This is a genomic window from Streptomyces sp. NPDC041200, assembly GCF_055591805.1.
Map to the genome: position 1 here is coordinate 52,754 of NZ_JBVIZF010000006.1, position 115,343 is coordinate 168,096.

Here is a 115,343-nt window from a genome sequence, read left to right on the forward strand (position 1 = left end):
AGCTGGCCGCACGGCATGACGCGCTGGTCGTGGACCTGTACGCCTCCGAGGCGGTCGGCGATCCCCGGATGTGGGCGGACGACCGGCTCCATCTGAACGCCGAGGGGCACCGCCGGGTCGCCGAGGCCGTATGGCAGGCGCTCGGCCATGAGCCGGAGGAGGACTGGGACGCGCCGCTGCCGCCCGCTATCCGCCCGGGCTGGCTGGCCCGCCGCACCTCGGACGCGCGGTTCGCCCGCGAGCACCTCGGCCCGTGGATCGTCCGGCGGCTGACGGGCCGTTCCTCGGGCGACGGCCGGGCGCCGAAGCGGGGCGAACTGCTGCCGTACGAGGGCTGACCGGGGCAGACCGGTGGCACCGGTCGGGCCGGACCGGTGGGCACCGGTCTGGCCTGGGGATACGGCCAGTAGACTCTGTGCACGTGACTGGTAAGCCGCGCATTCCGAACGTCCTGGCCGGCCGCTACGCCTCCGCGGAGCTGGCCGTCCTGTGGTCCCCCGAGTACAAGGTGACGCTGGAGCGGCGGCTGTGGCTCGCCGTACTGCGTGCCCAGAAGGACCTGGGCATCGAGGTGCCGGACACGGCCCTCGCCGACTACGAGCGGGTCCTGGAGGACGTCGACCTCGCCTCGATCGCCGAGCGCGAGAAGGTCACCCGGCACGACGTGAAGGCCCGCATCGAGGAGTTCAACGCCCTCGCCGGCCATGAGCACGTCCACAAGGGCATGACCTCCCGCGACCTGACCGAGAACGTCGAGCAGCTGCAGATCCGGCTCTCCCTGGAGCTGGTGCGGGACCGTACGGTCGCCGTGCTGGCCCGGCTCGGCAAGCTGGCCGCCGACCACGCCGAGCTGGTGATGGCGGGCCGCTCGCACAACGTCGCCGCGCAGGCCACCACGCTCGGCAAGCGCTTCGCGACCGCGGCGGACGAGCTGGTGGTGGCCTACGGGCGGCTGGAGGAGCTGCTCGGCCGGTACCCGCTGCGCGGCATCAAGGGCCCGGTCGGCACCGCGCAGGACATGCTGGACCTGCTGGGCGGCGACGCCCAGAAGCTGGCCGAGCTGGAGCGCCGGATCGCCGGTCACCTGGGCTTCGCGCAGGCGTTCACCTCGGTCGGCCAGGTCTACCCGCGCTCGGTGGACTACGAGGTCGTCACCGCTCTGGTGCAGCTGGCCGCGGCCCCGTCCTCGCTGGCCAAGACGATCCGGCTGATGGCCGGGCACGAGCTGGTGACCGAGGGCTTCAAGCCGGGCCAGGTCGGCTCGTCCGCGATGCCGCACAAGATGAACACCCGCTCCTGCGAGCGCGTCAACGGCCTCGCCGTGATCCTGCGCGGCTACGCCTCGATGACCGGCGAGCTGGCGGGCGACCAGTGGAACGAGGGCGACGTGTCCTGCTCGGTGGTGCGCCGGGTCGCGCTGCCGGACGCGTTCTTCGCCTTCGACGGGCTGCTGGAGACCTTCCTGACCGTGCTCGACGAGTTCGGCGCCTTCCCCGCCGTCGTCGCCCGCGAGCTGGACCGCTACCTGCCCTTCCTCGCCACCACCAAGGTGCTGATGGGCGCCGTGCGGGCCGGGGTGGGCCGCGAGATCGCCCATGAGGCGATCAAGGAGCACGCGGTCGCCGCCGCCCTCGCGATGCGCGAGCAGGGCGCCGAGCGCAACGAGCTGCTCGACTCCCTCGCCGCCGATGAGCGGATTCCGCTGGACCGGGCGGAGCTGGAGGCGCTGATGGCCGACAAGCTGTCCTTCACGGGCGCGGCCGCCGACCAGGTCGGCGCGGTGGTCGCCCGGATCGAGGAGATCGCCAAGCAGCACCCCGAGGCCGCGGCGTACGCACCGGGCTCGATCCTCTGACGCCCCCGTGACCCCCGACGAGCTGGAGGCCGCCCGCGACCGCATCGTCCCCGATGTGGTCGGGGACGGTCTGCGGGTCCTCTTCTGCGGCATCAACCCCGGGCTGATGACCGCCGCCACCGGCCACCACTTCGCCCGCCCCGGCAACCGGTTCTGGCCTGTGCTCCACGCGTCGGGGTTCACCCCTCGGCTGCTGCACCCCTCCGAGCAGGGGGAGCTTCCGTCGTACGGGCTGGGCATCACCAATGTGGTTTCCCGGGCCAGCGCCCGGGCCGACGAGCTGTCGGACGAGGAGTACCGGGAGGGCGGCCGGATCCTGGAGGAGAAGGTCCGCCGTCTGCGGCCGCGCTGGCTCGCGGTGGCCGGGGTCACCGCCTACCGGGTCGCGTTCGGCGACAAGCGGGCGAAGATCGGCCCGCAGGAACGGACGATCGGGGACACCCGCGTCTGGGCCCTGCCCAACCCCAGCGGGCTCAACGCGCACTGGACGAAGGCGGCGATGGCGGAGGAGTACGCCCGGCTGCGCGCCGCCGCCGAGGCGGACGCGGGCGCGGCGGGCCAGGGCGCCTCCTGACGTTCAGCCGACGCCCGGGGTCAGCCGACGCCCCGACGTCACGCGACGCCCCCAGGTCAGCCGACGCCCGACTCCCCTATCGCCACCAGCAGCTGGAACGGCAGCTCCCGGTCGCCCTGCCCCACCCCCAGGCCGACCCAGCGCCCCTCCACGCGCCAGACGTACAGCTCGGGCACATATCCGCACAGGGCATCCAGCGGCGGCGGCACCGGCTCCCCCAGCGCCGAACGCTCCAGGACGTCCGCGAGGTCGAGAACCCTGGGGGTGCCCCACCGTAAGGTCAGCACCTGGACGAGGACGCCCAGCTCGGCCTCGAACTCCTCCAGCACCTCCTCCACCCGGGTCAGATCCGCGTCCCAGAAGTCCTCGCTCACCCGGAGGTCGGCGACATGGAACCCCGGACCGCGGCGCTGCGCGGGAAAGTCCCGGGCGCGCAGGGCGTCGATCGTGGCCAGGTGGTCCGCCGTACTGGTCATGCCATCAGTAAACAACCCGGGACCGACATCTGGCCGCCCGTCAGGTGCCGGGGCGTACGCGGGTTCGCGGGTGGCTCGCCGCGCCCGCTCCCAGCAGATACGATCCGGCACACACTCAGTGGGAGGGGGACCGACGTGGGGCGGCTGACCGGCGGGGATCCGTCCCTGCTGCGGCGCATCAACTCCGCCGTGGTGCTGCAGGCGCTGCGCGCCGCCACCGCTTCCGCTCCGCCGGACGCCGCCTCCGCGTCCCTCACCGACCTCACCCTGGCCACCGGTCTGTCCCGTCCCACGGTCGAGGGCGTGGTGGACGGGCTGATCGACAGCGGGCTCGCGGCGGAGGTGCCCGCCGAGGAGGGCGGGGTCCGCCGCCAGGGCCGCCCCGCGCGCCGCTTCCGCTTCCGCGCCGAGGCCGGACATCTGCTGGGCATAGAGATAGGAGCGCACCGGGTCGCCGCCCTGCTGTCGGACCTGGACGGGCGGGCGCTCGGCTCGACGGTGCGCGAGGTGTCCGAGAAGGCACCGGCGGACGAACGGCTGGACCGGGTGCGGGCCGCCGCCACGGAGCTTCTCCGGCGCGCCGGGGTCGCGCGCCCCTCGCTGCGGGCGGTCGGGGTGGGCAGCCCCGGCATCGTGGAGGCCGACGGCACCGTCCATCTGTGCACCGCCCTGCCGGGCTGGACGGGCCTGCCGCTCGGCGAGCGGCTGCGGCACTCCTTCCAGTGCCCGGTGCTGGTGGAGAACGACGCGAACACGGCGGCCGTGGCCGAGCACTGGAAGGGCGCCGCGACCGGCTCCGACGACGTGGTCTTCGTCCTGGCCGGGCTGAGCCCGGGCGCCGGTTCGCTGATCGGCGGGCGGCTGCACCGCGGCTACGGCGGCGCGGCCGGGGAGATCGGCGCGCTGCATCTGCTGGGCCGCGAGGCCAGCCCGGAAGAGGTGCTCTCCACCACCGGCGAACCGCTGAACCCGCTGGACGAGGCGCAGGTCGTACGGGTCTTCGCGCTCGCCCGGGACGGCGACGCGCGGGCCCGCGCGGCCGTGGACCGCTTCGTCCGGCGGCTGGTGCACGACACGGCGGCCCTGGTGCTGGCGCTCGACCCCGAGGTGGTCGTGGTGGGCGGCTGGGCCGCGGACCTCGACGGCATGCTGGATCCGCTCCGCGACGAGCTGGCCCGCTACTGCCTGCGCCCGCCGCAGGTCGCCCAGTCGCTGCTGGGCGAGGCCGCGGTGACGACGGGCGCACTGCGGCTGGCGCTGGACCATGTGGAGGCGGAGCTGTTCGCGGTGGACAGCACGGTCACCGCTCGCCGCGCCGGTCGCTGAGTCCCGGCCGGATCCTTACGGTCCGGGTCCTTACGGGCGGGCCGGACCCTTACGGGGCGGGCCGGATCAGCCCGCCAGCAGCTCGACGCCGCTCGGGTCGCCGAAGGTGAGGCGGCAGGTGTCGGCGCGGTACGTGGCCACGGCGACCGCCGCGGTGCGGTTCTCCGTGATGTAGCGGGTGGTCACCACGAGGACGGGGGCCCCGGGCAGCCGGTCCAGCTCCTTGGCGTCGTCCGCTCGCGCCGATCCCAGCTCCACCGACTGCTCCCGGCCCTCCAGCTTCAGGCGGCTCAGCTCGCGCAGCACGGCACGGGCGCGGGCCAGCCCGCTCGGAGTCTCGATGGCGGCGAGACCGGGAACGGACGCGGCCGGTACGTACAGCAGCTCGGCGGCGAGCGGCTGGCCCTGGCTCACCCGGGTGCGCCGCACCTGGTGCACGGAGGCGTCGGGCTCGGTGTCGAGGAGCCGCACGACCGCGGCGGGCGGCACGGCCTGGACGCTGTCGACGCAGGCCCAGGCGTCGTCGCCCGCCTCGGTCCAGGTGTGGGTGTAGTCCCCGACGGCCACGCCGACCCGCGGCGGCGCGACGGTGGTCCCGACCCCACGGCGGCGCTGCAGCCTGCCCTCCAGCTCCAGCTGTTCGAGGGCCTGCCGGAGGGTGGCGCGGGCGACACCGAAGCGGGCGGCCAGCTCACGCTCGTTGGGCAGGATCTCCCCGACCGCGAACTCCGAGTCCAGCGCGTCGCTGAGCACGGTCTTCAGATGCCAGTACTTCGGCTCCGGCACCGAGTCGAGCTGCGTGGTCCCCACCCTGATCTCCCCCAGTCGTCCCGTGCTTCTTTATGCGCGCTTCTTTATTAAACCTTGTTGCAGTATCAATGTGACCATAGGGCGGGGTGCACACTTGGTCAAGACCAATGCACGATCAGCTATCGTCATGATCATTCCATCAGGGACGCATCGGGGCGGGAGCTGAGGCAATGGACCAGGTCACGGTCGTGACAGGCGGCAGCCGTGGGATCGGGGCGGCGGTGGCGGTGCGGCTGGCGCGCGCCGGGCACAGCGTCGCCATCGGCTACGAGCAGGCGCGGGAGGCCGCCGAGCGGTGCGCGGAACTGGTGCGCGCGGAGGGGGTGCGGGCCACCGTCGTCCAGGCCGACACGAGCGTCGCGGAGCAGGTCGAGGCGATGTTCGACGCGGTGCGGGAGGAGCTGGGCCCGGTCACCGGGCTGGTCAACAACGCCGGGGTCACCGGGCCGTTGGGCCGTTTCACCGAGACGTCGCCCGAGGTGATGCGGCGGGTCGTGGACGTCAACGTGACCGGCGCCCTGCTGTGCGCGCGGCGCGCGGCGCGCGAGATGTCCACCCGGCACGGCGGCCAGGGCGGCGCCATCGTGAACATCTCCTCCGGCGCGGCGACGACCGGCAGCCCCGGGGAGTACGTGCACTACGCGGCCAGCAAGGCGGCCGTGGACGCGATGACGGTGGGCCTGTCGAAGGAACTGGCCGCGGAGGGCGTCCGGGTCAACTCGGTCCAGCCGGGCATGACGCTGACCGATATCCATGCCCAGATGGGTGACCCCGAGCGGCCGTGGCGGAACCGCGACCGGGTGCCGATGGGACGGCCGGGCGAGCCGGAGGAGGTCGCGGGCGCGGTGGCGTGGCTGCTCTCCCCGGAGGCGTCGTACACCACGGGAGCGGTGCTGCGGGTGGCGGGCGGGTTGTAGCCCTGCCTCGTCGGAAGAGCCTGCTGTTTACTGTGCGTTCGGGAATGAGGCATCTCGCACCGATAGCAACGGACCAGCACAGCTGTTCTACGAGCAACGGGAGGCTCCACCATGGCGCGGGAATCCGGCAGAAGGATCGGGCGGCGTTCGGTACTGCAGGGGTCGGCGGCCGCGTCCGCGGCGCTGGCGCTGCCCGCCGCGGCGTCGGGGGTGGCATCGGCGGCGCCCGCGCAGGCGCTGTCGGGCCGCCCGAGCGCCCGGTGGGGCGTGCAGACCGGGGACGTGACGTCGTCGTCGGGCCTGGTGTGGGTGCGCTCCGACCGGCCCGCCCGGATGATCGTGGAGACCTCCGCCACGGAGTCCTTCGCGCGCCCGCGCCGCTGGCAGGGCCCGCTGGTCGGGCCGGGCACGGACTTCACCGGCCGCACCGCGCTGCACGGTCTGCCGTCCGGCAGCCAGGTGCACTACCGGGTGCTGCTCGCCGACCCGGAGGACCCGCGCCGCACCGGCGAGCCGGTGTACGGGACGTTCCGTACGGTGCCCGAGCGCCGCAAGGGCGTGCGCTTCGTCTGGTCGGGCGACCTGGCGGGGCAGGGCTGGGGCATCAACCCGGACCAGGGCGGCTACCGCGTCTTCGAGGAGATGCGGCGCCGCGACCCGGACTTCTTCCTGTGCAGCGGCGACAACATCTACGCCGACGGCCCGCTGACCGAGACCGTCAAACTGCCCGACGGCTCGACCTGGCGGAACCTCATGACGCCGGAGAAGTCCAAGGTCGCCGAGACCCTGGACGAGTACCGCGGCAACTTCCGCTACAACCTGCTGGACACCAACCTGCGCCGGTTCCACGCCGAGGTGCCGACCATCACCCAGTGGGACGACCACGAGGTGCTGAACAACTGGTACCCGGGCGAGATCCTGGCCGACGACCGCTACACCGAGAAGAAGGTGGACGTGCTGGCGGCCCACGCCCGGCAGGCGTTCGCCGAGTACTTCCCGATCAGCACGCTGCGGCCGGACGCGAGCGGCCGGGTGTACCGGGTCCAGCACCACGGCCCGCTGCTCGACGTCTTCGTGCTGGACTGCCGTACGTACCGGGACGCCAACTCGCCCGGCCGCCAGCCTGAGGACACCCAGGGCATCCTGGGCGCCGAGCAGCTGACGTGGCTGAAGCGGGAGCTGTCGCGGTCGCGCGCGGTGTGGAAGGTGATCGCCTGCGACATGCCGCTGGGCCTGGTGGTCCCGGACGGGAAGAGCGACTTCGAGGCGGTGGCCCAGGGCGACCCGGGCGCCCCGCTCGGCCGCGAACTGCAGCTCGCGGAGCTGCTGCGGCACATCAAGCACCAGAAGATCACCGGCACGGTGTGGCTGACGGCCGATGTCCACTACACCTCGGCGCAGCACTACGACCCGTCGCGGGCGGTGTTCAAGGACTTCGCGCCGTTCTGGGAGTTCGTCACCGGCCCCCTGAACGCGGGGTCCTTCCCGGCGGTGAAGCTGGACGGCACGTTCGGCCCGGAGCAGCCGTTCGTCAAGGCGCCGGACCGGGCGAACGTCTCGCCCGCCGAGGGCTACCAGTTCTACGGCGAGGTGGAGATCGACGGCGACAGCGGCGAGCTGACGGTCCGGCTGCTGGAGGTGGGCGGCGCGGTGCTGTACACCAAGGCGCTCAAGCCGGGGCTGGTCGGCCAGTAGCGCGAGCCCGCGAGTACGGTGCGCGCCCCCTTCCGGGGCGCGCACCCCGACGGGCGGTCGCGAGGGCTCGGCCGGTTAAGGCCGCGAGACGTTGAGCGGCAGATCTCGGTGGAAGACGGCCATCGGCCGGCCGGGGCCGTTGTAGTCGTCGACGATCTTCGCGTCGAAGCCGAGGCTGCGGTGGAAGGCGATCGAGCCGGTGTTCTCGATCGACGTGATCGCCTTCAACTGCTGTGCGCCGTGACGTTCCGCTGCCTCAGCGAACGCCGTGTACAGGCGACGCCCCAGACCGGTGGTGCGGGCGTCGTCCCGGGTGGCGATCAGATGCACATACCCGGTGCCGTCCGGGGTGACGAACCCGAAGATGTACCCACGGATTCCGTCCTCGGCTCGGGCGACCAAGCACGTGGAACCGAACTCCTGCACCAGTGCCAGAAGGTGCAGTGATCGAAGATCGCGTTCGCCCCAGTAACGCGAGTGATCAGTCAGGACCTGGTGGAAGTCGGCCACCCCGGCTCGTGCGATGTGTATCCCCATGATGGGGATCATGGCAGGCGCCGTGGCCGGACAGGCGAGGGTCCGCACGGGTTGGGCACGTCGTGATGCTGCCGCACGCCGCTCTGGCACAGCTGTAAGGCATGGACCGCTCCACCGCCTCCCCGGGGCGCGTACCGTACCGCCCATGACCTCCTCCGTTCCGCCCTCCGGCCTCACCTATCCGGAGGTGGGCGCCACTCGGCGCCGGCCGCTGCCCGCCGGATACGGCCATCTGCGGGTGCGGACCCGGGTCGGGGCGGGGCCCGAGGTGTTCGCGGCCGCGGGGCGCGCGGTGCTGGACTGGCGGATGCACCGGGCGGTCGGGGTCACGGTCCGCGCCGACGGGCCCGCCGCCGAGGGGCGGACGGTCGTGGTCGGGCTGGGGGCCGGGCCGCTGCGGCTGCGCGCGCCGTGCGCGGTGGTGTGGACGGTGGCGGACGGGACGCGGACCGGCTTCGCGTACGGCACGCTGCCGGGCCATCCGGAGCGGGGCGAGGAGTCGTTCGTGGTGAGCCTGGAGCGGGACGGCTCGGTATGGCTGACGGTCACGGCGTTCAGCCGCCCGGCGGTGCGGCTGACCCGGGTGGTGGCGCCACTGGTGCCGTACTTCCAGCGGGCGTACGCGCGCCGCTGCGGGCGGGTGCTGCGGCGGCTGGCGGGCGGGACCGCGAAATCCGCCTCCCGTTGATTTCGTGACCCTTTAGTATCGGACAAAATGAGCTTCTCCGAGCAGATGCACACTTAACCCATAGGTCACAGAGCGTTTGTGATCACGCAACACCCTTGCGCGAGGCTGTTTTCCATGACTCCTCGAGCGACATCCGACCACCGCCCCACCCGGCTCCGCGACGGCTGGCGGCTGCCCACCTGGTGGCGCCGACTACACGGCCACGCCCCGCCGGTGCCGGAATCCTCACCGGAGCCCGCGGACGACATGCGGACCGATGCGGCCGAGGCCGCGGGCACCCCGGAGAACTCCCCGCAGGAAGACACCGCCACCGCGCTGTGGCGCATACGGACGACCGTACGGGACGAGCCCGGCACCCTGGCCTCGCTGTGCGGGGCGCTGGCCGGTCACCGGGTCGACATCCTGTCGCTGCAGACCCATCCGCTGGCCGACGGGACCGTGGACGAGTTCCTGCTGCGCGCCCCCGCCGCCGTACCCGTCGACGAGCTGAAGCGCGCGATCGCCGCCGGGGGCGGCAGCGACACCTGGATCGAGCGCGCCGACGCCCACGATCTGGTGGACGCGCCGACCCGGGTACTGACGCTGGCGACCCGTACCGCGCTGGACGGCGCCGAACTGCCGCTGGCACTGCGCCAGTTGCTCGGCCGCTGCACCCTCCACTCGCTTCCGGCCACCTCGCTCGGCGGCCGCCCGCTGGCCGACGCGCCGCCGGTCGAGGGGGTGCTGGAGGAGACGGTGATGCGGCTGCGGGACCCGTCCGGCGGGGCGCTCATCATCGAGCGGCCGCATCTGCCGTTCACCCCGACCGAGTTCGCGCGCGCCCGCGCGCTGGTCGAGCTGGACGCCCGGCTCGGCCCTCGGCTGCCGCACCGCCGCGATGTGCTGACGCTGCCCGAGGGCAACGAGGTCACCGTACGCCGGGCCGACACCCGGGACCTGGAGGCGGCCCGCGCGATGCACGAGCGCTGCTCACCCGCCACGCTCGGCGGGCGCTACCACGGCCCGGTCGGCGACGCCGACCGCTATCTGGACCATCTGCTCAGCCCGCGCTTCGGCCGCACCCTCGCCGCGTACACCGCCTCCGGACGGCTGGTCGCCCTCGGCCATCTGCTGTGGGACGGGGACGAGACCGAGGTCGCGCTGATCGTCGAGGACGCGTGGCAGCGGCGCGGCATCGGCGGGGAGCTGCTGCGGCGGCTGGTCGCGATGGCCGTCGAGACGGGCAGCGGATGCGTGTACGCGGTCACCCGGTCGGCCAACACCGGGATGGTCGCGGCGATGCGCGGGCTCGGGCTGCCGCTGGACTACCAGATCGAGCAGGGCACGCTCGTGATCACCGCCCAGCTCGACCCCGCGCAGGTCCCCGCCCCGGCCCCTGCCCCTGCCCCGCAGACCGGCGGCTGAGCGGACGGCCGGGGCCCGTCGCCACGTGGCCGGCCGGGGCCAGGCGCGGGTCCCCGGCCGCGTCCCGGCCGCGCGGGCGCGTGACATGCCTACGCTGATGACGACGCGCCCCCGGCCGTACGAGGATGGCCCCATGTCCGATTCCAAGAACGCTCCGCTGCCCCGACAGGTCGCCGACGCCTATGTCGACGCCCTCATCGAACTCGATCCGATCACCGGCACCTTCCTGGGCGTTCCCGAGAGCGCACGCCGTCTGCCCGACTTCTCCCCCACGGGCGCCGAGGCCGCCGCCGAGCTGGCGCGCACCACCCTGGAGCGGCTGGCCGAGGCCGAGGCGCGGCCCGGCGCGGACAGCGACGCCGAGCGGCGCTGCGGACGGCTGCTGCGGGAGCGGCTGACCGCCGAACTCGCCGTGCACGAGGCCCATGAGCCGCTGCGCGCGGTCAGCAATCTGCACTCCCCGCTGCACTCGGTGCGCAGCGTCTTCACCGTGATGCCGACCGCCACCGACGACGACTGGTCGGCGATCGCGGCCCGGCTGCGTACCGTGCCCGGCGCGCTGGAGGGCTATCGCGCCTCGCTCGCCGAGGGGCTGCGGCGCGAGCTGCCCGCGGGGCCGCGGCAGGTGGCCACGGTCCTCGGCCAGCTGGAGGAGTGGATCGGCACCGACGGCGGCTGGTTCGCCGACTTCACCGCCGAGGGGCCGGACGCGCTGCGCACCGAGCTGGACGAGGCGGCGGCCGCGGCCACCGAGGCGCTGGCCGCCCTCCGCGACTGGCTGCGAGACGTCTACGGCCCGGGCGTCGAGGGCGCCCCGGAGGTGGTGGGGCGCGAGCGCTACCAGCGCTGGTCCCGCATGTGGAACGGCACCGACCTGGACCTGGACGAGGCGTACGCGTACGGCTGGGCCGAATACCACCGCATCCACGCCGAGATGCGCACCGAGGCGGAGAAGATCCTGCCCGGTTCCACCCCGTGGGAGGCGCTGCGCCACCTCGACGAGCACGGCGCGCACATCGAGGGCGTCGAGGAGACCCGGGTCTGGCTGCAGGAGCTGATGGACGAGGCCATCGAGCAGCTGGACGGCACCCACTTCGACCTCGCCGAGCGGGTCAAGCGGGTCGAGTCGATGATCGCCCCGCCCGGGAGTGCGGCCGCCCCGTACTACACCCAGCCGTCGGTGGACTTCTCCCGCCCGGGCCGCACCTGGCTGCCCACCATGGGCGAGACCCGCTTCCCCGTCTACGACCTGGTCTCGACCTGGTACCACGAGGGTGTCCCCGGCCACCATCTGCAGCTCGCCCAGTGGGCCCATGTCGCCGACCGGCTCTCCCGCTACCAGGCCACGGTCGGCATGGTCAGCGCCAACGCCGAGGGCTGGGCGCTGTACGCGGAGCGGCTGATGGACGAGCTGGGCTATCTGACCGACCCGGAGCGGCGGCTCGGCTACCTCGACGCGCAGATGATGCGGGCGCTGCGGGTGATCGTCGACATCGGCATGCACCTGGAGCTGGAGATCCCCGGCCACTCGCCCTTCCACCCCGGTGAGCGCTGGACGCCGGAGCTGGCGCGGGAGTTCTTCGGGCAGCACTGCGGCCGCCCCGCGGAGTTCCTCGACAGCGAGCTGGTGCGCTACCTGGGCATGCCGGGCCAGGCCATCGGCTACAAGCTGGGCGAGCGGGCCTGGCTGACCGGGCGGGAGGCGGCCCGTAAGGCGCACGGCGACGCCTTCGACGCCAAGAAGTGGCACATGGCGGCCCTGTCCCAGGGGTCGCTGGGACTGGACGACCTGGTGGCGGAGCTGTCCGCGCTCTGACGGCCCAAAGGGGGCGGCCGGACGGTATCCGCAATCGTGTTGTGCCCCGGCCGCCCCGCTTTCCAGGGTCCGTCTCATGCGTCCCGTCTTCCTCTTCTCCCGCGATCCGCTGGCACCGCGCCGCGTCGACCCCGAGTTCGCGGAGGAGGCCCGGACCGTGCGCGCCACCGGGGCGGCGGTCGCGCCCGTCGACCACGAGGCCCTGATCGCCGGGGACGCGCCGGGCGCGGTGGGCGGTGGCCCGGGGCGAGCGCGGCGCCGGTCCCGTCTGGTACCGCGGCTGGATGCTGCCCGCCGGGCGGTACGCCGAACTGTCCGCAGCCCTCGCCGACCGCGGCCACACCCCGCTCACCTCGCCCGAGCGGTACCGCACCGCGCATGAACTCCCCGGCTGGTACGACGTCTTCGTCCCGCTGACCCGGCGCAGCGCCTGGCTGCCGCTGCCGCCCGGCCGGGCGGTGGAGCCGGACGCGCTGGCGCGGCTGGCCGCGCGGCTCGGCGGGGCGGGTCCTGCGGTGGTGAAGGACTGGTCAGGTCCCGCAAACACGAGTGGTCCGAGGCGTGTTACGTCCCCGACCTCGCCGACACCGCCCGGCTGGCCTCGGTGGTCGCCCGCTTCGTGGAGCTGCAGGGCGACTACCTCACCGGGGGCGTGGTGCTGCGCGCGTACGAGCCGTACCGGCCGGTGGGCGAGGCCCGGGTCTGGTGGCTCGACGGCGAACCGGCCCGAGGGGGTGTCTTGTCGATCAGGCCGGATCAGCGAGCGGCGTCTGGTGCAGGGGCACCTCCCAGCGGTAGCCGGGGGAGCATCGCAACCCGCGTGAGGAGAGCGCAGGGGGCACCTCCCAGCGGTAGCTGGGGGAGGCGCTGCGTGCGACGAGCGCGGGGCCGCGAGGTGCCGTGCCAGGCGTCGGGAGCCCGGCATGATCGGCAAGACACCCCCCTAGGCCCCCACCCCGACACGCCCGGCCTGACCCCCGACCCGGACCTGTCCGAGGTGGCCCCGGCCGTCCGCCAGCTGGCCTGCCGCTTCATGACCACGGAGCTCGCCTGCGCGAGGACGGCCGCTGGCGCGTGGTGGAGGCGGGAGACGCCCAGGTCAGCGGCCTGCCGCGGACCACCGATGCCAAGCCCCTGTTCACCGCCCTCACCACGGCCGCCGCCCGCTAGGACCATGCCACGGCGCCCGGCCGAGTACAGTCTCGCTGGGCCGCGCGCACCTCGCCGCGGCCCCGGCGAGGAAGGGCCCCAGGTGGCGTACCAGCAGGCGCACGAGAACGGCCGGTTCGTAGTGCGGAACGACCGGATGACGCTGCGCGAGCACACGCCCGGGGACGCGGCCGTCGTGGCCGACGGCAAGCCCGGCGATCTGGACTGGATCGACGGGGTCCCCGGCGACGCGTCCATCGGTGCCGCCGGAATGACCGCGCGCGCGGCGGCGGCGGGGTACTACCAGTCCCCCTGGGGCACCTACGCCATCCTGCGCGCGGAGGACGACGTCGCCCTCGGCAGCATCGGCTTCCACGGCCCGCCCGCGCCCGGCGAGTTCGAGGTGGAGGTCGGCTACGACCTGTCCCACTCCGCGCGCGGCGCGGGCTGGGCGACCGGTGCGCTGCGGCTGCTGATGGAGTGGGCGGCGGAGCGGGAGGAGGTCCGTACCGTCATCGCGACCACCGAGCCGTGGAACATCCCCTCCCAGCGGGTGCTGGTCCGCGCGGACTTCGCGCGCACGGCGGACCGCGGCGACCTGTACGTCTACCGGCGCGCCGCGACCCGCGCCTGAGGCACCTCACCCCAGGGCGGCGGTGGCGGTGCGGTGGCGCACCGCCGAGCCCTCGCGCCCCTTCACCACCTCCAGCCGCGCCGGGATCCGCTGGCGCAGATCCGCGACGTGGCTGACGATGCCGACCGTACGGTCCCGTTCGCGCAGCGAGTCCAGGACGTCCAGCACCTCGTCGAGGGTCTGTTCGTCCAGGCTGCCGAAGCCCTCGTCGATGAAGAGCGTGTCGAGCCGGACGCCACCCGCCTCGTCCGTGACGACGTCGGCGAGCCCGAGCGCGAGGGAGAGGGAGGCGAAGAACGTCTCGCCGCCGGAGAGGGTGGCGGTGTCGCGCTCGCGGCCGGTCCAGGCGTCGATGACGTGCAGCCCGAGCCCGGAGCGGCCGCGGCCGCCCGCCCGGGCGTCGGAGTGCACCAGGGTGTAGCGCCCGGAGGACATGTGCCGCAGCCGCTCGCTGGCCGCGGCCGCGACCTGTTCCAGCCGCGCGGCCAGTACGTACGCCTCCAGCCGCATCCGCCGCTCGTTGTCGGCGGAGGTGCCGGCGGCGAGGGTGGCGAGGCGGGCGACGCGGTCGTACTCCTCGCGCAGCGGGGCGAGCGTGCGCGCGTCCGCGACGGCCCGCGCGGAGAGCCCGTCCAGGTCCTGGCAGCGGGTACGGGCCGCCGCGTCGGCCGCCGAGGCGTCGCGCAGGGCGCGGGTGGCCGCGTCGGCGGCGGCCCGGGCCGCGGCGAGGTCGGCGGGCGGCGCCTGCGCCGCGGCGGCGAGCCGCGGATCGGCCAGCTCGGCCGCGACGGCCGCCGCCTCGGTCTGCCACGCGTCCAGGCGGTGCTGCGCCTCGCGCCGCCGGTCGGCGGGGAGTACGGCGGCGGCCGCCGCCTCCGGCGTGTCGAAGCCCGCGCGGTAGGCGGCGTCGGCGAGATGCGCGTCGGCCTCCTTGAGCCGCCGCGCGGCGGCCTCGGCGTCGCGTACCGCCTCGGCCGTCCGCGCCAGCAGCGCGGCCTGCCGCTCCAGCCGCGCCGCGCGCTCGGCCACCGTGGCGTCCCCGCCGCGGGCCTCCTCCAGCTCGGCCAGCAGCGCGGTCCGCTCCCGGGCCAGCGCCTCGCGGTGCGACGTACGGGCCGCCGAGCGCCGCTCGGCCTCCTGCCGCTGGGCCAGCCGCCGGGTGTGCTCGCCCTCGGCCCGGTCGAGGGCCGCGCGGGCGTCGCGCCCGTCGGCGGCCGCGGCGCGGGCCCCGGCGTACGCGGTGCGCAACTCGGCCAGGGCGCGGTCCAGTTCGTCCACCGCGCCGCCGTCCGCCCCGGCCTCCGCGCCCGCCAGCGCCTCCTTCAGCCGCTGCGACCGGCTCTCGGCCTCCTCCCGGCCCGCCTCGGCCCGCTGGTACGCCTCCAGCGCGGCCTCCTCCGCCGTACGGTCCACATGCCCGGCCCCGGGGCGCGCCGGGCTCGGGTGCTCACAGCCCCCGCACACCGCGCACGGCTCGCCGGGGCGCAGCCCGGCCGCCAGCTCGGCGGCGATCCCGCGCAGCCTCCGGTCCTTGAGGTCCAGCCAGTCCTCCCGGGCGGCCCCCGCCCGCTCCCGGCACCGCAACAGCTCCTCCCGCGCCCGCTCCGCCTGGGCGGCGAGGCGGTCGCGCTCGCGGGCGGCGTCGAGCCGCCGCTCGGCGGGCTCAAGGCGCGCGCTGAGCTGTTCGGCCCGGGTGGCGGCCTCGTGAGCGGCCTCGATACGCGCCTGATGGGCGAGGCGCGCGGGCTCCCACCCGGCGAGCCATTCGGCGGCCTCCTCGACGGCCTCGTCATCGGCCAGCGCCTCGCGGTCCAGCTCAGCGATCTCGGCGACCACGGCCCGTACCCGGGCCTCGCCCCGCCGAGCCGCCGCAAGCGCCCCCAATTCCCCCCGTACCCACTGCTCTGCCCGAGCCAGCCGCTCAACCCCGGCCTCGGCGAGCGCCCCGCCGTGGCCGCCCGCGGCGTGCCCGTGCGGCTGGGTCGCGCTCTCCCCGCCAGGCGCCGGAGCAGTGCCCCGATAGCCACCCGCCCCGGCAGCCTCCGGTCCCGCCCGCCCGGCGGTGGTCCCGTCCCCGGCGGGACCGGCCGACACTCCGTCGCCGGACACCCGCTGCGCCCCGGCACCTCGCCCGCCGCGCGCGGCAGCCCGGTCGTCCGGCGCCACGTCACCGGGCGCCCCAGCACCGCGCGCGTGCGGCACCGCACCACCCGCCTCGGCAAACGACCCGTTGTCGCCGTCCCGCTCGGCGACGTACCCGCGCGCTCTTGCCGCGCCTTCCCCACCGAGGGCAGGGGCCACGGCGCTGTGGGCACGCCGATCGCCGGACGGCGAAGTCGCGCGCCCGTGCGGCACCCCGCCCGCCTCGGCGGCCTCGGGCCCCGCCTGCCCGGCGGCGGGTCCATGCCCGGCCGACGACCTGTCGCCAGACACCTGTTCCGCGGCACCCGGCTCCGGGGGCACGGGCCCTGCCTCGGCAAGCGGCCGACCGTCACCCTCGCGCTCGGCGACGTACCCGCGCGCGTGCGGCGCGCCACCCGCGCCGTGCTCGTCCCCGGGCCCCGCTTGCTCAGGCGGGCCAGGGCGGCCGTCCGCGTCGGGCTCGGCGGATGGGCGCGGGGCCGGGACGGAGGCCAGGGTGTCCAGGGCCGGGTCGGTGGACAGGTGGGTGCGGGCCTGGCGTTCGGCGGCGGCCGCGCGGTGGTGGGCGTCGGCGGCGGTGGCGCGCAGGTCCAGGGCGGGGGTCACGGCGTCGGCAGCGCGGGCTCGGTCCAACAGGGCGTGCAGCCGGTCGCGTTCGGCCCGGCGCAGCTCCAGGTCGTCCGCTCGGCGCCGCGCTTCGGCGTGGCGGCGCTGGAGCGCGTCGCGCTCGCTCTCCGCGTCGGCCGCGCGACGGGCGGCCTCGTGCACGGCTTCGGCGCCGCGCAGCGCGGAGGCGGTGATGTCGCGCCGTTCGCGCGCGCCCGCGCGGGCGATGGCGGCCCACTCCAGGACGGCTGCGGCCAGGCCCGGTTCCCCGGCGGTGACGTCCGGCAGCGGGTGGGCGTCCAGTTCGGCGGAGCGGCCCGCGGCCTGCGCCATGCGGTGAGCGAGGGCGAGGAGCCGTTCGTCGCCGCCGAGGACGCGCTTCTCGGCGGCCCGCCGCAGCTCGGCGAGGCGTTCCTCGACGGCGGCGAAGCGGCTGGTGTCGAAGAGTCGCCCCAGCAGCTTGGCCCGGGCCGGTTCGTCCGCGCGGAGGAAACGGGCGAAGTCGCCCTGCGGCAACAGCACCACCTGGCAGAACTGATCCCGGCTCATGCCCAGCAGCTGTTCGACCTCCGCGCCGATCTCCTGGTGCGAGCGGCTGAGCGCCTTCCAGGTGCGGGAGTCGGCGTCGTAGGCGCGCAGCGTGCTCTGCGCCTTCTCACGGGTCACGCCGGTGCCCCGCTTCTTGGGCCGGGGCTGCTCGGGCCGCCGGGTGATCTCCAGGCGCCGTCCGCCGACGGTGAGTTCGAGGACGACCTCGGTCGGGGTCAGCGGGTCGGCGTGGTCGCTGCGCAGGGAGAGGCCGCTGCCCTGCCGGGCGCCGGGGACCTGCCCGTACAGGCCGTAGCAGACGGCGTCGAGGACGGACGTCTTGCCCGCGCCGGTGGGCCCGTGCAGCAGGAAGAGCCCGGCGGCGGACAGGTCGTCGAAGTCGACCCGCTGCGTGGCCCCGAAGGGACCGAAGGCGGTGACGGTCAGCCGGTGGAGCCTCATCGCGGGTCGTCCTCCCCCTCCACGCGGACGGTTTCGAGGGCGTCGCCGAGCAGCACGGATTCCCCCGCGTCGGGACCCCGCCCGCCCCGTACGTGGGCCACGAAGTCCTCGGCGATCTCCCGGTCGGTGCGGCCGCGCAGCCTCTGCGCGTAGGAGGCGAGCGGGTCCTCGGGCGGCCGCTCCGGGTCGAACACCAGGGTGAGGACGTGCGGGAAGCGCGCCGCGAGCCGGGCCATCGGCTCGTACGGACGCACCGGGTCGGTCAGCGTGGCCTCGACCCAGGCCGACTCGTGCCGGACGAGGTCCGGGTCGGCGAGCAGGTCGTCCAGCCGCCCCCGGAGGCGGGCCAGCGGGCGCGGTACGGGGCAGTCGACACGCTCGGCGGCGCCGAGAGCCCCCTCCGCATCCAGGTCTACGAGCCACATCGACTTGCGGTGCGCGGCCTCGGAGAAGGAGTACGCGAGCGGCGAGCCCGAGTAGCGGACGCGCTCGGTGAGGGTCTGACAGCCGTGCAGATGCCCGAGCGCCACGTAGTCGACGCCGTCGAAGACCTCGGCAGGGACGGAGGCGACGCCGCCGACCGTGATGTCCCGTTCGCTGTCGCTGACCGCGCCGCCGGTGACGAAGGCGTGCGCGAGGACGACGGACCGGGTGCCGGGCGGCCGGGCGGCGAGGTCGGCGCGCACCCGGTCCATGGCGGCGCCGAGGACGGCCGGGTGCCCGGCGTCGGGCGCGCCCAACTCCTCGCGCACGAGACGGGGTTCGAGGTACGGCAGCCCGTAGAAGGCCACGTCGCCGTGGCGGTCGGCGAGGACGACGGGGGTGCCGCACCCGGCGGGGTCGGTGCGCAGATGGATCCCGGCCCGCTCGATGAGCCCGGCGCCGACGCCCAGCCGCCGCGGTGAGTCATGGTTGCCGGAGATCATGACGGTCGGCACGCCGAGGCCGGCGAGCCGGTGCAGCGCGTCGTCGAAGAGTTCGACCGCGGCCAGCGGCGGTACGGCCCGGTCGTACACGTCCCCCGCGACGAGGACGGCGTCCACCTCCCGCTCCCGCACGGTCGCCACGAGGTGGTCGAGGAACTCTTGCTGCGCCGCGAGCAGGCTGACGCGGTGGAAGGACCGCCCGAGGTGCCAGTCGGAGGTGTGCAGAATTCTCAACGATCGACTCCGACCCGCACGCTTGTCCTTCCTCCACCCCGGTGATCAGCAACGCGCCCGTACCGGATCAGCGCTACGGGCACCGACCACGTTAACCGCGATCGGTGCCCGGGTCCGCACGGACCTCGCTTTTGTACCCGTGTGTACCTGTGTTACCTGAGCGTCTCGCCCCACCGGTGGTCGTCGAAGAGGTCGACGCCCTCGGGGTAGCCGGTGGCGTTGCCGGTGCCGTAGCCCGCGCCGACGCTGGTGCCGTAGCCCGTGTCGTAGCCGTCGTGAGAGCCGGGGTAGTGGCCCTCCTGGTGGCCGTCCACCGGGCGCGGGTCGAGGTAGTACCACTCGGCGGTGGGCCCGGGACCGGCGGCCGCGTCGGCCATCGGTTCGGGCGCGGGGTCCGGCTCCCTGGCCGCCTTGGGCGCGTTCAGCTCGTTCGGCATCAGCAGTTCCACCCGCACACCGGGGGTGGCCCGCTTCTGTGTGACGAACTCCTCGACCTGGTTGCGGCAGGCGTGGTCCAGATGGGTGACGCCCATCAGGTCGAGCCGGATCCGCTCCGTCCCGGCGGCGCCGACGGCTTCGAGCGCGTCGATGAGCTTCGGCAGCCGCAGGAAGGTGGCGTTGCCCTTCATGATGACCTTGGCGGTGTCGCCCTCGACGGAGTGCTCGACGGAGGTCTGCGACATCCGCAGCGCGGCCAGCACGATCCCGGCCGCGAGCCCGATCAGCACCCCTTCGAGCAGTGCGGTGGCGACGATGGCGAGCGTGGTGGCGAGCATCACGAAGAACTCGCCGCGGTCCTGGTGCCACATCTTCGGGAACTGCTCGGGGGCGAGCAGCTTCCAGCCGCTGTGGACGAGGACGCCGGCCAGCACCGAGATCGGGATCAGGGCGAGCACGCCCGGCAGCAGCAGCGCGAAGGCCAGCAGCCACAGGCCGTGCAGCGTACGGGAGAGCCGGGTCTTGGCGCCGGACTGGACGTTGGCCGAGCTGCGGGCGACGACGGCGGTCATGGGGAGCGAGCCGAGGAAGCCGCAGAGGGTGTTGCCCGCGCCCTGCGCGATCAGCTCGCTGTTGTACTGGGTGCGCTTGCCGTCGTGCATCCGGTCGACGGCGGCGGCCGTGAACAGGCTCTCCGCCGAGGCGATGACGGTGAAGGTGACGATGGCGGTGAGGATCGCGGGGTCGGCGAGCCCGGCGAACTGTTCGGGGCCCGGGACCTGGATGGACGCCAGCAGATTGCCGACCTGGAGCGTCTTCACGTCGACGCCGGGGAGCGCGGCGACACCGATGCCGATGCCGACGGCGACCAACGCGGCGGGGACCTTGCTGAGCGGCCCCGGCACCTTCTTCCAGACGAAGCTGAGGACGACCGTGGCGATCCCGAGCCCGGCCGCGATGGCCGCCTGCGGTTTCGCCAGGGTGTCGGCGACGAGCCCGGGGACGCCGAGCATGTTCTCGATGGCCGTACCGGGGGCCGCGTTGTCGGCGAGTGGATACGCCTGGCTGAACATCAGCGGCAGGCCGATCCCGGCGAGCATGCCCTGCACGACGGCGACGGAGGTGGCCTGGAACATCCGGCCGAGGCGGACCAGCCCCAGCACGATCTGCAGGATTCCGGAGCCCAGCACGATCACGCCGAGCATGGAGATGCCCTGCGCCTCCACCGTCTCGGCGACGAGCGCGGCGAGCCCGGCGGCGGGCCCGCTCACCTGGAGGGTGCTGCCCGGGGTCATGCCGACGACGAGGCCGCCGATCACACCGGTGATGATGCCGAGTTCGGCGGGGGCGCCCGAGGCGACGGCGACGCCGATGCACAGGGGCAGGGCCACCAGGAAGACGACGAGCGAGGCGCTGATCTCGGTGCCGAGGTTGGCCCCGGCGAAGGGGCCGCCCTTGGAGCCGCCCTTGGGGCCGCGCCCGGTGCCGCCCTCCGTACCGGCCCCCGCACCGGCGCCCGCTCGGGGGCCGGGTCCCGCCCCGGTGACGGGGCCAGCACCGGCCCCGCCACCGGGAGTCTTAACCATCCCTTTTAACGGCTCGAAGGTTTGCGTTGCCGGACCGTTTCCGTCGCCCGGGGCGTATGCGGGGGTATGGGCGGGGGCGGCGGCGTAGGCACCGGTATGGGCGCCGGTTTGGGCATCGTTATGGGCGGGCCAATCGTCGACGTGAAGCGGCGGCCCGGCCGCTTCGGTGGGCGCCCGGCCCCGGGCATGGCGTCCGGTCGTCATGGGTGCACCCGGAAATCGCCGTCCGCTTCGAGTTCCCACAGCTCGGCACTGTCGACCTGGTAGAACCAGCCGTGCAGCCGCAATTGACCATTCTCCAGGCGGCGCCGGGCGGCCGGGTATTCCTTGAGGGTGTCGAGCTGATTACGGACATTCAGCTGGGCCAATTCCGTCACGCTCGGCTCCCCTTCCGCGGAGCCGAGCTTCGGGGCCAGTCCCGGCCGGGCGACGTCGAGCCAGGCGCCGACCCCGGGCATCTGGGACAGGTCCGCCCCGGAAGCCAGCGCCCCCATCGCGCCGCAGTGCGAATGGCCGCAGACAATGACGTCCCGGACGCCCAGCACCTCCAGCGCGTATTCGATGGTGGCGACCTCGCCCGACACCACGTGCTTGCCGTGCGGCGGAACGATGTTCCCCGCGTTGCGCAGCTCAAATATCTCCCCGGGCCGGGCCCCCGTGATGAGCGCCGGAATGACACGGGAATCCGAGCAGGTGATGAACAGGGCTTGTGGGGATTGCCCGTCGGCGAGTTTCTGGTATTCGCCGCTGTCGAAATCGGCCCGGCGCCGGAACGAGCGGGCGTGTTCGAGCAGAGTCTGCATCATGCCTCCCTGACGGGTGATTGCCACCAGATGCCATTCACCGTAGGGAGGCGCATGTCAGGCGAGGGCTAAACGAGCACTAGAGCATGGCAAGTTCTTCCCCAATATTCGGGACCGCACTCGCAACATTACAAAAACCGGGACGCGCATCCGGCGCTGCGGTAGACAGGACCCATGACCGTACGAGCACTGCTGATCGAGGACGACGAGACGATCGCCGAGCCCCTCGTCGAGGGGTTACGGCGATACGGGCTGACCGCCAGTCATGTCGGTACGGGTACCGCCGGGCTGGAAGGGCCGTACGGGGACATCGTTCTGCTCGACCTGGGGCTGCCGGACATGGACGGCATCGACGTCTGCCGCGGCATCCGACAGGTCTCCGACGTACCCATCATCATGCTCACCGCGCGCGGTGAGGAGGCCGACCGGGTACTCGGGCTGGAACTGGGAGCGGACGACTACTTGGCGAAACCATTCAGCATGCGGGAGCTGATCGCCCGCATCCGCGCCGTGACCCGCCGCACCCAGCGCGCCGAGAGCGCGCTCACCGCCTCCGGGGCGGCCGCGCCCACCGTCGCTCCTCCCCCGCCGGTCTTCGAACCGGGGCCGGCACCCGTCCGGACCCCGGCCCCGGCAGCGGCCACGCACCAGACGCTGGAGGGCCAGGAGCCGCTGATCGTGGACCGCAGGACCCGGCAGGTGTGGGTGGGCGGCAGCCCGGTGGCCCTCACGCCGAAGGAGTTCGAGCTGCTGGCCCTGCTCACCGAGGACCCCGGCGCCGTGTACTCGCGTCAGCAGATCCTCGACCGGGTGTGGGATCCGCACTTCCACGGGCCGACCAAGACCCTGGACGTGCACGTCGCCACCCTGCGCCGCAAGCTCGGCGATCCGGCCTGGATCCAGACCCTGCGCGGCGTCGGCTTCCGGCTCGCCGTGCACACCGGAGTCCCGGAGGCCGCCCGGCCGTGACCCGTCGTCTGCTGCTCGGCTATCTGAGCCTCGCCGTCCTGGTCCTGCTGTGCTTCGAGATCCCGCTCGGCTACATCTACAGCCGGTCCGAGAAGGAGCGGGTCATCTCCGCGGCCGAGGACGAGGCCGAGTCGGTGTCCGCGTACACCTCCCTGTCCATCATGGCGGGCCGGGAGGAGCGTGAGCTTCCGACCCGGGTCATCCACTGCGCCGAGCGCATCGGCGGTGAGGTGCTCATCGTGGGCGCGGACGGCGCAGTGCTCGCCGCCTCCCATCCGCTCCCCGCCGACCAGGCGCGGGACGTGACGTCCCGGCCCGAGATCGCGGCGGCGCTGGGCGGCCGTGACGCGGTCGACGTACGGACCTCCACCATCGGCGGCGTCAGCTATCTCTCCGTCGCCCTTCCCGTGGTCCACGGAAACCAGCTCCAGGGTGCGGTCCGGCTCATCGTTCCCACCGACGCGGTGCACTCCAAGGTGCACCGGGCGTGGCTGCTGCTGGCCCTGGCCGGGCTCGCGATCCTGACCGGCGCCGCCGTGGTGGCACTGGTCTTCGCCCGCTGGACCAGCCGTCCCATCGTGGAACTGGAGCGCTTCGCGCACCGGCTGGCCGACGGCAAGGCCCCCACGCCCGCCCCGGTGACCTCGGGACCGCCGGAGGTACGCAGCCTGGCGGCCACCTTCAACCAGACCGCCGCGCGGCTGGCCCATCTGCTGGAGGCCCAGCGCGCGTTCGCGGCCGAGGCGTCCCACCAGCTCAAGACGCCGCTCGCGGCGCTGCGGCTGCGCCTGGACAACATGGAATCCGACGTCCCCGACCACGCCCGCCCCCAGCTCACCGCCGCGACCACCGAGACGGACCGGCTGGCCCGCATGGTCGGGGGGCTGCTGGCGATGGCCCGGATGGAGGAGGGCGCCGTGACGCCGGAGCCGGTCGACCTGGACGAGCTGTGCAACGAGCGGCTGAGCACCTGGACCCCGCTGTTCCAGAAGCACCACGCCCAGCTCGTCCTGCGCGGCGCCCCGGTCGGGCACGCCCTCGCGGTGCCCGGGGCCGTCGAGCAGATCCTGGACAACCTGCTCTCCAACGCGCTGCGTTCCTCGCCGCTGGGCAGCACCGTCACCCTCGACCTGCGCCACGCCGCGCCGGACCGCCGCCATCTGCACCGGGACGGCCGCCCGACCTGGGTCGAGGTGCACGTCATCGACCAGGGTCCGGGCATGACCGCCGAACAGCGCCGCCGGGCCTTCGACCGCTTCTGGCGGGCGCCCGACTCCCCCAAGGGCGGCACCGGCCTCGGTCTCTCGCTGGTCCAGCGGCTGGCCCACGCCAGCGGCGGTGAGGCCACGCTGCACGCGGCCCCCGGTGGCGGGCTGGACGCCGCGGTCCGGCTGCCCTCCCCGGTCAAGTCCGGTGGTCCGGGGCGCCCGGCCAGAATGCATCTGCGCCGCAAACCCGTCCCGGAGCCCACCGCCGCCGCCCGGGCCCCGGTCTAGCTCCGGACCGGCTTCCGCGAGGGGGCTTCCTCGTCGGTCTCTAGGGGGCCTCTTCGTAGGCCTCGCCGCCGAGTTCCAGACCGGCCACCCCCGCCGTGGTGTCCGCCAGCCAGCCGCGGAAGGCCGCCACGTCCCCCTCGGGCAGTCCCACCTCGATGGTCACCGCCTCCGCGTACCGGACGTTCCGTACCACCCGGCCCGTCGCGCGCAGATCGTTCTCCAGCTTTCCGGCCCGCTGGTGGTCGATGGTGATCGTGGCCAGCCGGAACCGCCGACGGGTGACGGTGCCCAGCGCGTCCAGCGCCTCGCCGACCGCGCCGCCGTACGCGCGGATCAGCCCGCCCGCGCCGAGCTTCACCCCGCCGAAGTAGCGGGTGACCACGGCCACCACGTACCGCGCCTCCCGGCGCAGCAGCATCTGCAGCATCGGTACGCCCGCGGTGCCGCCCGGCTCCCCGTCGTCGCCCGCCTTCTGTACGTCGCCGTCGGCGCCGATGACGTAGGCGAAGCAGTTGTGGTTGGCGGTGGGGTGTTCCTTGCGGATCCGCTGGATGACCTCCTGGGCCTCCTGCTCGGTCGCGGCGGGCGCGAGCGTGCAGAGGAAGCGGGACTTGTTGATCTCGACCTCGTGCACGCCCTCGCGCGCGACCGTCCGGTACTGCTCCTGCATCCGGCCACCCTACGCCGCGGCTCCTTCGCGGGAGGTCGCCAGGAGGGCGGCGTGGGCCGCCGCGGTGAGCACCACCGCGGCGAGCGCCCAGGAGATCCAGTCGCCCGGGTTGGGCAGCCACTGCCTGCCCAGCGCGATGGGGTAGATGAGCGCCGCGTAGACGGCGGGGACGGTGTGCCGCACGATCCCCTTGCGGGCGGCGCCGAGGAACAGCGGCGGCGCCAGCAGCCCGGCGGAGAACACCACGGCCACGACCCAGAGCACGCGGTGCCGCTGGCTGGTGTACATGGGGGTGCTGGAGGACGCGGCGGCGGGGAATAAGTTCACGTTCACCTCTCGGCAGTCGGTGTACGGGTCATGGGCACGGACACGGATCGATCATTTGGCCGATTTCTCACTCCCCGAACTCCAGTTCCGATGAAATGTTCGAGGGCGTCGCTAACCGCCCGGTTCGGCGCGGAGACAGCTGAGTGCGCGCCGTGCGCTCGCGGCTCCGATTCCGTCCAGATCGCGCAACTGCCGGGCGGAGAGACTGGACAACCGTTCGATACTGTCGACACCGGCCCGCAGCAAGGTGTTGGCCAGCCGATGCCCGAATCTGTCGTGTCCCAGAATGTCGAAGAGTTCGCCGCCCTCGCATGAGCAACCGGCCTCCCGGTCCAGCGTTTCCGGCACCTTTTCCCGTACGCGGCACGCGGAGCACACATCGATCACCTGGCCATCCCGGAGCGTCCTGGCCCAGCTCAGCGGGACCATGGCGGCTCGTGCCGCGCTCACACTGTCGGCCGCGTCGGATGTACAAGTGGCGCCACAGATGTCACAGCGAATGGTGATCAAATGGCTCATGTGAGCATGATGGCAGACACTCCGCCAACCGGCTTTGCTCGCGGACACTTTGCGGCCGCCGGGACTCCCCCAGCATTCCCCGGATGTCACGCGTCCCACCCCTGAAACCGTGGTACTCGGCGAAAAGCTGCCCGCCGGCACATGCGTTTCTCACGGTGTCTTCATTACAAATGCGACTGTTACCGCGCCCGGAGGGGTGAAAACGTGAGCCGACAGTGGACAGCGCAGAGTCCGGGGGGGATGCGCGCGCTGGGCGTAGAAACGTGAAGAAGCGTCTCGATTCATGCGAATCAGCCGGATGAGACGGCGAACTCGCCCCAGCGGTCACACCCCTTGATGCCTGCCGGTGCTGTCACGGAGCCCTGCCCGGGGCTCACTTGACCGACAACGGGAACGGCTGGGTGATGACGATCAACGCCACTGGGGACGGTTCGGCCGACGGGACAGGCCACCGGAAACGGGGATGGCGCATATCCGCGGCCGTGGGCCTGGCGGCGGTGCTGACCGGCGGGGGGCTGGTGGCACTGAAGGCGACCGGATCACCCGCGCCCGGCCAGTCGCAACCGGCGGCCAACGTCGCCTCGCACACCGGGCCGCTGACCTCGGAGGAGACCCGGGAGGCGTCCCGGATCGCCGTCGCGGCCGCCACCGAGCGGCAGCCCACACCCCAGGGCGGGAAGAACACCAAGGGCGACAAGGGCGACAGGAAGACCACCCAGGACGGGGAGAAGAACGCCGCGGGCGGATCCGGCGCCGAGGTGCTGGAGACCCGCCGTCCGCCGCGCGCCAAGACGGCGGCCTCCGGTCCGGACAGCGAGGCCGAGGTCCAGCTCTACGACTACGCCTCCGACAGCCTGATCACCCGGGTCGTCGACCTGCGCTCCGGAAAGGTCCTCCGCTCGGCCCGGCAGCACGAGGTCCAGCCGGCGCCCACCCTGGCCGAGGTCCGGCAGGCAGTGAAGATCATCCTTGCCGACCGCCGTCTCGGTGACGGGATGCGCGCCGCCTACCAGGCGGAGACGAAGAAGCGGCTGACCTCGCCCTCGCAGCTGAAAATCCAGGGCCTGTCGTTCCTCGCGTCCCGTGCCGAGGGCGTCAAGGGCGCCGAGCAGGTGTCGCGGTGCGGCGCCCACCGGTGCGTACAGCTCTTCGTGCGCGTACCGGGCGGCAAGTGGATCGACACCAGCAGGATCGTCATCGATCTCTCGGCCGGGCGTACCGCCGTCATCGGCCTGTGAGGGGAGCTTCGTTCGTGTTCAGTTCATTTCGGCGTGCCCGTGTGCTCATGGCCGTGGTGGGCCTGCTGACGCTGTGGGTGCCGGGTCCGGCGTCCGCCGCTCCCCGGAAGGCCGCGGCGGGGCCGTCCTGCCCCAAGGCCGACCGCATCGACCAGACGCTCAAGAACGGCGCCCGCTGGCAGATGTGCTGGAACATCGACCGCAGCACCGGTGTGGAGCTGAGCGATGTGACGTACACGCCCAACCGGGGTACCCCGACCCGCGTGCTCAAGAAGGCATCGCTCGCCGAGGTACATGTGCCGTATGACAGCGGCCAGCCGCGCTTCTACGACGTCTCTGCCATCGGCTTCGGCGACCTCGGGCAGGGAACGCTCACCAAGCTGTCGAAGGACGACTGTCCCACGGGCAAGCTCTGGAACTACCAGGACACCCCCGTGATGTGCAGTCAGGAGCAGCCGCGGCCGTTCGCGTACAAGAGCGCGGTGGAGAAGGCCGTACGGCACGGGACCGATCTGACCGTGTTCTCCGTGTCCGAGATCGGCTGGTACGACTACATCATGGAGTGGCACTTCTCCGACGACGGTGCCATCACCCCGCGCGCGGGCGCCACCGGCTCCCTCTCGCCGTTCGCGTTCTCCGACGCGACCAGCGGCTGGCCGACCGGCGTGGGCTCCACCCGGTTCAGCGAGAACCACTCGCACAACATCTTCTGGCGGCTGGACTTCGATGTGAACGGCCAGTCGCAGAACGTCGTCGAGCAGTACGACTTCGAGGGCAGCGGCACGCCCAAGCGCACCACGAAGCGCACCGTCCTGTCCAAGGAGACGGGCGCGGACCTGGCGCCCGCCCGCTTCTGGCGGGTGGTGAACCCGAAGGCCGAGAACGACGACGGCCACCCCATGTCCTGGGAGATCGACAACGGCGACAGCGACCAGTACCGGGGCCCGGGCGACACCGAGAAGTTCACGCACCACGACGTGTACTTCTCGCAGTACCGGGAGTGCGAGCGGCTGGCCTACGGCAACACCGCGAAGGGCTGTGCCGCCTCGGTGGACAAGTACACCAACGGCGAGAAGATGACCGACCCGGTCGCCTGGGTCAACGTCGACTACCACCACGTGCCCCGGGACGAGGACGAGGACCCGATGCCCACGCACTGGCAGAGCTTCCGGATCGTCCCCCGGGACGTCACGGCCATGAGCAGGCTGCCGTGACCGACCGGAGCTGTCCCTCCCCTCCCCTTCTTCTCTTCCCGTCCCTTCCACCCGTGGCAAGGAGTGCACCGTGTTACACCGGCCCATGAGGACGTCCGGAGACGAACGGCGGCCCACGGCCCGCCACCGCCTCGAGGACCGCCTCCACGCCCTGGCGCGTGCCCATCAGGTGCCCGGAGCCCAACTCGCCGTCCACAGCGGCGGAACCACCCGCGCCCTGCACACCGGGGTGCTGGACTCGATAACCGGGGAGCCGTTCACCGCCGACGCGGCGGTGCCCATCGGCTCCCTCACCAAGTGCTACACCGCCACCGTCGTCATGCTCCTGGTCGCCGACGGCGACGTGGAGCTGGACGACCAGCTCGGCGACCATGTGCCGGAGCTGCGGCGGGCCGGGCCGCCGTGCACCGTACGGCAGGTGCTCAGCCACACCGCCGGACTCGCGTCCGGGCCCGACTCCGACCATGTCGCGGCGCTCACCACCGCGCGCTATCTCCAGGCCCACTGCAACGACCGCCAGCTGGTGATGGAGCCGGGGACCGACTTCTCCTACTCCAACGCGGGCTATGTCGCGGCGGGCCGGCTCATCGAGACGGTCACCGGGATGAGCTGGCAGGAAGCCGTACGGTCCATCCTGCTGGAGCCGCTGGGCACCGTACCGTCCTTCATCGGCGCGACCGGTGCCCCGCGGCGGCAGGCCGCCCGCGGTCACTCGGCCAACAAGGCGTCGGGCCGCACCCGGCCGGTCCAGCAGAACCTCGCCCCGGCGGAGGCCGCGGCCGGGGCGCTGATGACGAGCGCCCTGGACCTGGTGGCGCTGGCCCTGGCCCATGTGCCCGGCGGCGCGGCCCAGTTGCTGCCGCCGGAGCTTGCGGAGGAGATGCGGCGGCCGGTGCCCGGCGCCGACCCCGGGGTCCTCGCCGACGGCTGGGGTCTGGGGTTCGCGCTCTTCGGGCGGGACGGGGACACCTGGTTCGGACACGACGGGAACGCCCAGGGCACGTCCTGCTACCTGCGGGCCGATCCGCGCTCCGGGACCGTGGTCGCCTTCACCAGCAACGCCAACAGCGGCGCCGACATGTGGCACGAACTCTCCGCCGAGCTGGAGGAATTGACCGGCATCCGGGTCCCCGGGGCCCCGGCCCGGCCACGCCCGGCCACCCCGCCTCCGGCCTCCCCCACGGCCGCGACGGCGCAGTGCACCGGGATCTATCTCAACGGCGATGTCGAGTACCAGGTGACGATGAGCGACAGCGGCACCCTCGCCCTGTCCGTGGACGGTGACGTCCCCGCGCCACTGGTCTGTCACGAGGACCTGACCTGCGACCTGGTGGACCCGTCCTCCGGGCGCCGGATTCCCGGTGGCCGGTTCGTCCGCGATCCGCACACCGGCGCGGTCGACCGCATTCAGCTCTCGGGCCGGATGGCCCGCAAGAGCGCGCTCCTCTGAGGCTCCCCGCCGAGGTTCTCCACCGCACTCCCCACCACGGCCGTCTCCCCCGCCATGCCACGGCCGTGCGCGGCACCTCGAACACCCGTGTTCCACCCTTTCAACCGCTCTGAAGGGCCGCACCGACATGATGGACCACTACGACAACGCATCGGGCCCGGCGTCCGCACCCCAGGACGCCCCGGGCCTGCCTCCCACGGCGTGGAACGCCACGTCCCGGGCCGCCTCCCGCGCACCGCTGGGTGAGCTGTTCGCGTCCTGGGCGTCCCGTACCGCCGGGGCCGCGGCGCTGGTGGCCGGGGACCGGACGTGGTCGTTCGGTGAGGTCGACGCCTGGGCGAACCGGCTGGCCCACCACCTCATCGGGCGCGGTGTGGGACCCGAGCGCGTGGTGGCCCTGGTCCTGCCGCGCTCGGCCGAACTGGTGGTGGCCGAGCTGGCCGTCGCCAAGGCCGGGGCCGCGTTCCTGCCGGTGGATCCCGCGCACCCCGAGGAGCGCCGGGCCATGATGCTGGCCGACGCCCGGCCGGTGGTGGTGCTCGACGATCCGGCGCACATCCGGGCCGTGACCGGCCCCGAGCACATGCCCGGCGAGGCGGATCTGCTGGGCCCGCTGCTGCCGGAGCATCCGGCGTACGTCATCTACACCTCCGGCTCCACCGGGGTGCCCAAGGGCGTGATGGTGCCGCACGCCGGGCTGGGCAACTTCTCCGCCGCGACGGCCGACCACTACCGGGTCCGGCCGGGCGACCGGGTGCTGCAGTTCTCCTCGCCGAGCTTCGACGCCTCCGTACTGGAGCTGTGCTCCTCCCTGCTCGCCGGGGCGGCGCTGGTGGTGCCCCCGGAGGGACCGCTGCTCGGTGCCGAACTGGCCGCCGTGCTGCGCGAACACCGGGTGACCCATGCCCTGATCCCCCCGGCGGCGCTGGCGACGGTGCCCGCGGAGGAACTGCACGACGGGCTGCCGGATTTCCGCACCCTGATCGTGGGTGCGGAGGCCTGCCCCGCGGGCCTGGTGGACCTGTGGGCGCCGGGCCGGCGGATGGTCAACTCGTACGGCCCGACCGAGGCCACCGTCGTGGCCACCTGGACGGACGCCCTGGAGGCGGGCTCCGGCAATCCGCCGATCGGCCGCCCGCTGCCCAACACCCGGGTGTTCGTGCTGGACGAGGCGATGCGGCCGGTGCCGGTGGGTGCCACCGGGGAGCTGTACATCAGCGGCGCGGGAGTGGCCCGGGGCTACCTCGACCGCCCGGGGCTGACCGCCGAGCGCTTCGTCGCGGCCCCCTTCGGGCCCCCCGGCGCCCGGATGTACCGCACCGGCGACCTGGCCCGCTGGAACGCCGACGGTGAGGTGGAGTTCCTGGGCCGGACCGACCACCAGGTCAAGGTCCGCGGCTTCCGTATCGAACTGGGGGAGATCGAGGCCGCGCTCGCCCGCCACCCGGATGTGCGGGCCGCGGTCGTCACCGTCCGGGAGGACGAGCCCGGACTGAAGCGGCTGGTCGCCTATGTGGTACCCACCAGCGGCGACAAGCGGCCGCAAGGGCCGGAGCTGCGGGCCGCGGCGGCCCGGCTGCTGCCCGCCCATATGGTGCCGTCCGCCTATGTCGTGCTGGACGCGTTCCCGCTCACCCCGCACCGCAAGATCGACCGGCAGGCGCTGCCCGCCCCGTCCCCCGCCGCGGAGGGGCACTCCCGCCACATCGCGCCGCGCACCCCCGCCGAGGCCGCCCTCGTCCACGTCTGGACCGAGGTGCTGCCGGTGGACACCGTGGGCGTCGAGGACGACTTCCTGGGTCTTGGCGGCGACTCCATCCTCGGCGTCCGGCTGCTGTCCCGGCTCCGGGCCGAGCTGGGCGTCGAGCTGACGCTGCGTGAGCTGCTGGACGCCCGGACCGTGGCGCGGCTGGCCGCCCGGCTGCCGGAGGAGGCCGCCGAGGCACCGGAGGCGCCGATCCCGCCCGCTCCCCGCGACCGGCCGCTGCCGTTGTCGGCCGCCCAGCGGCGGCTGTGGTTCCTGGACGACCTGACGTCCGGCGGCACCGAGTACAACACCGGGGCCGGGCTGCGGCTGAGCGGCCCGCTCGACCAGGACGCGCTGCGCCGCGCGCTCGGCACCCTGGCCGCCCGGCACGACGCGCTGCGCACCACCTTCGTCACCGTGGACGGGCACGGTGTGCAGCGCATCGCCGACCACGGGACCGTCCCGCTCGACCACGCCGACCTCGGCGGGCGGCCCGCGGCCGAGCGGGAGGCCGCCGTCGACCAGCTGCTGACCGACGAGTTGAACCGCCCGTACGACCTCGCCGAGGGCCCGCTGACCAGAGCGCTGCTCATCCGGCTCGCCGACGACGACCACGTCCTGCTGCTGGCCCAGCACCACATCGTCACCGACGGCTGGTCGGTCGGCCTCCTGGTGCGCGAACTGACCGCGCTGTACGGGGCGGAGGCCACCGGCACCGGACCGGACCTCGCCGAACCCGCCCTGCAGTACCCGGACTTCGCCGTCTGGGAGGAGAACTGCCCCGCCCCGCCCGGGCAGGACGCCGACCTCACGTACTGGCGGACCCGGCTCACCGGGATGCAGACCCTGGAGCTGCCCACCGACCGCCCCCGCCCCCCGGTGCGCACCACCGCCGGGGCGGTGCACCGGCGCGAACTGCCCGCCGATCTGGTGGCCGCCCTGGGCAGGCTCGGCAGGGAGCGGAACACCACGCTGTTCACCCTGCTCGCGTCGTCCGTCGCGGTCCTGTTCTCCCGCTACTCGGGCCAGCGGGACGTGGCCTTCGGCACCGTCACCAGCGGACGCCACCGCAAGGAGCTGGAGTCGGTCGCCGGGTTCTTCGTCAACACGCTGGTGCTGCGCGCCGACGTCGACGGGGACAGCACCGTCGAGCAGTTCGTGGACGCGATGCGCGAGACGGTACTGGACGCCTTCAGCCACGACCGGCTGCCGTTCGAGCGGGTCGTCGAGGAACTGGCCCCGAAGCGCGACGCCAGCCGCAACCCGCTGGTGCAGGCGCTGGTCGTCCAGCAGAACGCCATGGTGCCCGCCCGGGAGGCCGGGGGCGTACACATCGCCGAGCACTCCCTGCCGCGGCCCGCCGCGCGGTTCGACCTGGTGCTGGAGTTCCTGCCCCGGGACGACGGCTCGCTCGGCCTCACCGTCGAGTACAACTCCGATCTGTTCGACGCCCGGACGATGGAACAGATGGCCGGGCATCTGCTCCGGCTGCTGACCCGGATGGTGGCCGACCCCGGCAGCACCCTCATCGAGCTGCAGATGCTGAGCGACGCCGAGTGGCACAAGCTGCTCGACTCCTGGAACGGCACCGGGCAGGCCGCAACCGAGGCGACACTGCCCGAACTCTTCGCCGCGCAGGCCGCGCGACAGCCCCAGGCGACCGCCGTGACCTGCGGCGGGACCCGGCTCTCCTACGACGAGGTGAACCGGCGCGCCAACCAGCTCGCCCGGCTGCTGATCGACCGGGGCATCGGACCCGAGCGGCTGGTGGCGCTGGCCCTGCCGCGCTCGGCCGACCTCGTCGTCGTCCTGCTGGCGGCACTCAAGGCGGGCGCCGGATATCTGCCGGTGGACCCCGGCTACCCAGCCGAGCGCATCGCGTTCATGCTGGACGACGCCGCGCCCTCGACCATCCTCACCACCGGTGACATCGCGGGCGGCCTGCCCGGCGGAGTCGAGACGCTGGTGCTGGACGACCCCTCGGTCCGCGCCGGGCTGGAGCGGCGGGCGGACGGCGACATCACCGACGCCGAGCGCACCGGGCCACTGGACCGCGCCCACCCCGCGTACGTCATCTACACCTCCGGATCCACCGGCACGCCCAAGGGCGTGGTGGTCACCCACCAGAGCGTGGCGGGCCTGGCCGCCTGGGCCGGGGCCGAGCTGGGCCGGGAGCGGCTGACCGGGGTGGTGGCCTCCACCTCGCTCAACTTCGACGTGTCCGTGTTCGAGATCCTGTGCCCGCTGCTCGCGGGCGGCAGCATCGAGATCGTTCAGGATCTGCTGGCCCTCGCCGACCCCGCGAACCGGCCGCGCGCGACCGGGCTGATCAGCGGCGTTCCGTCGGTGTTCGCCCGGCTGCTGGGCGCGGACGCCGGGGAAGCGGAGGCCGGACACATCGACGCCGGGACCGTCGTCCTGGCGGGCGAGGCACTGCCCGCCCAGACCGTACGGGACATCCGGGCGGCGCTGCCCTCCTGCCGCATCGTCAACATGTACGGGCCGACCGAGGCGACCGTGTACGCCACCGCCTGGTTCTCCCCGGGCGACGACCCGCGGCAGGCGCCGCCCATCGGCAGGCCCGTCGCCGACACCCGCGCCTATGTCCTGGACCCGACGCTGCGCCTGGTGCCGCCCGGGGTGACCGGCGAGCTGTACCTCGGCGGCCAGGGCCTCGCGCGGGGCTACCTCAACCGGTCCGGGCTGACCTCCGACCGCTTTCTCGCGGACCCGTTCGGGACGCCGGGCAGCCGGATGTACCGCACCGGAGACCTGGTGCGCTGGGGCAGCGACGGCCAGCTGGAGTACATGGGCCGGGCCGACGACCAGGTGAAGATCCGCGGCTTCCGCATCGAACTCGGCGAGGTCGAGACGGCGTTGCTGCGCCACCCCGATGTCGCCGAGGCGGCCGCCGTCGCGAAGGAGACCGGCGGCCACAAGCGGCTGGTCGCCTACGTCGTGCCCGTGCCGGGCGCCACACCGGACCCGGCCGCGCTGCGCACGTTCCTCCAGGGCAGCCTGCCCGACTACATGGTGCCCGCCTCGGTCCTGGCGATGGAGCGGATGCCGCTCAACCCCAACGGCAAGCTGGACCGGAGCCGTCTCCCCGACCCGGACTGGGGGCAGGCGGCGGCGCCGGGCTACGTGGCGCCGCGCACCGCGACCGAGCGGACCCTCGCCGCGGTCTGGGCCCGGATCCTCCATGTGGAACGCATCGGGGTGGAGGACAACTTCTTCTCCCTCGGCGGCGACTCGATCCTCAGCATCCAGGTGGTCTCCCAGGCGCGGCAGGCCGGGCTCTCCGTCACCTCGCGCGATGTCTACCGCCACCAGACCATCGCCGCCCTCGCCCTGCACCTGGACAGCGCGGCCGCCCAGCCGCGGCCCGGCGCCGTGGCGGAAGCGGCCACCGGGGACCTGCCGCTGACGCCCATCCAGCACTGGCTGTTCGAGTCCGACCCCGAGCGGGCCGGACACTTCAATCAGACGATCTCCCTCGTCCTGCCCGAGGACGTGGACGAGGACGCGTTGCGCGGCGCCCTGGCGGCGGTCGTACGCCACCACGACGCCCTGCGCTCCCGCTTCCCCCGCGAGGACGGCGGCGACGGCCGCTACCAGCGGATCGACGACGACACCGCGATGGACCTGACGGGCCTGTCGGACCTGCCGCACCGCCACACCGGCGACGGCGAGCCCCACCTCGGTGGCTTCGACCTGACGGCCGGGCAGCTGCTGCGCGCGGTGCTGGAGGAGGGCGCCGCCGCCGGGGGGCGGCCGGTGCTCCACCTCACCGTGCACCACGCCGTGGTGGACGGGGTCTCCTGGCGCATCCTGCTGGAGGACCTGGACAGCGCCTACCGAGCGCTGGCCGGGGGCGCGGCGGCCGTGCTGCCCGCCGCGTCCTCCCCGCTGCGCCGGTGGGCCCGGCGGCTCAACGACCACGCGCGGGCCGGGGGGTTCGAGGCCGAGGCCGCGTACTGGACGGGCCTGGCCGGGGCTTGCGATCCGTCGCTGCCGCTGGACCTGGAGGGGGCGAACACCTATGCCTCGGCCCGGTCGGTCACCGTCACCCTCGACCAGGACGAGACCGCCGCCCTGCTCCAGACGCTGCCCGAGGTCTACCGGACGCAGGTCAACGATGTGCTGCTGAGCGCGCTGGCCCGGGTGCTGGGTCAGTGGACCGGGCGCACCAGTGTCCCGGTGGACCTGGAGGGCCACGGCCGCGAGGAGATCTTCGAGGAGGTGGATCTGTCCCGTACGGTCGGCTGGTTCACCACGCGCTTCCCGGTGGCGCTCGATCTTCCCGAGGGTGACTGGGGCGACGTCCTCAAGTCCGTCAAGGAACAGCTGCGGGCCGTGCCGCAGCGCGGTCTGGGGTACGGGGCGCTGGCCCATCTCGCCCGTACCGAGGGCCTTCCGGCCGGTCCCGCCGCCGGGATCAGCTTCAACTACCTCGGCCAGTTCGAGCTGCCGGGCGACGGCGACGGGCTCTTCCGCGGCCTCCACCGCGAACTGGCCCTGGACTCCGACCCGGAGGCGCTGCGGCCGCATCCTCTGGAGGTCGTCGGCCGGGTCGAGGACCAGACGCTCGCGTTCACCTGGTTCTACTCCGCGAACCTGCACACGGAGGAGACCGTCGGCAGGCTCGCCGGGGAGTTCCTGCGGGCCCTGCGCGCCATCGCGCGGCACGCCGCCGCGCCCGGCGCGGGCGGCCGCACCCCGTCCGACTTCCCGCTCGCCGCCCTCGACCAGGGCGCGGTGGACCGGCTGGTGGGGGACGGCAGCGGGGTGGAGGACATCTACCCGCTGACCCCCACCCAGGCGGGCATGCTGTTCCACGGGCTGTCCGAGGACGACCGGCGCGCCTATTTCCAGCAGCTGACCTTCGTCCTCGACGGGGTGCCCGACCCGCGGCGGCTGGCCGCGGCCTGGCAGCGGGTCGCCGACCGTACGCCGGTGCTGCGCAGTCGCGCCGAGTGGGACGGGGTGCCCGAGCCGGTGCAGGTGGTCGAGCGCGGGGCGCGGGTGCCGGTGACCCATCTCGACTGGCGGGGGCTGTCCGCGTCCGAGCGCCGGGAGGAGTCGCGGCGGTTCCTCGCCGAGGACCGGGAGCGGGGTCTCGACCTGGCCTCCGCGCCGCTGATGCGGCTGGCCCTCGCGCGGCTTTCCGACACCGAGGTCCAGGTGGTGTGGACGTTCCACCATCTGATCCTGGACGGCTGGAGCCTGTTCCAGGTGCTGTCCGACGTCTTCGCCTGCCATGCCTCCGGGGCGGGGGCCGCGCTGCCCAGCCGCCGTCCGTTCCGTGACTACGTGGCCTGGCTGCGGGACCGCGACTGGGCGGAGGCCGAGGAGCACTGGCGCTCGCGGCTCGGCGATCTGGCGGAGCCCACCCCGCTGCCCTTCGACCGCGAGCCCTCCGGGACCCATCACGCGGAGTCCACCGGCGAGGTGCGGGTCACGCTGCCCGCCGACGCGTCCGGGCGGCTGGCGGAGCTGGCCAGGGGCGCGGGGCTCACCATGAACACCCTGCTCCAGGGAGCCTGGACGCTGCTGCTCGCCCGGTACACGGGCCGCGAGGACATCGTCTTCGGGACCACGGTGTCCGGCCGTCCGCCGGAGCTGGCGGGTGTCGAGGCGATGACCGGGCTCTTCATCACGACCGTGCCGACCCGGCTGGAGGTGCCCGCCGACGGCACCCTGCTGTCGTGGCTGCGGGAGGTGCAGGAGCGGCAGACCGAGGACCGGCGGTTCGACTTCGTACCGCTGACCCGGCTGCGGTCCATGACCGGGCTCGCCGAGCGGGTGAACCTCTTCGACAGCATCGTGGTGTTCGAGAACTACCCGGTCGGCGGGGACCTCGCCGCCGCACACGGGCTTGCCCTGCGGGACCTCGAGGGCGTCGAGACGACGAACTACCCGCTGAGCCTGGTGGTCTACCCCGGTGAGGAGATGGCGCTGCGGCTCGGCTACGACCCGTCGCTGTTCGACGCCGCGACGATTGAGCGCATGGCCGAGTACCTGTCGGTGCTGCTGACGAACATGGCCACCGGCCCGGACCGGGCGCCCGCGTGCCTCCCCGTGCTCAGCGACGCCCGCCGCGCCCAGGTGCTCCGGGAGTGGAACGACACCACGACCCCGCTGCCCGAGGGCTCGGTGGCCGCGCTCTTCGCCGAGCAGGCGCTCCGTACGCCGGACGCGCCCGCGCTGGACGGCGACGGCGGCCCGGTGAGCTACCGGGAGCTGGACGCCCGCGCCAACCGGCTGGCCCACCGGCTCGCCGCGCTCGGGACCGGGCCGGAGCGGCCGGTTGCCGTCCTGATGGACCGGTCCGTGGAACTGGTGGTCGCCCAGCTGGCCATCGTCAAGGCGGGCGGGGTGTACGTACCGCTGGACACCCGCGCGCCCGGGGACCGGCTCCGGCTGGTGCTGGCCGAGGCGGCGGCGGACGTCCTGCTGACCGACCGGGCCTGGGAGCGGACCGCGGCGGACCTCGGGCACGACGGGCGGACGCTGCTGGTGGAGCCCGGCGCCGAGGGCGGCGAGGAGCCGTCGGGACCGCCCGCGGCAGAGGTCTTCCCCGACAACACCGCGTACCTGATGTTCACTTCGGGCTCCACCGGACGGCCCAAGGGCGTCGCGGTCCGGCACCGCGATGTGACCGCCCTCGTCCATGACCGCGCCTTCGCGGGCCACGACCGGGTGCTGGTGCACTCCCCCCAGGCGTTCGACGCCTCCACCTACGAGGTGTGGGTGCCGCTGCTGCGCGGCGGTACGGCGATCCTGGCACCGGTGGGCGACGTGGACGCGGACGCCGTACGCCACGCGATCACCCGCCACGGGGTGAGCTGCCTGTGGCTGACCGCCGGACTGTTCCGGCTGCTGGCGCAGGAGGCGCCGGACTGCCTGCGCGGCGCCCGGGAGGTGTGGACCGGCGGCGAGGCGGTGCCGCCCGGGGCGGTGCGCCGGGTGCTCGACGCCTGCCCGGAGCTGACGGTGGTCGACGGCTACGGGCCGACCGAGACCACGACGTTCGCCACCCGGCGCCCCTTCCGCGCCGGTGAGGAGCTGCCCGGGACCCTGCCCATCGGACGGCCGCTGGACAACACCCGTGCCTATGTCCTGGACGGCGCGCTCCAGCCGCAGCCGCCGGGTATCCCGGGCGAGTTGTACATCGCGGGCGCCGGGCTCGCCCGTGGTTACCGGGACCGGCCCGGTCCGACGGCCGAGCGCTATGTCGCCGACCCGTTCGGGCCACCCGGCTCGCGGATGTACCGCACCGGGGACCTGGTGTCCTGGACCGCCGACGGCGAACTCGCCTTCGTGGGCCGCTCGGACGACCAGATGAAGGTGCGGGGCTTCCGCATCGAACCGGGCGAGATCGAGGCCGCGCTCACCCGCCACCCGGACATCGCCGAGGCGGTCGTCGCCCTCGCGCGGGACGGGGAGCGGAAGCTGCTGGTCGCCTATCTGGTCCCGGCGCGCGGCGCCGCCGTGCCGGAGCCGGAGGAGCTGCGGTCCCATCTGGGCCAGGGACTGCCCGACTACATGGTGCCCTCGGTCTTCATCGCCCTGGCCGAACTGCCGCTCACCGGCAACGGCAAGGTGGACCGCCGCCGCCTCCCGGCACCCGACTGGGCGGCGGCCACGGCGGGCGCGGAGTACGTGGCGCCCCGCACCGACGCCGAACGGATCCTCGCGGAGATCATGGCTCCGCTGCTGGGCCGGGAGCGGATCGGCGTCGAGGACAACTTCTTTATGCTCGGCGGGGACTCGATCCTCAGCATCCAGGTCGCCTCGCGCGCCCGGCAGGCGGGTCTGTCGGTGACGCCCAGGGAACTCTTCAAGCACCCCACCATCGCCGCGCTCGCCACCGTCGCCGCCGCCGCCTCCGCCCGGCCCGCCGCCGACACGGGGCCGGTGAGCGGCGAGGTGCCGCTCACCCCGATCCAGCACTGGTTCCTCGGTACGGACAGCCCCCGGCCCGAGCACTTCAACCAGTCCGTCGTGCTCGAACTCGACCGGGACCCGGACCCCGGGGCGCTCCGGCAGGCCCTGCGGGCGCTCCTGGTCCACCATGACGCGCTGCGGACGCGCTACGAGCGCCGTGCGGACGGCACCGTACGGCAGTACTGCCCGCCGCCGGACGAGACCGGCCAGGACCCGCTGCGCGAGGTGGACCTGTCAGGGCTCGGGGAGGACGAGCGGCGGGCCGCCGAGGAGGCGGCCATGGCCGAGGCGAACGCCGGTTTCGTCCTGGACCAAGGCCCGCTGCTGGCAGCCCGGCTGCTGCGCCCGGGCCCCGGGGAGCGGCCGTCGCTCTTCCTGACCGTGCACCACCTGGTGGTCGACGGGGTCTCCTGGCGCGTGCTGCTGGAGGACCTGGAGACCGCCTACCGCCAGCTGCTCGGCGGCGGTCCCGCCGATCTCGGCGCGCGCACCACCTCCGTACGGGACTGGTCCCGGAGGCTCACCGAGCACACCGCGGCCGGTGGCTTCGACGCCGAACTCCCCCACTGGCAGGCGGTGGCCGCGGACTGCGCCGCCGGGATTCCGGTGGATCCGCGAGGGGACGGCGAGGGCGGCAACACCGTCGCGGCCATGCGGTCGGTCACCGTGACGCTGGACCGGGAGCGGACCACCGCGCTGCTCCAGCAGGTGCCCGAGGTCTACCGCACCCGCGTGGACGATGTGCTGCTGTCGGCGCTGGGGCGGGTGCTGGCCGAGTGGACCGGGCGGCGGCGGGTCGCCGTCGACCTGGAGGGGCACGGCCGCGAGGAACACCTGCTGGACGGGGTGGACCTGTCCCGCACCGTCGGCTGGTTCACCACCATGTTCCCGGTCGCCCTGGACATTCCCGGCGACGGTCCGGGGGGCGGCTGGGGCGAGACGCTCAAGTCCGTCAAGGAGCAGTTGCGCGCGGTGCCCGCCCAGGGCATCGGCTACGGCGCGCTGCGCCATCTGGCCCCGGGCTCGCCGCTCGCGGACGCGGCGGAGCCCCGGATCAGCTTCAACTACCTCGGCCAGTTCGACTGGTCGGACACCGGCGGATCCACCGGCGACGACGCCCTGGTCCGTACCGTGCGGGGCGGCCTGGGCGGTGACGCGGCGCCGGAGTCGGCGCGGGCGCATCTGCTGGACGTCGTGGGCCGGGTCGAGCGGCGGTGCCTGGAGATCACCTGGTACTACGGCTCCGGGACGCACTCCGAGGAGACGGTGTCCCGGCTGGCCCAGGAGATGCTGCGCGCCCTGGAGGCCATCGTCGCGCACTGCGCCGACCCCGCCGCGGGCGGCCGCACCCCCTCGGACTTCCCGCTGGCCCGGCTGGACCAGGCCGCGGTGGACCGGGTGGCCGCCGACGGGCGGTCGGTGGAGGACCTCTACCCGCTGACCCCGATGCAGGCCGGGATGCTGTTCCACAGCCTCGTCGACCCGGCGTCCGACGCCTATTTCAATCAGGTGCAGCTGAGGCTCACCGGGGTGACGGACCCGCAGGCGCTGGCCACGGCGTGGCAGCGGACCACGGACGCCAACCCGATCCTGCGCACCCACCTGGTCTGGGCGGACACCCCGGAGCCGCTCCAGGTCGTCCGGCGCCGGGCCACCCTGCGGATCGCTCACCACGACTGGACCGGACGGTCCGACGCGTGGCGCGAGACGGAGCTGAGCAGGCTGCTCGCCGACGACCGGGCCGAGGGCATCGACCTCGGCAGCGCACCGCTGACCCGGCTGGCCCTGATCCGGCTGTCGGCCGACGAGGTGCGGCTGATCTGGACGTTCCACCATGTGCTGCTCGACGGCTGGAGCGCGGCGCAGGTCTTCGACGAGGTGTGCGAGCGGTACGCGGCGCTCACCACCGGGCGCGGCGCCGTCGTACCGGCCCGGCGGCCCTTCCGGGAGTACCTGGGCTGGCTCGGTGAGCAGGACACGGCGGAGGCCGAGCGGTTCTGGCGCGACGCGCTCGCGGGCTTCACCGCCCCGACCGAACTGCCCCGCGACCGGCCGGCGGCCGAGGCGCACCGTACGGCGTCCTCGGGCACCTACCGGGTCGCCCTCGGCGCCGAGGAGTCGGCGCGGCTGCGTCAGGTCGCCCAGCGGGGCGGGCTGACCATGAACACGGTGGTGCAGGGCGCCTGGGGGCTGCTGCTGTCCCGCTACAGCGGGGCGGACGACGTGGCGTTCGGGACGACCGTCTCGGGCCGCCCGGCCGCGCTGCCGGGTGTCGAGTCGATGGTCGGCGTCTTCATCAACACCATCCCCACCCGGGTCCGGGTGAACGGCCGGAGCCCGCTGATGAGCTGGCTGCGGGAACTCCAGACGGCGCAGTCGGAGTCACGGCGCTTCGAGTTCGTGTCCCTGGCGCAGCTGCAGAGCTGGAGCGAGGTGCCCGGTGGCGTCAGCCTCTTCGACAGCATCGTGGTCTTCGAGAACTACCCCTTCGACAGCGAGGCCATCGCCGCCCACGGCCTGCGCATCCATCAGGAGCGGGATCTCGAACCGACGAACTACGCGCTCAGCGTCGTGGTGGCGCCCGAGGAGCGGCTGACGATCTCGCTGGACTACGACCCGGCCGCCTTCGACGCCGCCACGGTCGAGCGGCTGGGCGGGTGCCTGCACGGGCTGCTGGCCCAGATGGCGGCCGATCCGGAACGGCGGCTGGAGGAACTGCCGCTGATCGGCGAGCCCGAAACCCGCAGGATCCTGGACCAGTTCAGCGGCCGTGTCTGCCCGGCGCCGCGCGCGGTCCTGCCGGAGCTGTTCGAGGCGCAGGCCGCCCGTACGCCGGACGCGGTGGCCGTGCGGGGAGCGGGGACGCGGCTGACCTACCGGGAGCTGAACGAGCGCGCCAACCGGCTCGCCCGGCTGCTGATCGGCGCGGGAGCAGGTCCCGAACGCTTCGTGGCCCTGTCGCTGCCGCGCACACCGGAGCTGGTGGTGGCGGTGCTGGCGGTGCTCAAGAGCGGCGCCGGATATCTCCCGGTCGACCCCGCCTACCCGGCGGAGCGCATCGCGTACCTGATCGCCGACATCGCCCCGGACATCGTCCTGACCACCGGGGAGACGGCTCCCCGGATCCCGGACGGACCGGGCCACCGGATCCTGCTGGACGACGCGGAGTCGGGGCGGGCGCTGGCAGGCCTGGGCGCGGGGGACGTCGGTGACGCCGAGCGCGCCGCCCCGCTGGTGCCCGGCCATCCGGCCTATGTCATCCACACCTCCGGGTCGACCGGGACGCCCAAGGGCGTCGTGGCCACGCATCAGGGTGTGGCGGCGCTGGCCGCCTGGGCCGGAGAGGAGTTCGGCGCGGACGGGCTGTCCCATGTCGTGGCGTCGACCTCGCTCAACTTCGACGTGTCGGTCTTCGAGATCATCTGCCCGCTGCTGACCGGCGGTTCGCTGGAGATCGTCCGCGATCTGCTCACCCTGGCCGAGCGCGCCGAGCCGTGGACGGCGTCCCTGATCAGCGCCGTGCCCTCGGCTCTCGGGCAGGTGCTCGGCAAGGGCGGCGTCTCCGTCACGGCCGACGCCGTGGTGCTGGCGGGCGAGGGGCTCGCGGCCCGTACCGTCCAGGAGGTCCGTACGGCCATCCCGGGCTGCCGGGTGGCCAATATCTACGGACCCACCGAGGCCACCGTCTACGCCACCGCCTGGCACTGCGACCCCGCCGACCCCGGCCGCACCCCGCCGATCGGCTCCCCCATCGCCGCCACCCGGGCGTACGCGCTGGACGCGCGGCTGCGGCCGGTGCCGGTCGGGGTGCCCGGCGAGCTGTACCTGGCCGGAGCGGGCCTGGCCCGCGGGTACTTCGGCCGCCCCGGGCTGACCGCGGACCGCTTCACGGCCGATCCGTTCGGCCCCGCGGGCAGCCGGATGTACCGCACGGGCGACCTGGTGCGGTGGGACGCGGACGGGCAGCTGGAGTACCTCGGCAGGACCGACGACCAGGTCAAGGTGCGGGGTTTCCGCATCGAGCTGGGCGAGGTGGAGGCCGCGCTGGCGCGCCACCCGGAGGTCGCCGAGGCGGCCGCGGCCGTCATCGAGACCTCGGGCCACAAGCGGCTGGTCGGTTACGTCGTCCCGGCCCACGGGACCGGGACCGTCGACGCCGCGGCGATGCGCGCGTTCCTCGCCACGAGCGTGCCGGACCACATGGTGCCCGCGGCCGTCGTCACCCTGGAGCGGCTGCCGCTGAACCCCAGCGGCAAACTCGACCGGCGCGCGCTCCCCGCCCCGGACTGGGCCGCCCCGGCCACCGGTCATGTGCCGCCCCGTACGGAGACCGAGAAGGCCCTCGCCGGGATCTGGGCCGAGGTGCTGGGAGTGGAGCGGGTCGGCGTCGACGACAACTACTTCACGCTCGGCGGCGACTCCATCCTCAGCATCCAGATCGTCTCCTCGGCCCGTCGCGCGGGCATCGAGCTGACCCCGCGCCATCTGTTCGTCCACCAGACCGTCGCGGACCTGGCCGCAGCCGCGCGGGACGTCCCCGCCACGGCCGTCGCGGCCGAACAGGGGCCGGTCGTCGGCGAAGTGCCGCTCACCCCGGTCCAGCACTGGCTGTTCGACACCCTCCCGGATACCCCCGGCCACTTCACCCAGTCGGTGTCCGCCGAGCTGACCGGGCCGGTGGACGAGCCCGCGCTGCGCGCCGCGCTGGACACCCTGGTCGACCACCACGACGCGCTGCGGCTGCGGTACGAGACCACCGAGCACACGCAGCACGGCAACTGGCAGCAGCACAGCGTCCCGCCGGGCGGCACCGCGCCGGTGCTCGACGTCCACGACCTGTCCGCCACCGACCCCGCGCTGCGGGAGGAGGCGATGCGGGAGGCGACGCGACGGATACGGGCCGGATTCGACCTGGCCCAGGGCCCGTTGTTCAAGGCCGTGCTGTTCGTCCCCGGCGACGGGGAGCGGCCGGTGCTCAGCCTGATCGCCCACCATCTGGTCGTGGACGCGGTCTCCTGGCGGATCCTGCTGGAAGACCTGGACACCGCCTACCGGCTGATCAGCGACGGGCAGCCGGGGCGTCTGGGCCGGAAGACCACCTCGTTCCGTGCGTGGTCGCGGCAGTTGAGCGAACACACCGTCGCCGGGGGCTTCGACGCGGAGCGCGACCACTGGACCGCCGCACTCGGCTGCCCGGACCTCCCCACGGACGGCGAGGGGCCGAACACCGCCGCCAGCGAGGAGACGGTGACGGTCCGGCTCGGCGCCGAGGAGACCCGGGTCCTGCTCCAGGACGTGCCGGGCGCCTATCTGACCCGGATCAACGACGTCCTGCTGTGCGCGCTGGGCCGGGTGCTCGGCCGCTGGACCGGCCAGGACGAGGTGCTGGTCGCCCTGGAGGGACACGGCCGCGAGGAGATCTTCGACGGTGTCGATCTCTCCCGTACGGTCGGCTGGTTCACCAGCATGTTCCCCGTCGCGCTGGACGGCGGCGCCGGAACCGGCCTCGAGGAGGCGCTGAAGACCGTCAAGGAGCGGCTGCGGGCCGTCCCCGGGAACGGGCTGAGCTACGGGGCGCTGCGCCATCTCGCCCCGGACGCGCCGCTCGCGGACGCGGCGGGGCCGCAGATCAGCTTCAACTACCTGGGCCAGCTCGACTGGGAGCTGCCCGGTGACGGTCTGCTGCACGCCCTGCGCAGCGGGCTGGAGGGCGATATGAGCCCGGAGGCGCCCCGGCCGCATCTCCTCGACGTGGTCGGCCGGGTGGAGCACAAGAAGCTCGAACTGACCTGGTCCTACTCCCGGGACCGGCACCATCGCGACACGGTGCTCCGGCTCGCCGAGGAGACCCTGCGCGAGCTGCGCGCGATCATGCGGCTGTGCACCGAGCCGGAGGCGGGCGGACGCACGCCCTCGGACTTCCCGCTGGCCGCCCTGGACCAGGCGACCGTCGACCGGCTGGCGGGCGACGGCCGCGATGTGGCCGACATCTATCCGCTAACGCCCACCCAGAACGGCCTGGTCTTCCACGGGCTGGCCCAGCGCGGCCAGGGGCTCTACGTGGAGCAGGCGAGCTTCATCCTGGACGGGGTCAGGGACTCCCGGGTCCTCGCCGCCGCCTGGCAGCACGTCGTCGACCGCACCCCGGTGCTGCGCAGCGAAGTGGTGGTCCAGGAGGTGCCCGAGCCGCTGCAGATCGTGCGCCGCAGCGCGGCCGTACCGGTCGAGGAGCTGGACTGGAGCGGTTTCACGGAGGACGAGCGCCGGGCCGCGCTGGAGCGGCTGCTCGACGAGGACCGCGCCCGGGGGCTCGACCTCGGCGCGGCGCCGCTGCTGCGCCTCACCCTGGCCCGGCTCTCCCCGACCGAGGTACAGGTGCTGTGGACCTTCCACCATGTGCTGCTCGACGGCTGGAGCGTCTTCCAGGTGCTGACGGACGTCTTCGCGGCCCATGGCGCCCTGGCCGCGGGTGAACAGCCGCGGCTCCAGGCCCGCAGGCCGTTCGCGGACTATGTCGCATGGCTCGGCCGCCAGGACCGCGCGCAGGCCGAAGCGCACTGGCGCCGGACGCTTGCCGGGTTCACCGCACCCACCCCCCTCCCCTACGACCGCAAGCCAACGGCGGACGCCGCCACCCGGTCCTCGCGGTGGCTGTCGCAGCGGCTCGGTGAGCAGGAGACCGCAGCCCTGGAGGACTTCGCCCGGCGGCACCGGCTCACTCTCAATACGATCGTCCAGGGCGCTTGGGGCTTGCTCGTATCTCGCTTGAGCGGAGACTCGGACGTCTGCTTCGGGGCGACCGTCTCAGGACGGCCGACCGAACTTCCCGGCGCCGACAGCATCACCGGCATCTTCATCAACACCCTGCCGGTGCGGCTCGCCGTGAACGGCGCCGCCGCCACGGTCGACTGGCTGCGCGGCCTCCAGGCCGACCAGGCGGACGCGCGCGGCTTCGGCCACGTCCCGCTCGCCCGGCTCCAGGGCTGGAGCGACGTGCCGGGCGGCGCGGACCTCTTCGAGAGCCTGGTGGTGTTCGAGAACTACCCGATCAACAGCTCCGCGGCCGCCGAACACGGGCTGCGGGTGCGGGAACTCCAGGCCCTGGAGAGCACCAACTACGCGCTGACCGTGGTCGTCTCGCCCGGCTCCGAGCTGTCCGTCGAACTCGGCTACGACCCCCGGCACTTCGAGGAGTCCACCGCCGAGGGGCTGGCCGCCCAGCTGACGCAGGTCCTCGGCGCCCTCGCCGCCGCCCCCGACGACCTGCCGCTGGACCGGATCGACACCCTGCCCGCCACGATGCGCAAGCGCCTCCTGGAGGACTGGAACGACACCGGCCGGCCCGCCGCGCAGACGACCCTGGCGCGGCTCTTCGAGGCCGCCGCGGACCGCCGTCCCGACGCGCCCGCGGTCCTTTCCCCCGGCGTACAGCTGACCTACGCGGAGCTGGACACCCGGGCCAACCGCCTCGCCCACCGGCTCATCGCCCAGGGCGTGGGCCCCGGGCGGATCGTGGCCCTGGTGCTGCCCCGGTCGGTGGAGATCGTCGTCGCCCAGCTCGCGGTGGCCAAGGCGGGCGGCGCCCATCTGCCCGTCGACCCCGGCTATCCCGCCGAGCGCATCGCCCGGATGCTGGAGGACGCCGCCCCGCACCTCACCCTCGACAGCCTCGGCGAGGCCGAGACGGCCGGGGCTTCCGGTGAGCCCGCGCACCGGCCCACCGACCGGGACCGGTCGCGCCCCGTCGACCCCGACGACCCGGCCTATGTGATCTACACGTCCGGGTCCACCGGTACCCCCAAGGGAGTGGTCGTCACCCAGCGCGGGATCGGGAACTTCGCCGCCGCCGAGGCCGAGCACTACGAGGTGCGGGAGGGCGACCGCGTCCTGCAGTTCGCCTCGCCCAGCTTCGACGCCTCCGTCCTGGAGCTGTGCATGGCGCTGCCGCACGGTGCCGCACTGGTGGTGCCGGAGCCCGGGCCGCTGCTGGGCGAGCACCTGGCGCGCGTCCTGCGCGAGCAGCGCGTCACCCACACCCTCATCCCGCCCGCCGCACTGGCCACGCTGCCCGACGGGACCGAGAAGGAGCTGCCCGAGCTGCGCACGCTGATCGTGGGCGGGGACGCCTGCGGTCCGGAGCTGACGACCCGGTGGGCCCCGCACCACCGCATGATCAACTCATACGGGCCCACCGAGGCCACCGTGGTCGCCACCTGGTCCGATCCGCTCATCGCGGACGGCGCCCCACCGCCGATCGGGCGGCCCGTCCCCAACACCCGGGTCCGGCTGCTCGACGCGCGGCTGCGCCCGGTGCCCCCGGGGGTGCCCGGCGAGCTGTGGATCAGCGGCCCGTCGCTGGCCCGCGGCTATCTGAACCGCCCCGGGCTGACCGCGTCCCGCTTCCTCGCGGACCCCTTCGGGCCCGCCGGGTCCCGGATGTACCGCACCGGCGACCTCGCCCGCTACGACGCCGAGGGCCGCATCCACCACCTGGGCCGCACCGACCACCAGATCAAGCTGCACGGCTACCGCATCGAGGCCGGTGAGGTGGAGACCGCCCTGGTCAATCACCCCTCGGTCGCGGAGGCCGTGGTGACGGTCCGGGAGGACGAGCCCGGCGTCCGCAGGCTGGTGGCCCACCTGGTGCCCGCCCCCGGCGCCACCGCCCCGGCCGACGCCGAGCTGCGCGCCGAGCTGGGCCGTACCCTGCCCGGCTACATGGTGCCGTCGGCGTTCGCCGTCCTGGAGCGCCTCCCGCTCACCGAGAACGGCAAGACGGACCGCGCGGCGCTGCCCGCGCCCGGCCCCGCCACCGCGGCCCCGGCCGCGGGCCACATCGAGCCGAGGACCCCCACCGAGGAGGTCATCGCGGAGATCTGGTCCGAGGTGCTGGGAGTGGAACCGGTCGGCGCCGAGGACGACTTCTTCGCCCTGGGCGGTGACTCCGTCCGCAGTCTGCTGATCGCCTCCCGCGCGGGTGAGGCCTTCGGCCTCGACCTGACGCCACGGGACATCATGACCGCCCACACGGTCTCCGCCCTCGCCGAGCTGGTCGAGGAATACATCCTGCGCGAACTCGAAGACGCCGCTTCCGGCGGCAGCGACCACGACGAACGGTGAGGAACGAGAACATGACGTCTTCGAGGAACAGCCGCGCCTCCGCCCTGCCCGAGGAAATGCGGGAAGCCCTCCGCCGCCGTCTCGCGGGCAAGGCCGGACGCGCCGCCGCGATCCCCCGCGCGGACCGCGCCCAGACCCTTCCGCTGTCCTTCGCGCAAGCGCGGCTGTGGTTCCTGCACACCCTCCAGCCGGACGAGGCGGGCTACAACAGCGCCGTCGCCCTGCGGCTGACCGGTGCCCTGGACGTGGCCGCGCTCTCCCGGGCGCTCGACGCCCTGGTGGAGCGGCACGAGGCGCTGCGGACCGTCTTCGAGGACGGGGACGGGCAGCCGTCGCAGGTGGTGCGCGAGGCCACCGCGGTTCCGCTGCCGGTCACCGACCTCACCGGCGATCCCGGGGCGCTGGACGACACGCTGCTCGCCGAGTACTCCCGCCCGTTCGACCTGCGCACCGGTCCCCTGCTGCGGGCGCTGCTGATACGGCTGGCGGACGGAGAACACGTCCTCCTGCTCACCGCCCATCACATCGTCACCGACGGCTGGTCCATGGGCATCCTGCTGGACGAGCTGTGCGCGCTGTACGGCGCAGGGCCCGCCACCGGCGGGAAGGGTCCGCTGCCGCCGGTGCCGGTGCAGTACCCGGACTTCGCGGTGTGGCAGCGGAACCGGCTCTCCGGGGCCGCCCTGGACAAGCAGCTCGACCACTGGAAGGACCGGCTCACGGGCACCGTCCCGCTGGAGCTGCCCACCGACCGGCCCCGGCCGGCGACGCGCACCTCGGCGGGCGCGGTGTACGAGTTCACCGTGGGCCGGGACGTCGCGGCGCGGCTGAAGGACCTGGCGGCGGAGCGGCGCACCACGCTGTTCACCGTGCTGGTCGCCGCGTGCCAGGGGCTCTTCGCCCGCTGGTCGGGGCAGGACGACATCACGCTCGGTACGGTCACCTCCGGCCGTGGCCGCACCGAACTGGAGCGCGCCGTCGGGTTCTTCGTGAACACCGTGGTGCTGCGCTCGGGGGTCGACGTCGCGCGTTCGTACCGCGAGCTGATCGACGAGGCCGGTACGACGATCCTCGACGCCTTCGCGCACGACGAGACGCCGTTCGAGCGGCTGGTGGAGGCCGTGGGGGCGCGCCGGGAGGCCGGGCGCAACCCGCTGTTCGACGTCATGGTGCTGCTCCACAGCAACCCGCGGGGCGCGCCCCGTCCGGCCGGGCTGACGGCGGAGAGCGTCGATGTGCCCCGGCAGTCCTCCACCTTCGACCTCAGCGTGGAATTCGTAGAGGAAGAGGGGGCGGACGGGACGGAGTTGCGGGGGCTGCTGGAGTACAGCACCGAGCTGTTCGACGCGGAGACCGCCGAGCGCATGGCGGGCCATCTGCTGGTGCTGCTGGACGGGGCGAGCGCCGCACCGGACCGGCCGCTGCGGGAGCTTCCGCTGCTGACGGCGGAGGAGCGCCGGCAGGTGGCGGCGTGGGAGCGGGGTCCCGCCGTGGCCGCCCCGGCGACGACCTTCCCCGCCGTGTTCGAGGCCCAGGCGGCCCGTACTCCGGCGGCGACGGCGCTGGTCGCCGGGGAGGAGAGGTACGACTTCGCGTCGCTCAACGCGGCCGCCAACCGGCTGGCGCACCACCTGATCGGGCTGGGCGTGGGCCCCGAGCGGACCGTCGGGGTGAGGCTGCCGCGCACCGCCGACATGGTCGTGGCGATCCTCGGCGTCCTCAAGGCGGGGGGCGTGTATCTGCCCATCGACCCCGAACTCCCCGAGGAGCGCGTCGCGTTCCTCCTGTCCGACGCCGAACCGATGCTGGTGCTGGACGGGGCGGCGCTGCGCGCGGTCCCCGCCACGCTGCCCGCGACCGACCCCACCGACGCCGACCGGACCGGCGCGCTTCACCCGGACGGCGCGGCGTACGTCATCTACACCTCCGGCTCCACCGGCCGCCCCAAGGGCGTGGCCGTCTCGCACCGGGCCATGGTGAACCTGCTGGTGGGCCACCGCCACGGCTTCGTGGCGGAGGCGGGCGGCGGTCCGCTGCGCGCCGCGCTGACCGCGTCGTTCTCCTTCGACACGTCGCTGGAGGGGCTGCTGCTCCTGGCGGACGGCCATGAGCTGCACCTCATCGACGAGACCACCCGGCTCGACCCGGCCGCGCTCGTCGACCACATCGCCGGGCACCGGATCGACTTCCTCGACCTCACCCCCTCGTATCTGCGGCAGCTCCTCCCGGCCGGGCTGCTCACCGACCCCCGGCACCGCCCCCGGGTGCTGATGCTGGGCGGCGAGGCCATCGGCCAGACGCTGTGGCGGCAGCTGGCGGAGGTGCCCGGCACCACGGCGTACAACTTCTACGGGCCGACCGAGTGCACGATCGACGCGCTCGCCGCCCGGATCGGCGGCGCCGGGCGCCCGGTGGTGGGGCGGCCGTTGGGCAATCTGCGCGCCTACGTACTCGACGCCCGGCTCCGGCCGGTACCGGCCGGGGTCGCGGGCGAGCTGTATCTCGCCGGTGACCAGCTCGCGCGCGGCTATCCGCACCGCCCGGGGCTCACCGCGACGCGCTTCGTGGCCGATCCGTTCGGGCCCCGGGGCGGCCGGATGTACCGCACCGGCGATGTGGCCCGCTGGACCGCCACCGGGGAGCTGGACTACCTCGGGCGCGCGGATGACCAGGTGAAGATCCGTGGCCACCGGGTCGAACCGGGCGAGATCGAGGCCGCGTTGCTCGATCTGCCGTCCGTCGCCGAGGCGGCCGTGGTCGCCGTGACCGACGAGCGTGACCACGCGCGGCTGGCCGCCTACTACGTACCGGCCACCACCGCCGTACCGCCCACCACGCAGGAGCTGCGGGCGGCCCTCGGACGCACCCTGCCGGGCCACATGATTCCGGGCGCCTTCCTCGCCCTCGACACCATGCCGCTCACCACGAGCGGCAAGCTCGACCGGCGGGCGCTGCCCGCCCCGCACCCCGACACCGACCGGCGGGAGAACACCTACACGGCGCCGCGCACCCCGGCGGAGGAGGAGCTTGCGCGGATCTGGGCCGAGGTGCTGGGCGCCGGGCAGGTCGGGGTGACGGACAACTTCTTCGAACTCGGCGGCGACTCGATCCTCAGCATCCAGGCCGTCTCCCGGGCCCGCCAGGCCGGGCTGCGGCTCAGCTCCCGGGACATCTTCCTCCACCAGACCATCGCCGACCTCGCCGCCGCCATCGCCCCGCGCTCCGCGCCCGGTACCGGTGCCGACACCGCAACCGAGCCGGTGGGCCCGGCGCCGCTGACCCCGATCCAGCACTGGTTCTTCGCCACCCACGGCCCGCTGCGCCACTTCACCATGTCGATGGTCGTGGACCTGCCGTACGACGTGGAGGAGACGGCGCTGCACACCGCCCTGGAGGCGGTGGCCACCCACCACCCGGCGCTGCGGACCCGGTTCGTACGGGAGGACGGTGCGTGGCGCCAGCACGCCGACGCTCCGGTGGCGGGGCCGCTGATCCGCCGCCATGACCTGTCAGGGCTGGAGGGGGACGCGCAGCACACCGCGGCCGAGGCGGCCGCCGAGGCCGTGCGCGCCGAACTCGACCTGGCCACGGGCGCGTTGCTGCGTGGTGCGCTGATCCTGCGCGGCAGGAAGACCCGGCCACGGCTGTTCCTGGCCGTACATCACCTGGCCGTGGACAGCGTCTCGTGGCGCATCCTGCTCGGCGATCTGGAGGCCGCGTACCGCCAGGCCGTGGCCGGGGAGCCGGTGCGACTCGACCCGGTCGGCACCCCGTTCACCCGCTGGGCCCACCGGCTGAGCGACCATGTCCTCGCCGGGGAGCTGGACGGCGACCTGCCGTACTGGGAGGACGTGGCGCGGGCTGAGGGCGCGGAGCTGCCCGTCGACCATCCGGGCCGCGCCACCGCCGGATCCACCCGCACGGTCCGGGTGCGGCTCGACCGCGACACGACCGACGCGCTGCTGCGCCGGGTGCCGGGGGTGTACCGGACGCAGATCAACGACGTGCTGATGAGCGCGCTCGGCCGGGTGCTCGCCGACTGGACGCACACCGACCGGGTGCTGGTGGCCATGGAGGGCCACGGCCGCGAGGAGATCGACGACAGCGTCGAACTGTCCCGCACCGTCGGCTGGTTCACCACCCAGTACCCGGTGGCGCTCACCGTGCCCGGCGGCGGCTGGGGCGCGGTGCTGAAGTCCGTGAAGGAGCAGCTGCGGGCGCTGCCCCGCCGCGGGCTGAGCTTCGAGGCGCTGGCCCACCTGAGCGCGCCGGACTCCCCCGCCCGCGCACTGCGCGACGCCCCGCTGCCGGGCATCTGCTTCAACTACCACGGCCAGTGGGACTCCGTACCGGGCGACGACGCGTTCACCCTCACCGATCAGAGCCTGGGCCAGGATCTCGACCCCGATGAGCCCTCGACGTATCCGCTCGACGTGTCGGGCGTGGTGTCCGCCGGGGAGCTGGAGCTGACCTGGCTCTACTCCGACCGCGTCCACGACGAGGGCACGGTCCGGCGGCTCGCGGACGCGATGCTGGCGGCGCTGCGGGAGATCGTCGGCCACTGCGCCGAGCCGGACGCCGGTGGCCGTACGCCGTCCGACTTCCCGCTCGCCCGGCTGGACCAGGCGGGCGTGGACCGGCTGGTCGGTGACGGGCGCGGCACCGAGGACGTCTATCCGCTGACCCCGCTCCAGGAAGGCATGCTCTTCCACCGTCTGGTGGGCGACGGGCAGGACGTGTATCTCGACCAGGCCACGCTGACCCTGGCCGGGGTGAGCGATCCGCACGCGTTCGCGCTCGCCTGGCAGCAGACGGTCGACCGCACCCCGGTGCTGCGCAGTGGCGTGGTGTGGGAGGACGTCGAGCGGCCCGTGCAGTTCGTACGCCAGCGGGCCGCCGTGCCCGTCACCCATGTGGACGCGCGCGAGGTGCCGGAGGAGCGGCGCGCGGCCGAGCTGGACCGGCTCCGCGCCGACGATCTGGCGCGCGGCCTGGATCTGACGGCGCCCCCGCTGATGCGGCTGACCCTGGTCCAACTCCCCGATGACCAGGTGGCGTTGGTCTGGACCTCGCACCATCTGATCCTGGACGGCTGGAGCCTGGCCCAGGTCTTCACCGAGGTGTGCGAGCGGTACGCCGCGGCGGCCCGGGGAGAGCGCCCGGCGCTGACCGCCCGGCGGCCCTTCCGCGACTATCTGCACTGGCTGGACCGGCAGGACGGGCGGGAGGCCGAAGAGCACTGGCGGGCGCTGCTCGCGGGGGTCACCGCGCCCACGCCGCTGCCGTACGACCGCAAGCCCCTGGAGTCGCACCGGGCCGGATCCTCGGCGACCGTGGCGGTGGCGCTCGGGGCCGGGGTGTCGGCGGAGCTGCGCGAGGCGGCCCGGCGCCACGGTCTGACGGTCAACACCATCGTGCAGGGCGCCTGGGCGCTGCTGCTGTCCCGGTACAGCGGCGAGCCGGACGTGGTCTTCGGCACCACCGTCTCGGGCCGCCCGGCGGAGCTGGCCGGGGTCGAGTCGATGGTGGGCATGTTCATCAACACCCTGCCCACCCGGGTATCGGTCGACGGCGCCCGGAACACCGCCGCGTGGCTGCGGGACCTCCAGGTGACGCAGTCGGAGGCCCGGCGCTTCGAATCCGCTTCGCTGGCCCAGCTGTCGGCGTGGAGCGAGGTCCCGGCCGGTACGCCGCTCTTCGACAGCATGGTGGCGTTCGAGAACTACCCCTTCGACGACTCCTCTGCGCGCGAGGCGGGGCTGCGCATCCTCGACGTCCAGTCGACCGATGCCACGAACTTCCCGCTGAGCCTGCGGGCCCACCTCTCCGACCGGCTCGGCTTCGACCTCGGCTACGACCCGGAGCTGTTCGACGCCGGGACCGCGGCCGCCCTCGCCGACCGGCTGTGCCAGCTGCTGACGGGCATCGCGGCGGACCCCGACCGGCCGCTGCGGGACCTGCCGTGGACGACCGCCGAGGAGCGGCGGCGGATCCTGGTGGACTGGAACGGCTCGGAGCGGGGGGCGCCGGAGCGGACCGTGGTGGACCTGTTCGAGGAGCAGGCCGCCCGCACCCCGGACCTGATCGCCGTCACGTGCGGGGCGGAATCGCTGTCGTACACCGAACTCGACCTGCGGGCGGGGCAGTTGGCTCATCGGCTCGCCGCCGGGGGCGCGGCGCGGGAGCGGTATGTGGCGCTGGCCCTGCCCCGCTCGCTCGACATGATCGTGGCGATCGTGGCCGTACTGAAGACCGGGGCGGCCTATCTGCCGATCGATCCGGACCAGCCTGCCGGGCGGATCGCCCATATGCTCGCCGACACCGAACCCGTGCTGCTGCTGACCACCGCCGACCTGGCCGAGCGGATCGCGGCGGCCACCGCCGTGCCCCGGCTGTGCCTGGACGATCCGGCGGTGGCCGCAGATCTGCGGGACCGCCCGGCCACCCTCCCGGCCACCGCCCGGCCCCTGCCGGACAGCCCGGCCTACGCCATCTACACCTCGGGATCGACCGGGATGCCCAAGGGCGTGATCATCCCGCACGCCAATGTGGTCCGGCTGTTCTCGCGGACCCGTCAGTGGTTCTCGTTCGACGAGAGCGATGTGTGGACGCTGTTCCACTCCTACGCCTTCGACTTCTCCGTCTGGGAGATCTGGGGGCCGCTGCTGCACGGCGGTCGGCTCGTGGTGGTCCCGTACGCGGTCTCGCGCTCCCCGCGGGAGTTCCTGCGGCTGCTGGCGGATGAGCGGGTGACGGTGCTCAACCAGACGCCGTCGGCGTTCTACGCCCTGATGCGCGCGGACGAAGAACACCCGGGGGCGCGGCTTTCGCTGCGCCGGGTGATCTTCGGCGGTGAGGCGCTCGACCCGCGCCGCCTGGAGGGCTGGTACGCGCGGCACGCGGACACCGCGCCCGTGCTGGTCAACATGTACGGGATCACCGAGACCACCGTGCATGTCACCCACACCGCCCTCGACCGCGCCACCGCGGCCCGCGCCACCGGCAGTGGCATCGGCACCGGCATCCCCGACCTGCGGATCTACGTCCTCGACAGCGCGCTCCAGCCGGTGCCGCCGGGTGCGGTCGGCGAGCTGTACGTGGCGGGCGCCGGGCTGGCCCGTGGCTATCTGCGGCGGCCGGGGCTGACCGCGTCCCGTTTCGTCGCCGACCCGTTCGGCCCGCCGGGACACCGGATGTACCGCACCGGCGACCGGGCCCGGTGGAGCGCGGACGGTGAGCTGGAGTACCTGGGGCGCGCCGATGACCAGGTGAAGATCCGTGGTTTCCGGATCGAACCCGGTGAGATCGAGGCCGCCCTGACCGCGCATCCGGCGGTGGCGCACGCCGTGGTGATCGCGCGCGAGGACCGGCCCGGGGCGCGGCGGCTGGTCGCCTACACCGTGGCCGCCCGCACGGTGGCCACCGGTCAGGGCGCCCCGCCGTCCGCCGCCGAGCTGCGGGAATTCCTGGGGCAGGGTCTGCCCGAGCACATGATTCCGGCCGCCTACGTCCCCCTGGACACCCTGCCGCTGACCGCCAACGGAAAGCTGGACCGGGCGGCGCTGCCCGCCCCGGGCGCGGACGGCTTCGCGACGAGCGCCGAGCGGATCGCCCCGCGCACCGAGGCGGAGGCCATGGTGGCCCGGGTGTGGGCCGATGTGCTGGGCGTCGAGGAGGCCGGGGCCGAGGACAACTTCTTCGCCCTGGGCGGCGATTCGATCCTCGCCATCCGGGTGGCCTCCCGGCTGCGTACCGCCTTCGGCACGGACGTCTCGCCACGGTCGCTGTTCACCCATGCCACCGTCGCCGCCCTCGCCGCCGCGCTGAGCGCGCCGGACGGCGGCGCCGCGCCGCGCGAGGTGATCCCGGCCGTGGCGCGGGGCGGTGACCTGCCGCTGTCGTACGCGCAGCAGCGGCTGTGGTTCCTGGACGGCTTCGACGACCGCGACACCGAGTACGTGACCCCGTTCGCGCTGCGGCTGCGCGGGCTGCTCGACACCGGCGCCCTGCACACCGCCCTCGACGGCCTGGTGGCCCGGCACGAGCCGCTGCGCACCACGTTCGCCGAGGTGGACGGCCACGGCGTGCAGCGGATCAACGCCCCGTACCGGGTCGAGCTGCCCTGTCACGACCTCACCGCGTTCCCCGCCACCGCCCGTGAACGGGAGCTGGAGCGGCTGCTGACACGCGAGGGCGCCACCGCCTTCGACCTGGCCACCGGACCGCTGCTGCGGGCGTCGCTGATCCGGCTGGACGACGAGGAACACGTCCTCACGCTGACGATGCATCACATCATCACGGACGGCTGGTCCACCGCCGTCATCAGCGACGATCTGAGCGAGCTGTACGCCGCGGCGGTGGCGGGCCGCGGCCCCGAACTGCCCCCGCTGCCTCTGGGTTACGCCGACTTCGCGGCCTGGCAGCGCGATCCGCGTGGCGGCGCCGCCGCGGTGGAACCGCAGCTGGACCACTGGCGGAAGGCCCTCGCCGATCTGGCCCCGCTGGAGCTGCCGACCGACCGGCCGCGCCCGGCCGTGCAGACCAAGAACGGAGCCCTGCTGGACTTCACCCTGGACGCGGAGCTGGTGGACCGGCTCCGCGAGACCGGGCGGCGCGGCGACGGCACGCTCTTCATGACCCTGCTCGCCACCTGCCAGGTGCTGCTGGCGCGCTGGTCGGGGCAGGAGGACATCGCGGTGGGCACCGTGACCTCCGGCCGGGAGCGGCCCGAGCTGGAGCGGCTGGTCGGGATGTTCGTGAACACGCTGGTGCTGCGGAGCCGGGTGCGCGCGGACCGTCCGTTCGGCGAACTGCTCCGGGAGGTGCGCGACACCGTCCTGGACGCCTTCGCCCACCAGGACGTGCCGTTCGAGCGGATCGTGGACACGCTCCAGCCGGAGCGGGACACCAGCCGCACCCCGCTGTTCCAGGTGATGGTGGCGCTGCACAACCTGGGCAGTGAGGTGCCGAGCCTGCCCGGGCTCGCCGTGGAGGCCGTCCGCATTCCGAGCCGCACCGCCGCGTTCGACCTCGGCTTCGACTTCGTGGAACACCAGGGCGCCCTGACCGGCTTCGTCGAGTACAACACCGACCTGTTCGACGCGGAGACCGTGCGGCGGATGACCCGCCAGCTGCGGCTGCTGCTGGAGGCGGTGGCGGAGGACCCCGGCCGCCCAGTGGGCGAACTCCCGCTGCTGACCGCGCGGGAGCGCCACACCGTGCTGGAGGAGTGGAACGCCACCGCGCTGCCGGTGCCGGACACCACCTTCCCGCGCCTCTTCGAGGAGCAGGCGGCCCGCACCCCGCACGCCACCGCACTGGTGGCCGAGGGCGCCCGTTACGACTTCGCGGAGCTGAACGCCCGCGCCAACCGGCTGGCCCACCATCTGATCGCCATCGGTGCCGGTCCCGAGCAGGTGGTCGCGGTCAGGCTGCCGCGCACCGCCGAGCTGATGGTGGCGCAGCTCGCCGTCCTCAAGGCGGGCGCCACGTATCTGTACGTCGATCCGGAACTGCCCGCCGAGCGCGCCCGGTTCCTGCTGGAGGACTCGGGCCCCGGGATCGTCCTCACCCCCGAGGCGCTGCGCGACGCGCCCCTCGACGGCCTCCCGGCCACCGACCCCACCGACCGGGACCGGCGCGCCCCACTGCAGCCCGCGAACACCGCGTACATCAACTACACCTCGGGTTCCACCGGCCGCCCCAAGGGGGTCGCCGTCGAGCACGGCCAGCTGGTCAACCTCTGCCACGACCACCTGGCCGGGCTCATCGCGCCGCACGCGGCCGAGGCGGGCCGCCCGCTGCGCGCCGCGCTGACCGCCGCGTTCTCCTTCGACACCTCGTGGGAGGGCGCCGTGTTCCTGGCGGCGGGCCAGGAGGTGCATCTGATCGACGACGCGGTACGGCTGGACCCGGACGCGCTGGTCGAGCTGATCCGCGCCCGGGAGCTGGACTTCCTCGACCTCACGCCCTCGTATCTGCACGAGCTGATGGCCGCCGGGCTGTTCGACGGCGGTTTGTTGGACGGCGGGCACCGGCCGCGGATCGTCATGGTGGGCGGCGAGGCACTGGGGGCGGCGCTGTGGCGGGAGCTGCGCGCGGCGCCGGGCGTCGCGGCGTACAACTTCTACGGGCCCACCGAGTGCGCCGTCGACGCGGTGTACGGGCGCCTCGCCGACCTCGGGGACCGGCCGCTCATCGGGCGCCCCGGCCACAATCTGCGGGCGTACGTCCTGGACGGGGCGCTGCGGCCGGTGCCGCCCGGGGTGCCGGGCGAACTGCATCTGGCCGGCGCCCAGGTGGTGCGCGGCTATCTCGGCAGGCCGGGGCTGACCGCGCGCCACTTCACCGCCGATCCGTACGGTCCGCCCGGCTCCCGGATGTACCGCACCGGCGACCGGGCCCGGTGGACGGCGGACGGGGTGCTGGAATTCCTCGGCCGCACCGACGAGCAGGTCAAGATCCGTGGCTTCCGCGTCGAGCCCGGTGAGATCGAGGCCGCCGTGCTGGGCCATCCGGCGGTCGAGGACGCCGTGGTGGTGGTCCGGGAGGACACCGGCCACCGGCGGCTGGTGTGCTACCTGGTGGCCACGGGCGCGGACGCCGCGCCCGGCGCGGTGGAGCTGCGTACCCTGCTCAAGCGGACCCTGCCCGACTACATGGTCCCGGCGGCCTTCGTGACGCTGGAGCGGATGCCCCGCACCGACGCCGGAAAGGTCGACCGGCGGGCGCTGCCCGCGCCGCCCGCGCGGCCGGACGCGGAGACCGCGTATCTGGCGCCGCGCACCGAGGCGGAGACCGTGCTCGCGCGCGTGTGGTCCGAGGTGCTCGGCACTCCGCGGATCGGCGTGGAGGACAACTTCTTCGCGCTCGGCGGCGATTCGATCCTCAGCATCCAGATCGTCTCCCGCGCCCGCCAGGCCGGGCTGCGGATCACCTCAAAGGACGTCTTCCGCCACCAGACCATCGCGGAACTCGCGCTGAGCACCGGGTCCGCCCCGGACCCGGACCAGACCCCGGCCGGTCCGCCGGCCGGCCCGGCGCCGCTGACCCCGATCCAGCACTGGTACCTGGACGGGCGGCGGCCCGGCGATCCGCACCACTTCACCATGACCCACCGGCTCCAACTCGCCGCTGACACCGATGAGTTCGCGCTGCGTCGGGCGGTGGACGCGCTCGTGGCACACCACCCGGCGCTGCGCACCCGGTTCCTCGTCATCGACGGCCAGTGGCGGCAGGAGGTCCTGCCCACCGCGCCCGGGCCGCTGCTGGAGCGGCACGATCTGTCCGGGTGCGGCGACGAGGCGCGGTCGCGCACCCTGCGCGAGGCCACGGTCGCGGCCCAGACCGGGCTGGACATCGCCGAGGGCGCGGTGCTGCGGGCGCTGCTGTTCACCTACGGTCCGCAGCGACCGCCCGAGTTGCTGATCACCGTGCACCATCTGGTGGTCGACGGTGTCTCGTGGCGCGTCCTCCTGGGCGATCTGGAGACCGCGTACGACCAGGCCACGGGCGGTGCCACGCCCGTACTGCCCCCGGCCAGCAGCACCTACGCCCACTGGGCGGCCCGGCTGGCGGAACACGTGCGCTCCGGCGGGCTCGACGGCGACCTGGAGTACTGGACGCACACCGCGCACACCGCGCCCGCCCCGCTCCCGATCGACCGCGAGGGCGCCAACACCCAGGAGACGGCGGCCACGGTGACCACGCGCCTTAGCCGCGCCGAGACCGAGGCGCTGCTGCGCGATGTCCCGGAGGTCTACCGCACCCAGATCAACGATGTGCTGCTCAGCGCGCTCGGCCGCAGCCTGGCCCGCTGGACCGGCGGCGACACCGTGCTGATCGGGGTGGAGGGCCACGGCCGCGAGGACCTCTTCGACGAGCTGGACCTCTCGCGTACGGTCGGCTGGTTCACCGCCGAGTTCCCGCTCGCGCTGACCGTGGCGCCGGGCGCGGGCTGGCGGGAGACGCTGAGGTCCGTCAAGGAGCAGCTGCACGCCGTCCCGCACCGCGGGCTGAGCTACGGCGCGCTGCGCCACCTCTCCCCCACCGCGGGCGAGCGGTTGCGCGGCGGACCGGCGCCGCAGATCGGGTTCAACTACCACGGCCAGTGGGATGCCGCCGCCACGGATGACGCCTCCGGACTCATCCGGGGCGCACTGCCCTCGACGGGCCAGGACGCGCCGGACGGCGAGACCCGTACGTATCTGCTGGAGGTCACCGGGGCGGTCCAGGACGGCCGTCTGGAACTGGGCTGGACCTACCCGGCGCTGATGTACGACGAGGCGACCGTGCGCCGCCTCGCCGAGGACGCGGTCGCCGCGCTGCGGGAGATCGTCGCGCACTGCGCGGAGCCCGGCGCGGGCGGCCGCAGCCCCTCCGACTTCCCGCTCGCCCGGCTCGACCAGCGCCAGGTGGATCTGCTCGCGGGCGACGGCCGGGACGTGGAGGACATCTATCCGCTGACCCCGCTGCAGGCGGGCATGCTCTTCCACGGCCTGGTCGACGCCCAGGGCGCATACTTCGACCAGATCGCGCTGCGCGTCGGCGGCATCGCCGACCCGGACGCGTTCGCCACCGCCTGGCAGCGGGTCGTGGGCCGGACGCCGGTGCTGCGCAGCGAGGTCCGCTGGGAGGGGCTTGAGGAGCCCGTCCAGGTCGTACGCCGCCATGTGACGCTGCCCACCGCCCGCCACGACTGGCGGGACCTCTCCCCGGACGGGCGGCAGGCCGCGCTGGAGCGGCTGCTCGCCGAGGACCGGGCGGCCGGGATGGAGCTGACCCGTGCCCCGCTGACCCGGATCGCGATCGCGCGGCAGAGCGACGACGAGGTCATGCTGGTGTGGACCTCGCACCATCTGATGCTCGACGGCTGGTCCACCGGGCAGATCTTCGCCGAAGTGTGCGAGCACTACGCGGCGCTCACCGAGGGCCGCCCCCTGAGCCCGCCCGCGCGGCGCCCGTTCCGGGACTTCCTGCGCTGGCTGCGGGAGCAGGACCAGGAGCGCGCCGAGCGCCACTGGCGGGACGTCCTGGCGGGCTTCGGGGCCCGGACCCCGCTGCCGTACGACCGGCCGCCCCGGGAGGCGCACCGCGCCACCTCCGGCGAGCTGACCCGGCTGGAGCTGTCCCCGGAGGCGTCCGCCCGGCTGCGCGAGATGGCCCGTGGCCGTGGGCTGACCGTCAACACGGTGGTGCAGGGCGCCTGGGCGCTGCTGCTGTCCCGGTACGGCGGCGAGCCGGACGTGGTGTTCGGCACCACCGCCTCGGGCCGCCCGGACGGGCTGCCGGGGGTGGAGACGATGGTCGGCATGTTCATCAACACGGTCCCCACCCGGGCCGTGGCCGATGGCGGCCGCGAGGTGGCGGAGTGGCTGCGGGAACTCCAGGACCAGCAGAGCGAGTCCCGCCGCTTCGACTTCGTCTCCCTCGCGCGAATCCAGGGCCTGAGCGAACTGCCCGCCGCCGAGGGGCTGTTCGACTCCATGGTGGTCTTCGAGAACTATCCGTTCGACGAGGAGTCGGCGTCCGGTGCCGGGATCGCCATCCGGGAGGTGCGGGCCGAGGACGCCACCACCTTCCCGCTGTGCCTGCGCGCCTATCTCGGCGACCGGCTCGGGTTCGACATCGCCTACGATCCGGCGCTTTTCGACGCGGCGACGGCGGAGCGGGCGGCGCGCCACCTGGAGACGCTGCTGACCGGCATCGCCGATGGCGCCGGGCGCACCCTGGACGATCTGCGGCTGCTGACCGGCGCCGAGGAACGCCGGGCGGTGCGGGAGTGGAACGACACCGCGCGGCCGCTGCCGCGGGGCTCGCTCGCGGAGCTGTTCGCCGAGCAGGCCGCGCGGACCCCGGACGCCGTCGCCGTCACGGACGGCGCCACCGCGCTGAGCTACCGCGATCTCGACGCGTGGTCCGGCCGACTGGCCGCATCCCTGGCCGAGTCGGAGGTGGGTGCCGAGGACCGGGTGGCGCTGCTCATGGACCGGTCGGCCGAACTGGTCGTGGCGCAGCTCGCGGCGGTCAAGGCGGGCGGGGTGTACGTACCGGTGGACGCCCGCGCGCCGCGCGCGCGGCAGCGGGCCCTGCTCGCGCAGACGGGTGCGAAGGTCGTGCTGACGGCGGACGACGTGGCCGCCGCGCGCCACGGCGAGCGCGTCCCGCCCGCCGTTCCGGTGTGCCGGGACAACCTGGCGTACGTGATGTTCACCTCCGGGTCGACCGGGGAGCCGAAGGCCGTGGGAGTGCGCCACCGGGATGTGGCGGCGCTCGCCTTCCACCGGGCCTTCGAGGGCGGCGGGCACGCCCGCGTGCCGCTGCACTCGCCGGTGGCGTTCGACGCCGCCACCTACGAGGTGTGGGTGCCGCTGCTGCGCGGCGGCCAAGTGGTGGTGGCCCCGCCGGGCGAGCTGGACGCGGCGGCGCTGCGGAGGCTGGTGGCCGGCGACGGGGTGACGGGGCTGTGGCTGACGGCCGGGCTGTTCCGGCTGCTGGCGCAGGACGCCCCGGACTGTTTCGCGGGGCTGCGCGAGGTGTGGACCGGCGGCGATGTGGTGCCCGCGGGCGCGGTGCGCCGGGTGCTGGCGGCGTGCCCCGGGCTGACCGTCGTGGACGGCTACGGGCCGACCGAGACGACGACCTTCGCGACCGCGTTCCCCATGTCCCGGGCCGACGGGGTGCCCGATGTGGTGCCGATCGGCGGGCCGCTGGACAACATGCGGGTGTACGTCCTGGACGCGCGACTGCGGATCGTGCCCCCGGGGGTCGTCGGTGAACTCTTCGTCGCGGGTGAGGGTGTGGCCCGTGGCTACCTGGGGAGGCCCGGCGCGACGGCGGCGGCCTTCCTCGCCGATCCGTACGGGCCAGCCGGGGAGCGGATGTACCGCACCGGGGACCTGGCGCGGCGGCGGCCGGACGGCACGGTGGAGTTCGTGGGCCGCGCCGACCACCAGGTGAAGGTCCGGGGCTTCCGGATCGAGCCGGGCGAGGTGGAGACCGTGCTGACCGCGCACCCCGGGGTGGCGGACGCGGCAGTGGTGGCCCGGGAGGACCGACCCGGGGTGAAACGGCTGGTGGCGTATGTGGTGTCCGGCGGCGAACCGGCCCTGGACCTGGCGGAGTTGCGTACCCACACGGCGGCCGCCCTCCCCGACTACATGGTGCCGTCCGCGTTCGTCCCGCTGGACGCGCTGCCGCTGAGCCGCAACGGCAAGCTGGACCGCGCCGCGCTGCCCGCGCCCGGCCCCGCCCCGGACCGGGCGGCCTACGTCGCCCCGCGCGACGAGGCCGAGCGGCGCACGGCGCGGATCCTGGCCGACGTGCTGGGGGCCGAACGGGTCGGCGCCGAGGACGACTTCTTCGTCCTCGGCGGTGACTCCATCCTCAGCATCCGGCTCACCTCGCGGCTGCGGGAGGCGTTCGGGGTGGAGGTGTCACCCCGGCTGGTGTTCACCCACTCGACGGTGGCCGCCCTGGCCACGGCCCTCAGCGAGGCGAGCGGCGGCGGCGCGGGAGAGGCGTCCGCGCCGATCACACGGGTGTCCCGGGACGCGGAGCTGCCGCTGTCGTTTCCGCAGCAGCGCCTGTGGTTCCTGGACTCCTTCGCACCGGACAGCACCGAGTACCTCACCCCGCTGGCGCTGCGGATGCGCGGCCACCTCGACGTCCGGGCGCTGGAGGAGGCACTGACCGCGCTGGTGGCCCGGCACGAGTCGCTGCGTACCACCTTCGACGCGGTCGACGGGCGCGGAGTGCAGATCGTGCACGAGCCCTCCGCGGTCCGGCTCACCCGGCACGATCTGTCGGACCTGCCCACAGAGCGGCGGGAGGCGGAGCTGACGGAGCTGCTGGCGCGGGAGCGCGAGCGCCCCTTCGACCTGCGGCGCGGGCCGCTGCTGCGGGCCGGGCTGATCCGGCTCACCGCCGAGGACCACGCACTCACCCTGACGCTGCACCACATCATCACCGACGGCTGGTCCACCGGTGTGCTCATGGGCGATCTGCGCGAGCTGTACCGGGCGGCGCTGAGCGGCGAGGTGGCGCAGCTGCCACCGCTTCCGGTGGGGTACGCGGACTTCGCGGCCTGGCAGCGGGCCGAAGTGTCCGGCCCGTCCACCGATGAGCAACTGGCCTATTGGAAACGGCAGTTGCACGACACCGAGCCGCTGGAGCTGCCCACCGACCGGCCCCGCCCGGCGGTACGCGGCGGACACGGCGCGACGGCGGAGTTCGAGGTGCCCGCCGCGGTGAACCGGCGCCTCAAGGAGTACGGACAGACCCGTGGCACCACTCTCTTCATGACGCTGGTGGCGGCCGCCCAGGTGCTGCTGGCCCGGCTGTCGGGCCAGGAGGACATCGCCGTGGGCACGGTCACCTCGGGGCGGGAGCGCGCCGAGGCCGAGCATCTGATCGGCTTCTTCGTCAACACGCTGGTGCTCCGCTCCTCGGTCGACCCCGAGCGCGGCTTCACCGACTTCCTGGCCGATGTGCGCGGCACCGTCCTGGACGCCTTCGCCCACCAGAGCGTGCCGTTCGAGCGGGTGGTGGACGAGGTGCAGCCCGTCCGGGACACCAGCCGGACGCCGCTGTTCCAGGCGATGGTGGTGCTGCAGAACATCCCCGGCGGGCCACTGGACCTGCCCGGTCTCGCCCTGGAGGACATCGCCCCCGAGACCAGCACCGCGAGCTTCGACCTCACGCTGGAGTTCGCCGAGGCCGAGGGCGGCGTGCTGCGCGGGCTGATCAGCTACAGCACCGAGTTGTTCGACGCGCCGACGGCCGAGCGGATGGGCGCGGCCCTCCGTACGCTCCTCACCGGCATCGCCGACGACCCGGACCGGGCGGTGGGCGCGCTGCCGCTCGCCACCCCGGCCGAGCTGCGGCGCACCCTCGTCGAGTGGAACGCCACCGGGCGTCCCGTCCCCCCGGCCACGCTGGCCGAGCTGTTCGAGCGGCAGGCGGCGGAATCCCCGGACGCCACGGCCGTACGGTACGGGGCGGGGACGCTCACCTTCGCCGAGCTGGAGGTGGCGGCGAACCGGCTGGCACACCGGCTGATCGGGCGCGGTGTGGGGCCGGAGCAGCGGGTGGCGCTGGTGCTGCCGCGGTCGGTGGAGATGGTGGTGGCGCAGCTGGCGGTGGGGAAGGCGGGCGGCGCGTTCCTGCCGGTCGACCCCAACTATCCGGCGGAGCGGGTGGCGTTCATGCTGCGCGACGCCGAGCCGCTGGTGGTGCTCGACGACCCGGCGTCGGTGTGGGCCGGGGACAGCCCCGCCGACGCGCCCGTCGTCCGGGGGCTGACACCGGACCATCCGGCGTACGTCATCTACACCTCCGGGTCCACCGGGGTGCCCAAGGCGGTCGTGGTCACCCACGCGGGGCTGGCGAGCTTCTCGTCCGCCGCCGCCGAACACTACGACGTCCGGGCCGGGGACCGGGTGCTGCAGTTCGCCTCGCCGAGCTTCGACGCCTCCGTACTGGAGCTGTGCGTATCCCTGACGAAGGGCGCGGCGCTCGTCGTCGCGGAGGAGGGACCGCTGCTCGGCGAGCGGCTGGCGCAGGTGCTGACCGAGCAGCGGATCACCCACGCGCTCATTCCCCCGGCGGCGCTGGCCACCGTGCCGGAGGCGGCGCGGGAGGCGGGGATGCCGGAGCTGCGCACGCTGATCGTCGGCGGTGACGCGTGCTCCGCCGAACTGGTGGACCGCTGGGCACCCGGACGCCGGATGATCAACTCGTACGGTCCGACCGAGGCGACCGTGGTGAGCACCTGGTCCGGGCCGCTGGCCGCGGGTTCCGGGGCGCCGCCGATCGGCGGGCCGATCCCCAACACCCGGGCCTATGTGCTGGATTCCGCGCTGCGCCCGGTTCCGGTGGGCGTGGCCGGGGAGCTGTACGTGGCCGGGGCCGCGCTGGCGCGCGGCTACCTGGGACGCGCCGGGCTCACCGCCTCCCGCTTCCTGGCCGATCCTTTCGGCCCCGCGGGCGGCCGGATGTACCGCACGGGCGATGTGGTGCGCTGGACGGCCGACGGTGAGCTGCGGTTCGTCGGCCGGGCCGACGACCAGGTGAAGGTCCGCGGTTTCCGGATCGAGCCGGGCGAGGTGGAGAGCGCGCTGCGGCGCAGCCCCGAGGTGCGCGAAGCGGTGGTGGCCGTACGGAACACCGAAGCCACGCCCGAGCATCCGTCCGGGCTGAAGCGGCTGCTCGGCTACGTGGTCCCGGCGGCGGACGCGGCGCCGACCGCGGCCTCGCTGCGGGACTTCCTGGGCGGGATCCTGCCGCCCCACATGGTGCCCTCGGCGTTCGCCACCCTGGCGGAGCTGCCGCTCACCCCCAACGGAAAGGTGGACCGCCGCGCCCTGCCCGATCCGGATCCCGCCCCGGCTCCGGGGGCGGACCATGTCGCGCCGCGCACCCCGATGGAGAGCCGGATCGCGGCGATCTGGGCGGATGTCCTCGGCCTCGACCGGGTCGGCGTGAACGACAACTTCTTCGACCTCGGCGGGGATTCCATCCTGAGCATCCAGGTCGTCTCCCGCGCCCGGCAGTCGGGGCTGCGGGTGACCACCAAGGACCTGTTCACCCATCAGTCGGTGGCCGCCCTGGCAGCCGTGGCGACGACGGAACAGGAGGAGGGCGGCGCGGAGCCGGTGACAGGAGACCTTCCGCTCACCCCGATCCAGCGCTGGTTCTTCGCCACCCACACCGTCAATCCGCACCATTTCAACCAGTCCACCCTGCTGGAGCTGGACCAGGACGTGGACGAAGCCGCCCTGGAACAGGCGCTGGCCGCCCTCCTCGCCCACCATGACGCGCTGCGGATGCGGTTCACCGAAGACGGCGGCGAGTGGCGGCAGCACAACCCGGAGCCCGGGGCGGGAGCCGTCCTCGCCCGGTACGACCTGTCCGGGCTGCCGCCGAACGAGGCGGACGCGGCGATGGAGAAGACGGCCGACGCCCTCCACGCGGGCTTCGACCTCGGCAGCGGTCCGCTGCTGATGGCCGCGCTCTTCCGGTTCGGCGACGCCCGGCGGCCGTTCCTCTTCCTGACCGCCCACCACCTGGTCATCGACGGCGTGTCCTGGCGGATCGTGCTGGATGACCTGGACACCGCGTACCAGCAGAGCGCGCGCGGCGAGGCGGTCGGCCTCGGCACCAAGTCGACCTCGTTCCGGGACTGGGCCCTGCGGCTCGCCGAGCAGGTCGCCGACGGCGCCCTGGACCACGAGGCCGACCACTGGGCCACGGCCCTGGACGCGCGGCCGCTGCCGGTCGACCACGAGACGCCCGCCCCGGGAACCGAGAGCCGGGCCGTCCCGGTGGAGATCGACGAGGCGGACACCGAGGCGCTGCTGCGCGCCGCGCCCACCGCGTACCGCACCCGCATCAACGACGTCCTGCTGGCCGCCCTCGCGCTGGCGCTGTCCCGCTGGACCGGACAGGACCGGGTCTCCGTCGAACTGGAGGGCCACGGGCGCGAGGACGTCATCGAGGGCGCCGATCTCTCCCGTACGGTGGGCTGGTTCACCACGATGTACCCGGTCTCCTTCGACCTGCCCGGCGCCCGGGACGCCGCGGAGGTCGACTGGCGCGGCCTGGTGAAGTCGGTCAGGCGACGGCTGCGGGCCGTCCCCGGCAATGGCTTCGGCTTCGGGGCGCTGCGGACGTTCGGGTCGCCCGAGGTACGGGAGCGGCTCACCGGCACCGGCGCCGGACCGCAGGTCGTCTTCAACTACCTCGGCCAGTGGGACGCCCGGTCCGCCGAGGCCAAGGACGGCCTCGTCCACGCCGAGCACGGCTCCTTCGGCCAGGACCACGACCCCCGCGAGGGCGGATCGCATCTGCTGGAGGTCGTGGGCGCGGTGCAGAACGGCCGCCTCGGCTTCACCTGGTACTACCGTCCCGGTGTCCACGAGGAGTCGACCGTGGCGGCGGTGGCCGCGGACTTCGCGGACGCGCTGCGCCGTATCGCCCAGGACTGCAGGGGTGCCCTATGAGCGGGGAGGGCGCCGTGCCGTCGGGCCCGGTGGAGGCGCCCCCGTCCGCGCCCCCGCTGGTGCCCCTGTCGCGCAACCGCGGCTACCGGCTGCTGTGGGGCAGCCAGGCGCTCTCGGAGTTCGGGTTCCACGCGACGATGATCGCGTTTCCGCTGCTGGTGCTCGCGCTCACCGGTTCGGGCGCCGCGTCGGGTCTGGTGATGGGCACGATCGCCGCCGCGCAGATGGTGGCCGGGCTGCCCGCCGGGGTCCTGGTGGACCGGTACGACCGTAAGGCGCTCATGCTGGGCTGCGAGGCGGCCCAGGCGGTGTCCGCCATCAGCCTGGTGATCGCGGTGTGGGCCGACGCGGCCACCGTGCCGCACATGGTCGCCGTCGCGGCGGTGTTCGGGGCCGCCGCCGCCCTCTTCGAACCGGCGGAGAACGCCGCGCTGCCGCTGCTGGTGGACACCGCCCAACTGCCCGCGGCGGTCTCGATGAACACGGCGCGGGCGTCGATGGGGCAGCTGTCGGGCACCGCGACCGGCGGTTTCCTGTTCGCCGTGGGGCGCTTCGTCCCCTTCCTGGCCGACGCCCTCATGCACACCCTCTCCTTCGTCGCGCTGCTCTTCCTGCGGCTGCCGGAACAGGAGCGGCCCGCCGCCCCGCCGGGCAGGCTCGGCCACGAGATGCTGGCCGGTCTGCGGTGGGTGTGGCAGGAGCGCCGTATCCGGGTCACCATCCTGTGCGCGGTCGTGCTCAACCTGTTCTTCAGCGCCTTCTATCTCGTCGTCATCGTGCTCGCCGGAACCCGAGGGGTGCCCTCCGGGGAGGTCGGGGTGATGGCGGCCATGCTCGGGGTGGGCGGGGTCGCCGGCGCGCTCGCCGCGCCCGTCCTCCACAGCCGCCTCGGCCCCTACCGCGCCATCGTGGCGGTGTTCTGGGCGCTGACCGTGCTCACCCCGGTCGCCGCCGTCGTGCACAGCGGCTATCTGACCGGGGTGCTGTTCGCCCTGATGGCGTTGTTCCCGCCCACCGCCAACACCGCGATCATGACGGAGCAACTGCTGCGCACCCCGGACCAGCTGCGCGGCAGGCTCACCAGCGCCCTCGCCCTGGCCTGCGGTGCCGCGGGCGCGGCGGGGCCCGCGCTGGGCGGTCTGCTCACCCAGGCCCTGCCGGGCGACCAGGCGATCCTGGTGTGCTCGGCCGGAATGGCCGCCGCGGCCGTCCTCGCCACGGCCAGCCCGACCCTGCGCGGGCTGACCCGTATCCCCCCGGAACCACACCCATAAAAGATCAGTACCGACACGACAGGAGAACAGCTCATGGATGACAACGCCCGCTACCAGGTGCTCCGCAACGACGAGGACCAGTACTCCCTGTGGCCCGCCGACCTCGACGTCCCCGACGGCTGGCAGACCGTCGGCAAGGAGGGCACCAAGGACGAGTGCTCGACTTACGTCGACGAGGTGTGGACCGACATGAGGCCCCGCAGCCTGCGCGAGCGCATGGCCGACTCGGCTTCCAGCCCCCTCCCCTCGTAAGCGGGACACCCGGCGCCCGCCGGGGAATCTCCGGGGCGCGGTGTCCGTTTCCGCCCATGGACACCGGACACCGCACCCGCAGGAGGCAACCGATGTACGGCGACGCGGCGACGATCCGCACCATCCTGGGCGAGCTGGGCGACACCTGGGCCGTCGTCGGCCTGTCCGCCAACCAGGCCCGCGCGGCCTACGGCGTGGCCGGGGTGCTCCAGCGCCACGGCAAGCGCGTCGTGCCCGTGCATCCGAAGGCCGAGACGGTGCTCGGCGAGCCCGGTTACGCCACGCTCGCCGAGATCCCGTTCCCGGTCGACGTGGTCGACGTCTTCGTCAACTCCGAGCTGGCCGGGCCGGTCGCCGACCAGGCGGTGGAGATCGGCGCCAAGGCGGTGTGGTTCCAGCTCGGCGTCATCGACCCGGCGGCGTACGAGCGCACCCGCGCCGCGGGGCTGGAGATGGTCATGGACCGCTGCCCCGCCATCGAGATCCCGCGCCTGGGCCGAGCGGACACCGGGTCGGGAAGTCCCCTATGAGCCGGTGTCCCCCACCGGTTAGCGTCGTCCCATGATCCCGATACGCGCCGCCCGCCCCGACGACGCCGCCGAGCTGGTCCGGCTGCGCCGGCTGATGTTCCACGCGATGCACGGCGAGGACGAGCCGGGCCCCTGGGAGGCGAGCGCCGAGGAGTCCGTGCGGCGCCAGTTGAGCGAGCCGGAGCCCGTGCTCGGCGCGTTCGTCGTGGACGGGGACGAGCGGGGCGCCCCGCGGCTGGCGGCGTGCGCGGTGGGGCGGGTGGAGGAGCGGCTGCCCGCGCCGGGCCACCCCGCGGGCTGCTTCGGGTTCGTCTTCAACGTGTGCACCGACCCCCGCCACCGGAACCGCGGCTACGCGCGCGCGACGACGGAGGCCCTGCTCGACTGGTTCGCCGGGAAGGACGTGACCCGGGTCGACCTGCACACCACCGGCGAAGCCGAGCACATGTACCGGAGCCTGGGCTTCACCGAACACTCCCTCGCGCTGTCGCTGGATCTGTCCCAGCCCCGGGGCTGACCGCTACGCGCCGAGCCCCTCCAGCACGACCGCGCCCGGCAGCCCGGCGAGCACCTTGCCCGGCACGATGAGCTTGCCCCGGCGGCTGCCGCTGCCGATGAGCGCGTACGGGATGTCGGCGACGGCGGCGTCCAGCAGCAGCGGCCAGTCGGCGGGCAGCCCGATCGGGGTGATGCCGCCGAACTCCATAGCGCTCTCGCCGGTCGCCGTCTCGATCGGCGCGAACGACGCCTTGCGGGCGCCCAGATGGCGGCGTACGACCCCGTTGACGTCCGCGCGGGTGTGGGCGAGGACCAGGCACGCGGCGAGCGTGACCTCGCCGCCCCGTTTCCCGGCCACCACCACGCAGTTGGCGGACTGCTCCAGCAGCCAGGAACCGTAGTTCTCGACGAGCACGGCGGTGTCGGCCTTGTCCGGGTCGGTGTCCACGTAGAGGATCTGCTCCACCGGCCCGGCGCCGCGCCAGTCGCGCAGCGCGTCGGCGACCGGGGTGGTCAGCAGGTCCAGGCATTCCACGGCGGGACGGACCTCGTCGAAGGCGTCCATCGGGGTACTCATATCGCTCAAACTAGCAGGCCGGGAGGGGTGTGCGGGCCCGGGTTTCAGCGGGCGGGCGGCACCGAGACGGCCATGGTCATCTCCACCGGTACGTCGCCGTCGTTGCGGTAGGTGTGCGGGGTGTTGGCCTCGAAGGCGGCCGAGGTGCCGGTCGGCACGGTGTGCGCCCGGCCCCCGATGACGAGGGTCAGCTCGCCCGCGGTCACGCGCAGCAGCTCGTACGTCCCGGCCGGGTGCGGATCGGACTCGCTGCCGTCGCCGGGCATCAGCCGCCACTCCCACATCTCCAGCGGTCCCCTCGCCTCGGTGCCCACGAGCAGCGCGGTGTAACTGCCCGCCTCGGTGGACCACATCCGCACGGCCTGGTCGGCGGGGACGAAGGTCACCTGGGGCCCCTGCTCGTAGTCGAGCAGCGTCGTGATGCTCACGCCGAGCGCGTCGGCGAGCTTCACGGTGGTGCCGACACTGGGGTTCGTACGGGCCTGCTCAATCTGGATGATCATGCCCCGGCTGACCCCGGCGCGGGCCGCGAGGGCGTCGAGGGTATAGCCGCGTTCGTTGCGCCAGCGCTTGAGGTTGCGGGCGAGCGACTGCGTGAGCTGATCGAGGTCCGTCACAGATTAAGTCCAATATCTTGAATGGCGGAGTCGAGCTTAGTGAACTACGCTGGGGTGCACTCCAGCGTCCATCACACTGTACGGCGAGGTCCCTCCATGTCCGCACTCTTCGCTCTCGCCACCAGTCTGATGTGGGGGCTGGCCGACTTCGGCGGAGGGCTGCTCACGCGGCGCACCCCCGCGCTCACGGTGGTCGTCGTCTCGCAGGTCATCGCGGTGACCGTGCTCGGCGCGATCGTGGTGGCCACCGGCGGCTGGTCCGAGGCCGGGCCGCAGCTGTGGTTCGCCGCGGCGGCGGGCGTGGTGGGTCCGGCCGCCATGCTCTGCTTCTACCGCGCGCTCGCGCTCGGCCCGATGGGCGTCGTCTCCCCGCTCGGCGCCCTGGGCGGGGTCATGGTGCCGCTCGCGGTCGCGGTCGTGCTCGGCGAGCGGCCCGGGCTACTCCAGCTGGCCGGGATCGTGGTGGCAGTGGCCGGGGTGGTCCTGGCAGGAGGGCCGCAGACCGGCGGAACCCCCGTCCAGCGGCAGACCCTGCTGCTCACCCTGGTCGCCGCGCTGGGCTTCGGCTCGGTGATGGCGCTGATCGCCGAGGCGTCCACCACCCTGACCGGCCTCTTCCTGGCGCTGTTCGTGCAGCGGGTGTGCAACGTGGCGGTCGGCGGCGGCGCTCTGCTGATCTCCGTACGGCGCGGCACCCCGGCACTGCCCGAGGGCGGCCTGCGCGGCGTCGCGGCGTCGCTGCCCGCGCTCGCCTTCGTGGGGCTGGCCGACGTCGCCGCCAACGGCACGTACAACCTGGCCGCCCACCACGGTCCGGTCACCATCGCCGCCGTCCTCGCCTCGCTGTACCCCGTGGTGACCTCGCTCGCCGCCCGCGTCCTGCTGGGCGAGCGGCTGCGCGCGGTGCAGGCGACCGGCGCCGGGCTCGCCCTGGTGGGCAGCGTGCTTCTGACGACGGGCTAACGTGCCGGGAGACAGCCAGGGTTACGGACCGGAGGAGACAGCGGTGGCGGAGCGGGCACTGATCTCGGGCGTGGGCGGCAAGGAGCCGAAGGTCGATCCGGAGGCGTTCGTCGCCCCGACGTCCGTGGTGATCGGCGATGTCTCGGTGGCCGCGGGAGCGAGCGTCTGGTACCACGCCGTGCTGCGCGGAGACACCGCGCCGATCAGCGTGGGCGCGCACAGCAACGTCCAAGATAATTGCACCGTGCACGCCGACCCCGGCTTCCCGGCCACCGTGGGTGAGCGGGTGACCGTGGGCCACAACGCGGTGCTGCACGGCTGCACCGTCGAGGACGACGTCCTGGTCGGCATGGGCGCCACGGTGCTGAACGGCGCGCACATCGGCGCGGGCTCGCTGATCGCGGCCCAGGCGCTGGTCCCGCAGGGGATGCGGGTGCCGCCGGGCTCGCTGGTCGCGGGCGTTCCGGCGAAGGTCAGGCGCGAGCTGACCGACGAGGAGCGGGAGCACGTACGGCTCAACGCCGACGGCTACGTGGAGCTGGCCCGCCACCACCGCGCGGCGGCGGAGGAGCGGGCCAGTCAGAGCTAAGGGAAAGCGGCTACTCGGCGGCCGGGACGGGCTCCGGCTCGGCCGCCTCGGCTCCGGCCTTGGCGGTCCCCGCCTCGGCCTTGGACCCGGATCCGGTCCCGGTCTCGGGCCCGGTCGCGGCAGCCGCCACCGGCTGCTGGGCCTCCCGGGCCGCCTGGGCCTTCTTCGTGCGCCACTTCATCACCAGCATCGAGCCGAGGCCGAAGCACAGCGCGAGGACGAGCCCGAGCCAGGAGAAGCGCTTGAGCCAGTCCTCGGCGACCTTCCCGACGGAGTAGATGACCGCGGTGGTGCCGCCCGCCCAGACGATGCCGCCGAGCACGTTGGCGATGGCGAACTTCCAGTACGGCATGCGCAGCACCCCGGCGAGCGGACCCGCGAAGATGCGCAGCAGCGCTATGAAGCGGCCCACGAAGACCGCCCACATGCCCCACTTCTGGAAGGACCGCTCGGCCGTCGCCACCTGCTCGGCACCGAAGTGCTTGGGGAATTTACGGGCCAGCCAGGCGAGGAGTGGCTGACCGCCCTTGCGCCCGATCAGATAGCCGATCGAGTCGCCGATCACCGCCCCCGCGATGGCGCAGCCACCGAGGATGTAGGGGTTGATGTGGTCCTGGGAGGCGGCCAGCAGCGAGGCGCTGACGAGGACGATCTCTCCGGGGAGCGGGATGCCCAGGCTTTCGAGGCCGATGACCAGGCCGACGAGCAGATACACACTGATCGCGGGTACGGTCTCAAGCCATTCCTCGATGTGCAACGCCGGTTCCCTCCCGTATGCCGATCCGTTTGTCGGCGCACGCCCGATCGAGCGCACCCGGGAAGCGTACTCAATCGGCGCGGTCGCCACATTCCACGATGCGTGCTCCCGGCCACGTCGGCTCGCGGGAGGGGCCCGTACGGGCGGCGGGAGAGCCTTCTCAGCCCTGCGGCCGCAGTGTCCAGGTGATGGACATCTCCCCGGTGACCGCTCCGTCCTCGCGCGTGATCTCGATCCGTACGGGGAATTCGGGACGCTCGCCCGCGTCGAGTCCGGCCACCACCTCGGCCACCGGGCGGCCGAGCCGGGCGGTCGCGGTGACCGGCCCCTTGGCGAGCTTCTTGTAGTCGATCTCGGCACGCACGGCCAGCGGCACGGCGCGCTGGAGCTGGTCACCGAAGGCGGCGAGCACGACCGCGCCGGACGCGGATTCGGCCAGCGTGAACATCGCCCCCGCGTGCGGTCCGCCCACGTGGTTGTGGAAGTCGGGCTGGTCGGGCAGGCGCACCACGGCGCGTTCGGGCGACGCCTCGACGAACTCCAGGTTCAGGGTGCGCACCATGGGCACGGTGGCCGCGAGCATGTCGCCGACGGAGGGCAGGGTCTCTGACATACCGGGGAAGTTACCATCGAGTAGCAAATCCGGGGAAGGGGCGGCCGTAGCCGCTGTCGGCGACCCCATCTATCGTTATCGGCCATGTGGCCAGGACAGCAGCCGCCCGGGGGCGAGCAGAACCCGCAGGATCCAAATCCCTATCAGCAACCGGGGTATCAACAGCCCAACCCATACCAGCAGCCGGGTTACGGGCAGCAGGGTTACGGGCAGCAGGGGCATCAGCAGCCGAATCCGTATCAGCAGCCACAGCCGGGCTACCCCGGCCAGCCGGGACAGCAGCCGGGTTACGGGCACCAGCAGAACCAGCCCGCATACGGCTGGAATACGCCGTCCGGACCGACCGGGGCTCCGCAGCCGCCGCAGGACAAGAAGAAGCGCACGGCGACCATCGCGATCGTCGCCTCGGTGGCGGTCGTCGCGGCGGCCGTGATCACCGGCGTCGTCGTCCTGAACCAGGACGACAGCAAGGGCGACCAGGCGAAGGACGACAAGAAGCCCTCCGCCCCCTCGTCCTCGTCCGCCCCGGCCGGGGCCCCCTCCGCCGGTGGAGACGAGGACAACCCGCGCGCCGGTGGCGACGCGGCCGAGGTGAAGCCGGTCATCCCCGGCTGGCAGACGGTCGTCAGCCCCAAGCGGCACGACGCCTTCGACGTGCCCGCGAACTGGGCGGTGAAGAAGCCGGACCTGAGCATCGGCTTCGAGGACGAGAAGGGCAACCCGCTCGTCATCATGTCCGCCCCGGCCAAGTACAAGGAAAACGCCTGCACCGTCAAGGACGAGGACGGCGAGGAGAACACCAGCGGCATCGCCGGGGCCGGCACCAAGGGCGCGCAGGGTGCCAAGACCGAGGCCGACGCCTCCAAGGTCGAGGCCGAGAACTGGGTCTTCGCCGGCTTCGACCAGAAGGAGACCGGCACCCGCAAGGTCACCAGCCCCAAGCCGTTCAAGAGCGACCACGGGCTCAAGGGCTACACCTCCACGGCGACGGTCACCGGCGTCAAGAAGACTGACAAGTGCGTCACGGACGGCAAGGCGGTCACCGTCACCTACACGGACATCAACGGCGACTTCGCGACCTGGGTGCTCTACTCCGCCAAGGGCGTCAAGGACGAGGTCCCGGACGCCACCATCAAGAAGATCATGAGCAGCCTGCGCCCGGTGCGGTCCGAGGGCTAGCAGCCGATCAGCGCGGCCGGAATTGGGTTGGACGCCGGGGGCCGCCGCCGGGGATAGTCCGCTGCGTGACCACTCCCCCGGCCCCGCGTCCCCCATCGCCCCGCCCCGCCTGGGCGGGCCGCAACTACACGCTGCTGACCGCCGCCGCGGTGGTGACGGGCCTCGGAAACGCCGGGGCCCTCATCGCGGCGGCGTTCGCGGTCCTGGACGCGGGCGGGGACGGCGGCGACGTCGGGCTCGTCGCCGCGGCCCGCACCCTCCCCCTCGTCGCCTTCCTGCTGATCGGCGGCGCGCTGGCGGACCGGCTGCCGCGGCACCGGGTGATGGTCGCGGCCAACGCCCTCAACTGCGCCTCGCAGGGCGTCTTCGCGGTGCTCGTGCTCTCCGGCGAGGCGCGGCTGTGGCAGATGGCCGTGCTCGCCGCGCTCAGCGGCATCGGGCAGGCGTTCTTCAGTCCCGCCGCCGAGGGCATGCTGCTCTCCAGCGTCGACGCCGAACAGTCCGCCCGCGCCTTCGCGTTGTTCCGCGTCGGCACCAACGGCGCGCAGATCGGCGGTGCCGCGCTGGGCGGCGCGCTGGTGGCGATCGTCGGCCCGGGCTGGGTGCTGGCCATCGACGCCGTCGCCTTCGCCGCCGCCGGAGCGCTGCGCGGGCTGCTCGACGTCAGCCACATCGCGCCACGCGAGCCCGGCGGCGGGATGCTGCGCGATCTGCGCGAGGGCTGGCGGGAGTTCACCGGACGGCCGTGGCTGTGGGCCATCGTGGTGCAGTTCGCGGTCGTCAACGCGGTGGTGAGCGCGGCCGAGGCGGTGTACGGGCCGCTGGTCGCCGAGGAGCAGTTGGGCGGGGCGCGGCCCTGGGGGTTCGCGCTCGCGGCGTTCGCCGCGGGCACCGTCGTCGGCGGGCTGGCGATGACGCGCTGGAGACCGCGGCGGCTGCTGTTCGCGGGCAGCCTGTGCGTCCTGCCGTTCGCCCTGCCGTCGGCCGCGCTCGCCGTCCCGCTGTCCGCGCCCGGGCTGTGCGCGGTGATGTTCGTCGCCGGGGCGTCGGTCGAGGTGTTCGGGGTGTCCTGGATGACCGCGCTGCACCAGGAGATCCCCGAGGACAAGCTGTCGCGGGTGGCGGCGTACGACTGGATGGGCTCGATCGCCATGGTCCCCCTCGCCACCGCCCTCGCGGGCCCGGCCGAGAGCGCCTTCGGGCGGTCGGCCGCGCTGTGGGGCAGCGCGGCGCTGATCCTGCTGCTGACGCTCGCGGTGCTGTGCGTTCCGGACGTACGCCATCTGCGGCGCCGCGAGCCGGAACCGGTCGCCGAGGGGGCACCCGTCACCGAGCGGCTGACGGCGGCACCGGAAAAGCTCTGAGGGCCGCTGTACGCGGGACCCGGCCCCCTGCCGTACCGTCAGCCGACGCTGAACGCGCCGCCCGGCGGCTCCGGCGACGGCACCGCGTCCTCGTCCCGCACCGGCGCCGCGTCGCCCATGAACCGCTCCAGCGCCGCCCCGTACTCCACCCGCGCCGGGAACGCGTCGGCCGCGGTACGCCGCGCCAGCGCCCCGACCGGCAACTCGCCCTGCGTGGCCACCAGCACCGCGTTCCCGAACCGTCGGCCACGCAGCACCGCGGGCTCCGCGATCAGGCACACCTCCACGAACACGGCGCGGAACGTGGCCAGTTGGGAGCGGAGGAAGGTGAACGGCGCGCTGTCGGCGAGGTTGGCCATGTAGCAGCCCCCGGGGCGCAGCACCCGGGCCGCGGCGCGCGCGTACGCGACCGACGTGAGATGCGCGGGCACCCGGGAACCGCCGAACACATCGGCCACGATGACATCGGCTGACGCCTCGGGCTCGGCCTCCAGCGCGGCGCGGGCGTCCGCCCGGCGCACCGTGATGCCCGCGCCGCCCGGCGGCAGCGGCAGCTGCTCGGCGACCAGCTCCAGCAGCCCGCCGTCGGCCTCGATGACCTGCTGCCGGGAGCCGGGCCGGGTGGCGGCCAGATAGCGGGGCAGGGTCAGCGCCCCGCCGCCCAGGTGCAGGGCGTCCAGCGGCGCGCCGGTCGCGCCCGCCTCGTCGAGGACGTGGCCGAGCCGTCGCGCGTACTCGAACTCCAGGTGGCCGGGGTCGTCCAGGTCGACGTACGACTGGGGCGCGCCGTCCACCGTGAGCAGCCAGGCGCGCGGGCGGTCGAGGTCCGGCATCAGCTTGGCGGTGCCGTGGTCCACGGCCCGGGTCACGGGTATCGGCTCGTTCACCGTCCCATTGTGCCGTCCCGGCTCCAGCTCGCCCTCCCCGGGCGGGGTCGGCGAGCGGGAGCCGGTCGGCCTCCCTACGGCTGGTCGAGCACCGTGAGCACCGTGCCCGCGCCCACCGTGCGGCCGCCCTCACGGATCGCGAAGCCGAGCCCCGGCTCCAGCGGCACCGCGCGGCCCAGCTCTACCGTCAGGGTGACGGTGTCACCGGGGCGGGCCACATCGGCGGACCCGAGGTCCACCGCGCCGACCACATCAGCCGTACGCAGGTAGAACTGCGGCCGGTAGCCGGTGACCACCGGGGTGCGGCGGCCGCCCTCGGCCGCCGACAGCACGTACACGCTCGCGGTGAAGCGCCGCCGGGGCACGACGCTGCCGGGCGCCGCGACCACCTGGCCGCGGCGCACCGCGTCCCGGGCCACCCCGCGCAGCAGCAGCGCCACGTTGTCGCCCGCCTCGGCGGACTCCATGGGTTTGCCGAAGGTCTCGACGCCCGTGACGACGGTCGTCACGTCCGCGCCGAGCACCTCCACGCGGTCGCCGACGCGCACCGTGCCGCGCTCGATGGCGCCGGTGACCACCGTGCCGCGGCCGGAGATGGTCAGCACGTTCTCCACCGGCAGCAGGAACGGGGCGTCGGTGTAGCGCACCGGCGTCGGTACGTAGATGTCGACGGCGTCGAGCAGCGCCTCGATCGCGCCGGTCCACCGCTGGTCGCCGTCCAGCGCGCGCAGCCCGGAGACCCGTACGACGGGCGTGGTCTCGCCGGGATAGCCGTGCGCGGACAGCAGCTCGCGCACCTCCAGTTCGACCAGGTCGGTGAGTTCGGGGTCGCCCGCGTCGGCCTTGTTGAGAGCGACGACGATGTGGTCGACCCCCACCTGGCGGGCCAGCAGCACGTGTTCGGCGGTCTGCGGCATGACGCCGTCGAGCGCGGAGACGACGAGGATGGCGCCGTCGAGCTGGGCCGCGCCGGTCACCATGTTCTTGATGAAGTCGGCGTGGCCCGGCATGTCGACGTGCGCGTAGTGCCGGGTGTCGGTCTCGTACTCGACGTGCGCGATGTTGATGGTGATGCCGCGCGCGGCCTCCTCCGGCGCCCGGTCGATGCGGTCGAACGGCACGAAGGTGCCGCCGGAGCCGCGCTCGCTGAGCACCTTGGTGATGGCGGCGGTGAGCGTGGTCTTGCCGTGGTCGACGTGGCCCATGGTGCCGATGTTCAGATGCGGCTTGGTGCGCACGTAGGACTGCTTGGGCATCTTGGGCATGGTGGACATGCGGCTGTTCCTCCTCGGAACGACAAGGGAAGCGCGGACCCCAGTGCCTGGCCGACCCTCCCCTGGCGGGGTCCGTCGGAGTGGTCCGAGGAGGGTCAGCTTCGGGCGCCGTCGGCGGGGGCGGCTGTCACGGCCACGGCGGCGGCGAGTGCTGCGGCGGTGGCGGCGGTGAAGAGGACGGCGGCAGCCTTCGGAGCGTCCGCGACCGCGGACGTCGTCATGAGGAAGGCATACCGGAACATGCCGTGATCATTGCGTACCGTTCGGTCCCCGTCGAATGGTTTTCGTGACGCACGGGGCCGGTGCGGCGCAGGTGAACCCCTGGCGCCCGGGAGGTGCTCGCCCACGCCGCCCCATGTATCGGCCGGGCGACAACCAGCCGACGAGCGAACGACATCACAGCGTGCCCGCGGCCCGGTCGGTTACGCTCCCCCGATGCTCGATGTCGCCGTCCCCACCCCGAAACCGGCCGTGCGCCGCGCCCGCGCCGTGCTGTTCTCGCCGTGGTCACGGCTGGGGCTGCTCGCCGCGCTGCTGGCCGGTGCCGCGACCGCGGTGTGGGTGTGGCAGCCGCACCGGCTGCTGGCGGACGGCTGGCCGCTGCAGCTGTCGGGCCCGGCGGCCGTGGTGCTGTTCGCGGCCGCGTACGGGCTGTGCACCGCCGCGCTGGTACCCCGGCCGCTGCTGAACCTGGCGGCGGGTGTGCTCCTCGGCGCCCAGGTCGGCCTCGCGGCGGCCGTCGCCGGTACGGTTCTCGGCGCCGGGATCTCGTTCGGCCTGGGCAGACTGCTGGGGCAGGACGCGCTGCGGCCGCTGCTGCGGGGCCGCTGGCTGGGCGCGGCCGACCGGCAGCTGAGTCGGCACGGCTTCCGCTCCATGCTGGCGATCCGGCTCTTCCCGGGCGTGCCGTTCGCCGCCGCGAACTACTGCGCGGCGGTCTCCCGGATGGGCTGGCCCGCGTTCCTGCTGGCGACCGGGCTCGGCTGTGTGCCGAACACGGCGGCGTACGTGGTGGCGGGCGGCCACGCCGCCACGCCCACCTCGCCCGTCTTCCTCATCGCGCTGGCCTGTATCGCCGTACCCGCCGTCGGCGGGCTCGTCGTGGCCTGGCGCAAGCGCGGCCGTCTGCGGAGGGCGTGAGCGAGCCGGGCTCTCATGGCCCGTCCGCCGCGGCGCGCGCGGACAGCGGCTCGGCGATGTCCTCCAGCGGGCGCCGTTCCGCCAGTACGGCCAGGAAGGCGGCCACCAGCCCGGCCGTGACCATGGGCGACGCCCCGACGCGGAAGGCCAGGACCGTATCTCCGACGACCCCGCTCCGCGTCAGCTCGGCGAAGATCAGCGGGCCGCTGATCCCTCCGGCCGCCGTGCCGATGGCGTAGAAGAAGGCGATGGCCAGCGCGCGCGTCTCCATCGGGAAGACCTCGCTGGCCGTCAGATAGGCGGAACTCGCGCCCGCCGAGGCGAAGAAGAGGACGACGCACCAACAGGCCGTCATCGTCTCCGCGTTGAGCCAGCCCCGGCCGAACATCCAGGCGGTGACGAACAGCAGCGCCCAGGGGAGCCGGTCCAGCCGCGCCGGGACCTTGGAGGTGACGGTCGCGGCGCCCCCGTCCCGGAGTGGCCGTGGCACGTCCTGCCCGTGGTCACGGCGGAGCTCGCTGGCGGCCATGAGGCTCCTCGGCGGCTGCTCGGCGAACTCACGCGGAAGGACCGCCGAGCACCCCTGTTCATATGCGTAAACCGGCCTTCGGACCGGGCCCTTGGCAGGCCGTCCGCGCGGGGACGCTACGCTGCCACCACCACCGGTTGCCGGCCCCCGGCCACCGGCCTTCCCCTCGGCCACCCCGCCTGTTCCGGCACGCCCGGGAGCAGCGCATGATCAGCCTTTGGATAGCGTAGACGCAATGTCATGGTTTGAATCATTCATCCTCGGGCTGGTCCAGGGGCTGACCGAGTTTCTTCCGATCTCCTCCAGCGCCCATCTGCGCCTCACCGCCGCCTTCGCGGGCTGGAACGACCCTGGCCCCGCCTTCACCGCCATCACCCAGATCGGCACCGAGCTGGCGGTACTCATCTACTTCCGCAAGGACATAGCCAGGATCGTGAGCGCCTGGTTCCGCTCCTTGTTCAACAAGGAGTGGCGCGGCGATCACGATGCCCAGATGGGCTGGCTGGTGATCGTCGGCTCGATCCCCATCGGTGTGCTCGGCCTCACACTCCAGGACGCGATCGAGGGCCCGTTCCGCGATCTGCGGCTCATCGCCACCACCCTCGTCGTCATGGGCGTCGTGCTCGGCTTCGCGGACCGTCTCGCCGCGCGCGACGAGACGGGCGGCAAGCACCGTGTCGCCAAGCAGCGCAAGTCACTGCAGGAGCTGAGCGTCCGGGACGGGCTGATCTTCGGTATATGCCAGGCGATGGCGCTCGTCCCCGGTGTCTCCCGGTCCGGCGCGACCATCAGCGGCGGCCTGCTCATGGGCTACACCCGCGAGGCCGCGGCCCGCTACTCCTTCCTCCTCGCCGTCCCGGCCGTCCTGGCCTCCGGAATCTTCGAGCTGAAGGACGCGTCCGAGGGACACACCGAGTGGGGTCCGACGATCTTCGCGACCGTCATCGCCTTCGTCGTCGGCTACGCCGTCATCGCCTGGTTCATGAAGTTCATCTCCACCAAGAGCTTCATGCCGTTCGTGATCTACCGCATCCTGCTGGGCCTGCTGCTCTTCGCCCTGATCGGCTTCGACGTGCTGAGCGCGCACGCGGCCGAGTCCGCGGGCTGACCCTTGCGCAGAGGGGATGGGCCGCCGGCCGAGGAGGGAGGAGGTCCGGCGGCCCCTTCGCTCAGGTCTGGCGCCCCCTGAGCGGTATGCGACGAGTCAACCGCCACGGGACGCGTGGCGGGAGGGTGTGCGATAGATATATGCAAGCACTTTGGTCACACGGGGTGTGAATACATCACACTCCGTACGACCTCCCCCCTGAGCTGGAGCCCATCAGCTCGACCAGCTCCCCCAGCTCCGAGATCCGCCAGTCCGCCCGCGCCGCGTCATCGCCGGCGGCCCACAGCTGCCCCCAGGGCCCCCGGCGGAGGTGCGCGGCCCGCAGCCCGGCGGCCTGCGCCGCCCGGATGTCGAACACCGGATGGTCGCCCACGTACACCGTCCGGTCCGGCGCGGCCCCGCCCAGTGCGACGACCCGCTCGAAGAACCCCGGATCGGGCTTGGCCACGCCCCACTCACCGGACGTCGCGATGGCATCCACCGGCAGCTCCAGCGCGCGCAGCAGCTCCCCCGTCCGCACCGGCTGGTTCCCGGCCACAACGATCCGTACCCCCAGCGCGCGCAGCGCCCCGAGCGCGGGCCGCACGTCCGGGTACAGATCGCGCTCCCCCAGCCAGTCCGCCCGCGCCGACGCGTCCCACGCCCGTCGCTCCGCGTCGACATCCGCCCCCGGCTTCACCAGCCGGATCGCGTCCGAGTCGTCCCGCCCCTGCGCGACCACGGCCCCCACCAGGGCGGACAGCGTGTGCCGGGGCACGCCGAGCCAGTCGGCCCACGCGGCCCAGTAGCGGTCCTCCCGGACCAGGGTGGAACCGACATCGAAGGCCACCACCTCCATCACCGCTCCCCGTCCCGCCCCTTCTCCCCCGCCCACTCCGCGTAGCGGACCCGCTCGATCTCCAGCACCTCGCCGACCGTCCCCCACTCGTTCTTCCCCAGCCGCGCCAGCGGCCGCAGCCTGCCGACCTCCGGATGCCCGTCGACCATCACCCCGTCGTCGACCGCGGCATGCACCACCCGCCCGAACACCACGGTCGAGTCCCCCAGCAGCACGGTGCTGTGCAGCTCACACTCCAACGCCACCGGCGACTCCGCCACCCGCGGCGGCCTCACCCGCACACTCTCCTCCCGCGCGACCCCCACCGCCTCGAACTCGCTCACCCCGCGCGGAAAGTCCGTAGCCGTCCCATTGATCGTCTCGAACATCCGCTCCGGCGCGAGGTTCACCACGAACTCCCCGGTCTCCTCCACATTGCGCAGCGAGTCCTTCCGCCCGACGGAGGTGAACTGCACGACGGGCGGCGACACGCAGGCGACCGTGAAGAAGGAGTGCGGGGCGAGGTTCGCCGTGTGGGTGTCCGGGTTGATGGTGGACACCCAGGCGATCGGCCGGGGCACGACGACCGAGGTCAGCAGCTTGTAGAAGGGGTTCCGGCCGACGGTCTCAGGATCAAAGTCGATACGCATACGGCCCAGTATCCGCTGGCCGCGGCAGCGCATCCTAACGGCGTTCCGCGGTCTCACCCAGCCCCTGAGTTCCACGGAAGGTGCCCGGTGTCGGAAGGCACGAGCGCCCGGAGCTGAGCACCGCCATGTCCGCCCTGTCCCTGTGGGACGACTTCGAGATCCCGCCCCAGGCCCGCCGCGGGCGCGTCACCCTCAACCTCTACGACCAGCTCTCCGCGTACGCCCCGAAGCGCCCCGGCGCCTACCTGCGGATCTCTTCCGACCGCTTCGGCCTCGAAGCCGGCGTCGACCGCCAGCACGAAGACGCCGAGGACACCCGGGGCCGACTGCGCTGGGGCCCCTTCGCCAAGATCTACAAAGAGAACGACACCTCCGCCTTCAAGAAGCACAAGGTGGTCCGGGACGACGGCTCCATCGACTGGGTGGTCATCCGCCCGAACTTCCGCGAACTCCTGGCCGATCTGGCCAGCGGGGTCATCGACGGAGTCATCTTCTACGACCTGGACCGCCTGGTCCGCCAGCCCAGGGACCTCGAAGACCTGATCGACATCGTCGAGTACGTCCAGCGACCGGCCGTAGGCGCGACCGGCGGCCGTATGAACCTGATCAACGACAGCGACCGGCACATGGCCCGGATGATGTGCGTGATGGCGCTGAAGTCCTCCGAGGACACCTCACGCCGCGTCGCCCGCCTCCACCTGGCCTGCGCCCAGGCCGGCAGGGTCCAGGGCCGCATCGCCTACGGCTGGGTCCGCAAGGGACCGGACAAGGGCACGCTCGTCCGCGACGAGTCGCGAGTGGTCATCGGCATCTTCGACGACTGCCTCACCGGAGAGACCTCCTACAGCATCGCCACCAAGCTCAACCAGGACGGCGTCAAGCCACCCGCGGCGAAGCTCTGGTCCTCCACCATGATCAACAAGATGCTGCGGAACCCCCGGTACGCAGGCATGGTCTCCTACGCCGGTAAGCATCGGATCGACCCGGCGCTCGACTGGGACGGATGGTCCCGGGTGCTGTTCGACGAGGACGGCCACCCGCTGCTGGGCGCCTGGGAACGCATCATCGAACCGAAGATCTGGTCCCAGGTCCAGTTCGAACTCCAACTGCGCCGCCAGAACAGTGGCATCTCGAAGGGAACGAGCCGTCCGCCTGTCACGGGCCGATACCTCCTCTCCGGCATCCTCAAGTGCGGGAAGTGCGGGAGGGGACTCGTGGGACACAGGTCGCAGACGGGAGGCCGCACCTATCGGTGTCCCCCGTCAGCCCACGGCGGTTGCGGTGGCACAAGCATTGCCGCAGAGGACGCCATCGAGCACGCAATGGTCGCCTTCCTGCGGAAGGTCATCGAAACCGCTCGGGAAGACGAGCAGGGCGCCTCGGAGCAGCTCACCAACATGCGCGCCACCCTCGAACACGAATCAGCCCGCAAGCAGAATCTTCTACGCCGCTGGACAGAAGGCACCCTGGAGAAGGCAGGGCTGACGGAGGAGGACTTTTTCACCATGCTGTCCGGTATCAACAAGAAGATCTCACGGCTGCGCGATGCGATCACCGCCGCAGAGGGAACACCCACCCGCGAGGCTCCGAAGGAGGAGCTACTCAACGGCTGGCGTGCCGGATCACTCCATCAACGCCGCTCCCTGCTGAGGAGGTACCTGCACGGCATTAACGTGCAGCCACCCATCAAGGTAAAGGCCTTCAACCGCAGCCACCTTATCCAGGAACGCTCGTTTTGGGATGGCCGGTACTTCCTGATAGCCGAAGTACGCGTCTAAGCGTGTCTATCCCAGGGAGCCCAGCCGGGTGAGATCCAACCAGCGCTGCGTACGGCTACGCGACGACGTCTCTGCTCCGCCCCGAGCGCCCTCCTGAGTCGCGCATGTTCGCGGCTCGAATGCCCGCAAGAGACCACTCGCGTTCTGCCCGTGACCACTGATCTTGGTCAGGAATCGGTGGATTCGTCGACGGCCAAAGGCCTCGCCACCCGCATCCAGTGGGTGAAACTACGCCAGGTGGCGAGGGTGTCGGGGTGGTCGGGGCCCAGCATCCGCATCATGTGCTCCAGCAGCTCGGCGAGGGCGGCCGCGGCTCCGGCCGCGTCCCCCTCCTTTCCTCGCCAATTGGCGAGGGCGCTTCGAGTGATGAGGGTGTCGGGGTGGTCCGGGCCCAGCACCCGCACCCGGTCGGCGAGGAGTTCGACGTAAGCGGCCACTGCCCCGGCCGCATCCCCCGACTCACCCTGCCAGTAGGCGATAGTGCTCCTGGTGGTGAGGGTGTCGGGGTGGTCCGGGCCCAGCACCCGCACCCGGTCGGCGAGGAGTTCGACGTAAGCAGCCGCGGCCCCGGCCGCATCCCCCGACTCGCCCCGCCAGTAGGCGAGATTGTGCCGGGTGATGAGGGTGTCAGGATGGTCCGGGCCGAGCACCCGCACCATGTGCGCCAGCAGCTCGGCGAAGGCGGTGGCAGCCCCGACCGCGTCCCCCGCCTTCCCCCGCCAACTGGCGAGATTGCCCCGGGTGGCGAGGGTGGCGGGGTGGTCATCGCCGAGCACCCGCACCATGTGCGCCAGCAACTCGGCGAGGGCCGCCGCGGGTCCGGCCGCATCCCCCGCCTTCCCGCGCCAGCGGGCGAGTTCGCCCCGGGTGGCGAGGGTGTCCGGGTGGTCCGGGCCCAGCACCCGCACCCGGTCGGCGAGGAGTTCGGTGTAAGCGGCCACTGCCCCGGCCGCGTCCCCCGCCTCACCTTGGAACAGGGCCAGGTTGTGCCGGGTGGTGAGGGTGGAGGGGTCGTCATCGCCGAGCACCCGCACCATGTGCGCCAGCAGCTCGCCGAAGGCGCCGGCAGCCCCGACCGCGTCCCCCGCCTTCCCCCGCCAACTGGCGAGACTGTGCCGGGCGGTGAGGGTGTAGGGATGGTCATCGCCGAGCACCCGCACCATGCGCGCCAGCAGCTCAGCGAAGGCAGTAGCGGCCCCGGCCGCGTCCCCCGCTTCACCCCGAAAGCGGAAGAGTTCGCCCCGGACGGCGAGGGTGTGGGGGTGGTCCGGGCCCAGGCGGCTGTGGGCGACACCGGCCATTCGCTGGAAATACTCGATGGCGGCAGCAACCTGACCGCTCTTGCCCAGGCTGTAGCCGGCGTGGAAAAGCACCCCATGGGCGCCGTCGGACCCATACAGGATGTCTTCGGCGTGGCCGGTGAGGGCGGTGGTGTTGGCGCGCAGGTTCTGGGCGATGGCGCGATCGCGTTCGATGTCGGGCCAAGCGGCCACCAGGGCGTCAGCGGCGGTGCGGGCGGTCTCCTCATACGCCTGAGGAGGCATGGACTCCCGGGTGGCACGTTGGACCAGCTGGTGGGTGCGTACGGCTTGGTGGGGGCTGTCGGGGAAGTGCTCGATGAGGCTGAGGTGGTGCAGGGCGCGTAGCGCGCGCCCCGCCTCGCGGATGGACACCGATTCGGGTTCCCCGGTGGGGTCCGGGCCGGTTCTGGGGCGGCACCGGGCGAGGTGGGCGAGGGCGGGCGGGCTGGTCAGGACGGCCTGGGGGATGCCGTTGGGGTCGAGCAGGGCGGCCAGTTGGAGCATGGGGCGGGCCAGGCCGACTGGGCGGAGGGTGTCGGCGCGTTCGACGGACAGGGACCAGGCGGCCGCGAGGGGGAGGGCCTGGTCGTCGGGGAGCCGGTCGGGGGCAGCTTCGGTGAGGGCGGTGGTCCGATCGGCGAGCAGGTCCCGGTACGCGGCCACTCCCTCACCGGAGTCGATGACGTATGCGGCGGCCTGGGCGAGGGCGAGGGGCAAGCATCCGAGATCGCGGGCGAGGGCGCCGAGCTGTTCCTCCGGCGCCTCACGGCCGTTGGCGGCCAGAGCCCGGGTGAGGTAGGCGACGGCCTCGGCCTCGGTGAACAGGCCGACCTCGATCCTGCGGCGGCCCTCACCGGTCAGGGCGGCGTCGCGGCGGCGGGTGGTGACCAGGGTGCGGCCGTGGGGGGCGGCGGGCGGCCACAGCTCGCGCAGGTCGTCCGGATCGGCGACATCGTCCAGGACGACCAGCCACCGACACGGCCGGGCACCGGCCTTGGGGGTCAGCCAGGCCAGAAACGTGCGCGCGGCCTGTTCGGGGTCGTCCGGGTCCGCCCGGCACAGTTCGATACCGGCCTGCGCGTAACCGGCCACCACGGCAGGCCGGGCGCTCGCGGTGATCCAGACCAGGACGTCCAGGCTGTCGCCCGAGCCACCGTCCCACGCGGTGAGGGCGTGATCGGCAGCGAGCTGGGTCTTGCCGACCCCGCCCATTCCGGTCAGGACCTGGCCCAGCACAGCCGTGCCACCACCCTCGACCGCCGCCCGCAGCCTCTCCGCCTCGGCACGGTCCTGGAAGGACAGCGCCCGGGACGGGATCACGCCGACCTGGTGTGGCCAGGCAGCGGGCTCTCGGGGCGCGGCGGGATGGTTGACTTGGCCGACGCTGCCGATCGCCACGCCGTGATGGCTGGCATGGACCGTGACGATCTCCGGTATACCAGTGCCTGCGCGGGGCGGTTGTGGGCTTGGGGTAGCCGGTCCGCTCAGCCCTGGGGCGGAGCCGGCGCCTGAGGGGAGTTGAACGTCACCGGCCCGTTCGCCACGCCGAGGGCCATCGAGCCGTTGTCGGCCTTGATGTTGACGTCGCCACCCGCGGCAACGCCGCCGTCCCCGGCGGACGCACCGCTGTGAGGTGCAGTCTGCTGTTCGAGCAGGGTGCGCAGGTCGTTCACGGCTTGCGCACGGTCGGCTTCGTCCAGGGATTCCAGCAGGAACTCGATGCGGGTCTGCCAGGAGGCTTCCTGCCGGACTCGGGCCTGCGCGTCGCCGTCGGGACCGACGTCCTGCAGCGCGGTGGCGGTCTGGTCAAGCCGCTCCAGTTCCTCTCGTTCGCGCTCCGAGTTGCCGCGGCCGAACCAGCGGGCCAACGCGTCCCGGAAGCGGTTCCACGCGTCCGTGCCCGCAGCCGTCACCACCGCGGCGCCACCGATTGCGGCCAGTGCCGTCAATTCCTGTTCCAGCATCCGAGTACCCCCGTTGCCCGCCGTATGTGCTGAGGACGGTAGCGCTGGATCTGATGACCGTGCATCCCCTTCCCGGGAACACGCGCCGTTTCGGACATCGACCCGCAGCCATCCGCCGGAGTGCTGGGCAGAACGCCGGCTGCGCCGTTCAGTCTCCGGCGTTGGGGCCGTCCTGATCGGAGCATGCAGCGGGCGCAGATCTGGTACGTGGCGCTGGCGAAGGCGTAGCGGCCGAGGATAACGATGTGGTCGTACCGGATCGAGGGCAGGCGGGCGAAGAGGTCGTCCGCGTCGGAAGCCGTGGGCAGGTGGCCTCGGCCACCCGATGGCCGTCTTCACGATGCCGTCGGGCACCAAGGTTGCTCATCAAGGACTCCGCGGCAGGCGCCTGGTACGGCTCGGTGTGCCGGGGCTGTCCGCTCTTCCCCTGCCACGACGCGCTGATGGCCCTTCGGTTGACCGCGGACGCTCGGATGCAGTTCTGCTTGTTGCGCGAAGACGTCACGGTGGCTCTCGCGCCGCTACTGGAGGAGAACGACTACATCGGGCTCAGGGCTCGGGTGGAAGCGGCGTTCGAGATGTATGCGGGGGCGTATTTCCGTCCCGGCGATTCCACTCACCAGGAGCTGCTGGAGGCCCACCGATGAGCGACGTCTTCCTGGGGCTGCCGGGCGGCCTCACCACGGCACCCGTACCGGCACGGGCGGCGTCTCCGACTGCCGGTCGGCCGACGGTGATCCTGCTGTACCCGAAGATCGACCACGAGAAGGACTACCGAGTAATGTTCCTCAGTCCGCTCGACCTGCGATCCGCCCGTATGTGGGCGAGGTCAGATCGCGGTCATGGCCCCCGACGTCGGCGAGCGTCGCCAGCTCGGGCGAGTACGCGGGGAGGAAGTGCAGCTCCACAGCGTCGGCATGGGCGGCAAGCCAGGAGCGGACTTTCCGCGAGCGGTGGGCGGAGTGCCCGTCGAACACGAGAGCTGATCGCCGACATCGCGTTCACTGAGAACCGGTTCCCGCTCCGGCGCACCACGGGCGTCTTGCCCTTCTCGCCCCAGGTGCGGACGGTGACCTGGTCGGAGCGTATGCCGACCTGATCGGCGAAGAGAATCTCCCCGCCGTCCCTCTTCGCCTTCGCCCGGATCGCCGGCCAGATCTCCTCGTGCCAGCGCCGCACGGCCTCCGGGTCCTGCTCGACGGCCCGCTTGTCAGGGCGCTGGAAGAACAGTCCCCACCGCTTGAGGTACTTGCCCACCCTCACCTCGGTCAGCCGCACCCGGTACAGCTTCGCGATCAGCTCGCCCACCAGCCGCCGCGTCCACAACTGCCCGGAAAGCCCCACATCACAAGGCCGATGATCGAGCACGGCCTGCCGCACCGCGGCGACCGATGCCGCGCGTCCCCCACCAGATCGCTCACACACCACCAACGACCCAGAACCCAAACGGACTCGGATCATAGAGCGGGCGGCGGAGCCGCTCACGATCGGTCTCGGTGGCCAGGGGAAGAACCCCGTCAGGACTTGGAGCTGGGCCGACCGGGAATGTGACTGAGAATGGACTTGGAGAAACCCCCATCGACGCAGACATCTTGGCCGGTGACATATCCTGCAAGCGGGCTGACAAGAAACTCGATCACGTTCGCGATATCCATCGGGTCGCCAATTTTCGACAACGGGATGATTTTTTCCCTTGCCTTCTTGACTTCGGGATCGAGGTACATTTGTTCAGTCATCTGCGTGCGAGTCATTCCCGGGGACACCACGTTCACGCGGATTCCGTCAGGTGCCCATTCCAGTGCGAGTGTCTGAGCCAACAGCGTGAGTGCAGCCTTGGTCGGACTGTATGCACCTGACCCGGCATGTGGGAGTTGGCCGGACATTGAAGAGGTGAAACAGGCGGACCCGCGGCTATCCTTCAGGTGCGGGTAACTTGCTTTGGCAAGTAGCCACGCTCCGCGGAGGTTGACGGAGAACATGTCGTCCCAGTCCTCGAGGGAGAGATCCTTGAGGGCGCCAGGGTTGGCGATTCCGGCATTTGCCACCAACGCATCCAAGCCGCCGAACTCGTCGACCGCAGCGGTTACCAGCTGACCCGGCACGTCGGGATCACCCAGGTCTCCTGCCAATGCAATGGCTTTGCCGCCCATTGACTGGATCGACCGGACGACCTCATCTTGTCGCGCATTCACAGTAAGGCCAGATACTGCGATCATCGGCTGTTCGCCACGGGCAAGCGCCGCCTCTGCGAGCCTCAGGCTTGCAGCCGCTCCGATGCCGCTGCTTCCGCCACTGACCAGAACCCTCATCGCACTTTCTCCTTGCATATTTCCAGCAGGCATACTCAGCAGGTCAGACAAGTCGAGACAGCTGCATCTGATGCGTTTCGAAGCACTTCGACTCACACCGATGATCGAGAACTGTCACCTGACTGTTCGATGGTCCCCGGAGCCTCTCTGAACCCCGGGGCGCTGAAATTACTCTCCGAGGTTCCAACCCTCTACACTGAGATCACGCATCGCCTTCGCGAATACTTCAAGGGTGTTCTCTTCGCGAATGACTTCGAGCACGACGTTGTCCACCCAGATTGTTTCTTGGACTGCTTTACCCAGCCCGTTCCAATCGATCACCCCAGTGCCGATAGGGTCGTGTCCCCACGTTTCCGTACCCGTATCGGAGATATGCATGAGTGCAACCGATCCGTGGTGTGAGCGCAGACCCGATACGGGATCCTCCCCGATGTAAGCAGCGTTCGCGACGTCGTACACGATTTTTAGTGCATCATCGTTGACCGCGCCGACGATATCTGCCAGCTCCCCGATTGTGGGAGCAAAGCAGTAGGGGGTGTTCTCGAAGAGGAGTCGTTTTCCCGCCCGCTTGGCCAGCGGGATCAGCTCTTCCAGGCTTTCGTACATCCACCCGTAGACACTCTCGAGTGAGGGGGAGATCATAGGACGCCGTGTGCCGGGCGAGATGACAACTTCCGGGACATCCCAAGCCACCGCAAGATCGATCACCGAGGCGATGTGCTCGATGCTCTTCCGGCGCATACTGGCACCAGGACTGGCCAGATTGATGTCGTATCCGCCGACATTCAGGGATCGGATCTTGGCGCGGTTCTCGTTGAGCGTCGCCAGGATTTCCGAATGCTCGGAACTGGAGATCTCTTCCGGCCAGCAATGCGGAGAGCTGATGGGAACCTCGAAGGTGTTGTACCCATTCTGGGTCAGCTCGGATATCGCATCGATCGCCGTTGTCGACCAAAGATACGAAAAGGTGTTGATGATCATAGAATTTCCGTTCAATCTTCGAGGTGTCCCCATCGTGCGCTCGGGACCAAGTGCGACTACGACCGGGGCGCCTTGTCCTGTTCAGGGACTGAACTGGCAGCAGTGGACGAGTTCTCGCTCATGGCGACGGCGATGGTGTCGGTCTCGGAAACGATCTCCCGCGGGGCACGGCTGCCGGTCTCCGGGAGCGTGAAGTAGACGATGAGGCACAGGGCGACGATGACCATCATGTAGATCGCCACGTACATGGGCCGTCCGGCGCCGACGAACGCGGCCGCGATGAGGGGTGCGGTGCCGCCGAAGAGGGCGATGACGATTTGGTGGGCGAATCCGATTCCGGAGACGCGGACCGAGGCGGGGAACAGCTCAGCCTGGATGGTGGGGTAGACGGCTTGCCAGATTCCGAGGACAACCCATCCGGAGGCGGCGACGATGACGTAGACACCGAAGCCGGGCACCTGCAGGAGGAGAAGGAGCGGATAGAACAGGACGATCATTCCGATGGCGCCGATGATGGGGAAGATCTTCCGGCGACCGAGACGGTCGGAGAGGTAGCCGCTGGCGGGGACGACAACAACCAGCAGGGCCAGGCCGATCGTGCTGCCGGCAAGGGTGGAGGACAGGTCTCGGCCCGAGGTGAGGTTGGCGTAGGTGGGCAGGAACGTCGCCCAGGTGTAGTAGGCCACGGCGGGAGCGGAAAGGGCAGCAGTCTGCAGGAGCGCCTTGGGGTGCTCGCGGAGGAGCTGGAGGAGCTTCGCGGGTGCGGACTTCTGCTCGACGAGCGTGCTGGCTGCGAACTCCGGAGACTCATCCGAGCGGGCGCGGAGGATGAGTCCAGCGACGCCGATCACACCACCGATGATGAATGGGATCCTCCATCCGTAAGACGCCAGGGCGTCGGCGGAGAAAACAGAGGTGACGGTGGCTGCGGCGCCCGTTGCGGCAAGGGTTGCCAACCCGCTAGCCATGTTGGTGAAGGAGCCGAAAAGTCCGCGCCGGTTGGCTGGAGCGTGTTCCACCATGAACGCGATGGCGCTCTGCCCCTCGACGCCGGCGGAGATGCCCTGGAGGATGCGGGCGACGACGAACAGGATCGGCGCGAAGTAGCCGATGGTCGCGTACGGGGGTGTAAACCCGATGATCAACGCGCCGAGAGCCATACCCGAGACCGCGAGAGACAGGACGCGTCGGCGCCCGTACCGGTCGGCAAGCGGGGAGATGATGATGCCGCTCAGAGGCCGCACGATGAACCCGATGGCGTAAGTGAGGAACGAGGCGATGAGGGACGCGAACTGGGAGCCCGAGGGGAAGATCTGCGCGGAGAAGACAGCGGCGAGAAGACCGTATATATACCAGTCGTACCACTCGACAAAGTGCCCGACGGTCCCGGCGAGCAGGTTACGGGCCTGTCTCTTACGCGAGACAGGATCTGCGCTGTCGGGGGTGTATGCGCTGGGCGCGCGACGTGGAGCTGTCATTGAATTCTCCTTGCATTTGGTCGCGAGTGAGCATCCCAACGCCCGGGCCGAGGGTCGCTGAACCTGTTGGAGGGATGTCTGCCTGTCTAGGCGGAGAGCTCCTCGTCTGCGACGAGGTAGGCATAGCTCGGCCAGCTCCGGGAGATGTCAGCCGCGGCCGCGAGCAGGGGCGGCGACAGCTCGGCCATGCGCGCTCGGGTCATCCGCACGGAGGGGCCCGCGATGCTGATCGTCCCGGTGGCCTCCCGGCCCGGTCCGGCTCCGTGAATGGCGGCCGCCACGGCACTGATACCGAGGTCCATCTCCTCAATCGTCGTGGCGTACCCGCGGTGACGAACCTCGTCGAGCTCGACCTGGAGAGCGGACCGATCGAGGGGGGATCTGGGGGTGACGTCGAGACGGCTCTCGTGCGCCAGCACGGTCGCGACTCGGTCCGGAGAAAGAGTGGCGAGCCACGCTTTCCCGGATGCAGTGGCGTGGGGGACCGCGTCCTGGCCCATGACGGGGTCGATGCGGAGGGACGAGTTCGCCCCCTGGGCTTTGGCGATCCACTTCAAGGAGTCGTTGGTGGCTACCGCCAGGCGAACGAGCTCTTCACACTCCGCCGCGAGCGAGTCCAGGCTTCGCTGAGCCCACGTTTCCACTGCTGACGAGGACAGCTGGCGGAGTCCCAGGGCGCCGAGGCTGTGAGTGGCGAAGTAGCTGGAGGTGCGGGGATCCTGATGCACATAGCCCGCATTGACCAGGGCGGCGAGGAGGCGATGAGCGATGGCCTTGTTGACGCCCAGGCGCTCGGCGATCTCCGTGACGCGTCGGCCTTCGGGATGCGGCGCCAGCAGTTCGAGCACATGCATCGCATTTGTGACGTCATCGGCTAGTGCCATGTCATCGTCTCCTCGCCATCGTGGATCACGCCCGCGTCGCCTGTAACGCCGTTACGGCGAAAAGTCACACGCGTCCACCCTCGCTGTCAAGACCTCAGACCCCGAGAACGCAGCGGTCAGATCTGCTGCACCAGCTCACGCAGACGCGTGAACGCCGACTCGTCATCGTTCACGACGACGTCGTGCTCGCCGGTGTTCCAGCGGCACTCGAGTGCACCGAATCGCTTCCAGTAGACGTCCCATCCGGCGAGCTTGACCCGGTCCCGCTCGCTGCCGCGCTCGATCAACCGTTGCCGCACGACCTCGGGCGAGGTGCGCACGTGGATCACTCGGATGCGAGCGGCGGGCCAGCCTGCATTCTCGGTCGAGCGACGCAGGAAGTCGGGGTCTCCGAGGTACGCCACGAACGGTGCATCGAGGACGACGGAGTGGCCGAGTTGCAGATTCCGGCCAGCGGTCGCGAAGAGCGTCTCGTACTCGGCCGGCATGACCTTCCGCAGGTACAGCTCGTTCGATTCCCGATCGGAGGGATCCTGCCCGAACGCCTCGAGAGCCACTCGCACCAGGGACCCGGCGAGCGTGTCCTTGTCGAGATACGCCGCGCCCGTGAGGGAGCTGAGGTGTCTCGACAGGGTCGACTTACCCGACCCCGCCCCGCCGAGCGTGATGTAGGCGACGGGCAGGGCTTGGACGTCGGATGTCACCGCTTCACTCGCTCGATCGCGGCCACGAACTCCTTCGCCGCTGCGGTGACCTTGCCCATGTCGCCGTCGGGGCGGCCGGCCTTGGTGATGGCGCTGCCCACTCCGACCGCCGCGACGCCTGCGGCGAACCAGTCGCCGACGTTGGCGGTGGTGACGCCACCCGCCGGAAGAATCGGGACGTGCGCGAGCGGCGCCAGGACCGCCTTGGCGTAAGGGATGCCGCCGGCTTCGGTGGGGAAGAGCTTGACGATGTCCGCGCCAGCCTCGGCCGTATCGAGGATCTCGGTCGGCGTGTAGGCACCACTGATGGTGGCGATCTGGTAGCGGTTGGCGACGCGGATCATCTCGGGGTTGAGGTTCGGGCTGACGAGGAACTGCGCGCCGGCCTGAATGCTCGACCAAGCGGCGTGCCCGTCGAGGACGGTGCCCGCGCCGAAGGCCACGTCTTCACCGGCGAAGCGCTCGGTCAGGCGCTCGATCACAGTGAGGGCGCCGGGGATCGACAGGGTGATCTCGAGGGCGCGGATGCCGCCGGCGACGGCTGCCGAGGCGACCTCGAAGGCCTCCTTGGCGGTGTCGAGGCGGACGATGAGGACGTTGCCGGAATCGCGGATGGTCTCTATGACGTCGAGTTTCTGGAACATGACCCCGATGGGTACACCACTTTGGCGCGCTTCGCGAGCCGCAACCCGTTGCGTTGACGAATCGCGGTGAGGTGCTACATCCTGGGTTGCAATCGATCTCAGCAATCGTTCTCATTCGCAAGGGCGACTGATGCGCCGGGATCCTCATCAAGGCGAAGGAGTCCACGGCGGTGGATCATTCCTCTTCGGCCCCTCGGCCCTCGGCCGTGGTGCTGGGTGCGTCCCACTGGCACGCGCCGCTGTACCGTGCCGGGCTCGCTCGACACTTCCGCGTGACGGCGGTGCAAGGCCCCGACCCCGCGGTCTCTCGGGCATTCGCCGAGCCCTTGGGCGCACCAGTCGCGGCGAGCGTCGACGAGGCTCTGGACCAGGACGGCATCGAGGTGGCGTTCGTGTTCTGCCCGCACCACGAGATGCTCGCGGTCGGCCGAGAGCTCATCGACCGCGGCATCCCGTTCGTGATCGAGAAGCCAGCCGGTGCGAGCCTCGACGACCTTCGGACGATCGAGGAGGAGGCGCGCTCGGCCGCCGTGGCGACGACCGTGCCGCTCGTCCAGCGCGGCGCCCCGATCGACACTTGGCTGCGACAGGCCGGCGACATTGTCTACGAGCGGATGGCGTTCGTCGCCGGTCCGCCCTCGCGGTACCGGCGGAACGGCAACCCGTGGATGCTCGAACCCGCCCTCTCGGGCGGCGGCAGCCTAATGAACCTCGGCCCGCACTTCGTCGACCTGGTGATTCGCCACCTCGGACACCCCGTCGACGTCGTCCAGAAGCTCTCCACCACGCTGCACGGCGAGGCGGTCGACGACCACTCCACGATGGTCCTGACCACCGTCACGGGCCGCGAGGCAATCGTCGAGGTCGGCTACGCGTTCCCCAACTCGCCGCTGAAGCGGTACTGCAGCTTCACCGCGGCCGGGACCAACGGGTTCGCCACCGTCGACACCACCGGCTACGCGACGTTCACCGACCAGTCCGGCATCACCAAGAGCGCCGTCCTCGAGGTCGACAGCGACCCGCTGTACGACGTGTTCGTCACCGGCGTCGCCGACACGCTCACGACCGGGTTCGCGGGCCTGCCGACGCTCGCCGAGCTTATGACCACTATGGAGCTCATCTGGTCGCCGCACCTGGAGAGGACGGCGCATCGTGGCTGAGGTGAGCATCGACGACGTCGCTGAAGCGGCCGGCGTCCACCGCTCGACCGTGTCGCGCGCGTTCTCGAAGCCGGATGCCGTACGCGCGGCGACCCGGGAACACGTGCTGCGTGTCGCAGCCGAGCTCGGGTACTCGATGAACCCCCTCGCGCAGGCTCTCCGCCGCGGCTCGAGCAACCTCATCCCGCTGATCGTTCCGGACATGACCAACCCGTTCTTCGCCGAGCTGGCGCGCACAACCGCCGCCGCCGCCGAAGCACGCGGCTACCAGCTGATGCTCTGCATCACCAACGGCGACACCCGGCAAACCGCCAACTACGTGAGCGCGATGCAGTCCATGTACTCCCCCTTCGGCATTGTCGCCCCCTCAACCCGGGTCAACCTCGAGGCGCTCCGCCGGTACGCGTTTCCGAACCGGGTCGTCGTCATCGACCGGGTCGAAGACGACCCCGCCGTGCCCACCGTCACTGTCGACAGCGCCAGGGGCGTCGACCTCGCCTTCGACCACCTCCTTGGTCTCGGCCACGCGAACATCGCCTACGCTCCGGGGATCGTCGGCACGTACACCGCCCAGGATCGCTGGGACGCCTACCACCGCGCCGCCGAGCGTCACGCCATCCCGCCCGTCGTCCTGGAGGCGGCGCCCGGCGCCGATCCGGGCCCGGGGCTCGTGGACCACTGGATGCGGGAACCGATCCGCCCGACGGCGGTGATCGCCTCCAACGACCTCATCGCGTTCGGCATGATCTCCGAGCTCGGCTCGCGCGGACTGACTGTGCCCGCCGACCTGTCGGTGGTCGGCTTCGACGGCCTCGACCTCGGTGCCCAGTTCAGCCCCCGGTTGACCAGTGTCCGACAACCAATCACCGACCTCGGACGGATCGCCATCGAACTCGGCGAGGCCCTCATCGCCGGCGGCCCGCCCGACCACGTCGTGCTCGAGCCATCGCTTCTCGTCCGCTCCTCCACCCAGGAACTGCGCTCATGAATCCGAACCCCGGTCGCCTTCCCGGTCTGCAATACGTGGACCACGTGGCCTTCACCGTCCCCGACCTCGACGACGCCACCCGCCTGTTCACTGTCCTTCTCGGTGCCGAGGAGCTCTATCGCTCCACCCGCGGACCCGATGCCGCGGTCATGCCGGAGCACTTCGGCGTGCCCGCGGACGCACACCTGGAGCTGCGCATGCTCCGGCTGCCGCCGAACCTGAACGTGGAGCTGTTCCAGTGGTGGAGCGAGGACCGCTCCCCCGTGTTCCCGCGCGCCAGCGATGCGGGCGGGCACCACCTCTGCTTCGTCGTCGACGACGTAGACGACGTCGTCGCCGCGGTCGCCGACCTCCGGGGCATCGAGATCCTCGGTGCGCGCAAGGAGGTCGCCGGCGACAGCCCCGCTGTCGCCGGGAACCGGTGGGTGTACGCCCGCACCTCTTGGGGACTCATCCTCGAGTTCGTCGACCGCTCGCGGGTCGTCGATCCCCCGCGTCTCGTCGGCCCCCACGACTGGCACACCCACTCGACCTCGAAGACCTCGGAGACGCCCTCGTGAAGATCGCCGGCCACACCCTCGGCACTCCCGACCACACCGTTCCCGAAGCGCTTAAACTCTTCGCCCGAGCCGGCCTGGACGCCGCCGAGGTGATCTACCAGGACGACTACACGAGCGGTCTACCCATCGGCGGTGCCGCGGCAGCGGCGGAAGCGGCACGCGTCGCCGACGGCGAAGGCATCCCCGTCATCGGGCTCACCCCGTACACGACCGCCATCAACGCGACCGACGAGCGCATACGCGGAGCAGCCGTCGACGAACTGCGATCGGCCATCGACATCGCCCACGCCATCGGCGCGAACCGCATCCGCGTCTATTCCGGCGCGTGGCAGCCGGACCAGCAGGATCATGCCGCGCACTGGACGCAGCTCGTCCGCTCGTTCCAGGAACTCTCCGGCCCGGCGGCAGACGCAGGCGTCGTGCTCTGCGCCGAGAACCACTTCGGCACCATGACGCAGACCGCGCGCGACACCGCCAAGCTCATCCGCGCGGTCGACTCGCCCGCCGTACGCGTCCTATACGACCAGGCGAACCTCACCTTCACCCACGACGAGGACGTCGACGACGCCTTCGCCGTCCAGGGCGATCTCATCGGCCACGTGCATGTCAAGGACCTTGTCTTCAAGGACCCGAACGCCCCGTTCGTCGCATCCGAGACGGCGCGTGTGCACGCCGAGGAACGCGCCGTCATCTCGCGCGTCGTCGGCGACGGCACCCTCGCCTGGTCGTCCATCCTCCGACGCCTCCGCGAGGTCGGCTACGACGACGTGCTCTCGCTCGAATACGAGTACCGGTGGCATCCGCAGGATCTCGAAGCCCCCGAGATCGGATTCCGTCGCGGCGCCGAGCACCTCCGTACACTGCTGCGGCAGCTCGATCTCGAGACGACCGGCCAGGACGCCGAGGTCCGCTCGTGATTGCCCTGCGCGTCGGCGTGGTGGGCGCCGGCAACATCGCCAGCATCGCGCAGCTTCCCACCCTCGTTCAGCGCGACGACGTCGAGCTGCGCGCCTTGGTGTCGCGGCGCGAGGACCCGAGCCCGCTGCAGCGTCGGTGGGGGTTCGCGAACGTGTACCGCACGGTCGACGCGATGCTCGACGCCGAAGAGCTCGACGCAGTCTTCGTGCTCACTCCCCGCTCCGAGCACGTCGCGGCCGTCGAGAGCGCACTCCGCTCCGGCATCGACGTGTTCTGCGAGAAGCCCCTCGCCACCTCGACCTCCGACTCGGTCCGCCTCGCGGAGCTCGCCGACGAGCACGGCCGCATCCTGATGGTCGGCCTGAACCGGCGGTTCGCGCCCGTGTACGTCGCTGCGCGGGAAGCGTTCGGTGCGGCCGGAGCGTCGTTCTGCGTCGCGCAGAAGAACCGCGCCGGCTCCGAGTACCGGGCCACGTTCGAGAACGCGATCCACATGGTGGACCTCCTCCGCTGGTTCTGCGGCGGAGATGTCGTCGAGGTCACCAGCGCGGCCGCCGGAACCGACCCCTGGGAGGAGGACGGCACAGCCGCCCTCATCCGGTTCTCGACCGGGAACACGGGCCTGCTGGTCGCGGCCCGGGCCGCCGGCGCGTGGGGTGAGAAGCTCGACGCGTACGGACAGCTGCGCTCGGCGGAGGTCATCGCCCCCGACACCGTCGCGGTGACGGCGGACGGCGTCCGCACCGTCCGGTCGATGAGCCCGGAGGCGTTCGGCTGGGCGACCGCGACCGAGACCTTCGGCTTCGCCGACGCGGTCCGCCACTTCCTCGACCGCGTTCGGGACCGACAGCAGCCGCTGACCTCCGGATGGGAAGCGGTCAAGACCCAGCAGCTACTCGACAAGATCCTCGCGGCGGCAGGCCTGCCCACCGAGGAGCAGGAAGGACGCGTGTGGTCCAGCAAAGCAGTGCAGTAGCGCCACAGCCCCAGGTCGCCCTGGTCACCGGCTCCAGCGGCGGCATCGGCGCGGCCGTCGTCGACGCGCTGCACGCGCGCGGGGACATCGTCGTCGGGGCCGACCTCGCACCGCTCAACGGGCAGGACATCACCGGCTTCTCCGAGCTCGACGTCACCGACGAGCAGCAGACCGCCGAAGTGGTGCGCCGGATCGTCGCCGAGCACGGCCGCATCGACGTCTTCGTCCACGCCGCGGGGGTGCTGGGCGGCACCCCCGATCCGCTGGCGACCACGACCGAGGAGTTCGAGCGCACCATGCGCATCAACGCCACGGGCACGTTCACCATCACGCGCGAGGTCGCGAACCTCATGCGGGGCAGCGGCACGAAGGGCACCATTCTGCTGCTGTCGTCGGTCGCGGCCAAGGAAGCGCGGATCGACTACCTGCCGTACAACGCCAGCAAGATCGCCGTGCTGCACATCATGTGGTCGATGGCGAAGATCCTCGGACCGGACGGGATCTCGGTCAACGCCGTCAACCCCGGACCGGTGAACACACCGATGTGGGCACTGCTCGCCGACCAGTCCGGCTCCGCGCAGGCAGCACGCGACGCTCGCGCCGCGCAGCTCCCCATGCGACGCTTCGCCGAACCGTCCGAGGTCGCCAACGCGATCGGCTTCCTCACGGACCGGGCCAACCGGTACATCACCGGCGTCTCTCTCGACGTCGCCGGTGGAGCGCATCTCGGTATGGGGTCCTAGATCCGAAACGGTTTGGGTTCTGGTCGTTGGTGGTGCCGGGATCGCCCCGACGGACGGGCTGAGGGTGTACTCGGCGAGACCGCCCACTCCCGCGTCTAACCGGCTGTTGCCCATGGCCCGGGTGCCTTCCGCAAGGGGGGAGCCCGGGCCAGCTTTGTCTACGATCCCTACGATCTCCTGGCCGGGGAACCCGGGGGGTGGGCACCAGCGAGTAGCGGCCCTGGACCATCATCAGGTCGGGAAGGCCCACACTGGCGGCCAGAACTGGGACGCGCGCCTCCTGCGGGCCCGGTTCTGGCTGCGCTACTCCGGCCATTTTCAGGACGGCGTGCGGCATGCCGAACTCGCTTGCTTGCCAACGTTTTCATGGAAGTGTCCTTTTGTTGGGAGGGGCAGAACGGCCCGGGTGAGCACGCTCGCTGGGAGCTGGGGCCGGGGCAGGACGGTGAATTCGAAAACGTCCTCAGGTCGGCTCACGGTCTTGATCGGCAGTTTGAGATGATGTCGCTCGGCTTGCTTCCTTCGCGCGCCGCTGGGTGCGCAGCCGGTTCCACCGCTCGAGCCAGCGGCCGACCTGCGCCTCGTAGCCGTGCTCAGTGGGCCGGTAGAAGGACTCGCGGTCCATACTCTCGGGGAAGTAGTCCGCGCCGGAGAAGCCGTCGCGGGTGTCCGGGTCGTACTCGTAGCCCGCGCCGTAGCCGAGTTCTTTCATCAGCCGGGTCGGCGCATTGACGATGTGCAGCGGCGGCATGAGGGAACCGGTGCGACGGGCACTGTTCCAGGCGGCACCGAAACCCCGGTAGACGGCGATGGACTTCGGCGCGGTGGCCAGGTAGACGACGGCCTGGGCGATAGCGAGTTCGCCCTCGGGCGAACCGAGCCTCTCGTACACGTCCCAGGCCGCGAGCGCCTGGTGGACCGCCTGCGGGTCGGCCATCCCGATGTCCTCGTTCGCGAAGCGGACCAGTCGGCGGGCGACGAACAGCGGGTCCTCGCCCCCGTCGAGCATCCGGGCCAGCCAGTACAGGGCCGCATCCGGGTCACAGCCGCGCAGGGACTTGTGCAGCGCGGAGATCAGGTTGTAATGGCCCTCCTGGGCCTTGTCGTACTGCGGCGCCCGCTGCTGCACCTGCCGGGCGAGCCCGACCGCGTCCAGCGGGTCGGCGGCGCCCTCGGGCAGGGCCTGTAGCTGCTCGATCATGTTGAGCAGGTAGCGACCATCCCCGTCGGCCATGGCGATCAGGGCCTGACGGGCCTCGCCGGTCAGTGCGAGCTCCCGCCCGGTCAGTTCTTCGGCCCGGGCCATGAGGGTTTCCAGGGCCTGCTCGCCCAGGCGTTTGAGGACGAAGACCCGGCTGCGCGAGAGCAGCGCGCCATTCAGTTCGAAGCTCGGGTTCTCGGTGGTCGCGCCGACCAGGACGACCGTACCGTCCTCCACGTAGGGCAAAAAGCTGTCCTGCTGGGCGCGGTTGAAGCGGTGGATCTCGTCGACGAACAGCAACGTGGCCTCCCCCTGGGCGCGCCGCTGCTTGGCGGCACGGAACACCCTGCGCAGGTCCGCGACGCCCGAGAAGGTCGCCGACAGAGGTACGAAGACCAGGTCGGCGGCAGCGGCCAGCAGCCCGGCGATCGTGGTCTTCCCGCAGCCGGGCGGCCCCCAAAGGACCATCGACACCAGATGCCGCCGCTCCACCATCCGCCCGATCGGCGCCTGGCCGGCCAGCAGGTGCTCCTGCCCCACCACCTCGTCCAAGGTCTGCGGGCGCAGGCGGTCGGCCAGCGGACGGGAGATGTCGTCGAGGTCCGGCACGGTGGTGTCGTCGGCGCCGGTGCTGCTGAGGCCGGGACCGTCGTCGAACAAAGCGAGCGCGGGTTCGGAGTGATCCATCGAGCGGGGGACTCCTGGGCAGGTGGTGTGGTGGTCTGTGTGGGGCGTGAGCGGACGGTCAGATTATTGTGGGCCGCCGGCTGCGGGGCGCCGAGTCGAGCGCGAGGTCGTAGGAGTCGGTGACTAGGTCCTCGACGAGGACTGCGGTCACACCTCGACCGGCGCCCACGGAGATCCAGTGCTTCTTGTCGAGGTAGCGTCCGACGGTGATCGAGGAGTACTGGTCCCGCAGCCACCGCCCGTGTTCCGGGTCTGCCTTGACCGTGATGATCCGCTCGTCGGGATCGTCCGTGACGATCAGGAAGACCTTTCCCGCGACCTTGTAGACATCCAGCTTCTCGGTGAAGGGACGCCCGCTGCCGGAACCGGGCAGCGCATCGGCCGCGCGGCGCGCAATCTGCTGCAGCCGTACCCCGGTGCGCTTCATCGCGGAGCCCCGGCATACCGATCGGCCGCCACCGGGACGGTCATCAGCATGAAACCCTTTCCCCGCACCTTGTGCGCTACCCACTCCGGGCCGAAGGGGTGCTCCAGCGCGCTGCGGAGCAGTCCCTCGGCGCGCTCGGCGGCCATCTGTTGCGGATTCCTGCCGTTCATGAGGTTCAGCTCCTCGTTTCTTGCCCGAAGGGCCCCACCGCCAGCAGGGCGCCGATCTCACTCCCCCACCCCGGGCCTCTGCAGGCGGTCGCAAGAAGCCCCTGCTCACGACACAGGGATCACGCATGGCATGTGACCTGGCGCCCCTTGAACCGTCCCGGTCAGGAGGCGATCGCCTCGGTCGCGGTCTGGGTGAACGCCCAGTTGGAGTGCACGATGCGCCACTCCCCGTCGATAAGCCGGTACGCCTCCGTGGCGTTCCACGCACGCAGCTGCTGCTCATCGCCGTTGCCGTCGAGCACGTACGTGTTCAGGTTGTAGGCCAGGACCGCGAAATCGCCACTGTCGCTGACGTGCACCGCGGGGTTGAGGTACTCGTTGCGCACGATGCGCGGGTTCGAGTAGATCGACTCGATATGTGCGATCGCCGCGTCCCGACCGACGACCAGTTCCTTGAGAAGCGGATCGAAGTAGCTGATGTCCTCGGCGTAGGTGTCGAGGTAGCCGCGGTTGTCACCGGCGCTCCACCGCTCGTTGAATGACGTCTCCAGCTCAAGAACGGTTTGCTGATCGCTTCCTTGTTGACGCTCATTTCATTCTCCTTCATGGGCGTTGTGGCCGACGAGCCGACGTGCGTGTGTACTCCCGGCGCCCTGCGGCGCCGATCGCCCGGATGTGCGGGCCTCACCAGCAACTATCGCCCCGGGGGCAGGCATATCGGGCGGTATGCTGCGGACACATGATGGTCAACAGAAGACAGTCGGGCAGGGCCAAGGCATCCACTCCTCCTGCGGGCGCACCGACCCCGCTGTACGGTTTCCAGCCCCCGGCCGGCACCCCGTACAGCCTGGAGATCACCACCATCGAGGATTTCCACGCCCACCACGACGACTGGCCGTGGAACCCTCCCCGCCCCGGACGGGCCACCTTCCACTACCTCATCCTCGTGACGTCCGGCGTGCTGGAGCACGACGTCGACCACGTCACCCGCACCGTCACCCCCGGTCAGTGGTTGTGGGTACGCCCCGGCCACACGCAGTGCTGGCACCCGCCCGGCAGCACCAAAGGCCCTTTCATCCTGTTCGAGCCGGACGTGCTGCGGGCCGAGACCGCCCGCCTGCTCACTCCCGTCGCCGCACACGACGCGCCCGCCGTCCTGACCCCGCATCCCGACGACGCCCCCTGGGCCGAGCGCACCGCCTTCCAGCTCCTCGAGGAACACCGCGCCCTGGGGCGACGCCCCCTCGACCTCCATCACGCCCTGCGGCGCAGCCTGCTGGAGGCCCTGCTGCTCCGTCTCGCCCACAGCTCGGGCGCCACCCCGCCGCCGCGCGCCGCCGTGGGCGGCGGGCGGCGCACCGCGATCCACCGGCGATTCCTCAACGCGCTGGAACTGCACTTCCGCGAGCTGCACCACGTGGAGGACTACGCCTGCCTGCTCGGCTGCTCGGTCCGCACCCTCACCCGCGCGGCACAGGCCGCCGCCGGCACCGGCGCGCGGCAGGTGATCGACGAGCGCCGCCTCCTCGAAGCCCGCCGCCTGCTCGGCCACAGCGGCTGGACAGCCAGCGCCGTCGCTACTCACCTGGGCTTTCCCGACGCCGCCAACTTCGGTCGCTACTTCCGGAACCACACCGGCCTCACCCCTGCGGCCTACGCAGCGCAGGAAGAGCGCCAGGGAATCAGCTCCCGCAGTACAACGAGTGGCGCTGCAAGTTCTCCACGACCTTGAGCCAGTCGTTGATCTCGTACTGCTGGCGGATCAGGTCCCAATCGACCGTCTTGGTCGACAGCACCAGCGCCAGCTTCGGCTACCCCTCCCCCGGCCGCCAGCCGGTACAGGCGCACCGAGCCGATGTTCTTCAGCCTGGGCAGCAGGTTGAAAGCCGAGCATATGACGGCAGCGCCGCCTCCACCGGGCCGTGCTCATCCCCGGCTGCTGCTGCGGCCTGGAGGCACGGCGCGGGTGGCCCTACATCGCCCGCGGCGAAGAGATAGGGCTCGGTCACGACTCCATGCCGCACGTGGAACACACCAGCGGGACGGGTCCGGCTCCACCCCGGCGAGAACAGCACGGCCCCGTCTATCCCTCCTCGCGAACCGAGTCAGCCGCCGCCCAGACGGTTCAACGCAGGGCTTGTACCGGCACCCCGCGTGTCATAAGCGCCGTCTTCACAGCCACCGCCGGATCGGGAGAACCGGCCCATCTGCGGACCTCGTCATCCGCCACGCGCACCGTGGGCAGCCAGCCGTACCGGGGCGGAAGGAGGTCGGCGAGGGTGTCCCGGAACGCGCGCTGCCGGTGTCGCCCGCCCTGACCGGGGAAGAGCGGTGGGCAGGGGCGGGCGAATCCGCCGCCGGGTTCACGCCCGGCCAGGTCACGGGCCCGGCTCAGCCACGCCTCACGGTCGAACCCGAGCACCACCTCGGGCGGATAGTGGGCAAGCGTCAGCGCCCGTGCCCCGGTGAAGTGCTGGCGCTCGTCGACCTCGACGATTTGACACCGCCCGTCAGCGTAGGCGAGGACAACATCAAGACGCCGCCGCTCGCGAGGCGGCGCCACCTGCGGCAACTCCAGGCCGGTGAGCGCCGCATAGACGGCCTGCACCAACGGCCACGTGCCAGCGCACTCGGCGCGGCCCGGGCGCAGCAGCCAGTCGGGGCAGGCTTCGACTGCCAACTCGGCGCACACCGCCTGCCTGAGCAGGCGCACCATGATGGTCTGGGGGCGTTCGGTCACCCGGTCGACTCCGGGATGGTGGTGGGGGCGTCGACGCAGTCTTGGCGGGCGCACCTGTGCCCGGCTGAGCGCCGTCGGCTTCCGTCCGGTCCGGTCGGCCAGCGCAGGCGGCCAAGGCCGGATGCCGACCCACGAAGCCGGGATGTAGTGAACGGCGTGCACGCCGGTCCCCTGCGCGTACGGCGCGCCGCACCCGGCCAGCCAGCCCACCAGCCTTTCCACCCCGTCCTGCGGCAACGGACGCTCCACCATCCGTGCGTCCAGTTCCTCCGCCCCATTCCGCCACCCCATGCGAAACCCCCTCCTGCGGCTCCGTCAGCCCGCCACGGTCGTAGTACCCCTGGTACGTGACCTGTCCACTCTCGTGGAAGGGGTGCGGCGGGCTATGCCCGTCTCCTGTGCAAGCGATGGTTGCCCACTGCTTCTGACCTGGGCTAACGTCCAGCTCTCCGACACCGCTTTCCTCAGAACTTCGCAGGGGCGAGGTTCGCCGTGTGGGTGTCCGGGTTGATGGTGGACACCCAGGCGATCGGCCGGGGCACGACGACCGAGGTCAGCAGCTTGTAGAAGGGGTTCCGGCCGACGGTCTCAGGATCAAAGTCGATACGCATACGGCCCAGTATCCGCAACCCGGACCGTCCGCCCCAACGACGATCCGCGATCTCACCCAACCCCCGAGTTCCACGAAGGTGCCCGGTGCCGGAAGACACGAGCAAGACTTCGACATCCCGCCCCAGGCCCGCCGCGGCCGGGTCACCCTCAACCTGTACGACCAGCTCTCCGCGTACGCCTCGAAGCACCCAGCCGCCTACCTGCGGATCTCTTCCGACCGCTTCGGCCTCGAAGCCGGGGTCGACCGCCAGCACGAGGACGCCGAGAACACGCGCTTCGCCAAGATCTACAAGGAGAACGACACCTCCGCCTTCAACACGCGCAAGGTGGTCCGCGACGACGGCTCGATCGACTGGGTGCTCATCCGCCCGAAGTTCCGCGAACTCCTGGCCGATCTGGCCAGCGGGGTCATCGACGGAGTGATCTTCTACGACCTGGACCGCCTGGTCCGAATACGCCCAGCGACCGGCACATGGTCCGGATGATGTGCGTGAGGGCGCTGAAGCCCTCCGAGGGCACTTCACGCCGCCGTCGCCCGCCTCCACCTCGCCTGCGCCCAGGCAGGTAGGCATCTTCGACGACTGCCTCACCGGCGAGACGTCCTACAGCATCGCCACCAAGCTCAACCAGAACAGCGTCAAGCCACCCGCGGCGAAGCTCTGGTCCTCCACCATGCGTTACCGCCCTTCTGCTGTGGCTGGTCACGGCGTGCCATGCCCCTGCAGCATGGCGCGATCGCGACAAGCGTGCCCTGTGGGCTGCCTTCTTCTTTCTCAGCGTCGTCATGACGATCGACCGGTGAAGATCGCGTCGTCCGTGGACGCCCTCGTCCACATCCCCAACTTCGCCGCTCTGATCAAGCACCTGAGCGGCCTCGGGCCCACACACCCTGTGCTGGTGTTCGTGCACACCATGTCGGAGCAGGGCACAGGCGTCTCAAGCAGCACCGGGCCGTGGCGACCCGGTTTGACGAACTTTCGGTTCGGTTCGAGGCGACGGTTCAGGTCGCGGCGATTCATCAGTGAGGGTGACCCCTCAGCCTGCCGTCGTGCGGATACCCCAGCAGGAAACGACGGCCCCGCGGTCATTACAGAGGAAGGGCGCATCTCCTGGCATTGGCGCGGGGCGGTGTGTACGGGGTTGCACCTTACGTAGCGGCATGTGGTCCGGTGGACTTACGTCCCGATCCCTTGAGGAAGGTCCATGCTCATGCATTCGTCTTTCATGCCACCCCGCCAGGTCAAGATCGGTGACGCGGCGGCCTTCGCCGGCAGCACGCCACGGGCGATTCGCCACTACCACGCGATCGGTCTGCTCCCGGAGCCTGAGCGGGGCGGGGATGACCGCCGCCGCTACGGGTACGAGGACATGATCCGCCTGCTGTGGATTCGCAAGATGGCCGACGCCGGCATCGCCCTGGACGACATCCGTGACGCCTTTACCACCGGCATGGCTTCCGCCGGTGCGGACGGCGGAGACGGTATCGCGGGCATCCTGGAGCGGTTGGAGGAAACCCTCGCCGAGCAGGAGGCGGAATTGCGGCGGCAACGGACCGCCGTGCAGCGAATGCGCACCGAAGGCAGCCGGATGGGCCTGCTCTCCGACTTCGTCACCAAACGCCTCAAGAGCCTGCCCGAGGGCTCCCTGCGTCAGGCGGACTTGGACAGTCTGCTGGTCACTGAGCGGATCTTCGGCCCGCTCGGCGCGGCCATCCAGGCCACCCGCTTCGTCGTCCTGGCCACGCATCCCACTCTGCGGGAGGATTCCGACCGCATCGATGACGCCGAGGAGGCACTCGATGACAGCGTCGCCGTCGATGATCCACGGGTGGCTCAAGTGGCCGTCGAGCGGCACGCCTTCGAATGTGCCCTGCAGGCCGTCATCGAGGAGTCCGGCCTGGGCAAGGACGACGACGCCCTCTGCGACGCCTGGGACACATTGCACCCTGCTGCCACCGATGACGGCGAGGACGAGGCCGACCTCAGCTCTGGCAGGCGGGAGGCTGACTCCATGAGCGTGTTCGAAGCCACCGGCAAGATGCCCTACGACTTCTCCCCAGCCCGCCTGCGCTGTATGGAACTGGCCGAAGAGCTATCCGCCCAAGACTCACCCGCCACCTAAAACACGGCCTAGATGTGCTGTCCCGGCACGTTGGTGACACGCGACGCGCCATGAGGGGTGCTTGGAAGAGGCGAGGGCCTCCGGTTTCGGTGTGGATTGCGACATCTGTACCGGCACCAGGAGGCCCTCGTTGATCCACCGTAATGCCCCGCTGACTCCGACCGGCAGGCTGCGTCTGGCCCGGTGTGTCATCGAGGACGGATGGCCGCTGCGCCGGGCTGCCGAACGGTTCCAGGTCAGCCACACCACCGCCACCCGCTGGGCCCAGCGCTACCGCCGCCACGGCATCGCGGGCCTGCACGACCGCTCCAGCCGCCCCCACCACTCACCACACCGGACACCGCCCGCTGTGGAGGAAACCGTGGTCCGGATGCGGCGCGAGCAATCGTGGGGGGACCATGCGCTTGACGAGGGAAGTACGCCAGCAACTGCTGGACCAGAACGAGGGCTTCGAGCTGGAGACCAGCTACGAGGGAAAGAACTTCCGCGAGTACCGGCGGTACCGGATCAGGGCGTGCCCACGGCGTCATCTTTGACCTGCACGTGTTCCAGCAGCTTTGCCCAGGTTCCGTCCCGGCCAGGGACCATAACGCTCGGGCAGGTCACGCCAGGGTGCCCCGGTGGATCCGCCACATCCGACGCTCCCCGCCTGACGACTACGTCCTGAAGGCCGCCCACGCCAAGTTCCGGCCCACCCACCCCCTTCGACGACATCGCCGTCGAGCGCATCCGCATCACCAAGCCCACGCGCGCCCTCCTGCACGATCTGCTCGCCCGACCGCAACAGGAGTTCTACGGCGCCGAGGTCATCGCACGCACCGGACTCGATCCAGGAACCGTCTATCCCCGGCTCAAGAAACTCGAACGAACGGGCTGGCTGACCAGCCGACTCGAAGATGACGTCACCTGGATGAACAGAGCCACCCCAGGACGCGGCCCCGGCAAACGCCGCACCTTCTACACCCTCACACCCGAGGGCCACCGCGCTGCCCGCCACGAAACCCAACACCGCACCGCAGCCTGAAGAATCCGACAGATCATCCGAAACAAACCCCGATAAGAAGCCTGGACAACACGGAATCGAGATGTCGTTGTACAAGTGCCTTGTCATCAGCTTGTCGTTCGGTCCAGCCGCAAATGGGAGGCGAGGATCTCCTCAAGAACGAACGACGCATCCGGCGGCAGGCCATCGCCATCACGAACCGCTCCGGCGCAGACGACCAGGGCCTTCCAGAGCGCCCAGGCCCGTCCACGCTCCCAGGTCGCCTCGTCTACGCCTAGCCGATCACGGAACGCGGCGCGGCTCTTGCCGGTCAGCATCGTCCAGGCGATCGACAGATCGCAGGCCGGGTCTCCGACTCCGCAGGTGCCGAAGTCGATAACGGCCGCGAGCGCACCGTCCTTCACCAGAAGGTTCCCCGAGGCCATGTCACCGTGGAACCAGACTGGCTTACCGTCCCACGAGGCTCGCAACGCCCGTTCCCAGATCTCCTCGGCGATCTCGGTCCGGATCAGACCATCCAACGTCTCCAGGGCTGCCCGGGCCCACCGGTCGTAGGTCGTCAGTGGCCCGCCTCGGAACCAATTGTGCAATCCCGGACCCGGTCCGCCTGTCGGGTCGATCCGCCGCAGGGACACGAGGAACTCCGCAAGGTGAATGGCGAAGGCGGTCATGTCCTCGACGACGGCACGGGCCGCAGGTTCGCCACCGATCCACCGATAGACCGACCAGTTATGCGGAAAGCCCTCATCAGGCACGCCTTCGGCCAGCGGAACCGGGACCTCCAACGGCAACGCGGGGGCGAGAACCGGCAGCCACCGGTGCTCCTTCTCCACCGCCAGCGCGTACTCCGCGGCAGTCGGCAGCCGCACCAGCATCTCGTCACCGAGGCGAAAGGTGCGGTTGTCCCAGCCCTGCACATCGACCGGCCGGACCTCAAGGTCCGACCACTGCGGGAACTGCGCGGCGATCAACCTGCCCGCCACCGCGGCGTCGACTGGTTTCCGGTCCGGCAACGGCAAAACCTCGGGCGTCCCGTTCATCGGAGGCGACCGTACGGCGCCCCATCGGATCACCGCAATCGATTTCCGATCGCACGAACTCAATCCGGGAACCGCCTGCCCCCCCACCAGCTCAAGCGGCTCGAAGCAATGCACCCCAGGCCGCTGCCCCGGCAAAGGCCGCACGTACTCGCCCGAAATGCCCACCGCCCAGTGGAGTCAGGACGGTCCCAGATGATCACGCACTGTCGAGTCTGGCGACTCTGTCGATGATGGCGTCGGCGGCGCTCGGTTCGATCCAGGGCATCCGGGAGACCGCGCGCTGGTGCGCCAGGCCGTGCAGGCATACCCAGAGGGTGACCGCGTCCGTCTGCGGGTCGGTGGTTGCCGATTGCCCTGCCGCACCACAGTCGGCGAGGGCTTCGGCAAGCAACTCCATGGTGTCCGCACCGAGGGTCGTCAGATCCTCGGCTGTCAGCGAGTTCTCCCCCAGGGTCGGCATCCACTGACCTCCGAACATGGCGCGGTAGCGCCCGGGGTGTTCCTCCGCGTAGCCGAGATAGGCGCGACACAGGGCGTACAGCCGATCCCGGGCATCATCACCGGCGGCATTCGCGGCGGCCCTGAGGTGGGATTCCAGGGCGGTGAACTCCCGTCGGACCACAGCCAGCATGATGGCCGGCTGGTCGGGGAAGTGCGGGTAGATCGACGGAGCGGAGATGCCGATCTTGCGAGCGACCGACCGCAGGGTGATCGTCCGCTCGTCTCCGGTCTCGTGCAGCAGGGTGGTGGCGGCATCGACGATGTCATCGCGCAGGCGGCTCCCTTCGCCGCGCCGGTTTCGTTCTCGTGATACTCGCTTCGGCGTGCGCTGACTCGTCGCGTCGCTTGTGTTCACACCCGTAACCTTACGCAAGAAGATTGCCGCCTGGGGCTCCTCGCGTGCACGTCATCGCACCGCCCGTCACCCCAGATGGGAGCTCCGTGCACAGCGCCCGACCCGGACTGGGGGGGTGTCGTGCCGGTGCCGTCGGCCCGGTCGCCCGCGACAGGCCACACACCCGACCGCACCTGCCCTTGACCCACCCGCACCCCTTGCCCCACTCCCCACTCGCCCTCCATGGGCGTTCGCCGGGCGGGTGAGGCCCGGTCGGCGCCGCCTTCGTCGTACGAGCCCCCGGGTTCAGGGAGGCACGACTCTCCGCATGGCTCCAGCAGTCGCACCTCCTGGCCCGCCTGGCCCGTGCCCAGGACGACCGAGGCGACAACCCCCTTCCCGACCTGCCCGGTTGGCTGCCCATGACTCTCCTCGGCATCGGACTCGCCGCCGGCACCGTCCAAGCCACCCGCGCCGCGCTGCGCGCCCAGCGGGGCGCCACCGGGCCGGAAGCGCTGACCGGCCAGCTTCTCGGCGCCGCCTGGGTCAGCGCCTTCGCGGCCCTCTTCCTCGCCATCACCGGTCTCGCCGCGGCCATCGACCATCCCGACATACAGACCCTGCTGTGGCCCACCGGCTCCGCGTTCGTCGTTCGGCTGCTGTACGTCGCCGAAGGCGCGGCACGCCGCAACCCGCTCCACTACGGCCTCGGTACCTGGCTCGCCCTGACCTCCACCGCGGCCCTCCTCCTCGGCAGCCCCGCCTTCTACTGGGTGCTCACCCTCGCCGGCGGCGGCGCCTACGCACTCGCCGCTCTCCGTTGTCATCGGAGCCGGATCCATCGGCTCATCCGTCGCCCACCTGCTCGCCGAGCGCGGCGAGAGCGTTCGGGTCGTGACGCGCAGGGGCTCCGGGCCCGAACACCCAGGGATCGAGCGGGTCGCCGCGGACGCTTCCGACGCCCCCCGAGTGACCGAACTGTCCCGCGGCGCCAAGGTGATCTATCACTGCGCGAACCCGCCCTCGTACACCATGTGGGAACGCCTGCTGCCACCGCTTCAGACAGCGTTGATCTCCGCCGCGAAGACGAACGACGCCGTCCTCGCCCTCACCGGCAGCCTCTACGCCTATGGTCGCCGGCCCGGAGGACTGATGGACGAGCACACCCCCATGGAGGCCACCGGACGCAAGGGCCTCCTCCGCAAACGGATGTGGGAGCAGGCCCTCGCCAGCGGCATCCGCACCGTCGAGGTCCGCGGCTCCGACTACATAGGCAAGGACGCAGCAGGCATCTACTCGCTTTCCATCGAGCAGGCCCTGGCGAAGGGCCGAGCCGCCTGGATCATGGGAAACCCGGACATGCCGCACACCTTCACCTTCAACGGCGACATGGCACGGGCTCTGATCAGGCTCGCTCGCGACGAACGGGCGTGGGGTCGCGCCTGGCACGTGCCGTCCCCGCCCGCCATCACGATCCGAGAGCTGGCCCAGCGCTGTGCAGCCGCCGCGGGCCGACCGCCGGTCAAACTGATCCAGATGCCACGCTTTGTGATGCGCTCAGCGGGGGTCGTGGTACCCATCGCCCGCGAAATGGCCGAGATGGACTACCAGTGGTACGCACCGTTCCACATGGACGCAGACGAAACCGCGGCCACCTTCGGTCTCACCGCCACCGACCTCGACACCGCTGTCCGCGACCAGGTCGGAGCCCCGGCACAGCTCTGAAGGACACCGGCCGCCGCCGCCGGCCGCAGTCGTCTCGCCCTACGACCCGGCGGCCCGTAACGCGCGGCGCGGTCATACCACTCGCTGGAAAGGGTTCGTCGCGCATGTCACCGGGACCAGCTCCCCTGACGACGTCAGACGTGATCACCGACGTGGCCACCACGGACGCCACCGGCTACGACACGAAGGCTCTGCCTGGCATCCTCACCCGGCTGAAACACCGTGGACTGCTGCCCGCCGAGCACCTGGTCGACGGCGGTTACACCTCTCTGGTCCATCTGGAGCAGGCAGCCCGGGAACACCAGTCACGGGCACCGGGCCACTGCCTGCACGACCACCGCCGACCGCGCCCGGACCGTTGGCTTTTCCCTCGTGGGGACTCCGTGACCTGCGACTCCGGGTCCGGGCCGAGCAGCGGACACCCGAATGGAAGGTCCGCTACGGAGCCGAGGACACCAGCAACGAATCCGCCCACGGACACGGCATGCGCCGCTGTCGCCACCGTGGGGGCAACCGAAAGCCCACCTGTGCGGCGCCGCACCCGCGCCGGCCCCTCCGGCCGCACCGACCACGTGACCTGTCCACCCCCGTGGAGGGATGCGTCGGCGGGAGTACGGGAGAGCGCATCCGATCTCGCGAGCGAACAACGGGCCGGGCATCGGGGCCGCGTCACCCTCTCAGTGATGGTGCGCGAAACCCCGGGCCGGGGCTCGTCGGGCAGCCCGTCGAGGCGGTCCCGCACGAATCTGGCCCGCCAGCGGCGGGTCAGCCGCTCGGCTTGGACAACACCAGCGGTTCCAGCCTGCTGTCCCCCATGCCACCAGCACACCGGGCGGTCGTTCCCGATTTCGGCGAAGGCCCGCCCGGTGTACTGGACACCGGGCCCTGTGCCGACGTCGTCGTGGGCGCTGCGGACGTCATGGCCGGGGCTTGTGCGCGAACACCCAGCGGTTGCCCTCCAGCGCGTCGTTCGGCTCGGGGAGGGGGCCGCGTCCGTGCTGGTGGGTGAAGTCGAAGGGGGTGTGTACCGAGGTGGACCAGCCCTTGGCCGTCAGGTCGCCGGCGGAGTCGGGGCGTGGTCCCTTGTCGAAGAGGTGGAGCAGGTCGATGCCGATCTGTTCTCGCGTGGCCGTGTAGATCGCGCTGTCGCGGTACTCCAGCAGGTCCTTCTCCAGCTTCGCCTCGAAGGCCAGTGCGCTGCCTTCGGTGGTCAGCCGGTCCACCGTGTCGATGAGGTACGTCTCGGTGGGGCCCGGCAGGTAGAAGAGCAGTCCCTCGGCCAGCCAGACGCTCGGTGCGTCCGGGTCGAAGCCGGCGGTGGTCAGCGCGGTGACCCAGTCTGCGCGCAGGTCGACCGGTACGGGGACGCGCTTCACCTTCGGGGTGGCCGACAGGTCCGTGAGCACTCGGTGCTTGAACGCCAGCACGCCCGCCCTGTCGATCTCGTGGACCACGCAGCCGGACGGCCAG

General features: G+C 72.1%; 79 protein-coding genes and 6 pseudogenes (2 of these 85 running past the window's edge). 45 read left to right on the top strand and 40 right to left on the bottom strand.

Translation table 11 applies throughout. The annotated features are described in order from the left end of the window. The 3 genes from ACZ6CL_RS17260 to mug all read left to right on the top strand — a co-directional run. A protein-coding gene (locus ACZ6CL_RS17260; protein ID WP_468936945.1) for an SGNH/GDSL hydrolase family protein crosses the window boundary here: on the top strand, window positions 1–338 show its 3' end. Its footprint begins 433 nt before the window's first position; only the last 338 of its 771 coding nucleotides appear in the window; the start codon falls outside the window, past its left edge; its stop codon occupies window positions 336–338. 83 nt (window positions 339–421) lie between these two features. Continuing rightward, window positions 422–1,855 (top strand): adenylosuccinate lyase, encoded by a 1,434-nt coding sequence (gene purB / locus ACZ6CL_RS17265; RefSeq protein ID WP_468936946.1) that lies wholly within the window; start codon window positions 422–424, stop codon window positions 1,853–1,855. A gap of 7 nt (window positions 1,856–1,862) precedes the next feature. Beyond that, window positions 1,863–2,429, top strand: a complete 567-nt coding sequence (mug, locus tag ACZ6CL_RS17270) for a G/U mismatch-specific DNA glycosylase (RefSeq protein WP_468936947.1) — start codon at window positions 1,863–1,865, stop codon at window positions 2,427–2,429. Between the two features lie 56 nt (window positions 2,430–2,485). Here the strand turns inward: mug and ACZ6CL_RS17275 are convergent, their stop codons facing one another. Then, on the bottom strand, window positions 2,486–2,905 hold the full coding sequence (locus tag ACZ6CL_RS17275; RefSeq protein ID WP_468936948.1) for a hypothetical protein: 420 nt from the start codon (window positions 2,903–2,905) through the stop codon (window positions 2,486–2,488). Window positions 2,906–3,040: 135 nt separating this feature from the next. Here ACZ6CL_RS17275 and ACZ6CL_RS17280 point away from each other — a divergent pair, with 135 nt between their 5' ends. Beyond that, complete coding sequence (locus ACZ6CL_RS17280) at window positions 3,041–4,231, top strand: ROK family protein (protein ID WP_468936949.1); 1,191 nt, start codon at window positions 3,041–3,043, stop codon at window positions 4,229–4,231. Between the two features lie 66 nt (window positions 4,232–4,297). On the opposite strand, the gene ACZ6CL_RS17285 is transcribed toward ACZ6CL_RS17280, so the two are convergent. Further along, window positions 4,298–5,041, bottom strand: a complete 744-nt coding sequence (locus ACZ6CL_RS17285; protein WP_468936950.1) for a GntR family transcriptional regulator — start codon at window positions 5,039–5,041, stop codon at window positions 4,298–4,300. 170 nt (window positions 5,042–5,211) lie between these two features. Between ACZ6CL_RS17285 and ACZ6CL_RS17290 the strand changes: the two genes are divergently transcribed. Beyond that, window positions 5,212–5,958 (top strand): SDR family oxidoreductase, encoded by a 747-nt coding sequence (locus ACZ6CL_RS17290; RefSeq protein WP_468936951.1) that lies wholly within the window; start codon window positions 5,212–5,214, stop codon window positions 5,956–5,958. Window positions 5,959–6,069: 111 nt separating this feature from the next. Continuing rightward, window positions 6,070–7,653 carry an alkaline phosphatase D family protein gene (locus ACZ6CL_RS17295; RefSeq protein WP_468936952.1) on the top strand — a complete coding sequence of 528 codons (1,584 nt, stop codon included), beginning with the start codon at window positions 6,070–6,072 and terminating at the stop codon, window positions 7,651–7,653. 75 nt (window positions 7,654–7,728) lie between these two features. On the opposite strand, the gene ACZ6CL_RS17300 is transcribed toward ACZ6CL_RS17295, so the two are convergent. Then, the gene (locus ACZ6CL_RS17300; RefSeq protein ID WP_468936953.1) at window positions 7,729–8,202 is read right to left on the bottom strand and encodes a GNAT family N-acetyltransferase; all 474 of its coding nucleotides are present in this window, start codon (window positions 8,200–8,202) and stop codon (window positions 7,729–7,731) included. Window positions 8,203–8,335: 133 nt separating this feature from the next. Between ACZ6CL_RS17300 and ACZ6CL_RS17305 the strand changes: the two genes are divergently transcribed. The 7 genes and pseudogenes from ACZ6CL_RS17305 to ACZ6CL_RS17335 all read left to right on the top strand — a co-directional run bounded on the left by ACZ6CL_RS17305 (window position 8,336) and on the right by ACZ6CL_RS17335 (window position 13,881). Further along, a complete protein-coding gene (locus ACZ6CL_RS17305) occupies window positions 8,336–8,878 on the top strand; it encodes a DUF1990 family protein (RefSeq protein WP_468936954.1) in 543 nt (180 codons plus the stop codon). A gap of 114 nt (window positions 8,879–8,992) precedes the next feature. Then, entirely contained in the window at window positions 8,993–10,282 is a 1,290-nt protein-coding gene (locus tag ACZ6CL_RS17310; RefSeq protein ID WP_468936955.1) for a GNAT family N-acetyltransferase, read from the top strand. Between the two features lie 133 nt (window positions 10,283–10,415). Further along, the gene (locus ACZ6CL_RS17315) at window positions 10,416–12,098 is read left to right on the top strand and encodes a DUF885 domain-containing protein (RefSeq protein ID WP_468936956.1); all 1,683 of its coding nucleotides are present in this window, start codon (window positions 10,416–10,418) and stop codon (window positions 12,096–12,098) included. Window positions 12,099–12,174: 76 nt separating this feature from the next. Then, window positions 12,175–12,480: a hypothetical protein gene (locus tag ACZ6CL_RS17320; protein ID WP_468936957.1), complete on the top strand. Its 306-nt coding sequence runs from the start codon at window positions 12,175–12,177 to the stop codon at window positions 12,478–12,480. Window positions 12,481–12,624: 144 nt separating this feature from the next. Next, a pseudogene (locus tag ACZ6CL_RS17325) lies at window positions 12,625–12,774 on the top strand (ATP-grasp domain-containing protein); the annotation flags it as partial. Window positions 12,775–13,172: 398 nt separating this feature from the next. After that, on the top strand, window positions 13,173–13,268 hold the full coding sequence (locus tag ACZ6CL_RS17330) for a hypothetical protein (RefSeq protein ID WP_468936958.1): 96 nt from the start codon (window positions 13,173–13,175) through the stop codon (window positions 13,266–13,268). A gap of 82 nt (window positions 13,269–13,350) precedes the next feature. Continuing rightward, the gene (locus tag ACZ6CL_RS17335) at window positions 13,351–13,881 is read left to right on the top strand and encodes a GNAT family N-acetyltransferase (RefSeq protein ID WP_468936959.1); all 531 of its coding nucleotides are present in this window, start codon (window positions 13,351–13,353) and stop codon (window positions 13,879–13,881) included. Window positions 13,882–13,887: 6 nt separating this feature from the next. Here the strand turns inward: ACZ6CL_RS17335 and ACZ6CL_RS17340 are convergent, their stop codons facing one another. The 4 genes from ACZ6CL_RS17340 to ACZ6CL_RS17355 all read right to left on the bottom strand — a co-directional run bounded on the left by ACZ6CL_RS17340 (window position 13,888) and on the right by ACZ6CL_RS17355 (window position 21,606). Further along, window positions 13,888–17,619 carry an AAA family ATPase gene (locus ACZ6CL_RS17340; RefSeq protein WP_468936960.1) on the bottom strand — a complete coding sequence of 1,244 codons (3,732 nt, stop codon included), beginning with the start codon at window positions 17,617–17,619 and terminating at the stop codon, window positions 13,888–13,890. Continuing rightward, window positions 17,616–18,779 carry an exonuclease SbcCD subunit D gene (locus tag ACZ6CL_RS17345; RefSeq protein ID WP_468936961.1) on the bottom strand — a complete coding sequence of 388 codons (1,164 nt, stop codon included), beginning with the start codon at window positions 18,777–18,779 and terminating at the stop codon, window positions 17,616–17,618. The genes ACZ6CL_RS17340 and ACZ6CL_RS17345 overlap by 4 nt, the downstream gene beginning before the upstream one ends. A gap of 152 nt (window positions 18,780–18,931) precedes the next feature. After that, window positions 18,932–20,803, bottom strand: coding sequence for a SulP family inorganic anion transporter (locus ACZ6CL_RS17350; RefSeq protein ID WP_468936962.1), 1,872 nt, complete (start codon window positions 20,801–20,803; stop codon window positions 18,932–18,934). A gap of 200 nt (window positions 20,804–21,003) precedes the next feature. Next, window positions 21,004–21,606, bottom strand: coding sequence for a carbonic anhydrase (locus ACZ6CL_RS17355; protein WP_468937123.1), 603 nt, complete (start codon window positions 21,604–21,606; stop codon window positions 21,004–21,006). 174 nt (window positions 21,607–21,780) lie between these two features. On the opposite strand from ACZ6CL_RS17355, the gene ACZ6CL_RS17360 reads away from it, so the two are divergent. Both ACZ6CL_RS17360 and ACZ6CL_RS17365 read left to right on the top strand, forming a co-directional pair. Beyond that, complete coding sequence (locus ACZ6CL_RS17360) at window positions 21,781–22,575, top strand: response regulator transcription factor (RefSeq protein WP_468936963.1); 795 nt, start codon at window positions 21,781–21,783, stop codon at window positions 22,573–22,575. Next, on the top strand, window positions 22,572–24,071 hold the full coding sequence (locus ACZ6CL_RS17365) for a HAMP domain-containing sensor histidine kinase (RefSeq protein ID WP_468936964.1): 1,500 nt from the start codon (window positions 22,572–22,574) through the stop codon (window positions 24,069–24,071). Before ACZ6CL_RS17360 ends, ACZ6CL_RS17365 begins: the two co-directional genes overlap by 4 nt. A 40-nt stretch (window positions 24,072–24,111) precedes the next feature. Here ACZ6CL_RS17365 and ACZ6CL_RS17370 read toward each other — a convergent pair whose 3' ends face one another. The 3 genes from ACZ6CL_RS17370 to ACZ6CL_RS17380 form a co-directional block, all read right to left on the bottom strand. Beyond that, entirely contained in the window at window positions 24,112–24,741 is a 630-nt protein-coding gene (locus ACZ6CL_RS17370; RefSeq protein WP_468936965.1) for a YigZ family protein, read from the bottom strand. A gap of 9 nt (window positions 24,742–24,750) precedes the next feature. After that, complete coding sequence (locus tag ACZ6CL_RS17375; RefSeq protein WP_468936966.1) at window positions 24,751–25,068, bottom strand: hypothetical protein; 318 nt, start codon at window positions 25,066–25,068, stop codon at window positions 24,751–24,753. Between the two features lie 111 nt (window positions 25,069–25,179). Continuing rightward, a complete protein-coding gene (locus ACZ6CL_RS17380; RefSeq protein WP_468936967.1) occupies window positions 25,180–25,587 on the bottom strand; it encodes a helix-hairpin-helix domain-containing protein in 408 nt (135 codons plus the stop codon). A gap of 377 nt (window positions 25,588–25,964) precedes the next feature. Here ACZ6CL_RS17380 and ACZ6CL_RS17385 point away from each other — a divergent pair, with 377 nt between their 5' ends. The 9 genes from ACZ6CL_RS17385 to ACZ6CL_RS17425 all read left to right on the top strand — a co-directional run bounded on the left by ACZ6CL_RS17385 (window position 25,965) and on the right by ACZ6CL_RS17425 (window position 70,879). Further along, complete coding sequence (locus tag ACZ6CL_RS17385) at window positions 25,965–26,825, top strand: hypothetical protein (protein ID WP_468936968.1); 861 nt, start codon at window positions 25,965–25,967, stop codon at window positions 26,823–26,825. A 14-nt stretch (window positions 26,826–26,839) separates the two neighbouring features. Beyond that, a complete protein-coding gene (locus ACZ6CL_RS17390) occupies window positions 26,840–28,039 on the top strand; it encodes a copper amine oxidase (RefSeq protein ID WP_468936969.1) in 1,200 nt (399 codons plus the stop codon). Window positions 28,040–28,124: 85 nt separating this feature from the next. Continuing rightward, the gene (locus ACZ6CL_RS17395; RefSeq protein WP_468936970.1) at window positions 28,125–29,489 is read left to right on the top strand and encodes a serine hydrolase domain-containing protein; all 1,365 of its coding nucleotides are present in this window, start codon (window positions 28,125–28,127) and stop codon (window positions 29,487–29,489) included. 127 nt (window positions 29,490–29,616) lie between these two features. Then, window positions 29,617–48,306, top strand: a complete 18,690-nt coding sequence (locus ACZ6CL_RS17400; protein ID WP_468936971.1) for a non-ribosomal peptide synthetase — start codon at window positions 29,617–29,619, stop codon at window positions 48,304–48,306. A gap of 11 nt (window positions 48,307–48,317) precedes the next feature. After that, on the top strand, window positions 48,318–68,306 hold the full coding sequence (locus ACZ6CL_RS17405) for a non-ribosomal peptide synthase/polyketide synthase (protein ID WP_468936972.1): 19,989 nt from the start codon (window positions 48,318–48,320) through the stop codon (window positions 68,304–68,306). After that, window positions 68,303–69,580 carry an MFS transporter gene (locus tag ACZ6CL_RS17410; protein WP_468936973.1) on the top strand — a complete coding sequence of 426 codons (1,278 nt, stop codon included), beginning with the start codon at window positions 68,303–68,305 and terminating at the stop codon, window positions 69,578–69,580. Before ACZ6CL_RS17405 ends, ACZ6CL_RS17410 begins: the two co-directional genes overlap by 4 nt. 33 nt (window positions 69,581–69,613) lie before the next feature. Then, window positions 69,614–69,832: an MbtH family protein gene (locus ACZ6CL_RS17415; RefSeq protein WP_468936974.1), complete on the top strand. Its 219-nt coding sequence runs from the start codon at window positions 69,614–69,616 to the stop codon at window positions 69,830–69,832. Window positions 69,833–69,924: 92 nt separating this feature from the next. Continuing rightward, window positions 69,925–70,362 carry a CoA-binding protein gene (locus tag ACZ6CL_RS17420; RefSeq protein ID WP_468937124.1) on the top strand — a complete coding sequence of 146 codons (438 nt, stop codon included), beginning with the start codon at window positions 69,925–69,927 and terminating at the stop codon, window positions 70,360–70,362. Between the two features lie 31 nt (window positions 70,363–70,393). Further along, window positions 70,394–70,879, top strand: a complete 486-nt coding sequence (locus ACZ6CL_RS17425) for a GNAT family N-acetyltransferase (RefSeq protein WP_468936975.1) — start codon at window positions 70,394–70,396, stop codon at window positions 70,877–70,879. 3 nt (window positions 70,880–70,882) lie between these two features. Here ACZ6CL_RS17425 and ACZ6CL_RS17430 read toward each other — a convergent pair whose 3' ends face one another. Together ACZ6CL_RS17430 and ACZ6CL_RS17435 are read right to left on the bottom strand one after the other, a co-directional pair. Continuing rightward, entirely contained in the window at window positions 70,883–71,437 is a 555-nt protein-coding gene (locus ACZ6CL_RS17430; protein WP_468936976.1) for a YbaK/EbsC family protein, read from the bottom strand. Between the two features lie 44 nt (window positions 71,438–71,481). Then, the gene (locus ACZ6CL_RS17435; RefSeq protein ID WP_468936977.1) at window positions 71,482–72,054 is read right to left on the bottom strand and encodes a helix-turn-helix domain-containing protein; all 573 of its coding nucleotides are present in this window, start codon (window positions 72,052–72,054) and stop codon (window positions 71,482–71,484) included. Window positions 72,055–72,150: 96 nt separating this feature from the next. Between ACZ6CL_RS17435 and ACZ6CL_RS17440 the strand changes: the two genes are divergently transcribed. Both ACZ6CL_RS17440 and ACZ6CL_RS17445 read left to right on the top strand, forming a co-directional pair. Continuing rightward, the gene (locus ACZ6CL_RS17440; RefSeq protein WP_468936978.1) at window positions 72,151–73,017 is read left to right on the top strand and encodes an EamA family transporter; all 867 of its coding nucleotides are present in this window, start codon (window positions 72,151–72,153) and stop codon (window positions 73,015–73,017) included. A 43-nt stretch (window positions 73,018–73,060) separates the two neighbouring features. Beyond that, complete coding sequence (locus ACZ6CL_RS17445; RefSeq protein ID WP_468936979.1) at window positions 73,061–73,606, top strand: gamma carbonic anhydrase family protein; 546 nt, start codon at window positions 73,061–73,063, stop codon at window positions 73,604–73,606. A 10-nt stretch (window positions 73,607–73,616) separates the two neighbouring features. Here ACZ6CL_RS17445 and ACZ6CL_RS17450 read toward each other — a convergent pair whose 3' ends face one another. Then, window positions 73,617–74,363 carry a DedA family protein gene (locus ACZ6CL_RS17450; RefSeq protein WP_468936980.1) on the bottom strand — a complete coding sequence of 249 codons (747 nt, stop codon included), beginning with the start codon at window positions 74,361–74,363 and terminating at the stop codon, window positions 73,617–73,619. 160 nt (window positions 74,364–74,523) lie between these two features. Then, on the bottom strand, window positions 74,524–74,976 hold the full coding sequence (locus tag ACZ6CL_RS17455) for a DUF4442 domain-containing protein (RefSeq protein ID WP_468936981.1): 453 nt from the start codon (window positions 74,974–74,976) through the stop codon (window positions 74,524–74,526). Window positions 74,977–75,060: 84 nt separating this feature from the next. Here ACZ6CL_RS17455 and ACZ6CL_RS17460 point away from each other — a divergent pair, with 84 nt between their 5' ends. Both ACZ6CL_RS17460 and ACZ6CL_RS17465 read left to right on the top strand, forming a co-directional pair. Then, window positions 75,061–76,155: a DUF8017 domain-containing protein gene (locus ACZ6CL_RS17460; RefSeq protein WP_468936982.1), complete on the top strand. Its 1,095-nt coding sequence runs from the start codon at window positions 75,061–75,063 to the stop codon at window positions 76,153–76,155. A 65-nt stretch (window positions 76,156–76,220) separates the two neighbouring features. Beyond that, window positions 76,221–77,519 (top strand): MFS transporter, encoded by a 1,299-nt coding sequence (locus ACZ6CL_RS17465; protein WP_468936983.1) that lies wholly within the window; start codon window positions 76,221–76,223, stop codon window positions 77,517–77,519. Between the two features lie 38 nt (window positions 77,520–77,557). On the opposite strand, the gene ACZ6CL_RS17470 is transcribed toward ACZ6CL_RS17465, so the two are convergent. The 3 genes from ACZ6CL_RS17470 to ACZ6CL_RS17480 form a co-directional block, all read right to left on the bottom strand. Beyond that, window positions 77,558–78,406 carry a spermidine synthase gene (locus ACZ6CL_RS17470; protein ID WP_468936984.1) on the bottom strand — a complete coding sequence of 283 codons (849 nt, stop codon included), beginning with the start codon at window positions 78,404–78,406 and terminating at the stop codon, window positions 77,558–77,560. 74 nt (window positions 78,407–78,480) lie between these two features. Next, on the bottom strand, window positions 78,481–79,662 hold the full coding sequence (gene tuf / locus ACZ6CL_RS17475; protein WP_468937125.1) for an elongation factor Tu: 1,182 nt from the start codon (window positions 79,660–79,662) through the stop codon (window positions 78,481–78,483). 113 nt (window positions 79,663–79,775) lie between these two features. Then, a complete protein-coding gene (locus tag ACZ6CL_RS17480) occupies window positions 79,776–79,922 on the bottom strand; it encodes a hypothetical protein (protein WP_468936985.1) in 147 nt (48 codons plus the stop codon). Window positions 79,923–80,115: 193 nt separating this feature from the next. Between ACZ6CL_RS17480 and ACZ6CL_RS17485 the strand changes: the two genes are divergently transcribed. After that, entirely contained in the window at window positions 80,116–80,820 is a 705-nt protein-coding gene (locus ACZ6CL_RS17485) for a TVP38/TMEM64 family protein (RefSeq protein ID WP_468936986.1), read from the top strand. 13 nt (window positions 80,821–80,833) lie between these two features. Here ACZ6CL_RS17485 and ACZ6CL_RS17490 read toward each other — a convergent pair. Further along, window positions 80,834–81,241: pseudogene (locus tag ACZ6CL_RS17490) on the bottom strand (MFS transporter); the annotation flags it as partial. A gap of 343 nt (window positions 81,242–81,584) precedes the next feature. On the opposite strand from ACZ6CL_RS17490, the gene ACZ6CL_RS17495 reads away from it, so the two are divergent. Further along, the gene (locus ACZ6CL_RS17495) at window positions 81,585–82,457 is read left to right on the top strand and encodes an undecaprenyl-diphosphate phosphatase (protein ID WP_468936987.1); all 873 of its coding nucleotides are present in this window, start codon (window positions 81,585–81,587) and stop codon (window positions 82,455–82,457) included. A 175-nt stretch (window positions 82,458–82,632) separates the two neighbouring features. On the opposite strand, the gene ACZ6CL_RS17500 is transcribed toward ACZ6CL_RS17495, so the two are convergent. Continuing rightward, a complete protein-coding gene (locus ACZ6CL_RS17500) occupies window positions 82,633–83,298 on the bottom strand; it encodes an HAD family hydrolase (protein ID WP_468936988.1) in 666 nt (221 codons plus the stop codon). Then, window positions 83,295–83,924 carry a flavin reductase family protein gene (locus ACZ6CL_RS17505; protein WP_468936989.1) on the bottom strand — a complete coding sequence of 210 codons (630 nt, stop codon included), beginning with the start codon at window positions 83,922–83,924 and terminating at the stop codon, window positions 83,295–83,297. The genes ACZ6CL_RS17500 and ACZ6CL_RS17505 overlap by 4 nt, the downstream gene beginning before the upstream one ends. 125 nt (window positions 83,925–84,049) lie before the next feature. Between ACZ6CL_RS17505 and ACZ6CL_RS17510 the strand changes: the two genes are divergently transcribed. Beyond that, window positions 84,050–85,702, top strand: a complete 1,653-nt coding sequence (locus tag ACZ6CL_RS17510; RefSeq protein WP_468936990.1) for a recombinase family protein — start codon at window positions 84,050–84,052, stop codon at window positions 85,700–85,702. 167 nt (window positions 85,703–85,869) lie between these two features. On the opposite strand, the gene ACZ6CL_RS17515 is transcribed toward ACZ6CL_RS17510, so the two are convergent. Together ACZ6CL_RS17515 and ACZ6CL_RS17520 are read right to left on the bottom strand one after the other, a co-directional pair. After that, window positions 85,870–88,401, bottom strand: coding sequence for a tetratricopeptide repeat protein (locus ACZ6CL_RS17515; RefSeq protein WP_468936991.1), 2,532 nt, complete (start codon window positions 88,399–88,401; stop codon window positions 85,870–85,872). An 86-nt stretch (window positions 88,402–88,487) separates the two neighbouring features. Next, a complete protein-coding gene (locus ACZ6CL_RS17520) occupies window positions 88,488–88,967 on the bottom strand; it encodes a hypothetical protein (protein ID WP_468936992.1) in 480 nt (159 codons plus the stop codon). Window positions 88,968–89,326: 359 nt separating this feature from the next. Here ACZ6CL_RS17520 and ACZ6CL_RS17525 point away from each other — a divergent pair, with 359 nt between their 5' ends. Then, window positions 89,327–89,614 carry a hypothetical protein gene (locus tag ACZ6CL_RS17525; protein WP_468936993.1) on the top strand — a complete coding sequence of 96 codons (288 nt, stop codon included), beginning with the start codon at window positions 89,327–89,329 and terminating at the stop codon, window positions 89,612–89,614. Between the two features lie 141 nt (window positions 89,615–89,755). Here ACZ6CL_RS17525 and ACZ6CL_RS17530 read toward each other — a convergent pair whose 3' ends face one another. From ACZ6CL_RS17530 to ACZ6CL_RS17565, 8 genes and pseudogenes are all read right to left on the bottom strand, one after another. After that, window positions 89,756–89,944 carry a transposase gene (locus ACZ6CL_RS17530; RefSeq protein WP_468936994.1) on the bottom strand — a complete coding sequence of 63 codons (189 nt, stop codon included), beginning with the start codon at window positions 89,942–89,944 and terminating at the stop codon, window positions 89,756–89,758. A gap of 241 nt (window positions 89,945–90,185) precedes the next feature. Then, window positions 90,186–90,428 (bottom strand): annotated as a pseudogene (locus ACZ6CL_RS17535) (helix-turn-helix domain-containing protein); the annotation flags it as partial. A gap of 56 nt (window positions 90,429–90,484) precedes the next feature. Further along, window positions 90,485–91,276, bottom strand: coding sequence for an SDR family NAD(P)-dependent oxidoreductase (locus tag ACZ6CL_RS17540; protein ID WP_468936995.1), 792 nt, complete (start codon window positions 91,274–91,276; stop codon window positions 90,485–90,487). Between the two features lie 168 nt (window positions 91,277–91,444). Then, the gene (locus ACZ6CL_RS17545; RefSeq protein ID WP_468936996.1) at window positions 91,445–92,257 is read right to left on the bottom strand and encodes a sugar phosphate isomerase/epimerase family protein; all 813 of its coding nucleotides are present in this window, start codon (window positions 92,255–92,257) and stop codon (window positions 91,445–91,447) included. A 56-nt stretch (window positions 92,258–92,313) separates the two neighbouring features. Then, window positions 92,314–93,735, bottom strand: a complete 1,422-nt coding sequence (locus ACZ6CL_RS17550; RefSeq protein WP_468936997.1) for an MFS transporter — start codon at window positions 93,733–93,735, stop codon at window positions 92,314–92,316. Between the two features lie 86 nt (window positions 93,736–93,821). Further along, a complete protein-coding gene (locus tag ACZ6CL_RS17555; protein WP_468936998.1) occupies window positions 93,822–94,619 on the bottom strand; it encodes an IclR family transcriptional regulator in 798 nt (265 codons plus the stop codon). 116 nt (window positions 94,620–94,735) lie between these two features. Next, window positions 94,736–95,323 (bottom strand): P-loop nucleotide/nucleoside kinase family protein, encoded by a 588-nt coding sequence (locus ACZ6CL_RS17560; RefSeq protein WP_468936999.1) that lies wholly within the window; start codon window positions 95,321–95,323, stop codon window positions 94,736–94,738. Next, the gene (locus tag ACZ6CL_RS17565) at window positions 95,320–95,967 is read right to left on the bottom strand and encodes a bifunctional 4-hydroxy-2-oxoglutarate aldolase/2-dehydro-3-deoxy-phosphogluconate aldolase (protein WP_468937000.1); all 648 of its coding nucleotides are present in this window, start codon (window positions 95,965–95,967) and stop codon (window positions 95,320–95,322) included. Before ACZ6CL_RS17565 ends, ACZ6CL_RS17560 begins: the two co-directional genes overlap by 4 nt. A 206-nt stretch (window positions 95,968–96,173) precedes the next feature. Between ACZ6CL_RS17565 and ACZ6CL_RS17570 the strand changes: the two genes are divergently transcribed. From ACZ6CL_RS17570 to ACZ6CL_RS17595, 6 genes are read left to right on the top strand one after another with little or no spacing between them, the layout of a single operon-like run. Continuing rightward, window positions 96,174–97,127: a Gfo/Idh/MocA family protein gene (locus tag ACZ6CL_RS17570; protein ID WP_468937001.1), complete on the top strand. Its 954-nt coding sequence runs from the start codon at window positions 96,174–96,176 to the stop codon at window positions 97,125–97,127. A gap of 1 nt (window position 97,128) precedes the next feature. Continuing rightward, window positions 97,129–98,115, top strand: a complete 987-nt coding sequence (locus ACZ6CL_RS17575; protein ID WP_468937002.1) for a LacI family DNA-binding transcriptional regulator — start codon at window positions 97,129–97,131, stop codon at window positions 98,113–98,115. Further along, window positions 98,112–98,675: a VOC family protein gene (locus ACZ6CL_RS17580; protein ID WP_468937003.1), complete on the top strand. Its 564-nt coding sequence runs from the start codon at window positions 98,112–98,114 to the stop codon at window positions 98,673–98,675. Before ACZ6CL_RS17575 ends, ACZ6CL_RS17580 begins: the two co-directional genes overlap by 4 nt. Continuing rightward, on the top strand, window positions 98,672–99,592 hold the full coding sequence (locus ACZ6CL_RS17585) for a sugar phosphate isomerase/epimerase family protein (protein WP_468937004.1): 921 nt from the start codon (window positions 98,672–98,674) through the stop codon (window positions 99,590–99,592). The genes ACZ6CL_RS17580 and ACZ6CL_RS17585 overlap by 4 nt, the downstream gene beginning before the upstream one ends. Continuing rightward, the gene (locus ACZ6CL_RS17590; RefSeq protein WP_468937005.1) at window positions 99,589–100,569 is read left to right on the top strand and encodes a Gfo/Idh/MocA family protein; all 981 of its coding nucleotides are present in this window, start codon (window positions 99,589–99,591) and stop codon (window positions 100,567–100,569) included. The genes ACZ6CL_RS17585 and ACZ6CL_RS17590 overlap by 4 nt, the downstream gene beginning before the upstream one ends. Beyond that, on the top strand, window positions 100,545–101,312 hold the full coding sequence (locus tag ACZ6CL_RS17595) for an SDR family NAD(P)-dependent oxidoreductase (RefSeq protein WP_468937006.1): 768 nt from the start codon (window positions 100,545–100,547) through the stop codon (window positions 101,310–101,312). Before ACZ6CL_RS17590 ends, ACZ6CL_RS17595 begins: the two co-directional genes overlap by 25 nt. Window positions 101,313–101,775: 463 nt before the next feature. Here ACZ6CL_RS17595 and ACZ6CL_RS17600 read toward each other — a convergent pair whose 3' ends face one another. The 4 genes from ACZ6CL_RS17600 to ACZ6CL_RS17615 form a co-directional block, all read right to left on the bottom strand. After that, window positions 101,776–103,200: a replication-associated recombination protein A gene (locus ACZ6CL_RS17600; RefSeq protein WP_468937007.1), complete on the bottom strand. Its 1,425-nt coding sequence runs from the start codon at window positions 103,198–103,200 to the stop codon at window positions 101,776–101,778. Between the two features lie 58 nt (window positions 103,201–103,258). Beyond that, window positions 103,259–103,627 (bottom strand): MmcQ/YjbR family DNA-binding protein, encoded by a 369-nt coding sequence (locus tag ACZ6CL_RS17605; protein WP_468937008.1) that lies wholly within the window; start codon window positions 103,625–103,627, stop codon window positions 103,259–103,261. After that, window positions 103,624–103,797 (bottom strand): hypothetical protein, encoded by a 174-nt coding sequence (locus ACZ6CL_RS17610; RefSeq protein WP_468937009.1) that lies wholly within the window; start codon window positions 103,795–103,797, stop codon window positions 103,624–103,626. Before ACZ6CL_RS17610 ends, ACZ6CL_RS17605 begins: the two co-directional genes overlap by 4 nt. Before the next feature lie 161 nt (window positions 103,798–103,958). Further along, window positions 103,959–104,348: a nuclear transport factor 2 family protein gene (locus tag ACZ6CL_RS17615; protein ID WP_468937126.1), complete on the bottom strand. Its 390-nt coding sequence runs from the start codon at window positions 104,346–104,348 to the stop codon at window positions 103,959–103,961. A 188-nt stretch (window positions 104,349–104,536) separates the two neighbouring features. Here ACZ6CL_RS17615 and ACZ6CL_RS17620 point away from each other — a divergent pair, with 188 nt between their 5' ends. After that, window positions 104,537–105,529 carry an AraC family transcriptional regulator gene (locus ACZ6CL_RS17620; RefSeq protein ID WP_468937010.1) on the top strand — a complete coding sequence of 331 codons (993 nt, stop codon included), beginning with the start codon at window positions 104,537–104,539 and terminating at the stop codon, window positions 105,527–105,529. 393 nt (window positions 105,530–105,922) lie between these two features. On the opposite strand, the gene ACZ6CL_RS17625 is transcribed toward ACZ6CL_RS17620, so the two are convergent. After that, the gene (locus ACZ6CL_RS17625) at window positions 105,923–106,789 is read right to left on the bottom strand and encodes a hypothetical protein (RefSeq protein ID WP_468937011.1); all 867 of its coding nucleotides are present in this window, start codon (window positions 106,787–106,789) and stop codon (window positions 105,923–105,925) included. 215 nt (window positions 106,790–107,004) lie between these two features. Beyond that, window positions 107,005–107,148, bottom strand: a pseudogene (locus ACZ6CL_RS17630) (flavin reductase family protein); the annotation flags it as partial. Between the two features lie 78 nt (window positions 107,149–107,226). Here ACZ6CL_RS17630 and ACZ6CL_RS17635 point away from each other — a divergent pair. From ACZ6CL_RS17635 to ACZ6CL_RS17650, 4 genes and pseudogenes are all read left to right on the top strand, one after another. Next, the gene (locus ACZ6CL_RS17635) at window positions 107,227–107,634 is read left to right on the top strand and encodes a recombinase family protein (protein WP_468937012.1); all 408 of its coding nucleotides are present in this window, start codon (window positions 107,227–107,229) and stop codon (window positions 107,632–107,634) included. Between the two features lie 724 nt (window positions 107,635–108,358). Next, window positions 108,359–109,270 carry a MerR family transcriptional regulator gene (locus ACZ6CL_RS17640; RefSeq protein WP_468937127.1) on the top strand — a complete coding sequence of 304 codons (912 nt, stop codon included), beginning with the start codon at window positions 108,359–108,361 and terminating at the stop codon, window positions 109,268–109,270. Window positions 109,271–109,400: 130 nt separating this feature from the next. Next, a pseudogene (locus ACZ6CL_RS17645) lies at window positions 109,401–109,664 on the top strand (leucine zipper domain-containing protein); the annotation flags it as partial. Window positions 109,665–109,674: 10 nt separating this feature from the next. Further along, window positions 109,675–109,806, top strand: a complete 132-nt coding sequence (locus ACZ6CL_RS17650; protein WP_468937138.1) for a hypothetical protein — start codon at window positions 109,675–109,677, stop codon at window positions 109,804–109,806. Here the strand turns inward: ACZ6CL_RS17650 and ACZ6CL_RS17655 are convergent. Next, a pseudogene (locus ACZ6CL_RS17655) lies at window positions 109,787–109,949 on the bottom strand (IS5/IS1182 family transposase); the annotation flags it as partial. The gene ACZ6CL_RS17650 and the pseudogene ACZ6CL_RS17655 overlap by 20 nt on opposite strands. A gap of 129 nt (window positions 109,950–110,078) precedes the next feature. Here ACZ6CL_RS17655 and ACZ6CL_RS17660 point away from each other — a divergent pair. After that, window positions 110,079–110,294, top strand: coding sequence for a PadR family transcriptional regulator (locus ACZ6CL_RS17660; RefSeq protein WP_468937128.1), 216 nt, complete (start codon window positions 110,079–110,081; stop codon window positions 110,292–110,294). A gap of 86 nt (window positions 110,295–110,380) precedes the next feature. Here ACZ6CL_RS17660 and ACZ6CL_RS17665 read toward each other — a convergent pair whose 3' ends face one another. Next, window positions 110,381–111,313: an aminoglycoside phosphotransferase family protein gene (locus ACZ6CL_RS17665; RefSeq protein WP_468937013.1), complete on the bottom strand. Its 933-nt coding sequence runs from the start codon at window positions 111,311–111,313 to the stop codon at window positions 110,381–110,383. A gap of 196 nt (window positions 111,314–111,509) precedes the next feature. Further along, window positions 111,510–112,169, bottom strand: a complete 660-nt coding sequence (locus ACZ6CL_RS17670; RefSeq protein WP_468937014.1) for a TetR/AcrR family transcriptional regulator — start codon at window positions 112,167–112,169, stop codon at window positions 111,510–111,512. A gap of 840 nt (window positions 112,170–113,009) precedes the next feature. Between ACZ6CL_RS17670 and ACZ6CL_RS17675 the strand changes: the two genes are divergently transcribed. Further along, entirely contained in the window at window positions 113,010–113,873 is an 864-nt protein-coding gene (locus ACZ6CL_RS17675) for a Rossmann-fold NAD(P)-binding domain-containing protein (RefSeq protein ID WP_468937129.1), read from the top strand. Window positions 113,874–114,790: 917 nt separating this feature from the next. Here the strand turns inward: ACZ6CL_RS17675 and ACZ6CL_RS17680 are convergent. After that, window positions 114,791–115,343, bottom strand: the 3' portion of a protein-coding gene (locus ACZ6CL_RS17680) for a class I SAM-dependent methyltransferase (protein ID WP_468937015.1). Its footprint extends 353 nt past the window's final position; only the last 553 of its 906 coding nucleotides appear in the window; its start codon lies off the right edge, out of view; it ends in the stop codon at window positions 114,791–114,793.

Excerpts from the sequence above, each read along its gene's own strand:
- ACZ6CL_RS17520 (WP_468936992.1), bottom strand. The coding sequence starts at position 88,967 with ATGCTGGAACAGGAATTGACGGCACTGGCCGCAATCGGTGGCGCCGCG.
- ACZ6CL_RS17455 (WP_468936981.1), bottom strand. The coding sequence starts at position 74,976 with ATGTCAGAGACCCTGCCCTCCGTCGGCGACATGCTCGCGGCCACCGTG.
- ACZ6CL_RS17305 (WP_468936954.1), top strand. The coding sequence starts at position 8,336 with ATGACCTCCTCCGTTCCGCCCTCCGGCCTCACCTATCCGGAGGTGGGC.
- ACZ6CL_RS17425 (WP_468936975.1), top strand. The coding sequence starts at position 70,394 with ATGATCCCGATACGCGCCGCCCGCCCCGACGACGCCGCCGAGCTGGTC.
- ACZ6CL_RS17420 (WP_468937124.1), top strand. The coding sequence starts at position 69,925 with ATGTACGGCGACGCGGCGACGATCCGCACCATCCTGGGCGAGCTGGGC.
- ACZ6CL_RS17480 (WP_468936985.1), bottom strand. The coding sequence starts at position 79,922 with ATGTTCCGGTATGCCTTCCTCATGACGACGTCCGCGGTCGCGGACGCT.
- ACZ6CL_RS17625 (WP_468937011.1), bottom strand. The coding sequence starts at position 106,789 with ATGGTGGAGCGTCCGTTGCCGCAGGACGGGGTGGAAAGGCTGGTGGGC.
- ACZ6CL_RS17400 (WP_468936971.1), top strand. The coding sequence starts at position 29,617 with ATGATGGACCACTACGACAACGCATCGGGCCCGGCGTCCGCACCCCAG.
- ACZ6CL_RS17505 (WP_468936989.1), bottom strand. The coding sequence starts at position 83,924 with ATGCGTATCGACTTTGATCCTGAGACCGTCGGCCGGAACCCCTTCTAC.
- ACZ6CL_RS17430 (WP_468936976.1), bottom strand. The coding sequence starts at position 71,437 with ATGAGTACCCCGATGGACGCCTTCGACGAGGTCCGTCCCGCCGTGGAA.
- ACZ6CL_RS17550 (WP_468936997.1), bottom strand. The coding sequence starts at position 93,735 with ATGACAGCTCCACGTCGCGCGCCCAGCGCATACACCCCCGACAGCGCA.
- ACZ6CL_RS17370 (WP_468936965.1), bottom strand. The coding sequence starts at position 24,741 with ATGCAGGAGCAGTACCGGACGGTCGCGCGCGAGGGCGTGCACGAGGTC.
- ACZ6CL_RS17415 (WP_468936974.1), top strand. The coding sequence starts at position 69,614 with ATGGATGACAACGCCCGCTACCAGGTGCTCCGCAACGACGAGGACCAG.
- ACZ6CL_RS17600 (WP_468937007.1), bottom strand. The coding sequence starts at position 103,200 with ATGGATCACTCCGAACCCGCGCTCGCTTTGTTCGACGACGGTCCCGGC.
- ACZ6CL_RS17510 (WP_468936990.1), top strand. The coding sequence starts at position 84,050 with ATGTCCGCCCTGTCCCTGTGGGACGACTTCGAGATCCCGCCCCAGGCC.
- ACZ6CL_RS17295 (WP_468936952.1), top strand. The coding sequence starts at position 6,070 with ATGGCGCGGGAATCCGGCAGAAGGATCGGGCGGCGTTCGGTACTGCAG.
- ACZ6CL_RS17320 (WP_468936957.1), top strand. The coding sequence starts at position 12,175 with ATGCGTCCCGTCTTCCTCTTCTCCCGCGATCCGCTGGCACCGCGCCGC.
- ACZ6CL_RS17380 (WP_468936967.1), bottom strand. The coding sequence starts at position 25,587 with ATGAGCCATTTGATCACCATTCGCTGTGACATCTGTGGCGCCACTTGT.
- ACZ6CL_RS17620 (WP_468937010.1), top strand. The coding sequence starts at position 104,537 with ATGATGGTCAACAGAAGACAGTCGGGCAGGGCCAAGGCATCCACTCCT.
- ACZ6CL_RS17545 (WP_468936996.1), bottom strand. The coding sequence starts at position 92,257 with ATGATCATCAACACCTTTTCGTATCTTTGGTCGACAACGGCGATCGAT.
- ACZ6CL_RS17315 (WP_468936956.1), top strand. The coding sequence starts at position 10,416 with ATGTCCGATTCCAAGAACGCTCCGCTGCCCCGACAGGTCGCCGACGCC.
- ACZ6CL_RS17275 (WP_468936948.1), bottom strand. The coding sequence starts at position 2,905 with ATGACCAGTACGGCGGACCACCTGGCCACGATCGACGCCCTGCGCGCC.
- ACZ6CL_RS17290 (WP_468936951.1), top strand. The coding sequence starts at position 5,212 with ATGGACCAGGTCACGGTCGTGACAGGCGGCAGCCGTGGGATCGGGGCG.
- ACZ6CL_RS17485 (WP_468936986.1), top strand. The coding sequence starts at position 80,116 with ATGCTCGATGTCGCCGTCCCCACCCCGAAACCGGCCGTGCGCCGCGCC.
- ACZ6CL_RS17495 (WP_468936987.1), top strand. The coding sequence starts at position 81,585 with ATGTCATGGTTTGAATCATTCATCCTCGGGCTGGTCCAGGGGCTGACC.
- ACZ6CL_RS17405 (WP_468936972.1), top strand. The coding sequence starts at position 48,318 with ATGACGTCTTCGAGGAACAGCCGCGCCTCCGCCCTGCCCGAGGAAATG.
- ACZ6CL_RS17460 (WP_468936982.1), top strand. The coding sequence starts at position 75,061 with ATGTGGCCAGGACAGCAGCCGCCCGGGGGCGAGCAGAACCCGCAGGAT.
- ACZ6CL_RS17310 (WP_468936955.1), top strand. The coding sequence starts at position 8,993 with ATGACTCCTCGAGCGACATCCGACCACCGCCCCACCCGGCTCCGCGAC.
- ACZ6CL_RS17605 (WP_468937008.1), bottom strand. The coding sequence starts at position 103,627 with ATGAAGCGCACCGGGGTACGGCTGCAGCAGATTGCGCGCCGCGCGGCC.
- tuf (WP_468937125.1), bottom strand. The coding sequence starts at position 79,662 with ATGCCCAAGCAGTCCTACGTGCGCACCAAGCCGCATCTGAACATCGGC.
- ACZ6CL_RS17610 (WP_468937009.1), bottom strand. The coding sequence starts at position 103,797 with ATGAACGGCAGGAATCCGCAACAGATGGCCGCCGAGCGCGCCGAGGGA.
- ACZ6CL_RS17665 (WP_468937013.1), bottom strand. The coding sequence starts at position 111,313 with ATGAACGGGACGCCCGAGGTTTTGCCGTTGCCGGACCGGAAACCAGTC.
- ACZ6CL_RS17360 (WP_468936963.1), top strand. The coding sequence starts at position 21,781 with ATGACCGTACGAGCACTGCTGATCGAGGACGACGAGACGATCGCCGAG.
- ACZ6CL_RS17350 (WP_468936962.1), bottom strand. The coding sequence starts at position 20,803 with ATGGTTAAGACTCCCGGTGGCGGGGCCGGTGCTGGCCCCGTCACCGGG.
- ACZ6CL_RS17565 (WP_468937000.1), bottom strand. The coding sequence starts at position 95,967 with ATGTTCCAGAAACTCGACGTCATAGAGACCATCCGCGATTCCGGCAAC.
- ACZ6CL_RS17540 (WP_468936995.1), bottom strand. The coding sequence starts at position 91,276 with ATGAGGGTTCTGGTCAGTGGCGGAAGCAGCGGCATCGGAGCGGCTGCA.
- ACZ6CL_RS17440 (WP_468936978.1), top strand. The coding sequence starts at position 72,151 with ATGTCCGCACTCTTCGCTCTCGCCACCAGTCTGATGTGGGGGCTGGCC.
- ACZ6CL_RS17640 (WP_468937127.1), top strand. The coding sequence starts at position 108,359 with ATGCATTCGTCTTTCATGCCACCCCGCCAGGTCAAGATCGGTGACGCG.
- ACZ6CL_RS17300 (WP_468936953.1), bottom strand. The coding sequence starts at position 8,202 with ATGATCCCCATCATGGGGATACACATCGCACGAGCCGGGGTGGCCGAC.
- ACZ6CL_RS17580 (WP_468937003.1), top strand. The coding sequence starts at position 98,112 with ATGAATCCGAACCCCGGTCGCCTTCCCGGTCTGCAATACGTGGACCAC.
- ACZ6CL_RS17410 (WP_468936973.1), top strand. The coding sequence starts at position 68,303 with ATGAGCGGGGAGGGCGCCGTGCCGTCGGGCCCGGTGGAGGCGCCCCCG.
- ACZ6CL_RS17555 (WP_468936998.1), bottom strand. The coding sequence starts at position 94,619 with ATGGCACTAGCCGATGACGTCACAAATGCGATGCATGTGCTCGAACTG.
- ACZ6CL_RS17355 (WP_468937123.1), bottom strand. The coding sequence starts at position 21,606 with ATGCAGACTCTGCTCGAACACGCCCGCTCGTTCCGGCGCCGGGCCGAT.
- ACZ6CL_RS17340 (WP_468936960.1), bottom strand. The coding sequence starts at position 17,619 with ATGAGGCTCCACCGGCTGACCGTCACCGCCTTCGGTCCCTTCGGGGCC.
- ACZ6CL_RS17395 (WP_468936970.1), top strand. The coding sequence starts at position 28,125 with ATGAGGACGTCCGGAGACGAACGGCGGCCCACGGCCCGCCACCGCCTC.